Below are 96,814 nucleotides of genomic sequence, written 5' to 3'. Positions count from 1 at the left end.
GCTGGCGATGATCAAATGATCATCTATTTATTATTGACGTTCGTTTCGTTCAGTTTTCAAAGATCAAATTCACTCGCCTCTTAACAGCGACTTTTTAATATTAACATTTTCGTTTTATGCTGTCAAGCATTTTTTTAAAATGTTTTTTAAAAATCTTGTTTGTCCTTGTTTCTCTTAAGGACGAATATTAATATAACATGCATTTTTTTATAGTGCAATAGTTTTTTCATCTTTTTTTAAAACTTTTTTTAAAAAAATCATATTCTGTCGAGAATCTACATATATATTACCAAATAAAATTCTTATAAGGAAGGTGCAAATTAGTGCTAGAAAAAATCGCCTTAATCATCGCAGTACTTACGGCTGTATATTTATTTTCCTATTCCTACATTGAAGCACTCCGTATTTCAAATTCAGATGGCAAAGTTTATGGTGGTACTTTTATTTTTTCTTCTATAATGGCTTTTGTCTTTTCTGCTATAACATATCTTTTCATATAGCAAACAGCTCATATTGACATTTGTCTTCATGCTTTCCTCTATTTGTAATTCTTTATCCTTTTCCTTTATTCAAAAGATGTGATACTATTATTCTATAAATGAAAGCGCTTTATTGTTTTTTATAGAGACAGAGGAGAGATTTGTTTGGGTTCATACATTTTAAACTTAATCGATACAGAACTTTTAATTAAATTGGCGGTTTCTGGATTACTAGGACTGATTATTGGATTAGAACGGGAATTAAAAAGTAAGCCGCTAGGACTTAAAACTAGTCTTGTTATTTCTATAATTAGCTGTTTGCTCACAATCGTTTCAATAGAATCAGCTTATTTCTTCCCAGGAAATGATGCAATTAGAATTCAAATGGATCCTTTGCGTCTGGCTGCACAAATTGTCTCGGGCATTGGTTTCCTTGGGGCAGGAGTAATTTTAAGAAGAGGAAATGATCATATATCTGGCCTCACTACAGCTGCCATGGTGTGGGGAGCAGCTGGTATAGGCATTGCAGTCGGCGCCGGTTTTTACGCTGAAGCAGCAGCAGGAGTCGTTCTCCTTATTATAAGTGTTGAATTAATTCCTTATATATTAGTGAAATTCGGACCTAAAAAGTTATATAAACGAGAGTTAATCTTAAAAATAACGGTAAGTAAACAGGAAAGCTTTGAAAAAATCATCAATAAATTACTTGAAGAAAAGATAGTAATCACGAATACTCGAATAAAGGATATTAAAGATCATTCTCAACATATGCTTGAATTAAAAGCAAGGGTCAATAGCAAGCGCCCCGTAACTGATATTTACTATACAATTTCCAGAATGGACGATGTGCAGGCACTCGAAATTGTGAGTTAAAAAGACTTGCATTTTCTTTTAGAGTAACTATAATAGAAAATGTAGCTCGTTGAACGGGGCATTAGCTCAGCTGGGAGAGCGCTACACTGGCAGTGTAGAGGTCAGCGGTTCGATCCCGCTATGCTCCATAAATGAACACACTGTAGCCAATTTTGGTTACAGTGTGTTCTTTTTTTTATAGTTTTCCATTCTCCAGTGCATTTATCATAAAGGCTGCATTAGGATAATCAGAATCGTTGAACTGCTGGACTACTTGATTAACATCATAATTAATTCGAACAATAGAGGATTGAAAACCATTAACTTCTATATCAATAAGGCAATAAGATGACTTAGCCATTCCGTCAAATGGCAAGCCAACACTGCCAATATTGATTAAGCATTTTCCATTAATATACCGAATAAAGGGTTTATGTATATGGGCATATATGTAGATATCCGCATCGTTACTCATCATCTTCTCAATCATGTGCTCATCGCTTTCAATTGGTTGTACGACCTCAAACAAACTATTAGGAGTCGCGTGAAAAGCATGAATACGCGTACCTTGATTTTCAAAAGTAATATCTGTTGGCAGATTCTTTAAATACTCTATACTCTCATCATCCATACGGGAAACAATCCACTCTCGTTCTTTCCTCATCGTTTCAAGAGCCTGTTCTGGAACTTCGCCTTCCCTAATGCCGCGAACAACCCATTCATCCGCATTTCCTTTGATAACATCACAATTTAACGATCTTACTAAGTCAAGTGAGCGCTTCGGTTCTGGTCCTCGATAGCTAATATCCCCTAATACAAAAACCCTATCAACATTTTTTTCTTTTAAGTCCTTGATAACTGCTTCTAATGCAACCGCATTTCCATGAATATCTGAAATAAATGCTAATATCATTTTTTCACACACCCTTTCTATAACAACGATAGCAAATTCAGCAAAGATTAATCAATTCTTCAATATCATTTTTTTAATAGCTTATTGTTTTTGTTTAGGTCATTTTCTTTCAGTCTCAGCTTTGCATTATAAACCGTGTTCTCTTCAATTCGATAACTAGGCGCATCCGTCCCCGAATTCGAAGTATCCAATGCCAAACTTTCAAGAGTTGCATTAAATGTATTCCCTTTAACCGTTGCTCCAAACACTTTTGTCGGTGTTGGATGTCCATAAGGGCCGATTTTTATCAGAGGTTTTTTCTCCGTATTATTTTCCGCGGATACAATACTATTTTTAAGGGAAAAAGCTTCCGCCCCCAATACATAGATGGCAGCTCCATATCCGATATTTCCCGTTACCTCGAACACAGAATTCTGAATAGTGACATCTGGTGCCCCATATGTACTGTTAACGGTCAACAACCTCTCCTCATCTTTTATCGTGCATTTATTTAACAGATATTTCCCTTCTCGGTTAATTTCAAGTGTACCTGCATTAAAATTACACTTTTTATATATTCCTACTGGAAGTACAGTTCCTTGTCGATCAAAATCTCCAACTGTTAATCTCTCATAGACACTTTCACTATTTCCTGTTCCAAAAATCAAACCTTGTCCATTTGTTTTTGCTTTTATGGTGACATCCTTAATGGAAACAGGTTCATCCCAAATATAGAGGACTCCTGGAAGATGGCCGTTATGTTGAATTTCCACATTTGAAATTTCCTGCCCAGGCTCTTTGCCAATACTTAGACTTGCATCAACAAGTTCAGCATCGCTAAAGATGATATTTTTCCCAAGCAATTTCACTTCGCCTTTATTAAAGCTGTTGGCAGTCGCCTCCGCTTTTTCCGGATACAAGGTCAAACCAGACCCATTGAATATATTATCTTTTACAACAACCTTCCCGCGAAATCCTTTATGCGCATGTATACCAACACCACCAGCCACATTTTGATCGAAACGGTTATCCTCGATCGTTACATTCTCACCATATGCAAGCACAATTTGAATTTTATTATCAGTAAAAGTGTTGCCTTTGATCACCGTATTTCTTCCTGGGAAAAATCCCGGTTCAATATCAATTCCACTTTGGGGAGCTGTTCCGTTAGTGTGGTGAATATGGTTATTGATAATTTTCACGCCGTCCGAACCAACCAAACTAATTCCTTGTCTACGGTTATAGCCAATATCAGAGTTTTGAATCGTTACATTCCGCGAAATATTTACGGTCATTCGATTTACTTTTACTCCCTTAGTAGAGGGAGCCTCAAAGACCGCTCGAAAATGATCAGCCTCATTAGGAATGATAGATTCTCCAGAATGGAATCGTATATTTTTATCTGCCTTAATAAAACTTCCATCTTTTCGATAATAAAAGACATCTACTTTACTTCCGGAATTCACCCCTTCTGGGAGCCAGAAATGAATATTTTTAAACTTGTCGTAGGCGGGATTGTCAAAGTGGGTGACTTCGCGATTGTTGCTACGAATCTTTCCATCAGCTTTGATAGGATTTCCTTGATTATCAAGCCCCCCGGATTCTAAAGTTGTTTCAGTTATGTAAGACCCCGTCACAGTTGTGCCACTTACGATAATGCCATCGCCTGTGAATTTCTCGATTTTCACACCATCTATTACGATATTCTCCGCTCCTACAATTTCAATCCCATTTCCCCATTCGTGCGTCCCCCCTGTATCCGGGCCTTTTTTAGAAAAGTCATGATCCTCGCGATCACCTACTAAACTCCCCCCACGCACTGTTACATTCTTCACATTCGGACCGATGTAAAGGACTGAGTAAAGTTCAAATTCATTCGCTTCTTTTTGTAAAATTGTTTCTTCATCTAATAGTAGATCCATGTCACTGACCATATTAATTCTCGCTTCGGGATCAGACTGTTGGGTCCCTTTAGCAATGAGATACGTTCCCGCAGGAATTTGAAAAGTTTTATACCCGTTTGCCTTTGCCCATTGTAAAGCAGAATTGATGCCTTTTGCTGTTTCAATTGGGTGTGTGCCGTCGTTGTAGATATTCCAGCGTTCTAGCTCAAGTTCATAGACCGGAGAATTTTCTTCTCCACCTGCAACTGCTGTCAATCCCTGTTTGATGAGAAGAAAAGAACCGATTATGAATATGAAAGCAACTATATATAAGTAAAGATGCCTTTTCATTTTTATCACCTCATACCCATAATCTCTGTTTCACTTAAGTTTTAAACCTATTGCGTTTTGTTAAGATAAATTTTATATTCAAGTAGAAGCTGAACCAGCTTATTTTACTCTGTGCCGTTTCAAATTTTAGAGAAAGCAGCCCCTCCTTCCAACATAAAAACCCCCATACATTCTATATGTACAGGGGTGTTTTATTTATTACTCAATAATATAGCTTAGTTTCGCTTATTTTTCACGATCGTAACCGTTCTACTTTTCACTCTAGTCCAGTCAATTTTTAAGCAATATATTTATTATGGTATCAAAATGAACTGGCTTAAGTAAAAACACTGGTTATTAATTAAGTTGCTTTAACTATCTAGATCACTGCCACCAGGATCAGGCTCTCCAGGCTTATTATATCTTCCAATAAAGAACCCATCCCATGAATCACCTGTCCACTTTGCCTTTGTCTCACTAACTTCCAACAGTTCTAGTTGTGGCTTAGTCCATGCCTTTTTCATATGTATCACCTCCTTTAAGGTCAAATGAACGTAGAAATCGATAGACAATAACACTGCGCATTAGCATTCTAAACTCGGGATTAAAAGCTGAGCCTCCTTTTGGTATCTCCATTGCATTAGAAAGAGCATTACCGATTACTTCCATGTTAAAGTATTGTGCTACATCTTTATCATTTAACAATTGTTGTATCTCTTTAATAAAATCCGGCCAGAATGGGATCATGCGTTGGAGCCAATCTGCAGCTTGAAGACCGTAATCTGTTTGGTTCAATCTTACTCGATCAGGTAAATACCCCTCTGTCGCATTCCTAATTAAGGCTCGATCCATTCCGTTATTAATAAATTGATCCAGAGGTAGTGACAAACAATAATTAATTACCCTGATGTCGTTGGTTGGATCTCGCATTAATAATCCATACTGCAAAGATAATTTTGAAGAGGCTATCCCAACCGAGTTCCAAATGAATTCATTTTCAATAATGTGTTTCCTAATATTAAAAATGGAGAGTTTGTTAAATCCATCAGCCTCAATTCCGTATTTTTCTAGTTTTTTAAAGGTATTCATTTTTTTAGCAAAATTAGGATTGATGAGCACCGGAAATTGATAGTCCTCTTTATTATCGAAGAAAGGAAATGCCTGTTTACTTATATCTTGAAGCAGTTTTTTTCTTCCTACTCCGATGTTTTTGCTATACATCTTAAGATCACGCGCAAGACGAATCCATTTCATACTCTTTAGTAAATACCCATAATACTCTAATGCTGGCCCCCAAGAAATCGTAAAGTTTCCTCTAGCTCCACTTAATAAAATTCCAATTCCATCTTTACCTGCTTGTTCAAAAATACCTTTCAACCAGAATGAATTTTCAAAGAATTTGTAAGGCATTTCCATAACTTCTAACCAGTCATCAATATCCGTGTAAGGATTTTTCCCCTCTAGTTTTAAATAGTGATCGTCTATATTCCCAACATAATTAACTGTTTTACGAATGAATGGACGTTCGTCAGGAAAAACGTTTTTTGCTGTATAGTCAATGAAATCATCTAAAGGAATTGAACTATACGTATGTAATCTTTTATTTTGTTTTTCCAACGTTTTTGCTGCAAAGCTAACAACCGAACCTGAATCAAGTCCCCCACTTAAATGTGAACCAATAGCTTTAAAGGTACGTAATCTTGAGTCAACAGCATTTTGGAAAACTTCACGGAAAGCTTCAATATACTCAGCACCTGTTTTGAATCTAATTTCTTTATCTAATGATAGTACTTGGTATTTAGCAAGTTTCACTTTTCCATTCTTTACCGTAATCGTATGCGAGGGTGGAACTTGTTGGATATCCTTAATAATTGTATTGACTACATCTACAGCATCGATCATGGTGGATATAGCCAAATACTCAGCAAGCCACTCCTCATGTAATTGCCTTTTAATATAGGGCAATCTTAACAAGGGTTCCATTACCGTACAAAAAGCAAAGCGCTGATGATTATGGTAAAAATAGAGAGGTCTCGTGCCAGAAAAGTCTCTTGCCCCAAATAGCTTTTGTTTTCTTTCATCCCAAATCATAAAGGCAAAATCACCAATCAAATGTTTGACAACTTCTTCTTCCCATTTTGCATAAGCGAGAAGAATTAATTGACTATCAGGCATGGTTTTTCTTTCGCCACGGCTAATTCCTAATCTATCAAACAATTCTCGGCGATTATCAATCATTGCGTCTGAGGTAATAGCCAATTGTCTATCATTATCGTAAAAGGGTAATTGTTCATCAATTGACTCCGGTGTAATCCATTGTACATGGGAGCCCAAAAACACATTGTCCTTGTTCCATATTTGAACGTCATCCGCAGGAAACTTGCTTAATCCGTGCATCAATAATTGTCCAAAATGTTTGGGTACCATTTCCTTTTCGTAGTAAATTCCGGCTATTGCACTCATCATATCTTCTCCAATTAGGTTTATACATTTTGTTCTCAACTATGAACAATAATCTTAAAAAATCATAAATTTCCAGATTGATAAGTAGATAGAGTTAGCATTCCACTCTCAATGTTGTTCTTTATTAAGAACATATCATGTTATTAATACATTTTCAATAACTTTTTTATTTTCATAATACTGTAAGTCCTCCAAAACGATGATACCCATAGCACCTTCAGTAGATACCTATAATGTACGAATGATATTTCGAAGGGCAGGATGGATGACTGTTGGCGCTAAGGTCTTACACAATTGTGAGTTATGTAGGAACACTATAAAACTAGCAACTAAACAACCCCCATCTGCTTGCTCAACAATTTATAAAACACATTATTCTTTTCTTTAGATAATTGGGTAAAACCACCTTGTTGGATGATTTCCCCCTGATCCAGTACTAATACTTGATCTGCCTTTCGAATTGTCGACAAACGATGTGCAATCACAAGGATCGTCATTCTTCCTTTTAATCTCTGCAAAGATTCCTGAATTTTACTTTCACTTTCCGTGTCTAAGGCACTTGTTGCTTCATCTAATACTAGTATGGACGGCCTTCGTAAAATTGCCCTTGCTAACACAACACGTTGCCTTTCTCCGCCAGACAGTTTAATACCTCGATCCCCGATTAAAGTATCCAAACCATTTGGTAGCTTCTTCACAAATTCCGCAGCCGAGGCAAATTCTAGTGCCTCCCACATTTCTGCCTCACTCGCATTCGGCATAACCAATAATAAATTTTCGCGGATACTTTCATTAAATAAGAAAGGGTCTTGCGGAACATAGCCGACCGCTTTACGTAAAGCTAATAAATTCTCCTTCGTTAAAGGTGTTCCATCAATGAGCACTTTACCCGACGCTGGTTGGTTCAATCCCATCAGTAAATCAATCAAAGTACTTTTTCCCGCCCCGGATCGACCAACAAAAGCAGTCATCTTATTTACAGGGATCGTTATATTAATGTTTTTCAGGGCATACATATCCATCTTATTGTTATACCGAAATGAGACGTTTTGACATTCAATGTTTTTGGTCATATTTATCGGTTTTATCTGTTGAGATAATTGCTGATCAAATTCCTTAGCAGAAAGGCTTTCCATTTGTAATGCCTTAACAGCCTGGAAGGAAGGTATGGTTTTAATAATCTGTTCTAGAGATGATTGGATTCCTGCAACCCTAGGCCAAAGCCTTGAGAAAATAACAATGATTAACATTAATTGCCCCACTTGGGAGTGAAACATTTGGACAGCAACCAAAATAAACAATGCCATAAAAATTGCGAAGGCAATTTTATAATAAAGTTGTGAAGTCATCCTTACTTTCGTATATTCAACTTGTTCACTCTCCATACTGCTTGTCACGGACTTAAACCATTCAAGTCGTGATTCTTCTAATGTATTACTCTTTATATCTTTGATCCCATTAATTTGATCAGTGAGTCCTCCAAGAAACATTTTGCCTAATTCATAGTTTCTTTGCCCAAGCGCAAGCGATTTTTTGAGAAACCGCCGATTTAAAAAGACAATAATGCTTCCGGCAAGTAAGACAAACAATGTAATTTGCGGAGAGAGCCAAAATGCCAATCCTACTTGGATGATCGTAAAGATAAAACTTGATATAAATTGTAAAAAGGAATATGTTCCTCCACTAGTGCGTGTAACTTCTGTTAGCAATAGATTAATAAGATCAGATTTTCGCTTTTTAATAAAAAAGTCCCAATTGGAATGAATAACCGCCGAATATGTCTCTTCACGCATATGTCGTAAAAAGCCATTTTGAATGATCGCATTGCGAACCATAATGTTTTTTTGAACAACGTTATGTAAAATCACTATCAAAACGTAAATCCCTAAAATAAGTGGTAAGCCTAACGTTATTGAGAAGTTCTGAAAGAAACCAAATAAATTGGCAATTGAGGAATCCTCTAGCCCAAGTTCGACAACCCCACTCATCCGAATCAGAGGGACTAATAAAAGTAACCCAATTCCATCTAATAAACCAATGAGGGTCATCGCCACCAAGTTGATGTATAAGGTTTTCCCAGAAAAGGTATGGATTTGTTTAACAAAGTAAAGCAATTCTTTCATGTGGCTCCCCCTAATTTATTCTTTATAACGAACGGTAAAGGTATAAAAAATAGCCTTGTTTTTATATTTACACTGAATATATTGTTCTTAATAAGGAACATTACAGTATTACTATAGCCCTATTCCATTTATTAGTCAATAAGTTTTTATTAAAAATTCTAATCATTCAACACTTGCCCTACTTCACTAAAAAAAATGAGATATCCTCTTCAGTTTACATGCCCTTCCCCCGTTACTTCCTTTGAATAGTATTAATAAAGGGGAATCCTAGGTACACCTATTTGAAAGTATCTTGATCCAACGACAGTTGTGTGTAGTAATAATTTTGAACCAATAAAATATAAGGAAGTGATCCTATGCAAGCTGGCTCGTATTTAATTGAATTAGATCGCTGGAAAATAAAAAATGACGGAACAGATGCAGTTCAAACATCGAAGGGAATAAACGATGCCTTAATATGGGCTTCTCAGCAAGGATATACAGAGGTCGTTATTCCAAAAGGAACCTATTTAATCGATGAAAATAACCCTATTCAACCTCTAAGTAATATGACACTCAATTTAGGTGGAGCAACGTTTAGAATTAGAGATAATGCCCTGCCAAAATATGCGATTGTCTTATTCCAAAACAAACAACAAAATTCCCGGATTACAAATGGAAAATTAGTCGGTGACAGGCATGTTCATAACTACTCAAGTGGTGGAACCCATGAGTTCGGTGTAGGTATAGAATTAAGACATGGAGTAGAGTATATTACAATGGATAACTTAGATATTTCTGGTACAACAGGTGACGCCATTATCGGAATAACATCGTTTGGTGGTATTGGAGGAACTTTTCCAAAGCTCGCTGGGAATATGGAAGTAGGCGGTATCAACACTTCTAACGGAACTTTAACCTCTGATGCAAATCGTATTCGTTCTAAGGTAAAAATCCCCATGATCACACAAATTATTAATACTGGTTATTTCGGGCTTTACGGTGATAGTTATGGCGGAATTGGAAGCGAGATCACAACCAACACCTACGATGTTATTTTTTATAAAGATGATGACACCTTTCTAAGCTCCACTACAGAACTCCACTTTTTTGATGAAGTCGAGGTACCAACAGGTGCTGCATATGCTAAAGTGGTTCTGCACCAATCCACCATTCCCTCTGTAAAAGGAAACACGATTACAATTCGGACGCCTCAATTTCCTAAACATATCTATATTGAAAATTGTAATCTCCACCACTGCCGCCGCTTAGGTATTGCCATTTGCGGTATGAAACACTGTTATGTGCGTGGTTGCGAAATCCATCATATAAGTGGAACAGCTCCCCAAGGTGCGATCGATATTGAAGATGGATACGATATAAACCAATATATTTATCTAGATGGTAACAACATATACGATAATAAAAGCTATAATATTATCGCCGTTGCTGGGAGACATATCAACATTACCAACAATAAAATTCGTGGTGATATTTTTACTATTAATGATGGTGTCGACAAGGCAGTTGTTGAGAATAATCATTTTATAAATTGCGGCCCGCGGTTGACTGGGGAGATCGTATTTACCAATAACCATCTTTATCACTCTAGAACACGTCTAAACGGAAGTGGGGTAGTAATAGTAGATAATTGTTTGTTTCATAATAGCCCAATCAACATTGAAAAAAACAAACCTAACGTCGCACAGGTGAACGATTGTAGATTCTTGTTTGACAATGATTTTGCCATTGAATCCGTTAATCCAGGTGCTCCTTTAGTTTTGGGAGCTGAACCACAAACTATTTCCAATTGTACCTTTAATGGCAGTGGTAAAGAGGCCTTTACAGTTGTGATCAGTGGAGCGCATAATTGGTTATTAGAAAATGTTACATTTGAAAATATAAAGCATAAAGGTGACAGAATTACCCAACTTGCTCCAGGTGTGTACAATGGTTGTAAATTTATCAATTGTGGCAGGCTTAGCCTTAGTCAAAATACACCTAAAGGCAGCTATGATTTGATTAATTGCTATTTTGAGTGGGATACACGACCGCTTTTTTATATAGGCCAAGAAATAAAATCAGATTTCTTTAAGATAAGCAATTGTCACTTTATAAATCCCATTGATTCAACATCTGCGTTTTTTATGATGGGAGAATGGAAAGATATTATTCTTTCAAACAATATACTTCGTTATCTGAATGGAAATAATCAATCTATGATAGATATCCGTAGCTCTATCGCAGTCTCTGGCACAGTATTAGTAAAAGAAAATAGTTTCCTTTCCAAAGGTAAAATGGCTGCTATTAGTGCTGGTTCTACTATACCTATCATATTTATAGATAATTACCTAGATAATGCAAGTGTGAAATTACAAGAAAATCATCTTACAAAAGATAATATTGATAAATAAACATATGACCATATGGAAATGTGATAATTTACATTTCTAATCGCATTTCCTTATTCCTTAAATGCAAAGATGTGAATTAAGCAGTGATTTTTCTTAATATGAACTTTGCTTTCACTACTAATTGAATGATTAACCTGCTCTTATTTAAGCACAACCGTTTCAAGAGACGATGGAAAGATGAAGAAGCTTGATAATTATGTAATAACTGAATAAAGTTTTGGTCCTCCATAATTCTCTTCAGTATTCCCTCTTTCCTACGTGCCTCTAAATTTGAAGTTATAACACTTTCTAAATAATTTAAAGTATTATTTATATACTCAGTTATCCATTTCGCCTTAAGATGTTCCAATTTGTATTGATCACATAAAAATAACGCGGAATTCTTAGTATCCACAATATATTCATATAAGTCCTCTCTAAACATTTGTGTTAGAGAACTTCGTGGACGAATATAATAAATATAAAGTGGCTTACTGACAAAAACAATGCAATTAATATGAGTTAGTAACTTGAAGTTCAAACGGACATCTTCTCCGTGGCTTTTTTCCTCATCGAATCTAAATTCTTCTTTAACCAACCAAGACTTTCTATACAATTTATTAGCACACGAAAGAAGACTAAAATATTTTTTATCAAGAATAGCTGGGATGATTTTTTCTTTTATCCCTTTTTTATCAAGTACCCCTTCATCACAGACTGATGAAACCGAAATAGTGTTGGTGTTTAAGTTGATCGTTTTCATTTGACAAACAACCATATCTGCATTAGTTCGAATTGCTTGATTTACGAGCAGTTCATACATTTGTGGTTCAATTTCATCATCAGGATCAACATAACCAATATATTCCCCCTTCGCAGCATCAATACCTCGATTACGTGCTGAGGAGACACCCCCATTTTCTTTATGAATCACTTTTAGTCTGCTATCCTGACGTGCGTATTCATCACAAATTTCACCGCATTTATCAGTGGAACCATCATTAACAAGGATGAGTTCGAAGTCCTTAAAGGTTTGATTTAAGATAGAACTAATACTTTGGTGTAAATAATCCTCAACGTTATAAATAGGGACAATAATGCTAATTTTAGGATTCATTAATCTTACTGCCCTTCCTGATTTTTTTTCCTATTAGTAATTCATCAAGCATTTTAAATTGTTGTTCAGACTGCTGAAAAACTCCTACTTTATTAAAGATATTGTAAGAAGCATTTTTAACCACATTATTAACATCTATAGCATCCATATCCCGAATGTGACAGTACAGTTTATTCATATCTAAGTCTTTTAAAACATTAAAAGTCTTATCGCTGTAAATAATCGGAAATACCCCTTGTTTAAATAATAACGCTAAAATAATAGAATGAAATCTAGCCCCCACAATTGTTTCACATCTTTTAAATTCTTCGAGGAATAATTCGATATTTTCTTCGTAATTAAAAACACTTATCAGTTCCTTGTAATTGGATGATATATTTTCTTTTATATAATTACTTATTTTTAAATCACCTTCTTTTTCACAGAAGGAAAATAGTTTAATCTTATACCCATCCTCGATATACCTTTCAACTAGCTGAATCATTTTCATACAAAATATATCCGCATACTGTTTTAGATCTTTTCTATTTTCAAGGCTAATTAAGGAGAATCCAATACATTTTTCCTTATCTCTTTCCTGAGAATGTAAATTAAATACAACATCTGGAGCATATCTTACATTGCTAGATTTTTTAAAAAGGTTATAAGAATAGATATCCCTAAAACAAATGTCATCAAACAACTCAAAAAACTCTCGATGTTTATTTACAAATTGTTTATCCGTAAATGGTCCAAAATTAGCGCCTATAATAAATGATTGCTTATTTGCTTGTTTAAATTTTTTCGGAAGCTGACTTCTTATTTCCAAACTTTCTTCCCAATTGGAGCTCTCCATAAAGATGGATCCCCCAATGTTAACTAAGGCGTCATATCTACGATAGTTCAGAATACTTTCATTCATTTTATTGAATAAATTGATCTTTCTAATACCTAAATTAACATCCATTGTCCGAATGATTTGGACATTCTGATAGTTTTTGAACAGTTTGTTATAACCCTTGTTTGGTGTCATTAAATACCAACTAGTTTTAGGGTATCGATCTATTAATACTTTTAAAAATAGATCATCACCTAAGTTCTTAGCGAAGTATGCATTAACCAATACTTTTTTTCGCTTCACATAGATTCACCTCAAATAAATTTAGGGATACTAGATAATAGATGGTTAAGATACTATTGAATTTCTGAATCCTAACTTTAAATAACGGACCTTTCTAGCTTGTTCTGAATCGATTCCAACTCTCCACGAGCAATTTTGAAGATGATGTCACAATTTGCAATTGTACTTAAACGATGGGCGATGATAATGAGTGTCTTTTCTCCTTTTAGTCCATCAATTGCTTTCATGATTTCTTTTTCGGTTTCATTATCTAATGCAGATGTTGCCTCATCCATAAATAATATTTCAGGATTGTGATACAATGCACGGGCAATTCCAATTCGTTGTCTTTGTCCACCTGAAAGTTTTACACCGCGTTCACCGACGGTAGTTTCTAATCCATTTGGAAGACTTTGTATAAAGTCTTTTAATTGAGCCTGTTCTAATGCTCTCCATACTTCAACATCATCTATCAAATGTGGATCAACTCCAAAAGCGACATTCCCTCTAATGTTGTCATCCGACAAAAATATAGACTGTGGAATATACCCTATTTTTTGTTGCCATATCTCTTTTTGTTGCGATAGTGGTTTTCCGTCTATCCATATTTCACCTTTTTCTGGCTCAAATAATCCTAAAATGATGTCAACAATCGTTGTCTTCCCGGCACCGGATTCACCTATAAAGGCAACAGATTGGCCAATAGGGATAGAGAGTGAAACATTTTTAACCGATAGTTCTTTTTGTTCTGGATAGCGGAATGAAACCCCTCTTAATTCAATAGAATTCTTATAATACTTTTCCTCATTATTGAATGTTGGTAGAATTGTTGTTGCTTTAGACAGTTCGTTCTGTTCTCCTAATAAATCTTCACAAATTACAGTCAATGCAGGCTGGCTGTACCTTATAGTTGTCACGAGTGCAACAACTCGAGTTATAGAAGGCATAAGACGAAACGCAGCCATTGCAAACAATGCCATGGTTGATACAAGCTGAGTTGTGTCTGTCCCTTGAAAAATAATCAATAACATAGACACTAATATGATCGATACAAGCAAAGTTTCAATAAATAATCTTGGAACTTGTTCCAACATCTTCATGTAACGACTATTATTCGCCTTTATTTGGCTATATTTTCTGTATGACTCTACAAAGAAATCTTCTTTTCCAGACACTTTTACTTCCTTACTAGCTCCTAATCCTTGATTGACCCACTTAATCACTGCTCCATTTACTTTTTGTTGTTCTTTTCCTAAAACAGTTATTTTTTTCCGGAACACCTTAAAAAATAAAAAAACACTCCCACCTAAAAGGATAGAAGCAATAATAGTTACCTTAAAAGCTGTCAATAGTAATAAGCTCAAAATACAAATAATAACGAGTATTTCTGTGAATAATTGAAAACTGGATAAGATAATTCCCTGAAAAACTTTGGAAACTTCTTCATTGACGTTCCGTAATAAACTAGAAGAGTTTCTCTGTAAGTGGAAAGTATAAGACTTCGTTAAATATTCTTTTAACAACCTCTGCGAGAGTTTTACTTGCTGGTTGAGTATTACCCGAAACTGAGCATATTGAAAAAATAAAAGATAAAAATTCTTTAAAACAAAGATGATTAGTAAAATGATGACTGAAAATACCATGAATGAATGGTCAGATTTAAACTGTAAAGAATGAAAAACATACGCTAAGATTTCATTTTCTTGAATAACACTTGGATTAGTTATAATTCCGACAAAGGGTACTATTAAGCCTATTCCAACTGTTTCGAACACAGCGGCTAAGGCAATCATAATAAATAAGATAATTAACTTCTTTTTTTCTCTTCTATTAAAAAGCATTAACAGATTCTTGATTGTGCTTTTCAAATTCTTCACGCCTTTATCTTTACTTGATGGAACATTCTTTCCTAGGTGCGCTTATAAAATTGTTATTGATTACTCGGCAAACAGCATCAAACATTTGCTTCTCATTAAAATCAACGATATAGCTCGTTTCAGCATTTTTTAACTGCTCACTGGCACCAGTAAAATCGGTACTAATAATTGGATGATGAAAGCATCTTGCTTCAGCAAGTGTTATGCAGTATCCTTCGTGACGAGAAGGTTGGACGTAAATATCACATTCTTTCATAAAAGGATAAGGATTGATATGTGCCCCCAAAAGGATAAAATCTTTTTCCAAATGAAGCGAGTTGATTAAGTGCTCATACTCTTTTCGTGCTGAACCATCACCGATACAATACCATCTCACATTCCATTCCTTACTTCTCAGCTTTTCCATCACACGTATGGCTAAATCTTGCCCCTTTTCTTCACTCAGTCTACCAACTGTCAAGATCCGAATCCCTGTAAAGCCATCCTCAAATCCTATACCAGCTTCTGCCATAGACTGAACTAGTTTTGTCGATATTTTATTTGGATAAACACTCATCTTTCCACTTAAACTTGGTAGAATATGAGCCAGTTTTTCCTTTCCTGTTCTTGAAACAATAAAAATATCGCTAAAGTGTTTATAGACTCTTGTTGCAAAATACTTATTAAACTGAATTTTTGTCACATCAAAGTGAATCCATTGAATCTTCCTTTTGGCGATGGTTTTATGAACAATAAAATAGCTTATGAAATCCATAGGACCTGCATAAGCTATGGCAGTATCGTATTCGTCTTTTTCTATAGGATAGTCCTTCAACATGTAATTGAAAAAAATACTTTTCTCTTTTTTCAGCTTAGAAATAATATAGAATAGTGCGAAGATAAATGTCTTTATCAATCTGCCTTTTTTTAGAAATTCCACAGCCGTTAAATGTAAAGGAGAATTTAGGTGTTTTTTTATTTTGTCATATCCCCTAAAGTATTGGACATTCACATCGCTAGGAATGGAATTTAAGAAACCACCATACTTCTCTAATAAGAGGATCGTTATTTCAAATTTTTCTCTCGGCATTTCTGCAATCATATTCAGCAATGCTTTTTCAGTTCCACCAATGTTCATATTAATGAGCATGAATAGTACTTTTTCCTTTTTTTCCATCTTCATCATCCAATCAATTGATAAAACTTTTTAATTTCCTCTACATTGCCCTTTTTCTCTGTACGCAAGTAACGAATAATTTCCTCTTTTAAATGTTGATTGTTAATTAATTTCAGAATCCCTTCACATACAGCCTCCGCATCCATATCTACAACAAGACCGTTTTTTTCTTGAACCATCTGATTATAAACAGCATCAAATCTGGTTGTAATAACTGGAATATTTAACATACGCGCTTCAGCAATTGCTAGACCAAAGCCCTCAAACCTTGATGTCTGCACATAAATATGAGAATTTTTAATGTAAGGATATGGGTTTTCTTTCACACCTAATAGAATAAAGTGGTTTGAAAGGCCATATTCTTTGATCTTCTGCTTGATCTCACTTTCCAAAGGGCCTTTTCCTAATGCATACCACTTGAAATTAACTTCCTTATCCTTTAGAATTTTGCAAGCTTTCAATGCGATATCATACCCTTTTTGAAATGCAAATCTGCCAATCGTGAGGATTCTGAGCCCGGTGTATTGATCATCATATCCACTTCCCATTTCAGCCATGTTAGAAATAAACTGATGATCATTAATATCGTAGATAACTTCTATTAGCTTTGAATATTGTGGAAATGTCTCCAAGAATATTTCTTTTGCACTATCAGAAACGGCAACAACCTTATCAAATTGATCATAGTATTTCTTCTGAAATTGTTTATCCTTTTCTTCTAAGCGATAGGTTACATTTACCCAAGCATATTTATTCTTCGCAACGACCTTCTCAGCAACATAGAATGTAGGGACGCCTTGTGCGTAACTAATGGCAGTATCATATGTCTTCGGGTTATTTTCAATAACACTCCCAATACATTGCCAATAAATTCTAGCAACTTGACGATTTTGATATTGTTTTCGACGGATTCGAGTTGAATATTTGAATCTTGCAACCAGAAATTTTGAGTTTCCTTTTCTTATTGAATACTTTGCAGCTGCTGTTAAACTAAGCTTTGCAAAAGCAGTATACTCCAAAGGCCTTAATATATTGACATCCTTTGGAACTAATTTTTCTAATGCTCCGCCATGTCCAAAAAGCATTAGGTCCACAGAAAACTTCGAATAATCCAGTAAAGACAATAGTGTAACAAGGCTCTTTTCAGCCCCAGCGCAATCTAACGAATCGATTACAAACAAGATATTCTTTTTCATTCCATCACCGCTTAGTTAATAATTGTATAAGACGTTGTTTAATCGAAGATGCTTTTATTCTGGTTATTGTCATTTGTTTTTTGAATCTATAAACCACTATACGAACATCATAATTGGGGTGTTTTCTATTAAATTTATTAATTGCCCTTATATATCGCCAATTCTGTAAGTTCTTACTCTTTTGCTTCATCGCCTTTACCACATTTAAAGTAGCAAATTTGATGCCATCATAGTAAAAATGATTTTCAGGATTGTAAATTACATCATCTCCTTTATCATAAGTAACTAGGACGGCATTTTTTATACTATTAGGTTTTCGATTAAAACGGATACAAGACAATTCTTCACAACACCCAATTCCATATGCTGCCATGACAGCATTGGAAACAAGACAATAATTATCATTGTCCGTACCAATATTTTTTTTAAATTCACTGAGGAGCATTTTAAATTTATTGTTGTTTATTATTCGAGCTGTATTTAAATAGTGGATACTATTTTCATTTAATAAATTCTGAGCAAGTTTAATAGTTTGTTCATGTCTTTTGCTCATATATATCATTTGACACATTAGGTTCTCCGTAAGTTGAGGGAATTTCTTGCCAGATTGTTCTAATACAAATACATCCAAATAATAATTCTGTTCATCTTTGTTAAATAGTTTTCGTAATACTTCGGACCATTTTTCATCGAAGAGTTCTATACCTAGTAGGTTTTGCAAGCCTAACCTATTAAGCTTTATTTTCTTTTCATAAAAAATAGACCCGTAATTCAAGAAAGTCTTTTTAATTCCTCCCGAGAAATTAAATGTAATGAATATGTGAGTGTTCTTCTTTAATTTGCAATATTCCATCGCCATTGCATCCGACCATTTTTTTAGCAGGCCCCTTTCTTGAAAAAAGCGATAATTATAATCCACGTCATCCATATTAATTTTAACCGCTTTTACTTTTTGATTGTAAAGTAGAGCAGCTGTAAGCCTATGGGCGCCATCTAATGGCACTTTATTTATACTAATAGGAATTACCGATTCATCTTCCTTAAATCCGAATTGTTGCACTGATTTCAAAGTTGAATCAAATGAGTTATAAAAAGCTGCTATTCCTTTTTTTCCGGAACCATCATCCTCGTCATATTGATTAAAAACCCAAATATGATCCTCGTATAGTCTTCTTCCCCAATCACTGTTGATATTGTTCTTTTTAAACCAGCCATATATATATTTCGCCATAATATCAAATCTTCTATGATTGATCAGATCCAAGGGATCATATTCTTTGATTTTGAAAGACCTTTGATCGTCAATATTGACTCTATTTCTATTTAACTTGTTTATTATAGAGCTTTTCGACATTTGATTTTTCTCCACTTTAAATAATTGGTAGTTACTTTACACTCGATAACTCAACTCAATCCTCTCCAAATCCGCAGGTTGTCGCAAGAGCCTTAGCTTCCTTAACAACTTTCTGGAAGTAAGAAAACTAATATTGATATATGGATGAATCGTAAAAAGACGAAATTGCTGCCTTAGTTGTTTATCTCTTTGCACTGCTTTCGAAAATCCTTCGTAATTCTCCATAATAAAAGAACGGATTTTTCGCTTTTGTATGCCTTTATAATCTTTTTTTCTATGAAGGACGAGCATGTTATAATGAGTCAAACAAGTTTTTAAGATCAACTTATAGGATTCGTTGACTAGATCTGGATAATATTTTTCCACAAAGCGATGTCTTTCCTTCAGTCCTTCTAGGATTGCTAAATTTTCAAGCGAATAATTGGCGACAATGCTGTCATCTCTTTGAAAGTAGTAACAAAGTGGTTGATGAACGATGACATATTTCTCAACACGTTTCATTACATGGTGCGCCCAAAATACATCCTCAAATAGCACTCCCTTTTTAAATGGAAGCCCATTGATCAATTTTGTTCGATAAAGTTTTCCCCAAGCGAAGTTTTTTACGACATCATTTTTCACAAGTTCATACATGAGTTCCTGATTGTTTAGAATAAGTGGCGGATCGTCTTTTAAATATAAGCGGTCATCATAAAGCAAGTGATCAGCATAAGCATAAAAAAAAGCCGATTGCACGACATCCGCTTTGTACGTTTGGCTTATCTCTATCAATGTATCGATCATGTTTCTTTCTAACCAATCATCGCTATCAAGAAATAAAGTGAAATCACCTGTAACAAAGGTTATCCCTACGTTTCTAGCATCCGATAAACCTCCATTTTCCTTGTGCACTGCTATTATTCGGCTATCTTTTCTCGCGTACTCTTCAATTATTTCCCCACATTGATCAGGTGAACCATCATTTATAAGGATGATTTCTAAATTTGTATAGGTTTGTTCCAAAATACTGTCTACACATCGGCGCAAATATTTTTCAACTTTATAAATAGGGACAATCACACTTACCTTTTGCATCATGTTACTCGCCTACTTACGGTTATTTTTCCTGTGTATTTTGCCATTTAATGAATTCCATTAATGTTTTAAAACCTTGGATTTGTTCCTTCTCTACTCCTGATTCTTTTAATTCATGGATGAGATCGATCCATTCTTCCTCAATTTCTTGTTGTTTCGCTTCTACATTTGTGTTTGTGTTTAATAAAGTATCAACGTCTACCCCCAAAACAACCGCTATTTTTTCAATTATATTAATAGAAGGATTTTGATTTAGGTTTCGTTCAATATTACTTAAATTGGACTTAGCAATTCCCGCACGTTCTGCTAATTCTGTTAATGTAAGCCCCTTTCTTTTCCGAATCTCGCTAATATTTTTCCCTATCATTTATTTATACCTCTTTAACCGATTTTGGCTGGATTTTTTAACGTATCTTTTAAACAATTTATTACTCGCATCATCTCTATTTCGGTAATATTCGTTCCTGAAGGTAGACATATGCCCGTCATAAATAATTGATCTGATAGACTGTGCTCATTGTGCGGATAATACTTAATACCTTTGAATAGTGGCTGCAAATGTAATGGTTTCCATACTGGACGAGCTTCTATATTTTTTTCAGTTAAAGAATGTAGTAGTTTATTAGAGGAAATCCCTGTTATATTTTCATTAATCGTGAGAGTAGTTAGCCAGCGATTAGACCTTGTGTTTTTCAATTCGGGCATAAAGTGAAGACCGGGAATCCCTGATAATTCTTCATAATAATATGAAAAGATTAGTCTCTTTGTAGCCACTCTTTCCTCAATGTTTTCTAGCTGTGCTCTACCGATTCCAGCCAAAATATTACTCATACGGTAATTAAACCCTATTTCGCTATGTTGATAGTGGGGAGCGGGATCCCTTGCTTGTGTTGCAAGAAAGCGGGCTTTTTTTAATGCCTCTAAATCATCGGATACTAACATACCACCACCTGAAGTCGTAATAATTTTATTTCCATTGAAAGAAAAAACGCCAAACTTTCCTAACGTCCCGCATGACTGACCTTTATAAGTTGAACCAAGTGATTCAGCAGAATCCTCGATCAAAGGAACGTCATATTGATTACAGAGCGCGAGAATTTCATCCATTTTAGCGCTTTGCCCATATAAATCCACGACGATTACGGCTCTAGGTAGTTTCCCTGTCAAATTAGCTTCTTGAAAAGCCCTTTTTAATGCTTCTGGAGACATATTCCATGTTTCCGGTTCCGAATCGATAAAAACTGGCTCTGCTCCTTGATAAAGAATCGGATTCGCACTTGCTACAAATGTAAGAGAGGAACAAAATACAGTATCACCTTTTTTCACATCCAATAATATGAGCGCCAAATGAATCGCTGCTGTTCCAGAACTGACAGCAACTGCCCCGGCTGCGCCAACATAGTGAGCAAGTTCATTTTCAAACGCGTCTACGTTAGGTCCTAATGGGGCAATCCAATTCGAATCAATTGCATCTTTCATATATTTCCATTCATTACCAGACAAATGTGGTGGAGATAGAAAAATTTTGCCTTGTTTAGATGTATCAATCATTTATACACCTTCTGTCATATGTTTATTTTTCACTCTGGCCGGTACGCCCACAGCGATGCTACTTGCTGGTATAGAATCGATCACGGTTGCACCCGCTCCTATCACGGACCACTCACCAATAGTAAGATTAGGTATGACCGTAGCCCCTGCGCCGATATGCACACCATCCTCAACTTGAACAGAGCCTGTTAAAGTCGCATTAGGGGAAATATGCACAAAATCACCAACTCGACTATCATGTTCAACAACGGAACTAGTATTAATGATCGTATGCTCTCCGATTAAGGAGTCTGCATTCACAGTAGAATGAGCCATAAGGATCGATCCGTGGCCAATTTTGGAGCTCGGGCTCACAATAGCTGTTTTATGGATAAGTGTTATATAGTTCTCTGCTGGAAACTGCAGTCGGTTCACAATCGCTTTTCGTGTTTGATTATGACCGATTGCAATAAAAAGTTTCAGATCGTGAAACATATTCTTAAGGAACTCTGCATAAAAAATCGGTCCAAAATAAATATTGTCCCGTTGATAAAAATCGGTTATTTTATCATCCAGATAAGCAATAATTTGATCATGCTGATTAAAAGAAATCAAATCACGAATCACTTTACTATGACCACCCTGACCAATAATCGCTATTTTCATCCATGCCCCTCTTTCCAGATTGACTTTGAACCTTTAAAGGTTTCAACAGTGGCATTTCCAGCTTGATTAATTCCCTCCGAACGAATGACCTTTTTCAGAGTTAATAATAATATCTTTAAATCTAATAAAAAATTATGGTGATATACATACCAAACATCCAATTGAAACTTCTCTTCCCAACTAATAGCATTGCGGCCATTTACTTGAGCCCAGCCTGTGATTCCTGGTTTCACTAAATGCCGTTTTGCTTGCTCTTCCGTATACAGTGGTAAATATTCCATTAATAATGGCCGAGGACCTACGAGACTCAGATCCCCTTTTATGACATTCAAAAGTTGCGGTAATTCATCTAAACTAGCTTTTCGTAAAAATTGACCAAAACGTGTAAGCCTCTGTTCATCAGGTAAAAGAATTCCCTTGTTGTCCCTTTTATTTGTCATTGTGCGGAATTTGAATATATGAATCGGAATGCCATGTAGGCCCGGACGTTGTTGAGTAAACAATACAGGGCCACCCTGTGTTAACTTGATGAAGAGACTAATGAGCAACATAATTGGTGAAAAGATAATAAATAAGAAAATCGAGCTAAAAAAATCAAAACATCTTTTCACTTTTTCCAACCCCTAAATAAACGATTTATTTCTCTATTTGGAATGCTAGCCATTTTAATTGAATTAGTTTGATCGTATCTTCTGCACTAATAAAATTGGATCCTTCCACTAGTTGATAGACATCTTCTAACAGCTGTTTGAACTGCTGGCTTGATAAAGGTGCTATTTGTTGCATATGTTTTCCACTTCCTTATATTGCAATTGAAATTAATGCTATCATGAAGAAAATCTGTTTAACGCGAACGCGCCTTCACGAAGAAACCCTTTTTAAAAAGGGGGATTTACAATAAGGCCTTCATACCTTTTAATTCCTCATATCCCTTCGGATTTTTTGATTGCCATCTCCAAGAATCTGCACACATTTCTGCGAGCCCCTTTTTGGCTGCCCAACCTAGTTCCCGCTCGGCTTTTGAAGGATCAGCAAAGCTCACTGCACTGTCCCCCGGCCTTCTCTCTACTATTCGATAGGGAATTTTCACGCCTGATATTTTCTCGAATGTTGATATCAACTCTAACACGCTATATCCTTTGCCAGTTCCAAGATTATACGCTTCGATTCCCGTTTGCCCGCAAATTTTTTCAAGTGCCATTAAATGACCATGAGCAAGATCGACTACATGTATATAGTCTCTTACTCCTGTTCCATCTATAGTTGGATAATTATTACCGAAAACCTTTAACTCCCGAAGTTTCCCAATTGCCACTTGTGTAACATACGGCATAATGTTATTGGGCGTTCCCTGCGGATTTTCGCCAATCATTCCACTTTCATGAGCCCCAATCGGATTGAAATAACGCAAAAGCGCAATACTCCAACTTTGATCAGATTGATAAAGGTCTCGCAATATCTCTTCAATCATCAATTTTGTACGGCCATAGGGGTTCATTGCCCATAGATTTGCATCCTCACTAATTGGATTTTGCTCTGGGATTCCATAGACAGTTGCCGATGAGCTGAAGACTAAGTTTTTCACGTTAAATTTCTTCATTACTTCACATAAAATGACCGTGCTAGTAATGTTGTTTTGATAATAAGAAAGTGGGATTGCAACAGATTCGCCTACTGCTTTTAGTCCGGCAAAGTGAATAACAGCTTCAATGTGATTTTCGATAAAAACAGTTTCCAAATCTTTCTCATTCAATAAATCAAATGCGTACACTTTAAATGATTTTCCAGTAATCTCCATCACTCGACGTAAAGCTTCCGGTTCACTATTGCTAAAATTATCCACAACAACAATATCGTAGTCTGCTTCCAATAACGCCACACATGTATGGCTGCCAATAAAACCGGCTCCACCTGTAATTAAGATTGCCATTCTTTATCTCCCTCCCTTACGTTGCTTCTATTAATTGATACAACTTTTCTACTTCAGTCTCGTTTCCGTAATCTTGTTTAATCATATTCGAGATTAATTTTCTCCTTAAATAGTCATTGTCTATTAAGCCCTGTATCCCTTCGACAATCCCGGAAATATCCTGAGGAGTTATAACAGCATCGAACTGGTCCTTCGCTTGGCTTTTCGCGGTCGGAAAATTAGTCATCACAACAGGCTTTCCTAAAATTTGAGCTTCTCGTATCGTAACGGCCTTTCCCTCATATCGTGATGGTTGCACATAAATATCGCATGATTTTATATAGGGATAAGGATTTACTTTTTTTCCTAGAAGAAAGAAGTGATCCTGCAATTCTAGATCGATGATTAATTTTTTCAACCCTTCCTCTAGTGGTCCATAGCCGACCACATACCAAGCCAAATTATATCCAGCATCAATCAATCTCTTGCAAGCATGAACGGCTTGATCGATTCCCTTTGCATGTGAGAGCCGACCAACTGTGACAAGTATTGTTTTTCCTTGCGAATTCTTTAGTTCATCAACCGGCTCTTGTGCTAATTCCTTAATCATTTGTGGTGAGAGTATATTTTCAATCACGTGCATTTTTTTAGTAAGCTCTGGAAAAATTGTTAAGAACGTTTTAGAACATTCTTCCGATACCGCGACAATCTCATCAACCTTCTCCCACATCCGCGACTCCACTTTTTGATTAAGTTGGATATTGGAATAGTCAGTATGAATCCAGCCAATTTTTTTCTTGGCGTTTACTTTTTCCCCGATAAAATGATGTGGCCATAGGAAACCTATGGCCACATCATATTCTTTATTCAGTTTTGGAAGGACAGGGTTTGCTAACTCCCAACCGTATTGAATCGTCAAATATCCTGGTTCATCAATCCGCTTTACTTTTCCGTGAATGATACTAGCCATTTTGGCCATTAAACGTGACATTCCAATTTGATAATGTCCTTCTCCTACAACTTGCCTAATCGATTTTCTAAAGGTTGTATATTGGGAGATTTCTGTTAGAAGCTTCGGTCCAGCGGGTAAATAGGGAAGAAATTCACCTTCATGTTTAAAGAGCATTAAATCGACCTCATATTTTTGATAATCCATTTGCTGCAATAGGCCGATCAGACTACGCTCTACTCCGCCGATAGCTAAATCAAAGGAAGAAATTAAGATTTTTTTCTTCATTATGTACAACCTCGCTATTCGATTGCTGATCGTAAATTCCATATAGTTTTAGCCAATCACTAACATTCTCTTGAATATTAAAACCTTGATTCGTAATCTTATTAAAAATTGTATGTTGGTCAGGTCGTTCCCACGATAAGGCCGCTTTTATTTCCGTACACCACTTGTCGATCGGGTCTTCAAGGTCAACGTACTTAACTAAACCAAGACCCATATCCGTACTAGCAGGCACTGTTGTTGCTGCAATACATGGTGTTCCTGCACTTTGAGCTTCTAGCATCACAATGCCAAAGCCTTCAAATAAGGATGGGAAGAGAAATAGATCAAAAGCCTTCATAAGTCTTGGAATATCGGATCGAACTCCTAGGAATCGAATGTTTTCCTGTAATCCTTGTTTGGTAGCTTCGTTTTCAATCTCCTTTTTAAGAGGACCGTCCCCAATAAATAAAAGCTTATAGCGTGTATCTTCAGATATTAAAGATTTTAATAGCTTTAACATAAACATATGATTCTTGGACTCGGAAAACCGACCTACGTGCCCAATAATTTTTGTGTCTTCCTCCAATTGGAGCTCCCTTATTGCACTTATTCTGCTCTTCCTCCAATCTAAATCCTCATATTTCTCTAAATCGATAGCATTTTTAAGAAAAATTACATTCCTTTTTCTTCCAAATAAAAACTCTGTTGCTTCTTCACTGCAACTACAAAGATGTGTAGCTGATAACTTAATCATTGATTGTAATATTTTCAAAGTAACCTTTTCTTTAAAATAATTACTTTTTAACCAATTACTACTGTGAGAATGGCAGATCCGATATTTAATTTTACAAATTTTTGCTGCTAGTGCTGGAAAGCCACTTTGAAAATCCGTATGGGCATGAACAGCGATAAACTTTTCCCGGGACATAATTTTTATCAAATTACGTAAATATTGAATGGGTCCAGAAACACCAAGACTTGGTATATTGTAAATACGTCCGCCAAGTAATAAAATTTCATTTTCATAATCTCCATGCATCTCACCATGAGTTATAAAATCAAATTGCACTTTACTGTGATCAATTTTTCTATATATATTCATGATTAATGTTTCTGCGCCGCCCCTTCCCATTGCACTGACAATATGAAGGATCCTTTGCGGGTACTCCATCCGACTCACCCCCTTATTAAAAAAGCCCATCGAAAAAGCCACTTCGATAGACAATTGTTTGGTTAATTACGTTTTCATAATAGTAGTAAAAAAAATAGCATACAATTAATGCGAAATAAACAAACCTTTGATATTTTTCATGAAAAAGTTTAATAATCCATGCAATTAGAATTAATTGATATAAATTAAAATAAATTGCAAAGCGTGCAAAGATCCAGTTTTGAGTTGAAATTATCATAAAGAGCAGACCGATTAAGGACATATTCACAACGTAATCACTGCTTGGAAAGATCTCTCTTAGTTTTTCCCTTCCTAAAAAGGCGATAAGGAGTGGAACCGCATCTACAAATACGCGGATCATATTTGCACCGCCTTCATCGAAGCCAGAATAATGCCCATACTGAGTGTCTTCGATTGCAGAAAACAAAAGAGAAGAAAATTGTTCATAACCTACTACAACAACGACAGAGAATATTAATAGAATATATGTTGCCTTAGACCACGCTTTATACCTTACAATGAAATAAATAGGTACAAGAATAAGAGCACTTTGATGAAAAGTGGACGCAATAAAGACGATTATAAAGTACCTTACCCAATTGCCTTCAATTAAATATTTGGTACCTATAAAAATAATTGATGCTGCTAATAATTGTCTAATGCCATTCATAGAAACTAAAAACAGACCACCTGCTACATATACATAAGTGCTGATTTCAAACATTCTTGAGTATTTAAAGAAGACAATTATAATTAGTAAGTTTGTGATGACAGCTGTTGCTAATATCATAATTTGAGGGTCATCAGAAAACATCTTTAGAGCCATTTGCAAAATGCCAAAACCCATGTCTTTTTGTAAGGAAATGTAGCCCCACGTAAATTCGTTTGTCTCATAAATTTTTTTATATACGTAAGTATCTCCAATATTGGAACGTAGCCCAGAAACTAAAACTAAAACCATCAAAGCTCCGAAAGCAAATACTTTATTAGGTCGCAGGGGAGTTGATAAATCAGTTTTAAAAGTTGGTGTTGAGAAATATCTTGAAAAAAGGGAAAGAAAATAGACCATTGTAAAATTAATCCATAAAACTGTCATCACAGACCAACCTTTGATAATTTTATGATTGCACCTCTTAATTCATATGAACATTCTTTATTAATTTTTTATCCCGATATTTATAGTATTTTTTTACAAATTGTTTTGGAGTCATTCCTATAAGAATCGGTTTAAATATAAAAAGGTAATACTTTATTGGCAGTTTCAAAGTACGACAGCCTATAAAAATTAATTGAGACGTGTCAAAATAATATCTTAATTTCCTCCGCTTTAAGGCTTCTTTATCCTCTTTCACCTTGTATAATGCTTCTTGTAAGTTATACCCCCTAAACCCGGCAGCAAAAAATCGTATCCATAAATCATAATCTTCAGCTCTTCTCGTTTGTTTCATCACTCGATAACCTTTTAATTCCTCATATCCTTCTTTACGCATCATAATGGTTGCATGCATAAACGTATTATTCACTGGGATGTCTTGCTTTACGGGCTCTGTTTTTCCAATTCGAGCTTCCATATCACCGTTTTCATCAAATGGAATCATTCCTGTACCAACTAACATATATTCAGGGTTAGAATCAAGGAAAGCCACTTGCTTTTCAAGTCTATTACTCAATGAAATGTCGTCTCCATCTTGACGAGCAATATATTGGCCTGAAGCAACAGATAAACAGCGATTTAAAGTCGCAGCAAGCTTTTTGTTTGATTCATTTCTGAGTAATTTTATTTTCCCTGGATACCCTTCAGCATAAAAACTAGCAATTTTATAAGTATCATCTGTGGAGGCATCATCACAAATAATAAATTCCCAGTCAGTAAAAGATTGTTTTATAATTGACTCTATACTTTGGGAAAGAGTATCCGCACAATTATATACGCCCATAATAATTGAAACTTTAGGATTGTCCTTGAACATGTTTGATACTCATCTCCCTATTTGTAAGCTCATTCCTATTAGCTAATATGTGTTTCCAGAGCGTCTTTTGTTCAAAGTGATCTCGAGTAAATAAGTAAGCGTTCAAGCCCATTTGTCGACATAAATCCCTATCTAACAATATTTTTTCCATTGATGTTTGAAGGGGATTTACTGAAGCTTTTGGGACAACAAAACCTGTGACATTTGGTTTCATTGCATTTGTAGGACCTGGGATATTAGTAACAATAGCTGGAACACCCATAATTCCAGCTTCAATGACAACACTCCCAAAACCTTCACGGTAACTTGGTAATACGAAAGCATCCATTGCTGCATAATATTTTTCAATATCAGTTTTATAGCCGCAATAAATAACTCCTTTACACTGTGTTGACCATCGATATATTTGCGGATTAATAGTTTCTATCCCCTCATCCGGTCCAACAATAAGTAACTTAGCATGTGGGTATTTTTGATAAACGTTTTTAAAAGAATGGAGTAATTCATTTACACCTTTATCCTTATTTAATCTACCTATGAATCCAAAAACAAAGTCTTTTTCTTCGATTTTATATAATTCCCTTATATGCAACCTCCACTGATCTTTTTTCTGCACATCAAATGTATTTAAATCAACTCCATTAGCACTTCCATTCCAAATAACTTCACCTTTCGAAGCAGAGTAGAGTCCTTCCTCTCTCCCAAACTGTAAATTTCCGTAGCTGTCTGGTTGAATATTCGTTGAAAGTTTACAAGTTAACTTTTCTACTATTTTAAATAACTTCCGTTTCCAACCGGTGTAGCCCACATAGCGAATTCCCCATTGGCAATAAAGCCGTATAGGTATTTTTGCTCCCCATGCGGAAACGGAAGAGTAAAAGGCCGCATTAGGGGTAGAATATTGAACGATGTCAAATTTTTTCGATTTAAAAAAGCGATATAAATTCCATATACTTTTTATCATGCCAATACCTTCCACTCCACGATTCATCGAGATGGGATTATAGTTAATATTTTTTGGCAAGATTTTAGCTAGGTCGGCATCATAATCGCAGACTACTGTTACGACATATCCATGATGGCTTAAGTATGAAAGCTGGTTTATTAAAAAACTTTTAATTGTAATCGATGTTGTAGTAACAACACAAAGTTTTTTCATCATTTTCCTCACCCATATATCGTATTTGAACAATGTTTTGAATCTTATACACTCATCACGGACATCGGGAAAATAGCTACTTGATTATTCGCCAAGTTAATAAGTAATTCTCTTAACCTTTTATTATCTAAAACGGCATAATTTTTTATAATTTCTTCAATTTCTTCTATATAGAGTTCGGCTGTTTTTCCCACATAAATTTTGGGATACACTTGCTTTTCTTGTATTTCATCCTCCTTCAACAACTCTTCAAACAACTTCTCCCCTGGACGCATTCCAGTAAAATGAATGGGAATATCCTCCAGGGAATAACCCGAAAGTTTGATTAAGTTGCGCGCAAGATCGACAATTTTCACGGGTTCCCCCATATCTAATACAAGAATTTCCCCGCCTTTTGCAACAGCCCCGGCCTGTATGACAAGTCGTGATGCCTCAGGAATCGTCATGAAATAACGAACCATTTCAGGATGTGTGACTGTAACTGGTCCCCCTTTTTCAATTTGCTGTTTAAATCGAGGGATGACACTTCCACGACTGCCCAATACATTTCCGAACCGAACTGCGACAAATTTAGTCTTACTTTTTGTATCCATATTCTGAATAATCATTTCCGCCAGGCGCTTCGTTGCTCCCATTACACTCGTTGGATTAACAGCCTTGTCTGTTGAAATCATGACGAATGTTTCTACTCCATGCCAGCTAGCGGCTTCCGCTACATTTCTTGTTCCAATAATATTGTTTTGAACGGCAGCCTCTGGATTTCTCTCCATTAAAGGTACATGTTTATGAGCAGCAGCATGGTACACGACATGAGGTTGATATGTACTCATGATCGACATCATTTTTTTAGCGTCTTTTATATCTGCAATTTCAGTTAAAAATTCAATTGGCAAGTGACCATATTTTTCTTTTAACTCATATTCAATCGAATAAATACTGTTTTCTCCATGCCCTAATAATACGAGCTTTTCTGGATGAAATTTGGATATTTGTCGACAGATCTCAGAGCCTATAGAGCCGCCAGCCCCCGTTACTAAGACGACCTTGTCTGTTACATATTCAGAAATACTTTCAATATCAAGCTTGACTGGTTCTCTTCCTAAAAGATCCTCGACCTGCACATCGCGAAATTGATTAACAGATACTTTCCCACTTACAAGATCCTCTAATAGCGGCAAAATTTGTGTTTTCGCTTCTGTTTTTGCGCATTCTTGAAAGATCGTATTCAACTTTCGCTTTTCTAATGAGGGGATAGCAATAATAATGTGCTCAATATTCAAATCTTGAACGGCTTGCTCAAGATGATGGATTCCCCCAAAAACGGGTACTCCTAAAATATCAAGCTGGTGTTTCTTCGGATTATCATCAATAAAAGCAACTGGCAATAGTTCAGTATCCTTACTTTTCTGTAGTTGCCGTACAACCATTGCACCTGCTGATCCTGCGCCAACGATCAAAGTTCTCCTTTTCACTTCAACCCTGTTTAAAACATGATCTCTATAGATTCTCCAACAAAATCTTGTACCGCCAATAAATAACATATGAAGCAACCAAGTAACAGCAAGAAATCTCAGGTGAATGACATTCAGAGCGATTTGCTGAACGACTATCCCTGTGACCAAACAGAGCGTCACTACCTTAAAAATTATTAGGAGTTCTCCGATACTGGCGTATTCCCAAGACTTTTTATACAGTTTAAAAAGAATAGAAAATAAATGATGACTCAAAATAATTGAAACCGTGCTAATAAAAATGGGAAAAGTAAAAAGGCCAAATGTTACATTGACTAGAAAATGACTGAAAATAATAGCCGTGAGAATAAGAAATGAATCTACTAAAATAAATACGGACAATCTTTGTGGATAAGACACTGAGCAACCTCCTTTATGAACGTTTACGATTTATTTAATCTTAAAGAGCTTAATTACAGTGTTTTTTCATCTTGAGTAATACATTCACTCATGATAAAAAGTAACTAGGATCTCAGTGATAGCCAGTAAACCCAATGCACAAAAACACCATAATTAAAACCTTTAAAATTTAGGGCATTCAACCCCTCCTCACATCACACTATCGACGACAAGCGTCTAAGGTTCTAAAAACCCACAGCATGACCGAGTGCCTCCTTTGATAAAGGCGAGGAGACATCACCTTCCGTTATTTCGTTCCTAATAACGAACAAATTTACAAAAAAAAAGAAATACTAACTTTTTTCATTTAAAATGACACCAACAATTTGCGCTTTTGCGTACTCAAGAACTTTTTTTGATTCAAAGGCATTTTCGATATTTGTTTTATCTTGTCTGACAACTAAGACGACACCATCACATAAGTTTGCGATAATTTTCGTATCACTTACTTCTAAAACCGATGCCGAATCAATTAGCACAATATCATAAAGGGAGCCGACCTTTTGAAAAAATTGCTCCATCGCATCTGATGCTAATAATTCCGCTGGATTATAAGGAGTATCTCCGCTCGTCAGAATGTCTAATTTACCAATTCTAGACGGATAAATCGCCTCTTCAAAGCTTACATTTCCCTCCAACACATCTGTTAGCCCGATCATATTCGACGTTTTAAAGATATTGTGTATACTCGGATTTCTTAAATTTGCATCAACTAGCAAAATTTTTTCCTTTTGTTGCGCCATCGATACAGCCATATTTGCAGCTGTTGTTGACTTCCCTTCCCACTTGCCAGGAGAGGTAATGAGAAGAGTACTGCTATTTTTATCTCCGTATATAAAATGGAGATTCGTTCGGATCGTTCGGAATTGTTCAGAAATAATTGATTCTGGATTAGAGTGTGTAATTAAATTTCTTTGTTTCCGACTTGGTATCCGTTTTCGCTTATTTAAAGCCAATGGTTTCACCTCTGAACGCTAATTCTGTTTTCTGTCCCTTCCTTTTCCGTACATTTTTATTGTTGATTTTTGAAATACTTCCCAATACTTGAATCCCTAATACCATTTCGATATCCCGCTCCGATTTAATTGAATCATCTAAGGAGTCGATAAGAAAGATTAAACCAATCCCAACAATAATTCCGAAAACAAAAGCGGCTATTATTATTTTATTTGGGTTGCTGTCATTGATTGGAGTAGGGTTAACACGCGCCTCGGACAATATTTGGACTTCCTCAAATCCAAGGATATTCGGAATTTCATCTTTAAATACTTTTGCAGCCATATTAGCTATTTCCGCTGCTCGCTCTGGATTTGTATCAGTAACACTAATCTTTACGACCTGTGAACTATCAATACTTTCTACATTTATTTGACTAGCTAAAGACTTTGATGATTTATCCAATCCCAAATTACTTATAACTGTCTCAAGTACAATCGTATCTTTAATAATGACTTGAAGTGTTTTTCGATACTCCGAATCGGCCCCGATAATAATATTTGTGGAAGATTCGTATAGAGGTTCTGCCTTATTGAGATTGCTATAATACCAACCCGCTATTGTAGCAAGTACCGTTATCACGAGAACGATCCAATAACGCTTCTTAATCACGCGGTATAATTCTTTTAAATTAATTTCTTTTGCTATTCGTCTGTCTTCACTGTAATACGAATGGATACGATTCATATAAACCACCTTATCGGCTTATTTCTTATGCCGTTCCCAATAAAGAACAACGCAAGAAAAAAATAAAGAAATCACAAATGTGGGCTTTCTACAAACTCTATTGTAGTTCTTTATAAAGAACAAGTCAACACATTTTTAGCTAATATTTAAGAAATTTCCTGTTTCTTAGTTTTCCTCCAAAACCATAACAATGGACGAAGAGGAAAGTAAAGAAAATGAAGCTTATTCGGTAATGGCAATGTCTCAACATCCGTATAATAAGGATGAAGTGTACTTAATAAATAGAGTATTTTTTGTTGAAAGGACATTAAAGAGAATAAATGCATTGCATGATATTTCGCAACTTCTTTAGGTACCGGATCATTGTGCAAATTAACCATTTGTTCTAAGTAAAAGATCGTTTCTTGAGCGATTTTACTGGAGCGATTTCCTATTATTAAAGGCTGCATTTCCTTCGTCAGAGTACTTCGCAATAATTGATTAGCCAAAATAAGCGATTGTCCTCCAATATGCCTTGCTTGGTATTTTTTTAACCTTTTAAACACCCTACTCCAATCCAACTCTTTGTGAATGAGTTGGTGAATATCCATTAACCAACGGAGGCGCGACCAGCCATGTCGTGAACCGTGAGTAACTAAGAAAAAGAAAAGATCCTCCAAACCAAGCATATAAACTGGAAAATTCGTAATCGAACTTTTTCTCCTTCTGCTCCATAGCTCCTGGAAACTTGGCTCTTTACTTGGAGCCGGGTTCAAGCGCCAATGTATTTCTACTTTAATTCGCCTAATTGGATGATAATAAGTAAAATGATGATGCCTCCACTTCCAATCGTTTAATAAACTTTGGATGTACTCATCCTTTTTATATCCTAATTCGACAAGTAGGTGTTCTGCTCTTTGTAAATCGTTAATCGGAATCAGAATATCTAAATCACCTGATGTTCGTTTTGAAATATCCCCGTATAAATCTGCAGATAAAACAGGCCCTTTCAAAAATAGCGATGGAATATTACTTTTTAATAATAGTTTACTTAGTTTCTCCATTTCCGCAGAAAGGTGAAGCATTTGAAATGTATTATGTTTATATAAGTCTTCCAGTGTGAGACGAACTTGTTCAGGTATCCGTTCGCAATCTTTCATTTTCGTATATAACAATGGATAAAGCCTATGGTGGATACTTAATTGTAAAAATAATTCCCAGTCTATTGTGTCGTAGCTTTCTTGAGACGGATGATTCTCTAATTGAATCCATTCAAGCATCAATTTTAATTCTCTTGGGATCTGATCCAATTTTAGTTCGATTTGTTTATTCATAACTTTCCCTTTCACATGACATCTCTTTTCGCAAACATACTGACGGTCGTAAACTTTTCCATTCCCTCTGATCCAGAAATATAATAAGATCCACTTCGTAACCATGCATGAGCAATCATCTTTCCTTCTTCATCTCTCGCCGTACCTAGATAAAGAGTACTCTCAATACCACGCCTTTCCAACATTTTCATTCCAGCCATGGCTCTAACTAAACATTGGCTCTCCCAAAAGGTGTATTTGCTCATAATTTGAATGGCATTTGAAATATTTTTAATCGTTCTCGTATTGTTATCTTCACTATAGTAAGGCGTTTCATTCATATGATCGCCTAACATTGGCGCCACTTTTTGAAATGGGACTTTTTTTAGAATTCGTGCCCAGCCCAGAAACATATATGCTTCCAGAAAAAGGACGATCGTTTTCGGATGTGTTTTAAAAATGGTCATGAATTTTGACAAAATCATTATGTTCCCCTACTCTTTGGAAGCAATCTGAATTAACTGTTCTTCTAATAAATGAGTTAAAAAGGAAAGTACATGTTCTTCACATTCCTGTTTTTCAACGAGATAACTAGAAGTAAGAGTACTCACCATTTTCTCTACTTGGATTGGCTCTTTCATTAGATCCCAAATTCCTCCGCCGATTTCACCTAAATTATAATATTTTCCATTATGAATGCTAAGCATTACTTTCTCACTGCCCATGTCACTCACAATATTTCCTTCTGACTGGACAACATAATCGCTCAATGAAATATTTTGTTTTGTAATCATCCATTTTTCACTCCTTATTTAATGTCTCTAAAATCATCGCAGTTAAGTCATGAGCAGTAAACCGATCAATTGGACGCTGTATTCGATAAAGTTGAGTTTGGTTCGCAATAGCGGCAGTGATTTGAAAATGCCATTCTCTTAATTTAAGATGATTCAGTAAAAAATTGCGATAAGTGTGTTGAAACAAAGTATGCAACCGTTGCAAATGCAAGATCGGTTCTATACTAGGTTGATCGCCTTCGGTTTTCACTAATTCGAACACACCTGCGAGTGGAAAGGTCGACGTTGAAAATTGCGCTGAAACAGGGATCGCGAATTTTGTCTCTCGCTGAATAATGGGCCGGTATCCCTTTGACTCGATTCCAAAGGCATCCAAACTTTCCTGCCATAGCTTTTGCTGAGGATAAGCAGGCGTGACGATCGGGAAAGTTTCTTCTGATAGTGTAATGGGGATAACATCATCGCTTAATAAGGGATAACCTTTTTGTAAAAATGCCGCTGCCAGAGTCGACTTACCTGCACCGGATTCGCCAACAATTGCATATGCCTTACCATTAATAGCAATTGCACTTCCATGTAATGGCAAAACCCTCCTTTGAAGTAATAAGCCACCCATACAAGAACCAAGAATATAAAGGCGAATTTGATCCGCGTGGGCATTTTTCATTGGAGAAACAAAAATTTTCATCCCATCCTCAATACAGTAAATGGCTACTCCAGGAATGTGAAACAAAATCATGTTTCCTTTCATAGCAAAATAAGGGGAAGATCCAGCACAGTCATTCCATAAATCAGTTAAGTCCTTCGTCTGGATAACAATATCGACATCCTCCCCTAGTCCCATGATCTGTGGTAACTCGGGCAAGGGGACGTCACTTTGGACGTGTAAACCAAAAGCTTTATAGACGATCTTTTTTAATGTTATAGCCATTTTTTCCCCCAAGGTAATATTTTTATGAGGCCCTTATAATTTATAAGGGCTTCAATTCATTAGCTATCAAATCCATTTTTTAAACAGCTGGCATTTGATTGCCCAGGATGAGTTTCGTGTTTTCCCTCAGATACATCAAAACAATCGGCATTGGCATTCCCGGGACCATTCATCGTCATACTAATATCCAAAACTTCCAATATTGGTTGCCGCCATATTCGTTTCATTTTATTTCACCTCCTCCATTACAAAATTTTTCTGAAGAAAACGTTGCACGATATAACTGCGTGTCAAAATTTTAAATTCATTCTTCCAAATGAGGGATGGGTCAGGTTCGTTATCGATCTTCGCAAGAGCGTTTTCAAGTACTTCTCTATGAATAAACTCAGTTAATACACAATCATTCTTCATTTTTTGCAATTCACTTAAAAAAGCTTGCCAATGCCGCTTCATTCTGTGGATTGTATCAGCACCTTGAATACCACGTATCCGGTGATTATATCTAACTTTATCTGGGAGGATGTTCTTCGTTGCTCTTCTTAAAAACGAGCGCTCCATTCCGGCTTTAACATATTGTTCTTCTGGAAGAGATAAACAAAATAAAATGACACGCAAATCATTTGTTGGATCACGATCCCATAAAGCATAGCGTAAAGATAATTTCGTTGTTGCTGTTCCACTTTTATTCCAAAAATAGGGTTCGTTATAATGCTGCTTACGATATCTATTCAAATCGCTCCCATAATTTCCATTCATACCCAACTGTTGTAGCCGCTCATAAACATCTGTTTTGTATGCAAAATCAGGATGAATCATCGATAAAGACTTGTCAGGATCATCGCCTTTTGAAACAAGTCTATTAAATGTATTCTTTGCGATGATTGGTAACATAATCCTTTTACCTGTACGAAAATTCCGACAGTATTGATTAAGCTCTTGATTAAGATGAATAAACCTCATTCTTTTTAAAAGGGTAGAATAATAGTCCAAGTTTAATTGCCAAGTTCCCCATGAAATTGAATGGTTTCCTCTAGAACCGTTTAATAATATTTTAACTTCCTGTCTATGAGCTACCTCATTAATTCCTTTTAACCAAAAGGAATTTTCAAAGAATTTATAGGGCATTTCCATGATTTCTAGAAAATCATCCACCTCTGAATAAGGATCTTTTCCTCGGAAATCCAAGTAATGAGGAATGACATTTCCCACATACCGAACCGTCTCTTCGATAAAGGACTTTTCATTGGCGATGTAATATGCTGGTGTCCAATCTGTAAAATCTTCTTCTGGTATATAGCTAAATGTATGTAATTGTTTATTTTCTTCGCGAAGTGCTTCTGCTGCAAAACTAACAACAGACCCTGAGTCTAATCCACCACTTAAATGAGATCCAACAATACCATCTGTTCGGATTCTTTCTTTAACTGCTCGGTTGAAAACATCATAGAAGGCTTCCTGATACTCCCAGTCATTTTTTAGCCGCAAAGGCTCTATTGATCCCAATTGCCAATATCTTTCTATTGAAACATTCCCAGACTTGATCAATAAACTATGCGCTGGCGGAAGCTGATAAATCTTTTCATATGGAGTATGGTGGACATCAGCACTTTCTACGATCGTTGGAATGACTAAAAACTCTGCTAACCAGGCTTCATTAAGACGTTTCTCGATCAAAGGCATACGAAATAAAGGTTCGATGATTGTTGAAAAAGCAAAGTAGACATCATTTTTAAAATAATAAAGAGTCCGAGCCCCAGAAAAATCTCTTGCACCAAATAGTGTTTGTTTTCGTTCATCCCAAATCATAAAGGCAAAATCACCAAGCAAATAATTCGGAGTGTGCTTTCCCCATTTTAAATAGGCTCGAAGAATCAACTCACTATCTGTTATCGTTTTACGATCCCCATAAGCAACCTTTAATCGTTCAAATAATTCCTCGCGATTATCTATAATCGCATCCGCTGTAATGGCGAGCTTTCGCTCATAGTCATAAAAGGGTAAACGTTCATGAATGGATTCAGGGGTGATCCGTTGCGCGTGACAGCCAAAAAAGACATTTTCGTTTTTCCACGTTTCTGTATAATCGAAAGGGAATTGATCATATGCCTTTAAGAGTTGATACCCCTGCTCCAAAGTTTGATTTTGCTGAAACTGCAAGATTCCCATGATCGCACTCAAGTTCTCACCCTCTCAATATCATTTTTTAGAAGGCCCTTATACTGTTATTTGCATAAGGGCAGCCGTTTACTGTCGTGTTCTGGATTAACTGTAATGAACCACATCATGGTCATTTGCATCAGGATCTGGTTGGACAGCATCCGGTGTTTTTATTCCGGGTCCGGCCATCGTCATGGTGACATTAAGTACTTCCAACTCCGGTTTCAGCCAATTTTTCTTCATCGTCTCACCTCCTCTCAAGTGAAGGATTTCATAAAGCGACTTAAAATCAGGCATCTCATTAACACTTTCGTTTCAAATTCAAAGACGAGGTTTGGCTTAGGTTCTGCTTTCAAAACAGTGAGGCAATTTTTGATCACATCCATATCCACTAACTCCTGAAGGTTGGGATCTTTCGGAAGTTTTTCTAATTCAGCAATGTACTCATCCCAATTTACTTTCATCCGATGAACCCCGTCTGCACCTTGAACTCCCTTTGTTTTAAAGTTCAAGCGAATATCATCTGGTAAATAGCCTTCTGTCGCTCTTCTAACGAGTGATCGCCCAAAACCGTTTTGAACATATTGCTCCTCAGGAAGCGATAAACAAAACTGAACGACTCTCAAATCATTAGTTGGATCACGACTTACAATGCCGTAATGTAGCCCTAGCTTTGCTTCATAAGTTCCAACTGTGTTCCAATAATACAATTGTTGATACTGACGCATTCTAATTTTATAGGAATTTGAATCGATCCTTCCCCTTGGGTCAATTCCATGATCCCGTAATTTCTCAAATACCATTGTGTCTGATGCAAGATCAGGATGAATAAATATTGGAAAGTCATCTTCCTTTGAAATTTGTTGTTGAAATAAGAGAGGGAAGGCCTTTCTCGTAACAGCTGTTAACACTTTCTTTCGACCAGATCCAATATTGAAGCAATATTGCAGCATTTCCTGATTAAGACGGAGCCATTTCATTTTTTTTAACAACAATGCATAATAATCCATCACTGGGCCCCAAGAGATCGACCAATTCCCTCGCTGTCCAGTTAATAAAATGCCAACACTCTTTTTCCTTGCCTCTTCATAAACACCCTTTAACCAAAATGTATTTTCAAAATATTTATAGGGCATTTCCATTTTCTCTATCCAATCATCAATTTCCAAATAAGAATTCCTCTCAGGAAAACTTAAATAATTTGGAGATATATTGCCAACATATTGTACAATCGATTCTACTTGGGGCCTTTCATTGGCAATTCGACTTTTAGGAGTCCAATCAATGAAATCATCAACTGGAACATAACTGAATGTATGTAATGGTTGATTTTTCTTCCTTAATGTTTTAGCTGCGAAACTAGATACCGACGAGGAGTCTAGCCCGCCACTTAAATGAGCACCGACTTGATGATGTGTCCGCAGGCGATCATTCACCGCTCTTTGAAATACATCTTGAAAAGCTTCTGTATATTCTGCATCTGATTTTAACTTTAGTTGCTTTCCCTCTGGTAAAGTGCTGTATCTTGAAAAATAAATCGAAGAATCTGTTACAGTTACCGAATGTGATGGTGGAATTTGTTCTATTTGACGATAAACAGTTGAAGCTGGCTCAAGCGAATCAAACATTAATGGATTGGCAAGAAATTCAGCAAGCCATTGTTTACTTAGCTCATTCGATACATAGGGTAAAGAAAGCAAAGGCTTCATAACCGTACTAAAAGCATATTTTTCTTGGTTACGAAAAAAATAAAGAGTACGTGTTCCAGAATAATCCCGTGCTCCAAACAGTCTTCGCTCTTTCTCATCCCAAATCATAAAAGCGAAGTCGCCAACTAAATGTTTCGGTGTTTCCTCACCCCATTTATAGTAAGCAAGCAAAATCAACTGACTGTCTGTCATGTGTTCTCGATCTTCATACTCAACTTGCAGTTTTTCAAATAATTCATTCCGATTATCAATAATCGCATCTGCGGTAATAGCAAGTTGCCTCATATAATCATAGAATGGAAGTGTTTCTCCAATTGATTCGGGAGTCATCCATTGAGCGTGGCAGCCGAGAAACAAATTACCTTTTTGCCATGTCTGAATGTCATCAGCAGGGAATTTTCCCAATGCTGTCATCATTCCCTGACTATGTTCAACGGTTATAGTTTCACCGTTTCGATGATATATTCCAACGATTGCACTCATGTTCTCCCTCCCTCGTTTTTGTTCTTATTAAAGAACAAAAGGTTATAACTTAATACATTATTTTTAAAAACTATGTATTTTTTATTTTTCTTTAAAAAGTTATTTAGGTTCTTTATAAAGAACACTAATATATAAAAAAATAACACCTCCTTTAATCATTGTCAAGCGAATAATTGATTTAAAAGATAAGCAGCTTAACCGTTGATGGTCAAGCTGCTTATCTTATTCAGATCAATGCTCATTTTTAGGAATTAATTTATCTTTGTTTACAGCTTTCTTTTTATTAGCCATAAACCCGACTAAAAGAACTAATATTGTTAATGAAATTAGAACGATATATTCTACTGGTCCTTCGATTCCAAACAAACGATCTATATGCTTGTCCTTTAATAACATTTCCCCAGCAACCCAAGCGAGAATTCCAGAGCCAATATAACTAATCCATTGAAATTTCTCCATAACCTTTACGATTAATTTCGAGCCAAAAATCATAATAGGGATACTAACTAAAACGCCTAAAGCAATCATTAAGATATGGCCATTAGCTGCGCCAGCAATAGCGACAACATTATCTAAACTCATAACTGCGTCTGCCATAATAATAGTTCCAATCGCTTTAATTAAACTGCTTTGGGATGACACATGCGTTTCTTCATCTCCACCAACCAATACTTTATAGGAAATCCATAACAATAGGATACCGCCGATAATATTAACATACGGAATTTTTAATAACCAAACAATCACTATGGCAAACAGAATTCGGAGGATGACCGCACCACCTGTCCCCCATAAAATTGCCTTGTTCTGTTGCTTTTTCGGTAAATTTCGCGTAGCCATCGCGATCACAATCGCATTATCCCCTGAAAGAATAATATCGATGGCAATAATCTTTAAAAGAGCGATCATTGATGCTGAAGTTAACGTGATGCTAAATACTGCTGCTCCTAGATCCATAAAAAATTCCTTCTTTCGCTTACTCCTATTAAGTATAACATATCCTAATTTCGAAAGAAAAAAGGCAACGTTCCTAAATAGAAGCTATTTTTAGGATAATCAGGTTCTATTCGAGAAGCAAACAATTATCCTTCATCTGCTTTCATAACGTAGATATACTCCCTCATGACACTTTGAGGAAGATTTCCCTCACGTTTCTACTATGAAAAAGTGGACTTGTCCTCTATCAGGACTATTCCACAAATTTTTGAGTCAAACATATATGTAGGTAGAAATCGTAAAGAAGAAGAGGTCATTATAGACCTCTTCTCAGCAGAACTTTCTTAGGCATTAATAATCGCAATAACGATCTTCTGCTGCCTCAACCCGATTTTCTCTTGGTCTACAAATCCAATCAAAATCAGATTCTTGACGAACTTCGCGGCATCTGCAAGCAAAGAAATCACCACGAACCTCGCGACATTGACAAACTAACTTTCTTGGTCTCCGATTATCCTCGACTCCACCAACAGAATTATTTCCACAATAACTCATTTCCATCCCCCTAAGCGAATATTAAAGCCGGCCGACCTTAATAACTACTATATTAAAAAACAGCAATATTGCTTAGACAAACCGTCTGATAAAAACGAGTATTTTTGAAAACTAAGTTATTTTTACAATAGTTCATGTTATTTTGAGAATTTCCTATAAACTCTTAAAAAATGTGAGTTTGCACTAGACTGTTTGTCCAATCCATTTTGGCTAAAGAAAATAAGATAAAGTAAATGATCAAAGTATCAATAATTTATTGGAGTAAGTGATTATAGACTCTTTCTTCACATTCATTTACCTATTTTTGGATATAGCTTTCAAATTCTCCCACTTTATTATGAATTTATGAAAAATGGGAGTTTTCACCAGAATGTTTGTCCAGTCACTATTCATTTTTCCTAATAAACTATAGTGAAAGCTGGATAACCAGCACAAAAATCGAAAGGAGAGATTTCATTGTATTACGATGAAGAACTTTTATTTGCGGAAGACTTTCGTAGAAATAGAAGAAGAAACAATGACTTAAATGTAGCTTGTGAATGTAACCTAGTTGAGGCAGATACTGATAGAAACCCAGACTGTGGATGTGGTGGCCATGTTGATCCAATAAGAGAGGAAAAACATGTATACCACCATATTATCCGCGAGGAAGCTGAAGGAGGTAATAATGTGGACTCATGTGGAGTAGGACCTGCTGGAAAGTGCTCTTGTGGGCAAGATAATTGTGTATGTAACCAATTAAGAAATTTAGCAATGAATACAGAGGTGACCTTATTATTAAGAGGTAGCGCCAATCCTGTTATAGCAACTTTTGTCTCTTTTGATCGTAATACTTGCTGTGCAACTTTTATTAATGCTGAAATACCTGGTGCACCGGGACCTGCTACAGACTTAGGTACAATTATCATTAATTGTAAGGAAATCCAGGTCGTTGGAATGACACCTTAACAGACTACTTTAAGGCATACTATAACTATTAAACTGAGTTCCTTCCTAGTAAGGAACTCAGTTCTTATTCAAGAATAAACTACAAATCCTCATACTTAAAACCCCGCATTTTCATCAGTTTGTTTGTCCAATCATCTATAATTTGTTTCAATACAATATAGTAGAGAGAAAAAGATCCTTATCATTCTTAATATCTGTTCCTGTCCAACTTACAAAGGCATCTGCCATTTCGCAGATGCCCCTTTTTAATGTTTTTATAATCGTTCTTCTAACTCTGCTTTCTTCTCTTCAAATCCAGGCTTGCCTAGTAAAGCAAACATATTCACTTTATAAGCTTCTACTCCAGGTTGGTCAAATGGATTGACACCTAGTAGGTAGCCGCTGATCGCGCAAGCTTTTTCGAAGAAATAGACGAGATAGCCAAATGTGTATGCATCCATTGCCGGAATTTCGACAACTAGATTCGGAACGCCTCCGTCTGTATGAGCAAGCAATGTTCCTTCAAAAGCTTTATCATTTACGAAATCAACTGTTTTACCAGCTAAATAGTTAAGCCCGTCAAGATCGTTCTCTTCGCTTTCAATTGTTAGTTCATGGCGTACATTTTGAACTTTAATAACTGTTTCAAACAAGTCACGACGACCTTCTTGTACGTATTGTCCAAGTGAATGGAGGTCAGTAGAGAAGTTCGCAGAAGAAGGATAAATCCCTTTCTGATCTTTTCCTTCACTTTCACCAAATAGCTGTTTCCACCATTCTGAGAAATATTGAAGACCTGGCTCATAATTAATGAGCATTTCAATTGTTTTACCTTTGTTGTATAAAACGTTACGGATCGCCGCATATTGGTAAGCGGCATTTTTTTCCAGTTCAGGTGAGCTGAATTCTGAGCGTGCATCAGCTGCTCCCTTCATCATTGCTTCAATTTCTACCCCACTGACAGCGATTGGAAGCAATCCTACAGCCGTTAAAACAGAATAACGACCGCCAACATCATCAGGAATTACGAAGCTCTCATACCCCTCTTCGTTCGCTAGCGTCTTTAATGCCCCTTTTTCACGATCGGTCGTAGCGAAAATACGATGTTTCGCTTCTTCAACACCATATTTTTCTTCTAGGATCTTACGGAAGATACGGAAAGCGAGCGCTGGCTCTGTAGTTGTTCCTGACTTGGAAATCACGTTGATGGAGAAATCTTTGCCATCTAAAAGATCCATCAAATCTCTCATATATGTAGAACTAATACTGTTTCCAACAAAGATTATTTGTGGAGTAGTGCGTTTTTCTTTAGGTAATTCATTATAAAAACTATGGTTCAGCATTTCGATAGCAGCACGAGCTCCTAAATAAGATCCGCCAATACCAATGACAAGTAGAATATCGCTATCCTGCTTAATTTTTTCTGCTGATTTTTGAATACGAGAAAACTCTTCTTTGTCGTAGTCAACAGGCAGGTCAATCCAACCTAAAAAGTCATTTCCAGCACCTGTTTTTTCATGTAGTTGAGTATGGGCTGTTTCCACTGCAGCTTGTAAATAGTCGACTTCATGCTGACCAAAAAATGCAAGAGCTTTGGAATAATCAAAACGAATATGTCCCATCATCTTTCCTCCTTGTTGTTTTTTACCACCATATCCTAATACTCTATACAAACAAAATTGTTTTTTCAAGAAATTTCCCTGCTAATAGGAAATACCGATAAAGAAAAGGACCTCGACCCATAGAGTCAATAGTCCTCATTACATATCAATAGCCGCATAAAAGCTCGCATCTCCTATTTTATATTGCTTTATAACATTACCTGGGAGCTCTATATGTTCTTGCTCTAACCTCAGTCGCTGAAGAACTTTTTTATCGATAGGATAAATTGTATCTCCTTTCAAAATCCAATATTGCACTTGATTTTTATATATTCTTCCTTCTGGAAGTGGATGGAGCCTTGAAGGATGGATATTGAGGTCCGGACCTAGTGGAATCTTCTTTAACCTTTCTGTTTCAACTTCAATTATTTTCCTTATATTAAAACGAAACTTTCCCCAAACGAATGAATTTCCAATTTTTCTTCTTTGATAACGTTCAAAATAGTATAGTTCTCCTTTTTCATCCCGAAAAAGACAATAATTTGGAAAATGATCGAAATCGACCGGATCTCCTTCTTCATATTTATGGAGTAATGGGTCAGGAATTTCAGTAATCTCCTTTTCATCGTATTTAAAAAAGGAAAACATAGCTGGAGTTATTAATCTTCGTTTTTCTTGATCAATTAAATAGACCTCTTCATTCGTTCCTTTTACCAGAATCCCATTTGGAAGATTGTTAGGCAAATGTTGAAATAAAGTTTGAACAGAGTGTGGTGTTTTATACGTTATATCCAACACTTGTCGTATAGGGTAAAAGGGTTGAAAAACATTAAGCCGGTTCCAAAAGGCTGCATCTCCCCGGCACCAATAAAGTGGATCTTCATTCCAATATGTTCCAAATTTCTCGCTTACCTTCTCAGCTATATTTCTCGTATGCATAACTGAACAATGATCCACAATATCAGCTGCATTCGTAAGAACTTGGGTCGCTTCCCTTTTAAATTCTCTTAAACAATTCAATTGTCGATCAACGATTTTCACAAGTTGAGAAGAAAAAACAATCTCTTTAGACGGGTTACTCTCCAAGTGTTTAACCATCTCTGAAAGACGATTTGGAAGATAGACGGTATCATCTGTAATGTAAGTCACGTATTTTCCCTTTGTTAATGGAATTGCTTCGTTGATAAGAGTTGCATATCTTGTAGTTTTATAGCGGTTTTCTTTTTCTATGAAACTATTGCGGTAAAAGATTCGGGGATTATCTACATACTTTTTGATCAATTGTACAGTCACATCATTCGAATGATCATCCATAATAAATAACTCCCACTCAGACCACGTTTGTTTCAAAATACTTTCAATCGTTTGAGCTATGAACCATGGCTTATTGTAACTCGTCAAAATAATCGATACTGTCGGTTTCATAACAAGCACCACATTTTATCTATTCTTCGTTTCCCAATCATAGCTAATTTTTGGATCATCCCAAGGTATTCTATGTTCATCTGGATTTTCACGATTATAAGATTCAGTTGTGAAATATATAATCGTCGCTGGCTCATTCCCTAAAACTCGATAGCCGTGAGCAACTCCTTTAGGAATTAAAACGAGAATGGGATTTTCTACTCCCATATAAAAAGTGTTAGTTTCTCCTTTTGTAGCAGAATCAGGTCTGAGATCATGAAGAACGACTTGTGCATTGCCAGAAGGAAAGAACCATAGATCATCCTGCTTTTCATGATAATGAAATGCCTTAATAACACCTGGATAGCTCATTGACCAGGACGCTTGACCAAATCTATCTAAAATTTGCTCATCATCTCGCACTAGTTCTGCGAAGAAACCACGATCATCAGAGTACTTGACGATTTTTTTTACGATCACTCCATCAATCATACCCTTTTTCCTCCTTTTCAATGAATTCTTGTAGAGCCCCATGCCAATGTCTCATCTTGATCCCTGCCTGATCCAATGTTCTCCTACTTAAAACGGAATAGCTTGGTCGTTGTGCGGCAGCTCCGTATTCTTCCGTAGATAAAGGTTGAACGAATGATGGCTCATAATGTGCAGTTTCGAAAATGGATTGTGCGAAATGAAACCAACTGCATTCACCTGCATTCGCTATATGATAAGTGCCATACGGCTTACCAATTAGTTGTTTAATTGCTTGAGCCAAATCTTTTGTAAAAGTCGGAGATCCGACCTGATCCTCTACAACGGTAACCTTTTTCTCCTCTTTTCCTAGTTGAAGCATTGTTTTAACAAAATTTTTTCCATGGTGACCATATAACCATGATGTTCGGACAATGTAATATTTTTCAGACGCCAATTGGACGAGTTGCTCTCCTAATAATTTACTTTGACCATAAACCGATAAAGGATCAGGGGTGTCATCCACTTCATATGGTTTACATGTTTTTCCGTTAAAAATATAATCTGTACTAATTTGTATAATGTCCGCATCTATTGACTTTGCTGCTTTCGCTAAATAATACGCTCCGAAACTATTAACCTCAAAAGCTAATTTCCGATTAGTCTCACAATCATCCACAGCGGTATAAGCAGCCGCATTAATTATCAAATTAGGCTTTTTCTCTGAAATGATTTCATTCACTTTCCGTTCATTCGTAATATTCAGTTCTTCTTTCGTAAACGCTATGACATTAAAATCGTTTTGAAAAACTGAAAGTAAATCCTTCCCAAGCTGACCATTAGCACCCGTAATCAAAATTTTCATGTGTAATCAACTCTTTGGATCTTGTCCCGATACCAATTAATCGTCTTTAAAAGTCCATCTTCAAATAGAACTTGAGGCTCCCAGTTTAACTCTCTTTTGATCTTCTCATAATTAATCGCGTATCTGCGATCATGCCCCAATCGATCTTCAACATGCCTGATTAAGCTTTGATCCGCTCCTAGATAATTAATGATTTTTGAAACTACATGAAGATTCGTTTGTTCATTCCCACCGCCAATATTGTAAACTTCTCCTGCTTTTCCATTATTGAGGACGGTATAGATCGCTCGACAATGATCCTCAACATATAACCAATCACGAATCTGTTGTCCGTCTCCATAAATAGGAATCGGTTTGTTTAACAAGGCTGATGTAATAACCTTTGGGATGAATTTTTCTAAATGCTGGAAGGGCCCGTAATTATTACTGCAACGAGTAATCATGACAGGCAATTGATATGTGTTAAAGTAGGATTGAACGAGTAAATCCGCAGCAGCTTTACTCGCAGAATAAGGATTATTTGGCGAAAGTGGAGTGGATTCTGTAAATGCTTTATCGGTTCGTAATAGCGTCCCATAAACTTCATCAGTTGAAATTTGGATCATCTTCTTAGCCTTTCCAGCTAGAACAGCATTTAATAAATTCATAGTTCCTGTAATATTAGTTTGAATAAACGGAGCAGCATTTTCAATACTTCTATCTACATGGGATTCGGCAGCAAAGTTAATAATCGCATCGTAGGAGCGGTCTAAAGCTTTATCTAACTCCTGCTGCTTCGAAATATCACATTTGATAAACCGATAACGGTCATTTTCTTGAAATTCATCTTTGATAAATGGATGACTAGCATAGGTAAGAGCATCAATATTTGTAAGCTGATAATCTGCATTTTTCATCAAATAGTAGACAAAATTGATGCCGATAAACCCAGCGCCCCCTGTAATTAATATTTCTTTTGTCATGAATAATCCCTCTCCCGTAATTCATCATGGATGAGTTGATTAGCTAGAAAAAGAGATTCATGTGTCCCTGCATCGACCCACCAGCCAGGCAATTGATCGAACTGTAAAATCGACTTTCGAATATATATATTGTTTAAATCTGTAATTTCCAATTCTCCCCTGTCAGAAGGAGAAAGGTCATCGATATACGAAAATACTTCAGGTCCATACATATAAATTCCCGTCACAATATAATTGGAAATAAAGGACTTTGGCTTTTCAATGATGGATATAATTGATTGATCGTCCTCATTTAATTGCGCAACTCCAAAACGATTAGGATCATCTACTTTCTTTACTAACACCCGTGCCCCTATTCTTTGCTTTTGGAAGCTTTGAGTAAATGGGCGCAGGGAATCTTCAAAGATATTATCTCCCAAAATAAGGACAAATTTTTCTTTGCCTACAAAATCTTTGGCATGTGCCAGGCCATCAGAAATACCCGATGCAGTTGGTTGAATCGCATAATGAAGGGAGACTCCTAAATCCCCGCCATCATTTAGTAATTTTTCGAATGAATCAATATATTCTTCATGCGTAATAATTAATATTTCTTGAATACCAGCTTCTTTAAGCTTCTTGATTGGCCAATAGATCATCGGATAAGGCCCGACAGGCAGGAGGTGCTTATTCGTAATTTTCGTAATGGGCTGTAAGCGAGTACCCGTTCCGCCAGCTAAAATGACTCCTTTCATAGATGACACATCCTTCCTCTAAAAAATAGTTAAAGGTGCAGACGCTTTAGTTTCTGACGAGATAAAGTAAACATGGCGAGAAATGAGCCGATGTAAACTTGTCATAGGTAGAAACATAGATGTTGCTAGTCTATTATGCATGAGCTCGTAAAGACAAAACTCCGAAATTCGGAGTTTTGTGAACTTACATTGTTCCTATACTTAACAATTGATTAAAAGGAACATACATCGTCCCTTCTGTATCAAGGTCTCCTAACTCGACATAGTCAATACCTACATTTCTAACGACCAGATTACGTAATACTTCCCCTCCTACTAAGCGAATAACAGGAATCGGTTGCCCCGATTCTGTAGCATTTGTTAATTGTTGTAAAAAAGTTCTTTTAACAACAGCCATCACTTTTCCTCCCTTCAAGTTCATTCTTTATTAATGTATGAAGTATGGATGAAGTAGTGTAGACAACCGTTTATACTCTTTAAAAATGATGAATATTCTCTAGTTCTACGTACGATGGATTATAGTAAAAAGGTGGATTTTTCACTTTAATAGGTTGGAGGTCTAAACGATAAAATTAAACTAACATAAATTATCGTGTACCGTCTTAAAGGCTTTGTTAAAGGACCTTTCATGAATGGAAAGTGGAAGGTTCTTTGTAGTCGAAGTTGGTCTATCAACAGAAGCCAAAAAAATAAAATGAATGAGGTGATATTATGAATTTTGGAGACTATATTTTTCGTCGGTTAATCCCTGGAACGATTGTTACTGTTACAATGGACTCGGGCAATTTCATCGGTCCGGCTGTTTTTACGGAATATGATACTACGAATGGGATTGTAACATTAGAGGAACAAGGGGCGATCTCTCCGCCAACTTCTTCTATCGTTAAGTTTGGTGCTAGCAAGGTTGAATCCATTAGCTTTCAAGAGATAGAGTAATCAATGAATATTGTCTATATCCCCTCAGGATATCCACTTGTTTACGAATATTTTGATAGAGCGATTAAAAAGGTACTTCAAGAAACGTATCAGAATTACACGATCGTTCATCCGCAGCAATTAAAAGATACTCTACAATCTAATGAAAGTAATTTCCCGTTTTTTGCTTTTACGTTACTAGGCAATCATTTGTCTCCGCGGACTATTGACCTCTTAAAGAAAAATAAGATAGAGCTAGCCGTTTGGTTGACAGAAGACCCTTTTTATATCGATCAAACTATTAAGGAAATAAGAGATTATGATTATGTTTTTACTGTAGATTCAGGTGCACTAAAAAAATATCGGTCACTCGGCTTTACGCATGTTTATCACTTACCATTAGGGACAGATCCTACGATATTTACCGAAGAGTATAGCGATGCTCGCTATAACAGTGATGTTCTACTCGTAGGATACCCCTACCCTTCACGGGTGCAGTTAGTAGAATTTCTTTTGAAGTTTGGAGATTTTAAAATTACAGTGATAGGGAAACAGTGGCATAATCTTCTCTCCAAAAAGTTCCGAACACATCCGAATCTTAAAACTTATAATGTATGGTTGGAACCAGAAGAAATAGCAAAATTTTATAATGGCGCGAAGATTGTCTTGAATCCTCATCGCAGTTCCTCGTTTTCCCATAATCAAAACCGAGAAAATATCGAGAATGAAAGTATAAATAACCGTACATTTGATATTGCTGTATGTGGGGCCTTCCAGTTAATAGAGGATGTTGCCGATTTACGCAACTTTTTTTCGGAGGCAGAGATGGTCTCTTATACAGGATTGGAAGATTGTCTAGAGAAAGTTGAGTTTTATTTAAGGGAGGAAAACATTCGTAAGAGTGTCGCAGCAATTGTACGAAACAAAGTATTAAATGAGCATACATTTCAAAATAGAATTAATAAGATCCTGAATATGATTCAAAAACAAGCTGCCTTATAAAGGCCAGCTTGTTTTTCAGTGTTTAACAATTTGCTTTTTAGTTTGAACGGCATTCTTTTAAGTTTGGGAACTATTCTTTCAAATTTTGGAGGGGATTTTTTGAGTTCGGTCCGTATTCTTTCGAGTTAGAGATTTAATCTTTCAAGTTCGAACATTTTTCTTTTAAATTCGTTTTTCCTTTGCGAGATCCCTCCCCTTATGAGCAGCAAGTGAGAATAACTTCTACAAAAAGCGAGTTTAATCCTCTTTCTATTATATGTCTTTTGGCTTATAATATTTCTAGACTTAAATATTTAAAGAAAGGGTGGTTTACTCATGGCAGATCGTGCATTACTTGAATTGTTGGTTCAAAAAGTAACGAATTTGGAAGAAACAGTCATATCTGACATAAAGGAAATTAAAACAAGAGTTAATGAAATCGATACTAGAGTTTCTGGAATTGAAACAAAAGTTAATGAAATCGACACTAGAGTTTCTAACATTGAAACAAAAGTTAATGAAATCGACACTAGAGTTTCTAACATTGAAACAAAGGTTAATGAAATCGACACTAGAGTTACCGACATTGAAACAAAAGCAGATAGAATCGAAAGTAAAGTGGACTCTATTGCTAAGCAAGTTGCAGAAAACTCAGAAAAAATTAGCGATTTATATGTTGGTCAAATAAAATTGGAAAATCATTACGAAACACTCGCTCTGAAATCTTTTGAATACGAAGTAGAGTTAAGAAAAATAAAAAGAGCAAAATAACCCCTTATATAAAATTGAAAAAGTGCAGTTAATCTCTCAAAAGGTTAAGCTGCCCAATATACATGGCAGCTTTTTTAAAATTATTATTTCCCCACTTTATAACAGATCCCAACTTACAGGCGTTCCCTTCTCAACATCTTTTTTTATCTTTTTCCCTAAAATTATATCAATATATTTTGGCGGTAATCCATTTCCTGGTCGTATTGCTCGTATATTATCTTTTGTTAACACATCTCCCCTTTTCATTTCCTCAGTAATATAAAGAGAACGACGATATTGGAGAGATTGCGTTTCTTTCTCAGTAGGACCATATGAAATTTCCCCGATGGAATGCCATGCTTTTTCCGTTTCGCTTACAAGGGAACGAAATTCCTCCGGCTCCAACGAAAAGGCTGCATCAACGCCGCCTTCTGCTCGTGATAATGTTAAATGCTTCTCAATAACGGTTGCTCCCATTGCCACACTAGCTACTGCGACTCCAACGCCTAACGTATGGTCAGATAAACCAACTTCACACCCGAACAATTCTTTCATATGTGGAATTGTGGCAATATTGGAGTTCGTCGGCTCAGCGGGGTATGTGCTTGTGCATTTCAATAACACTAAGTCTTTACAGCCTGCCTTTCTAGCAGTCTTTACGGTCTCATCTAACTCTGCGAGCGAAGCCATCCCGGTAGAGATAATTAATGGCTTTCCAGTTGAGGCTGCCTTTCGAATTAATGGAAGATCATTATTTTCAAAAGAGGCAATTTTATAGCATGAAACATTTAATGTTTCCAGAAAGTCCACTGCCGTTTCATCAAAAGGAGTACTGAAAGGAACCATTCCTAATTCCTTACATTTATCAAAAATCGCTTGATGCCATTCCCACGGCGTATGTGCTTCATCATAAAGCTCGAAAAGGTTTTTCCCAGTCCAAGGATTTTCTGGATCACCAACATAAAAGTCCCCACTGTCCAAATTTAACGTCATCGTCTCTGGTGTATATGTCTGAAGCTTCAATCCATGTGCTCCTGCTTTAGCCGCGGCTTCAACAATCTCAAGAGCTCTTTCTAATGATCGGTTATGGTTTCCAGACATCTCTGCGATGATGAATGGTTTGTTATTACTCCCAATCGAGTAATTACCGATTTGAATCGTCATTTCCCTTCCCTCCTATATCGTTTTTCGTTTCTTCAAAGCCTATATTGGCAATCATATCCACTATCGAAAGATGGGAGATAAAATTTGAATTTTTCAGTTGTAAATAAGGCTGTGGAGAGTATGAAAAATATTCGATGTTAATATCGCTTTTTGCAAATAGGTCCTCTTCATCAATATATTGTTTGGAGCCAGGTGGACTAATGTATGTGTCCGCTCGCAATTGCTGGCAAATATTGATGAGATATTCTGATCTTTTTCCACTTACTGCTATATCACTACTTTTCACAAATGTTGGATGTAGATCTAATTTTTCAGATATCCCCTTAATTATTTTGATATTCAAATCGACTAAAAACTTATTTTCTGAATCAATCCATTCCTTCAATAAAGGGATAATCTCCTCAGCAAAAGGATATTTTATATATGCTTGCTTTAACGTTTGAAGGTGTTTTCTCTTCCAAGGTTTGCTATGATCAATTTTAACTTCTGAGATCAATTGTGTACTCTTTCCCTTTTTTAAAATAGGGACTGTTAAATAATGCTCCTTCCCATTGAGTAAAATTCGATTTCTTTGCTGCCACGAACCTTTTGAAAATTGGACATCATCGAGAAAGACGAATGTATCAACAGTTGAAAGCAAAGAAAAATAACCTGCCCAAGGAAGATATGTTGGTTGCATAATGGCGCATTTCATTCTAGCTCACCCTTCTCCCATTCCTGTTTGAGGATGGAGTAAATGACCTGATCACGAAACTTGCCGTTAGAATAATGGGCATCTCTTTCAATTCCTTCTTGTTGGAATCCAACCTTTTCATAAAGATGGATAGCAGATTCATTATCTGGAAAGACATGAAGCCATAAACGATGGACTTGCAATACTTCAAAGGCATATTTAATCGCAAAAAGAAGTGCTGAATAGCCCAGTCCTTTTCCTCGTGCTTCTGGATCACCAATATACATTTGAAAGTAAGCCGAATAATGATGCGGATTGTGAGTTAATGCAACATTGCCTCGATGGTCCAATTCGTCATAGACAGCCCATATATAATAGTGGGTCTGTTTCTCGATCCACTTCCGGTGAGAAGCGACAGTAATCTGTTTCGTTAATCCAAAACCTTCGGCAACACTCGGATCATTTAACCATTGAACTGTTTTTTCGTCATGTTCTTTTGTATAAGGAAGAAACCTTATTTTCTTCAATTTTCTACTCCTTTCCCAATAAATGTGGTATCACTCGTTCAACACCATAACCATCCACATTTCTCACACTATTTTTATATAATTCTCCTAATTTCCTTTCATTGTGAATAAAACGATGAAATTTGTGTATAAACTCATCGCTCTTCATGGAATTTGCTTGACCTAAATAAACGCACAACCCTTTTTCATCAAGATCCTCGACAATATTAATTTGATTATCAGCGATAGCTAAATAGGCTGCTGGCAGACCAACACAGGCACGTTCCCATGTTGTAATACCGGGAGCACCAAGGGCTACTTCACATTCAGCCAGCGATTCAGCCATATTAGGTACATCCTGCTCCCATTGCACTCTTTCCCTATACTTTTCTTGTAAAAGCTGGAGCAAATCCGTATATGGATAATGCTTTCCAACAATGATTCTTAAATGTAAATAAGGAAAATTCTCTAATAATAGCAGACTATACGTATATGTGAAATTTTTCAGATCCATTCCACCAAAAAACACATGAACTTTCCGAATCGTTTTAAAGGATGGCGGGACTCTTTTTTGATAGGTTTTAAAAGGGGCCTTTAAAAGGGCAAATGAGCTACCTAATAAGAGCTGACAGCTTTCAGGTATGAGGGTCGAATAAGAATACCGTTGCACCCCAAAAGTTTGATCTAGTAAAACATCACAATCATGTTTACGATTCGCTAAATCATCAATGACCATGATCTTCTTAACGTAAGGACGCATAGAATGCTCCCAGGCATAATCAAGTTGATAGTGATCAATAATAAGCCAATCTACTTGCTCCATCATTTGTAAAACACCGATTGTTTCTTTCATATCGGTCTTCATTGAAAAATTCGTAATTCTACCTATCGTTGTGACGACAAATCCTTTAGTCCAAAGAAGGTGACAAAGGTTTCCTTCATCAGCACGACAGATGAAAGAAACCTTTGCTCCTACCTCATGTAATTTTTCTGCCAGGATGAGACAGCGCGAAATATGCCCTGAGCCGAGTTCTGTCGATGCATCGGCACGGAAAACGACTTTTAATCGATTACTCCAATGTCGTGGCACGATTAACCTCCTCTACTAATTCTAGATCATCCCGCCATTTCAACTGAACATCCTTATTTATTTCCCAAACCTCTGGATGTTGAACCAAGTAGTCTCTCATCTCCTTATAAAACAACGGACGATGACCAATATGGAGATTTTCATAGAGCTTCTGAAACATTTCGAGGTCCTTTATTTCATCAATCGTTAAACGCCATTCTGGGTAAAGTAATTCTGAAGGTAAATCAAGATTTAATACGGAAAAATAAGAGGGATTGTTGAGAAAATAAAAAGGTAAATATTCTGTATGGGTTAGTGGTTTTACAAGATTAGTGAGACGTTCAAGTGCCTTAACATTGATGACATTACCTGCTGTTCCAACGCTGCTTGCTTTTGCCTGCGTATAATCTGCATCATTTTTTAAATGTTCTTGAATGAGAAAGCTTGAAATCTCAGGCGAAACGGCCGGATTATCACCAGTCACCCTGAAGACAATATCTGCGTTCACTGCCTTTGCAGCCTCAATCGTTCTATCTACGAGATTTTCAGGATCTCCTCTTACAACCGTAACTTTCCCATCTAATGTAATAGCTTCTAAAGGATTATCTTGCGGGAGATAGGAGGTAGCTAAAACGACTGCATCCGCTTCTGGGATAGCTAAGCAATTCATTAGACAACGCTCGATTAAGGAAATTCCATTAATAGGTAATAATGCTTTCAGCGGAAGTCTTGTTGATTTTAGGCGGCAGCTGACAACAACTGCAATTTTCGGTTTTTTTCTCATTATTCCACATCCTTCCTTGAATAAAAATGAATGACTTTATTCACGGCCGCAATAACATCTCTAACATCTTTTTCCTCCATTTTTGGAAATAAAGGTAATGTGATGATCTCATTGTAAATATCTTCTGCAGTAAGGCAAATGCCAGATTGATAGCCTAATTTATGATAAAAGGGTTGGGTATGAACGGGAATATAATGTACATTGACACCGATATTTTCTTTCTGTAAAGCTTCATATATTGCTTTCCGATCCGCTGTTAATCTTTCTAAATTTAATCTAATAACATACAAATGCCAGCTTGAATCTGCTCCTGACATTTGTTTAGGGCAGATAATCTCCTCCATCTTTTTAAATGCTTCATTGTAAAAAGCAACATACTTCTTTCTCCGTTCGATAAAGATATCTACTTTCTGTAACTGTGACAATCCTAGTGCCGCTTGCATATCCGTCATTCGATAGTTGTAACCTAGATATTGCATTTCATAATACCAAGGTCCATCATATTTAAAACATTCATTAGCATCTTTCGTAATCCCGTGAGTACGAAATTGGAGCAATTTTTGATAATAGTCCTTATTATTTGTCGTGATCATTCCACCTTCACCAGTCGTAATATGTTTGACTGGATGCAGGCTAAACATTGTCATCTCACTGAGTGCTCCAATTTTCCTATTCTTATAGTGAGCCCCTAGAGCATGGGCGGCATCCTCGATCACGATTAAATTATATTTTTTTGCAAGCTTATGAATCTCATCCAAATCTACAGGTTGACCTGCAAAATGTACTGGGATTATCGCTTTTGTATTCTTTGTTATTTTTGCTTCAATCGATCTCGGATCAATATTATAAGTTGCGGGATCAATATCAGCAAAAACGGGCTTTCCACCCGTATAGAGAATACAATTAGCACTTGCGACAAATGTAAGCGGAGACGTAATCACTTCATCATTTTTAGCAATCCCAGCTGCAAAACAAGCCGCATGGAGGGCGGCTGTTCCGTTGGAAAATGCAATAGCATACTTTGCTCCGACGTATTTGGCAAACGCCTGTTCAAATCGACCTACTGCTGGACCAGTCGTTAAATAATCACTTTTTAATACGTCGACCACGGCCTGAATATCATTCTCATCAATCCACTGTCCGCCATATGGTAGAAAATCTTTTCTAATGGATGGACCTCCGTATACTGCTAGTTTTTCTCCCATTTTGAAAACTCCTTTTTACCCTTTGACAGATTTAATCCATTTTTCTGTTCGTTTAATTCCTTCTTCTAACGAGATTTTCGGCTCCCAGTTTAATAACCTTTTTGCCTTTTCAAAATTACAAAGCAACTTCGGAATTTCGCTTTGCGGGTGAATATGTTCGACATGTTGGATTTTGGATGAATCTTTGGCAATCAATAAAGCAAGATCGTTAATCGCAATATCTCTGCCTGTACCCGCGTTGACGATTTCCCCATTGACTTCATCTGAATAACCTGCGGCAACTACAAAGTCGGCGCAATCTTCAACGTAGAGCAAATCTCTTGTTTGAGTCCCATCTCCATAAATATTTAATACCTTGCCATCTAACTGATTGTGAATAAATATCGCCACAACCCCACCTTCACCCCCAGTTTTTTGAAAAGGACCATATGTGTTAAATGGGCGGACAACGACAACAGGTAAACCGTATGCATAAAAATAAGATAACACCATATTCTCTGCAGCAATTTTTGATCCAGCGTAAGGAGAAGCTGGTTTGATCGGATCTACTTCTTGAATCCCACTCTCATCCTCTGCTCGGTCATACACCATGCAAGTACTCATAAATACTAGTTTCGTATCGTATTTTTTACACAGTTCCAAAATATAAAAAGTGGCGATCGTATCATTAGCAAAAGTTGTTTCAGGATCATCAATACTATCTTGCACATTAATGCTTGCGCCTAAGTGATAACAAATATCAAACTGATGCTCTTTAAACAATTGTTCTAGTTTGCCTTTTTCTTTAATATCTTCATGAGTAAAGTGGCGAAAATTTTCATAATACGTAAACTCTTCTATGTTCTTCGTACTCGAGTTTGATAGATTATCAACGATCCATACTTGATGACCATCATCTAATAATTTTTTCGTTACCCATCTGCCGATAAAACCTGCTCCACCCGTCACTAGAACATTCATAACGCCATCTCCTTTCAAATCAAATTTTCTCCTTTTATAAAAAATCGTAGTTCTTCCTTCGTAATCGGTTGCTGATCGCCTGATTGATATGTGCCTGGTGTAGCTTTTTTGCTATTCTCATAGGGTAATATCGAAAGAAAAGGCCCTGGGATGACAAACATTTGCGGTAATTCAAATGCATGGAGAGATTCATCATATGTCATTAACTCTTCATACTTCTTCTCTCCAGGCCGTAAACCAATTTCCTTAATTTTGATTTCTTCCAGAGGGATATTGTACTTTTCGCCTACTTCCTCGATCATCACTTCTACTAAATCGCTTAAAGAGATGACCGGCATTTTTAAGATGAAAGTCTCCCCGCCTACCGCTAATTTCATTGCTTGGATCGTTAATGATGCAGCTTGTTGAACAGTCATCATGAATCGACTCATCTGTTTGTCTGTAACAGTAATTTCTTTACCCTCGATAATTTGCTCTTTAAATAGCGGAATAACAGATCCTCGCGATCCCATTACATTTCCGAAGCGAACACTCGCAAAAATCGTCTTTGCCGACCCTTTCGATAATTCTGCCGACGTAATCAGCTTTTCCGCGGTCAGTTTTGTCGCGCCGTAATTATTTGTTGGAGAAATAGCTTTATCTGTACTCGTAAAAACTACCTTTTTTACTTTTTGTGCAATCGCTGCTTTTATAACGTTATGGGTTCCGACAATATTTGTTAAAACCGCCTCATAAGGGTTATATTCGCAAAAGGATACATGTTTCATCGCCGCAGTATGAAAGACATAATCAATATCCTCCATCGCACTATAAACGCGATCATACATCCGGACATCGCCAATTAAAAACCGCAACTTTCGATTGTTATTCCATTTGCTTTGCATAGTAAATTGTTTATGTTCATCTCGACTAAAAATTCGAACGACCTCAGGTTCTTCCTCAAGAACTCTTTCCATAATCCTTCGCCCAATCGTCCCCGTTCCACCAATAATTAATATTTTTTTTCCTTTGAAAAACATACGTTACACCTCCCCTACTGAAAATTCTTGGATAATATTTTGGATTTGAAGAGTGGAGTGCTTAATTGGATAGTTGCTAGCAATAAACGCTTCCCTGATTTGTTTTGCCGATTTCTGAGATGAAGTGGAAGTTAAAATGGAGTGAATCGTTTTTTTAATATCTAACGTATTCGTTAATACGAGATTGCCCAATGAATCAAAATAGGGGTAATCTCGATTTGCATTTGGGGATTTATATACAACGACTGGCTTATCTAATAACATCGCCTCTAAACCAACGGTCGAATTGGCTACAACGACGATATCAGAAGTTGCAATTAAACTATAAAGAGGAATTTCTGTTGTTACATACTTAACTTGTGGATATCTTTTCTCTAATTCGATGTAGCATTCTGTGCGGTTCTTCGCTTTTTCCCATGGATGTGGTTTAATAATGACTTGAATGTTCGGATCCATCGCGATTAAATTTGTTAGCTCCACATAAAAATCAGTATTAAACGGTTGAGTCGCCATTAATACAGTCTTTTTAGCTTGAGATAATTTTAATTGTTTGAGTACTTGTTGACGATTTAAATGCTGGTTCGTAAAAATGCTATCATAGCGGGGATGACCAGCAATATGAATTTGCTCCTCACTAACACCCCTTTGCACATACCAATCTTTTTCAAATTGCCCATATACAAGATAGTTCGAAGCAAAGGCAGGTATATACGCTTCCTCTCCTAGGATCAGACCGTGCTGTAAACAGAAACTTGGAATTCCATGAATCGCCGCAAACAGGCTCAAAACACGACTAGTTAATTCCTCAGTTGTTCCAACTAATATTGCGGAGATTGGCTCATGATCAAATATAGAATCACACATCTCAATAGTGTCAATCATTTTCGGAATATCGGATAGAAACCGTTCTTGAAACTCTCTTTTTCCAAAGACAGGATGATGATCATGATTTTCAAAAAGTTGTTCTGCTTTTTGGATGAACGAGGGTTTATCGGAGTGATTATTGATAAAATCTTTCATACTAATAACAGGTATTTGATAAAGTTCTTTTGCTTTCCATCTTGTTAGCACCAGTGTTGTTTGCGGCGAAAATTGCAAATAATTTTCCGGCAAAAATCGAAGATAGTCAAAATTAATTAACAGCTTTCCTTGTTTAAATTGCATCGGTGCACGTAAAGGTTTTAGCCATTTTTCGAAGTGCGGTTGAATGTCGCTTTCATTGAATGTTTGTTTAGAGTTGAATTCAGGATTTTCCATTTCTGATTTCAATTCTTCATCCAAATAGTGATAAAAATTACTTAAAAGTGGCAATGGGATATTTTTATAGTTTAAGCTGGAAAACGCCTCTATAAATTCTACGTTTAGTAACCAATAATTTTTCAAATACACATCCATCTTCTTCACCTCCTTTTTTTTCGTAAATCCTCCCGAAGTTCTTGGCAAGTTCGTTGTTCCGGCAATAATTGGGCAAATTCAGATGGATCTGTTGAAAACAACTGATAATGAATCGATTGCGGTGTGATCAAATTTTCATCAAGCACTTCATTAATCGGATAAAAAGGCCAAAAATGGTTTAATCTCCAAAAGAAACGAGCATCCCCAATCCGGTAAAATTGTGGGTCCTCATCCCAATAAGAGCCCCAATTTTTTTCGATAACAGACAGAATAGATGCTCTGTGCATAATTGCACAATGATCGAGCGCACAAGGAGCTATCCACGTAACGGACTTAGCAGGTCTCGTTATTTCTTTCTTTGTATCTCCATTTTCATCGAGGTAAGTTGTTTGCGAACTAGAATAGACGATTTGCACACTCGGATGATGATCTAAATAGTTAACCATTTTTTCTAATCGATTAGGTTTATAGCAATTATCATCAGTTGCATACGTAATGTATTCACCCTGGGCAAAGTTCAACGCTTCATTGATCAATACTGCATAGCGAGTTTTCTTCACACGCTCTTCCATCTTTTGAATATCACTTCGAAAAAAGTGTACTCTCTCATCTTTTAAAAAAGGCTCTATGACACGCTGAGTTTCCTCTCCAGAATTATCATCCATTAATAGCAGCTCAAAGTCTGTAAAAGTTTGGTTTAGCACAGCAGAAATAGCTTTCTGAATATATTCGGGCTTATTGTAACTTGTCATGATGATAGATACTTTTGGCAAAATGATCCTCCCTTCCTTTAAGAGATTCTTTTGTATTCTACGTTCAAAATCCAAATCAGTAAGTGCGAATAAACTAGTTACAAAAAAATGGTTGTCTACACTACAAAAAAAGCGATCACCCCCATGGTGATCGCAGCTTTTTTATAGAGTTTATAGGGGAAGCAAAATTTTATATTTTGCTCCGCTTAATATTTAAATTTTTACACCCAACCTCTAAAACGAGATGCTTCTGCAGCATTACGTAGACCAACCATGTAAGCAGCAAGACGCATATTAACACGACGGTTATCGGCTGTGTTATATACATTTTCAAATGCTTCTACTAGTTTTTTCCGAAGCTTTTCGTTAACCTCATCTTCAGTCCAATAGTAGCCTTGGTTATTCTGAACCCACTCAAAGTAGGATACTGTCACGCCTCCAGCACTTGCCAAAACATCCGGGACGAGCAATACTCCTTTTTCGGTTAAAATTCGAGTTGCCTCTTCAGTTGTTGGCCCATTTGCGGCTTCCACAACGATTGATGCTTTAATATTTGGAGCATTCTCCCCAGTAATCTGATTAGCTACTGCAGCTGGAACGATAATATCACAATCAAGTTCAAATAATTCTTTATTTGTTATTGTATCTTCAAATAAAGTTGTTACCGTACCGAAGCTATCACGGCGATCCAATAAATAATCAATATCTAATCCGTCTGGGTCGTGTAAGGCACCATAGGCATCAGAAATCCCTACGATTTTAGCTCCAGCGTCATACAAGAATTTTGATAAGAAGCTGCCAGCATTTCCAAATCCTTGAATAACGATGCGAGCATCCTTAATTTCAAGCCCTCGTTTTTTTGCAGCTTCTTCAATACAGATTGTTACTCCCTGAGCTGTTGCCTTTTCTCTACCTTGTGAACCGCCTAATACAATTGGCTTTCCGGTAATAAATCCAGGTGCGTCATTTTCACGAAGACGGCTATATTCATCCATCATCCATGCCATAATTTGCGAATTCGTATAAACATCAGGAGCGGGAATGTCTTTACTCGGTCCAACGATTTGGCTGATTGCCCGGACATAACCACGACTAAGTCTTTCGATTTCTCCCATTGACATCGTGCGCGGATCACAAATAATTCCGCCTTTCCCACCACCATACGGGAGATTGACAATTCCACATTTAATTGTCATCCACATGGACATTGCTTTTACTTCTTCCTCATTTACATCAGGGTGAAACCGTACTCCGCCCTTTGTTGGACCAACAGAATCATTATGTTGAGCACGAAAACCTGTAAAAACCTTAACGGAGCCATCATCCATACGAACTGGAATTCGAACCGTCATCATTCTTATTGGTTCCTTCAATAATTCATACATTTCCTCTCCAAAACCAAGCATGTGGAGGCCTTCTTTGATTACCTCTTGAGTTGATGTAAACAAGTTTAGATTTTCTGCCATTGTTTCATTTCGCCTCTTTATTTTATAATCAGATTCATAATTGCCGATGAAAATTTCCTAATTCCAAAATGGTCTAATGTCTAAAATTCACTGATTCCTAAAAAGGTTAAGCCATTCTCTTACGAAATACAAGGTTAATCTTCAAAAAGCAGCTAGGATATCCGCCTGCAAGCGGTTTTAATTGACCCATCCCGTATCCCATTTTCTGCTTAATTCGCTATTCCCTCCCTGATCGCATGTTGATTGACTCAATTTTACCATAGAATCAAGTCAAAATGATAGGGTTGAACGTGGTTGATTTTCATAGAAATATTAGGAGACTCGTCAAAAAAAGGGATGTCTATGTTTAGAAGACATCCCTTTTCACTTTATTTCTTAATTAGATCATTCGCTTGAGACTGTTCAATCCACTCTTGCAGCTTATCTTTAAGAGTGTTAAATCCTTCAGCCTCGGCTTCTGGTGTTGCTGCTTTTACTGTACCTTGGCGGCGAGGTTTTTTTGGTTGTTGTCTTACTGGTTCTTCCTCTGTTGCCTTAATGGAAAGACTAATTTTGCCCTTTTCTTCGTCCACTTGAATGACCTTAACTTTTACTTCATCCCCGACGGATAGAACATCATTAATATCTTTAACAAAACCGTGTTTAATTTCGGAAATATGGACAAGACCTTGTGTCTGCTCATCCAATGCAACAAAGGCACCGTATGGTTGAATACCTGTTACCTTTCCTGTCAAGACTGAACCTGATTCATATTTTGTTGTCATGGAAACACTCCCAATTTTTATTTAATTTCATTCCAATTTCGCAATTGTGTATTATATCATTGTAAACTGGGGAAAGTAAAATGTTTCGCATGAGGTCTGCATTCATAAGTAGTAAATAACGCATGTTACATACCTTATTGTCTTCAAACCTTTAAATAACTTTCCACATAAATGACTTACCCTTTTTTTACCTTGTTCAAACATTTTATGTGAAATTTATTGTCCGATCGGGAAATATAGAATAGAGGTGAAAACTATGCAAATGAATGGTTCAACTATTCAAATCAATGGCGTTGATTTTTATTATGAAAAATTTGATCATAAGAAAAATGTGGAAACAATCCTCTTATTACATGGATTTTTGTCCTCTACCTTTTGCTACCGAAAATTAGCACCACTGCTAGCGAATGATTTCAATGTGATTTCAATTGATTACCCTCCTTTTGGTAAAAGTGGCAAAATCAAAAATTTTACATACTCCTACCAAAATATCGCGGAATGTATTATAAAATTACTTACACAACTGGGATATGAAAAGATCTACGCTGCTGGTCATTCGATGGGGGGACAAATTGTTCTTAGTATGATGCAGAAACAACCCGATTTGATAAAAAAGGGAATATTATTATGCAGTTCCGCTTACTTACCTAAGATGAAACCGGCACTTACGTATTTTTCCTACCTGCCTTTCTTTGACAGATTAATAAAACGCCAACTTGGGAAAACAGGTGTACTTGGAAATTTACATAGTGTTGTTTATGATCAAAAAATGATCGATGAAGAAATGATTCAAGGCTATACAGATCCTTTTCGCGATGATCAAATTTTCATCGCCCTCAGGAAAATGATTCGCGATTTTGAAGGTGACCTTAAATATGATGTCCTTGAAACGATTAATAATCCTTGTCTCCTTGTGTGGGGCGAAAATGATCGGATTGTTCCATTAAATTTAGGAAAACGCCTTGCCCACGACTTACCAAATGCAAAGCTTGTTGTTTTTTCAAAAACTGGCCATTTACTTCCTGAAGAAAAGCCATGGGAAGTGTATAAAGAAATACGAAATTTCCTTTGCAAATAGCTTTTTCTTTAATTTCAACGATTCTACATATAATATAGAATTATCTTGATTTCGTTTAGGGGGTATAAGAATGAACAACCTTGATCAAAGTATCGATAGAAAAAATACGCTCTCCCTTAAGTGGGATGGCATGAAACCAGGTTTTGGTGATGATGAACTTTTAGCAATGTGGGTCGCCGACATGGATTTCCGTCCTCCCGAAAAAGTAATTGAAGTAATGAGAGAACGAGTTGAACACGGAATTTTCGGGTATACCCTTATTGGAGATAGTACGATTGAAGCAATCACCGACTGGGTTCGTAAACAGCATAATTGGGAGATTAAACCAGAATGGCTACTATTTAGCCCAGGAGTAGTCCCTTCCATTGGAATGGCTATTCAGGCTTTTACTGAAGTGGGAGATAAAGTATTATTACAATCACCTGTCTACACACCATTTTTCAATATGATTGAAAGTAATATGCGGGAAGTTGTGAATTCTCCTTTAAAAATTGTAAATGGTCGCTATGAAATTGATTTTGTTGATTTTGAAGAAAAGTTAAAAAGTGGCGTAAAATTATTTTTATTATGCAGCCCGCACAATCCAGGTGGTCGGGTTTGGACAAAAGAAGAGCTTGTTAAGATTGTGGAACTTTGCCAGAAATACGAAGTGGTAATTGCTTCTGATGAAATTCATGCTGATATTGTCCATGCACCTCATCAGCATATTCCATTGGCTTCAATTGACCAAGCTTACGATGATACAGTCATTACATTCATGGCGCCTAGCAAAACGTTCAATTTAGCTGGCTTACAAGCTTCTTTTATGGTTATTCCTAATCCAGAAATGCGCAAAAAAATGACAGCCATTCAAAAACTCCAAGGTTTTTCACAAATGAATACATTTGGTGTCATCGCTATGGAAGCAGCCTATCGATATGGTGAGGATTGGCTAAAAGATGGTATTTCTTACATAAAAGAAAATATTGATCTCGTTCAAAAAGAAATAGCAGAACATTTACCTGAATTAGAAGTAATGGCTCCTGAAGGTACATATCTCATTTGGATTGATTGCCGAAAAACTGGATTAAATGATCAAGAAATACGTGAGAGATTACTGAAAAAGGGAAAACTCGCTGTCAATTTCGGACAATCATACGGTGATGGCGGTGAAGGATTTATCCGCTTGAATGTGGCTTGTCCTCGGTCAATTGTTGAAGAAGGCTTGGAAAGACTGAAAGTTTCTTTTAAAAATTAGTCCTATTGGAAAAACACACGGATTTTATATGACCCGTGTGTTTTTAGTATGATGAATAGGAACTCATGAAATAAGCCAAGTGTGTCCTTCATCCAGGCGATGATGGACACTCCCACCCTTCCCCCTTATTTAGCTGGTTTTCTGTCTTTCGTAATTTCCCCACATGCAATACGGCCCCCTGAATTACCAGCGGGTTGGGTCATTCCATCATCTGCGTTTTCGTGAATGACGATGGATGTTCCCTCCTTTGTATAAAGAGATTTTTTCCCTTCTTTGAATTCAACCCCGCTTGCAACAAAATCAACCTTAACACTACCAGCTTCATCAACTGTTAAATTTGGAAGATCGCCCGCATGTGGACCTTTCGGATTTAATAGGCCATGCTCCTTATCTTCTGGGTTAAAATGATCTCCCGCTGACAAAAAGTCAGGTGCCTCACATTCTCCCTTATCATGAATATGAATGGCATGTTCTCCTGGCGGAAGTCCCTTTAAATCAACTTTCACTTTAACACCACCAGCTTGCTCTTCCAAATTAATTTTCCCAAGCGAATCTCCATCGGCATTTTTCATATCGATATCCAACTTTTTGGGAGGTGGATTCGTACAAGCAACTAAAAATAGACAAATAATGAACAGAGAAATTTTCTTCACACATAGCCCTCCCTAAAGAATTCATTGTTCGTCATTATTGCCAACCATATTGGGAAATAACCTAATTTTTTATGAAAAATAAGGAGGAATAGCATGGTACAGAGAATTTCAAAATAATTAAAATTAAGTTAAAAGGAGTCTTTTGTAATCCCTCATAATGACCAAAGGGTTTCAAAACAAAGAAAATAGTCCTTAATAAATTTATTAAGGACTAAATAGTTAGATCGTTTATTATAGGTGCTTGTTTTTCTCTTCTTGGTTTAGTCGTTCCTCTAATTCCTTCGCTTCTTTTTCCTGCTTCTTGGATAACTTTTTTAAAAAGACGACGACTAAAACGGCCGCAACAACAACTAGCGCAAGTTGTATAAACGCCGGTATATACTCAGATTTATCTTCAGGAAAATATAATGGGATAATAGACAATACAAACGTATCAAAAATCGATAACAATGGAAACATCCTTTCCAAAACAATGTATTCTCATTATATCAAAGGATAGGACCCTAAACCAATTTCAATCTTCGACAAATATGTGAAAAACCGCCGAAATCGGCGGTTTTCCCCTGCTTATTCCTTAATTATATCTATGCTCTCAATTACGACATCACTAACTGGCTTGTCTGCACGTCCAGTTTCTACGTTAGCAATGTTATCAACAATATCCATACCTTCTACTACTTGACCAAACACAGTATGTCTATGGTCAAGATGAGGTGTTCCGCCATTTTTCATATAAGCCTCAATGATCTCTTTCGGAAAACCAGCATTTTCTAATTGGGATTGATAACCTGCATCTAAATAGCTATTTTGAACGATAAAAAATTGGCTGCCATTTGTATTTGGTCCAGCATTTGCCATGGAAAGAGCACCGCGTAAGTTAAATAATTCCATTGAAAATTCATCTTCAAAAGAATCGCCATAAATACTTTCTCCACCCATACCTGTACCTGTAGGGTCGCCACCTTGAATCATGAAATCTTTAATAATGCGGTGGAAAATAATACCATTGTAATAGCCATCTTTTGCATGAGTGATAAAGTTTTCAACAGTTTTTGGTGCTTGTTCTGGAAAAAGTTTAATTTTAATGGAACCCATATTTGTGTTCATTTGCACCAATTTTTCATTTTCTAATACTTCTGTTGTTAACTGTGGGTATATTGTTTGATCCGTCATTTCTGCATCTCCTTCTTTTTTGTCTAACTGTTTTGCGACAACTTCATCCAATAATCTTATTTCATATCCCTGTGTCCCGCAAGCAGTTAATATTAGTATGGAAAAAAGCAGAATAAGTATTTTCTTCATCTTCTTTCCCTCCAAAAGTTACTTTACAGGAAATGGGAAAAAAAATCATCCTTCTTTCCTTTTTTCCCATTCTCTACCATAATGGAAGAAAGAACGTGTTAAAGGAGGTATGACCATGAACATTGGAGATATCGTCATCACGAATAAAAAGACTGGTAAATATATTGGTGAAATAACTGCATCGAACGAAGATATGTATACAATCCGTATACTTGCTGTTTTAAATCATCCGAGACAAGGTGATTTACATAACCCCTTGGATGCAGATGTTCCTTTTTTTCATGAAAGAAAGGCACTGGCGTATCGGGAACAGACAAATGTTCAAAAAAGAATTGTGAAACCATATAACGAAGAAGTTCCTGATTATAAGGAATCTTTAAAAGAAGCCGTTGAAAAACTCCGCGAAACGCTCGAAGCTGATTCAGATCATCCTTATAATAAACGAGCTTTAGAAGCATTAAATGGTGTAATAAAAGAATACGAGCTTATGTATTCCATGCATATCAAAAAGGAATAAATCATTGTTCAGTCCGAATCGTTACCGTAACTCTCAGAAATAGCACAGTACGGGAACGATTCTGCGCCAATCGTTACCGTAACTCCCAAAAATAGTACGGTGCGGGAACGATTCGGCCTCAATCGTTACCGTAACTCCCAAAAATAGCACGGTGCGGGAACGATTCGGCCTCAATCGTTACCGTTCTCTCAGAAATAGCACAGTACGGGAACGATTTTGCGCCAATCGTTACCGTTTTCCTCAGAAATAGCATATAGCAGCAAGCGGAGATCAAATCGAATATTTTTCTCCACTTGCTCTTTTTGATTAAAAACTTACTCCCCCAAAAAATGGAGCTAATTCTTATAATCGCACTCAGTAATCTTGAATTAATTTGTGAAACATTTATAATATTACTTAGGGTAACGAAATACTTTTCGATCAAGAAGGTGTTATTATCAGTAATGCAAAACGTAATCTGTTGATTATGTGGATTTGTAACTTCATCATCGCGGCAAGTATGACAATGGTTACACCGTTTATTTCACTATATATTGAGTCATTCGGGGATTTTAGTGAAGAATATGTGCAACGCTGGGCTGGTCTTGTTTTTGCAGTTACCTTCCTAAGTGCCTTCCTTTTTTCACCCCTATGGGGAAAGATTGGTGATAAATATGGATTCAAACCAATACTTTTATTAACAGGGTATGGGATTGCAGCTTCCGTGTTTGTCATGGGACTTGTGGATAATGTCATGGGACTCTTTCTTTTGAGATTATTCATGGGAGTTGTGACAGGTTTTATCCCAACTTCCATCGCCTTGATTTCCAAACAAACTCCTAAAGAGGAAGCCGGAAAAACACTTGGCACATTACAAATGGGGAATGTTTCTGGTAGTTTATTTGGCCCACTAATCGGCGGAATGATGGCAGATTCGTTTGGGTTTGAATACACATTTATCATCACATCTATCGGGGTTGCCATTTCAGCAACACTCGTACTCTTTGGAATTCGCGAAATTAGACCAACAGAGGCTGAACAGCGAGCAATTAAACCGCACACAAGTAAAGATGTTATAAAACTCATACTCAATAAAAAGCTATTGATTATGGTCATGTTGATTGCCTTATTAATCCAAATAGGGAACTTTAGCATTCAACCGCTTCTTGCGCTTTATGTTAGTGATTTGACAGGAGCTGCAAGTGTTGCCTTTCTTTCGGGTCTAGCGTTTTCTGCAACAGGATTCGGTAATCTTTTGTTAACTAGACAATGGGGAAAACTTGGAGATTCGATCGGCTATGAAAAAGTATTATTAATTCTCCTTGTGCTTGCCTCCATTTTAATTGTCCCACAGGCACTTGTTCACGAGCTTTGGCAATTAGTTTTATTAAGATTTCTATACGGAATGGCAGTTGGCGGCATGCTTCCATGTATTACTGCCTATATTCGAATGGAAGCTCCACTTGATATGCAAGGGGAAGTCCTTGGTTATAACCAAAGCTTCCGATTTTTAGGTAATGTTGTTGGCCCTACATTAGGTGGATATGTAGCAGGGGTCTTTGGTGGAATTTCATCTGTTTTTTATGTCACAGGAGGATTGTTCCTCCTTGGTGTTGTACTTCTATGGTGGAGTCTCAAGCATAAACAGGAAAATTTAAGAGAAAGCTATTAAACTTCCAGTCTAAAACTGGAAGTTTTTTATTTCAATAACCACGAACGGTTTACGAACACTTTGTGAACAATATAGTTCTATTGATCCGTTCCTACCTATTTAATAACTAAATAAACCTTCAATTGTATCTTGTGAAACAAAGTGGAATCTACGTTATAATCTTAATAATGTGTTCGATGTTAGTAAAGGAGGATTTTCATTGTCACTGTTGCATATCGCTATATTGGCACCATTATTACTTGCAATCTTCATTCCCTTTGTTTATAAAAGATTCCGTTCCATACATACTGGTTGGTTTGTTCTTTGGCTACCTGCCATTTTATTCATCTATTTTCTTCAGTATCTCCCTGATATTAAAAATCAAGGATTCGTTGAAAAGACCTTCAATTGGATTCCTTCATTGGGGATCAACTTTACCGCTTATGTGGATGGTCTTGGGTTACTGTTTGCACTGCTGATCACAGGAATCGGAACATTGGTTGTTTTCTACTCCATTTATTATTTAGCGAAGGATAAAGAGAACCTTGGTAGCTTTTATGTCTATCTCCTAATGTTTATGGCGGCCATGTTAGGTGTCGTTCTCTCAGATAATCTAATTGTCCTATATGCGTTTTGGGAGCTGACGTCTTTTTCATCGTTTCTATTAATTGGTTTCTGGTACACGAAAGAACGCTCACGCCATGGCGCCCAAAAGTCGATGCTAATTACAGTATTTGGCGGTCTTTCTATGCTCGGGGGATTCATCATCCTTTCGTTGTTAACTGGTACATTTAGTATTCGTGAAATTATTTCCCAGGCAGGAGAAATTAGTACAGAGCCTTTCTTTATTCTTGCTTTAGTCCTTGTACTATTAGGAGCTTTTACAAAATCTGCACAGTTTCCATTCCATATCTGGCTTCCTGATGCAATGGAAGCTCCAACCCCTGTTAGTGCTTATTTGCACTCGGCAACGATGGTTAAAGCAGGCATTTACATCGTTGCAAGAATGAGTCCAGTTTTTGCAGAACAAGGATTATGGATTTGGCTTGTTGGTGGAGTTGGTTTACTTACTCTATTTTGGGGTTCATTCAACGCTGTAAAGCAAACTGATTTAAAAGCAATTCTCGCCTTTTCTACTATCAGTCAATTGGGAATGATCATGTCCATGCTTGGCTTAGGGGCCGCAGCACTTCATTATGACCATTTATCGGAAAATATTTATATGGGTGCTACAGTTGCAGCTGTCTTCCACTTAATCAATCATGCAACCTTCAAAGGAAGTTTGTTTATGGTTGCAGGCATTGTCGATCATGAGACAGGGACACGTGATATTCGCAAACTTGGTGGGCTCATGCAGTTTATGCCGATTACAGCGACAATTGCTTTCATCGGTACATTTTCAATGGCTGGTCTACCACCGTTTAACGGTTTTCTCAGTAAAGAAATGTTCTTTACTAGCGTGATTCATGTACTAAGTCTAGATATTTTCAATTTAGAAACATGGGGTGCACTCTTCCCAATTCTTGCCTGGATTGCGAGTGTCTTCACGTTTGTGTACAGCATGATGCTTTTCTTTAAGACTTTCAGAGGCCAATACCAATCTGAAAAGTTGAAGAAGAAACCGCATGAAGCACCAGTAGGGATGTGGATTCCTCCTGCAATTTTGGGCTCTCTAGTTATTCTAATTGGCTTTTTCCCAAATCTCTTATCAAATACGATTCTTAAGCCAGCTGCCGAAGTCATCCAATCACCATTAATTAATGAGGGCCATTCTTTCGATATTCATATTTCTTTCTGGCACGGTTTTAAACCAGAACTGTTTATGACAATTGGAGTTATCGTGGTTGGAGTACTTTTATATAAAACAATGCCTAAATGGACAGCAATTTATAATAAGTTCCCTTCTTCTCTATCGTTGAACCACTTGTATGATCAAGGACTTGTTCATACAGAAAAAGGGTCAAATAAAGTAACGGATTTTTATATGAATGGTTCCATTCGTAACTATATGGTTTATATCTTTATTGCGTTCATTGGTCTACTGACCATCACGATCATAAAAAAAGACGCCTTTTTCATGGATAAATCTGACCTTGCTCCGATTGGGATATATGAAATTGTGTTAACGCTCATTATTGTAGCTGCAGCCATAACTATTTTAATGGCAAAATCAAGATTAACATCGATTATTGCATTAGGAGCGATTGGCTATACCGTAGCCTTATTCTTTGTATTATTTCGAGCACCAGATCTTGTTCTGACCCAGCTTGTCATTGAAACAGTTTCGGTTGCGCTCTTCCTGCTTGCTTTTTATCATTTACCGAAAATCAATCGAAAAGAAGAGCGAATGAGGTTTAAATTAACTAATGCAATAGTCGCTGCAGGGGTTGGGATTGTTGTAACGATCATCGCCCTCTCTGCCCATAGTAATAAATTATTTAAGTCTATTTCAGAGTATTATATTGAAAACACAGCAGATAAAGCAGGCGGCGGAAATATGGTCAACGTCATTCTTGTTGACTTTCGTGGGTTTGATACGATGTTTGAAATTGCTGTACTCGGGATTGCCGCGCTCGGTGTTTACGGGATGATTAAACTAAGACTTTCAAGGAGGCAGGATCGATGAAAACGAATGATCTCATTTTACAAACCGCAACGAAAACAGTTGTTTTCATCATTTTGCTTTTTGCACTTCATATCTTCTTTGCCGGTCATTATTATCCTGGCGGAGGATTTGTTGGCGGACTGCTTACATCCGGAGCAATTGTCCTTCTCTTGCTTGCATTCGATGTGAAAACGGTAAAGAAGAGCTTACCTATCAATTACCGATTAATGATTGCAGTCGGCCTTCTTTTCGCTATTGGAACAGCAGTTGGTTCATTTTTATTTAATGTTCCTTTACTGACGCATGCGTTTGGATATTTTACACTTCCTCTTCTCGGAAAAACATCACTGCATACCGCTGTCTTGTTTGATATTGGAGTCTACCTCTGTGTAGTTGGAGCAACGATGACGATTATTGAAACGATTGGAGTGAGTGAATAATGGAAATCCTCATGTCCATTCTAATTGGATTGCTTTTTGCAAGTGCTGTTTACTTAATGCTCTCGAAAAGCTTGTTGCGCATCATTATTGGAACAGGTCTCTTAAGCCATGGGGCCCATCTTTTGCTCTTAACAATGGCCGGTTTAAAACGGGGGACTGTTCCACTTCTTGGAGAAGAAGCAACAAACTATACAGACCCAATACCTCAAGCACTTATACTAACAGCGATCGTAATTAGTTTTGGTGTTACAGCATTTTTCCTTGTACTGGCCTACCGTGCATACCAGGAATTGGGAACAGATAACATTGACGAGATGAGAGGTTCTAAAAATAATGATTAATTTACTCATATTGCCCATTATTATCCCGCTCTTAACAGCCGTGATCTTAATGTTTTTTGCAAAAAAAGTAGTCATTCAGCGCTGGATCTCCGCCATCTCTTTAAGTGGTACTTTGATCGCATCACTGATCTTAATTAATAAAATTGATCATGATGGTATTCAAACGCTGAATATTGGAAGCTGGCCTGCACCTTTTGGAATTACCCTTGTGTCGGACATGCTATCAGCTTTGCTCGTTGCGACTACTTCACTCATTGCCCTTTGCTCTGTAATCTATTCTTTTTATTCGATCGGCAAGGCACGAGAGAATTTTTACTATTATTCTATAATTCAATTCCTTATTGTTGGTGTAAACGGGGCATTTACTACAGGCGATATTTTTAATATGTTTGTCTTTTTTGAAGTGATGCTCATGTCTTCTTATGTACTGCTTGTCATTGGAGGAACAAAAATCCAACTTCGTGAATCAATAAAATACATTTTGGTCAATGTCACTTCATCAGCACTATTCGTCATTACCGTCGGGTATTTGTATTCTGTAGTTGGTACGTTAAACATGGCTCATATATCCGAAAGAATTGCGGAGGTCGATCAACCAGCGATCTTAACAGTTATTGCAGTGCTGTTCCTAATCGTTTTCGGTTTAAAAGGAGCGATTTTCCCGCTCTACTTCTGGCTTCCTGGTGCTTACTATGCGCCACCCGCTCCCGTTATGGCTCTCTTTGGTGCACTACTTACAAAAGTGGGAGTCTATTCGATTATGAGAACATACACCTTGTTTTTCTATCATGACACAGGCTTTACGCATGAAATCCTTGCTGTCTTAGCACTGCTAACTGTTATTCTTGGCTCCATTGCAGCAATTGCTTATAAAGATATTAAGAAAATTGTTATTTACAATATTATCATCGCCATTGGTGTAATTGTTTACGGAATCGCGATGATGAATTCAGATGGATTAAGTGGGGCTGTTTTTTATTTAGTCCATGATATGATCATTAAAGCAGTATTATTTTTACTTGTCGGAATCATCATTGCGATTACAGGTTCTAGTGATTATCGTAAATACAGTGGACTAATTCGCCACTATCCAATCCTTGGCTGGACATTTTTTATAGCCGTGTTGGCACTCGCTGGAATCCCGCCTTTAAGCGGATTTGTAGGAAAGCTACTAATCGCAAGCGGAGGCTTTGCGGCAGGTGATGCCGTCGGGGCACTGATCATTTTGCTTTCTAGTCTGTTTGTTCTCTATTCACTCATGCGAGTATTTCTAAACAGTTTCTGGGGCGACCCAGCTGGCAGTTCTGTTAATAAGGATATTCCTGTTGGGAAACTCTTGATTCCAGTAATTGCATTAGTAGTAGTTGCTGTTTTTTACGGTGTATGTTCCGAATGGATAAACGGCTATATCATTCAAGCTACTGAAGTATTGATGCAGCCAGAAATCTATATAAAGGCTGTCCTTAATAGGTAGCTTGGGCCAAAGGAGGCACGCACATTGGCTTTTCAAATATTATTAAATTTTTTACTTGCATTTTTATGGATGATTTTTGAAAGTTCCTTTTCGATCAATACCTTTTTAATCGGATATTTGCTTGGGCTTTTGATTCTTTTAATTATGCGGCGCTTTTTCAACTCGAGATTCTATTTATGGAGGGTAATAGCGATTGTAAAATTGCTGCTAATTTTTATCAAAGAATTATTTCTATCCAATCTTGCTGTATTAAAACTAGTATTACGTCCAAAACTCAATATCCGTCCAGGAATTTTCGCTTTACAAACGAAGCTCGAGTCCGGTTGGGAAATTACTTTGCTTGCAAACTTGATTACATTAACTCCTGGGACACTAGTTGTGAAGTTGTCCGACGATAATCAAACATTGTATATCCATGCGATTGATATACAAGAAGTCGAGGATGCTATTGAAGGGATTAAAAACTCCTTTGAAAAAGCCATTTTGGAGGTGAGCCGCTAATGTTAGATATTATTTTTAAAATTGCTTTAGTCGGCTTTTCCCTCTCTTCACTCATCTTACTTATTCGTGTTATTAAGGGGCCAAGCGTCCCAGACCGTGTTGTTGCTCTTGATGCAATGGGAATTAACTTGGCAGCTATTACGGCTCTCGTCTCTATGATCCTAAACACATCTGCCTATCTAGATGTCATTTTGCTATTTGGGATTCTTTCCTTTATTGGAACGATTGCATTCTCCAAGTTTTTAGAGAAAGGGGAGATCATTGAAAATGAACGGCGCAATTGAATGGATTATTGCAATCTGCATCTTAATTGGTACGTTTCTAAGCATTGTAGCTGCTTTCGGAGTCATTCGACTTCCCGATGTCTATTCAAGGAATCACGCAGCCTCTAAATCGACAACATTAGGAGTTCTCTTCACTCTAGTGGGAGCATTAATTTTTTATTATGCTGAGGACGGCATTATCAACGCCAGACTATTATTAGGAATCTTGTTTATCTTCATCACCGCTCCTGTTGCCGGGCACCTTATTAGCCGAGCGGCGTACAATACCGGTGTGAAACTAGCGGAACGGAGTGTACGAGATGACCTTGCGAAGACAGGTGAGAAAACGCGAAAAGATGGCTTGTAGAGGATAGCAGGTAAAACCTAAATATCGCGGTAATCAAACAAGCAGGAGAGAAATAAGTCCTATTCTCTCCTGCTTGTTTTAAAATGCTGGCAGATTCTATTCTTTCTCGAGTAATTGCTTTTTCTTTATAAGCCATTCTGTTGGATTGTTGTTACCATTTTCTTTATTAATGCCTTCAATTGAAATGGGGCCTTTTATAAAATCCATATCTTTCTGATGAAGTGTCGCTCCTCCTGTACCGCTATATGACTTGGCGATAAGAGTACCGTTAATTGTGCCATTTGAATGATCAAAGTGCGCATATGGGGCGAATATTAAAGGTGAAGTAGCCCAAGTTCCTCCAGATACTTTAAAACTTTGACCACCAGAAAATAAATTTCCTTTTACACCAGCACCGGCACCAAGGTCTATGTCTCCTTTTTCCGCATAAATGGAACCATAAATCTCTTGGCTCCCGCGTAAAAGTAGACCTTGAGAACCTTTTAGAAAGAGATTGAATTTGTTAACATCCCCATTTCTATTTATCGTACTTCCACTTCCAAACGTCGTTTTGTTCGTAACATAAATGGTTAGTTTCCCATCCCCGATGATATGAATATGTCCATTGGTCAAGTCTAAATGATCGACAACAATTTCTTTATCTGTCCTACCTGTATTAACCATTAATACTATCTTTTTACTTTTTGGGAACAATCGCGATCGTACATCGTGACACACAAATCAACTGCTCTTCTTCATCTTTAATTTTGACATCCCATATCATCGTACTTTTCCCTTTATGGAGTACTTCAGCTGTAGCTGTAACAATGCCATCTTTTTTCGCTTTAACATGGTTTGCATTAATCTCTAAGCCAAAACAAATTTCTTTTTCTAAATCAATCATCGTTGTAGCACCATAGCTAGCAACTGTTTCGGCAAGTGCAACAGATGCTCCCCCATGCAAATACCCATATGGCTGTTTCGTTCGTCCATCTACAGGCATCGTTGCCGTTACTTTTCCGTGCCCTACTTCAAGAAATTCAATTCCAAGAGTTTCGATTAATGTTTGCTTTTCCATTTAAACTTTTCCCTTCCTAATCACAAAAGCCCCCTTATGAGGCGACCTTCACATGTATATTTTATTAAAGTCCCTCAGTGCAGTAAAATATCACAGTACCAAGGGACCTCCTTTAATACCTTTCCTACTCTAGAGCTCTAAACCACCTATATAAATCTTTCGCTAATAGTGAGTACACTACATTATAATAATTTTCGTCAGCCCCAAATAGTTTCCCATATGCACTTTGGCCTTGTGCGTATTCATCCATTACTTTATCTTGAAAAACATCTTTAAACAAATTGTGAATAAACATTTCTGCGCTATTATTCTTCGCCATATTCACTACTTTTGCATCCGGTTTCTGTTTAAATGATTTATATAAGGTTTCCAACAACACCTTATCAGCCTCTGTGAATTCATCTGGGAAGCGTTCGTTCACACGATAAATGATTTCTTCTAGGGAATCCCGCTCCTCAGGTGGTTTAATCCCTGCATTTATTTCTTTCGGATTGCTTAATATTCCACTTTCAGAGTCTTCTGCGACGAGCATGATCTCGCCTTCAAAATCCTTTTGTAGTTTGTAATATTCCAGTTTAACTTTATCAGTGATATCGACTTTTTCCCGTTGTTCTTTCGGAATGAACTTTAAAAGATAGTTTGTAAAAATGCTTTCTTCTAAAAGTTGCCTATCAAACGTGCGGTCTAATTGAGAAATATAATTGTACCATTTACCAAAATTGCGCAACGTAACACGAAACTCATATTGAGTATCTTTCGGAAGATCCTCATACCGCTCAATTATTGGCTTAAACAGGCTGGAAATCCGTCCTAACAAACGTTCATCTTGTTTCTTCTGCGCCTGTTTGACAAGCGTCAATACTTGATCAATATCCTCTTGATTATAGATCGCATATTTCCTCAATTTACTTTGTGTATCATAAATTAAGTTAATATTGATTTCACTATCTAAAGTGGTGACTTCATAAAACGGCTGGAAAGCTTGTAAAATCTCTTCTTCACTGTTGACAAAATCTAGTATAAACGTATCTTTCTTCCCTGGTATCGTGCGGTTTAAGCGTGATAATGTTTGAACTGCCTTCACACCGCTTAATTTCTTATCGACAAACATCGTATGGAGTAGCGGTTCATCAAAACCTGTCTGATATTTTTCAGCAACAATTAAAAGATTGAAATCATCTGTATGGAAGGCTTCCTTTAATTGATTTTCTTTAATCCGTTCTCCGCCCTGTGTAATATTCATCCCTGGTTCGGTATATTCCACACCTTCATCCGTAACAGAACCAGAGAAAGCAACTAACACATCCAAGTCCTTATAGCCCTTTTCTTTAATGTATGATTTGAATTCTTGCATATAGCGCACAGCATGTAAACGAGATGGTGTGACAACCATCGCTTTCCCACGCCCGCCAATCTCCTTTATTGTAACGGCCCGGAATTGTTCCACCATAACCTCTGTTTTTTGGCGCAATACCCAAGGGTGAAAAGATTGATAACGCGCAATCGCCCGAACTGCTTCTGTCTTCGGGAGTTCAGGATTATCCTCAATTTCCTTTGCAATCCTGTAAGATGTTTTATAGGTCATATAGTTTTTCAATACATCTAAAATAAAGCCTTCTTCAATCGCTTGGCGCATGCTATACACATGAAAAGGTGCAAAACTGCCATCTGGTTGTTTCGTTCCAAACATTTCAATCGTTTTCTCTTTCGGTGTTGCCGTAAAAGCGAAGAAACTTAAATTTTGGTGGTGTCCTTGAGCAAGTAACGTTTTCACTAACTCATCTTGATCATCTAAAGTAGTATTTTCAATTTCCTCTTCAATCTCTTGAAACTCTTTTAGTGTCGCTTCTTTATCAGCTAAAGCCGCTTTTAACTTTTGAGCGCTGTTCCCTGTTTGCGAAGAATGGGCCTCATCGACAATCACCGCAAAATTTCTGCCACTTGCGGCATCAACTTCTTGATAAATAATCGGAAACTTTTGCAGCGTTGTAATAATAATTTTCTTACCATCATTGATCGCATTTTTTAAATCCTGCGACGTTTTCTTGTCATCAATTGTCTCGACTTGTCCTGTTGTATGATCAAAACTCATAATCGTGTTTTGCAATTGCCGGTCTAAAACAGTACGGTCTGTTACAATAATCGTCGAGGTAAAAATCGGGTTATTTTCCTGATCATGAGCAGAAGCTAAATGGTAGGCGAGCCAAGCGATACTGTTAGACTTTCCAGACCCTGCACTATGTTGGATTAAATAATTTTCGCCACTGCCATGCCCTTTCACATCGGCAAGCAGTTTGCGGACAACATCAAGCTGGTGATAGCGAGGAAAAATGAGTGTTTCTTTCGTTACTTCCCGATTTCCTTCCTTTTCCCTCTTCACTTCCAAGTTCATAAAGCGCTGAATAATGTCCATGACATTGTCACGGTGAAGGACTTGTTCCCAAAGATAAGCTGTTGGATAACCGTCTGCATTTTTAGGATTACCCTTTCCGCCGACATGGCCTGGACCATTGGAGCCTTGGTTAAACGGCAGGAAATACGTCTTCTTCCCCGCTAATTTCGTCGTCATAAAGACCTCATAATGGTCTACAGCAAAATACACTAAAAATCTGGTATTGAAGCGAAGAACCAATTCTTTCGGATCACGATCCTTTTGGAATTGTACTTTTGCATTTTCAACCGACTGACCTGTGTACTGGTTTTTCAACTCTAGGGCGACAATCGGAATCCCGTTTAAAGAAAGCACCATATCAATCGTATTGCGGTTTTTCGGACTGTAAGCAAATTGACGTGTACACGTAAAACGATTCGCCTCATACTTTTCGAGCACATCATAATTCAACCCGGAAACAGGCTTAAAGTAGGCAACTTTTAAGGGAACACCACGGTCTTTGATGCCATTACGCAAAACATGTAGCAACCCATGCATGTTTACTTCTTCATTGAACCGTTTCAAAAACTTTCGGCGGGTGTCTTCCTTATAAATCTTTTCATACCGTTCCCATTGTTTCGGTTGTGTTTCCTGAATAAAATTTAGCAACTTATCTAAATCAAGTCCAATCGACGCATTAAATTGTGAATCTTGGAATCTCTCTTTTTGCCATCCACCATACTGCGTTAAACTTGTTTCAATATCTTGTTCAAAACGAATTTCTTTCGTTTCAACCAAACCCATCACCCCCTAGACTTCTTTTTTCCCCGTGACGTATTCGTAGATTAGGGATTTTTTGTAGTGTTCTAGTTCGCTTAGCAATTGCTCCTTTTGCTCAAGCATAGAATTTATCTGTAATAGTTTACTATCCAAAAACTCAACTATCTCCTTTTGTTCTTTCAGAGATGGAAGAGGTAAATAGAAATTTAAAAATTTATCTGTTTGTAATCTCCATCTGCCTAGATTGGAAACTCCCTGCCCCAATCCATAAAAAATCTTATTCATATAACATACTTGGAATACATATAAATAAAACTTACTGAAAACTAATTTTCCATTTCTTGCGTGAAAAGCTCTATAATCTGGACTCGTAACACCTTCTTGAGTTGCTACATCAACCCAGCCAGTTAATAAATCCATATGATTCATTACAAAATCCCCCGGCTTAACAATTTGATATTTACTATAGTCTGCAGCCATTTGTCCTTCATTTCGACTGATATCTTTAACCTTCAATCCAGATTGAGTGACAGATAATACATCGTGGCCAGTTTGATTGGCAATATCTTTTTTAATAGAAAATAATCTATTAATTTTCGTTAAATCCCAGTTCTTAGGAATATGCCCCATCCATTCAATCCCGCTGTCTTCCATTTCTACATTCTTATCCAACCCTTTTGTTACGGCTTCTGTAATTAAGGATTGCTTGTATTTTTTTAATTCTTCGATGGAATGCTGAGTATTTTTGATAATTCCATCAATCTTTTCAGTACTTTTTTTGACTTTTTCCCCAATGCGTTTCTGTGTATTGATATCTGGATAGGCAATATATTGTTTAAGAACTTTACTCGATGTAATTAAAGGTTGAGCATTGGAAGTAGATAGATTTTGTAGATTCATAGCTTCAAGTAAAAAGGCAAGAAAACTTTTATCTATGTTAAAATGATTTACAATTAATGCATTATCTGTTGCCCAAGCATTATTTTTGAGGACAGTTATTTTTCCAGCGCTACCTACACGGCCTATTAATAGGTTACTTTCATTGACATTATATTTATTTGTATATCCCAGTAAAGAACCTCCGCCATAAATAGGATATGGAAACTCATCATTTTTTTCTATTTGTTTTTCTATAGGTTCTCCTGAATGTAATTTAATAAAGTATTTGCTTTTAGAAATATTCCAGCTCTTAGGAATTTCTCCAATCCATTCAACCCCCGAATCCTTCATCTCCCTACTCACCACTACTCACATCCTTACCAGACAACGCCTCAAAGTTCGCTACAATCGATTCTTCCAATTTTTTAATACGTTCCGCGATCACTTCAGATGGCTCTGGGGCTGTGTATTTATAAAACAAGCGAGTGAATGGGATTTCATACCCAATCTTGTCTTTTTTACGATCCATCCAAGCATCTTGATTGAAAGGTACTACTTCGCGTTCAAAATAGGCTTGGATATCTTCTCTCAACGGAATATCTTCTGTATCACGTAATTTTGTATCGGCGACTGGTTTTCCCTTTTTCAAAATGATGTTGCCTTCTGCGTCTCGTTCAGGACTCTCGACGGTTACTTTCGTGAAGCCAAATTCTTCGTTGTCAAATACTTTGGATTCTACCATTCTTTCATCCAAATAATATTCTTTATTACCAAATTCTCCATAAGCCTCAACAATCACTTTGCGACATTCTTCACTTATATCGACACGCTTTTCCCCAATACTTTTACGACGCTTTTCAAACATTTTAGAAGCATCAATTAATTGAACTTTGCCTTGTCGTTCAGCCGATTTATTTTTCGTCAAGATCCAAACGTATGTTGAGATGCCTGTGTTATAGAACAAATCTGTTGGCAATTGCACTATCGCTTCCAACCAATCATTTTCAATGACATATTGACGAATCGCGCTTTCGCCACCACCGGCATTTCCTGAAAACAAAGCCGAACCATTATGAACAATCGCCATCCGCCCTTTTTTTTTCAATTTAGAAATTCCATTGAGCTGAAATAACAATTGACCATCACTAATTTTCGGTAACCCGACACCAAAACGGCCATTTTCTCCTTTTCGGTGTTCTTCTTCAACATTCTTTTTATCCTTTTTCCAGTCAATTCCAAAAGGAGGATTGGAAATGCAGTAATCGAATGTATAGCCTTCAAATTGATCATGGGATAATGTGCTACCTAAAGCCATATTGTCAGGATTTCCGCCGCGAATCATCGTATCGGCTTTCGCAATTGCATATGTTTCTGGATTAATTTCTTGACCAAAGGTACGTACTTCCGCACTCTTATTAAAGTCATGAATCCTCTCGATCATCGCCGATAGCATTTGCGATGTTCCCATTGTTTGGTCATACACTGTTTTCACGACATCTTCCCCAGTTAACGTTTCGCGGTCTTCCGCTAATAACAAGTCTGTCATTAAATAAATAATATCGCGGCTCGTGAAATGGGCTCCTGCTTCTTCGTTATAACTCTCCGAGAATTTTCGGACTAACTCTTCGAAAATATACCCCATATCTGTACTTGTCACTTTGTCAGGTCCTAAGTATGATTCTTTTTTATTGAATTCTGTGATGACATGGTACAATGCGTCATTGTCTGCCATATTGGTAATTTCCATATCAAATTTAAAGTTTGCAATAATATCTTGCATATTATCAGAGAAACCGTTTAAATAGGCTTTAAAGTTAACCTCAATATTGGCTGGATCTGCAAGCAATGTTTCAAATGTATAAAGACTCGTATTATAGAAAGAATAGCCAGAAGCTTTTTCCAAGAATCGATTGCGCATTGTTTCATTCATATCTTTAAATTGTTCAGCCGCTTTTAAAACGGCTTCACGTGTTGGCATTAACGTATCATGTAGGCGTTTAATGACCGTCATTGGAAGTATAACCTTCCCATATTCATGTGGCTTATAAAGGCCGCGTAAAATATCGGCTACGTTCCAAATCAGATTGGCTTGTTTCTGAACATTGATGGATGTTTGAACATTACGATTGAATTCATTCATTGTATATTCACCTTTTTATTGTTTTCATATGGTTAAAGTTAGATAGTAGTTCCATTTTTCTACTAAGGATATAGTCCTATCAAAATGATACCATAGCTTCAAAAAATAGAGTGGCGTTTTTTTAGAAATGTTAAAAATAGACATATATTACTCATATATACATCAAAAACACTTCCCGCTATGGAAGTGTTTTTGTTTAAGTAAATAAATAAAGACTATGCTATGCCACTTTTATAATTCTAGTTGATAAAGAGGCCTCTCTAGAATAGAAATGATTCAGAAAATCCCCATCAAGTGTCGCTAGATAATTATATTCATTTTCTTGAGCGATCGCCAAATGGAAAGAATCGGTAATATCCAGTTGAAATTGTTTCATAAATACTGTAGCTGCGAAATATGATATATCTCCTGTTGAGTCCAAAATTTCGACTACTTCAAAGCCTGCCTCAACCGTCATCATATGAATGAATTCTTCAAAGGTATCAACTGCTGCACGATAAAAGACATCTAATTTTTTTCGATTTTCTTCATCTTTTTTGGCTAATTTGATTAATTCCATTACTTTTACATGAATATTGATATTTTTATTGTAGAAGCTAATGATTTCTTCACGTTTTGCCAAGCCGTATAAAAATCTAATACCATCTATATCTAACAATTTAATTCTCTGTTCGAAAGATAATTTATTAAGGCCATCTCTTGTCTGGTTGATGAGTTTATTGTTTCGATGATAGGTTTCTAATGCTCCTAAAATATTCATTTGAAAAAGTCGATTGATTACTTCAGCTATAGTATGATTACTAACCCCTAAAATTACTCCTGGATGATCTGACCAAACATCAAGCACTCTTGCAACTTCAGGGCGACGATCATCATCTAGATCCAAAAAAGCCAATATAAAACAAGCATCTAAATAAATAGATGCTCCAGAGAAATCTTCCTGATCAACTTGTTCTCCCCCGATAATAAAGTCCATACCTATCTCCCTTGCTTATGTAGTTCCGATAGGGTTCGTCCGAAAGCACCATGAACACCAATGGAATTTGAAATCTCAAGAGCACTCCGTTTTTTCTTTGGATTTTTTACAATCTTTCTACCAACTGTTTTAGTTGGAGCCGCTTTTGTCAGAGGCATTGAAAGCATTTTTACCACCTCATCACTATATTTTTGGGAATTATTCTTATCGTTATCACTATTTCTACACATGTCCATAATATTCCTCCTCATTTGGAGAATTAATTTACTCTTTTCCCTTTTTCTTACTCCTTAAAACTTATATGAAAATCGATCAGAAACATGGTCATATCAATTATTGTTTCCGAACTTTATGGATTTTATAAGTAATAAAGGCCACGAGTTAGACTCATGACCTTTTTTCACTAAATTATTTAGGGGGCGGTTTGTGACGGCCTTGACTATTCCTTCTGTTTCCGTTGTCATTTGCAAGGATTTTTGATCAATAGAATCCAAAAGGACACCCTAATATAAATATTTTTTAATTATGTTTTATTTAGCTTTTAAAAAAACAAGTACTTAAAGAAGAAGGCAGTTTGGGTGATTTGAAAAGTCAACTCATTCTGCGTAGAAATCTGTACAATGTACGACTACCCGTCGGCACAAGGTAAAGCCCCCAACTAAGAGGGCTTTGGAACTTACCCATTTTATTATTAATCTGGAGCATTGTTCTCCAAGTCATTCCACTCTATCTGTATGGGACACCATAACCGCCGTACGGACCTGGACCAGGTGGATAACCTGGATAACCTCCGTAACCACCGTATGGACCAGCTCCATAAGGGTATGGTCGTGGTGGATAACCTGGGTAGTACGGACGCGGTCGTAAAAATGCATTAGCAATTCCACCGCCGAGCAACCCCCCTACAAATCCTCCTAATAAAGGAGCCCCGAAGAAAAAGCGATTTGCAGGATAAGGTTCTGGACCACGATAATGATTCATCATTTTAGCTACCTCCTTTGTCTATGAGCAAAAGCTCTTCCCTATTTGTTTATGCGACAAGAAGGCGGATGGACTGGGCAATTCCCCCAGTTTTCCTACTATAAAATCATGGCGGCAATCCAACCAAAAATGACGAGTGGAATATTATAATGCAAAAATGTTGGAACACAGGAATCCCAAATATGATTATGCTTTCCATCGGCATTTAACCCTGCTGTAGGTCCAAGTGTACTATCGGAAGCTGGTGATCCCGCATCGCCTAATGCGGCTGCTGTTCCTACGATGCTAATTGTTGCAAGCGGGCTAAAACCAAGCTCTAGAGCAAGCGGGACAAAAATCGTTGCAATGATTGGGATCGTAGAGAATGATGAACCAATTCCCATCGTAACAAGAAGACCGACTAGCAACATAATTAGGGCTCCTAATGATTTATTGTCTCCAATTAAATTTGCAGCATTTTGGACAAGCTCATTTACATCACCTGTTTTATCTAAAACCTCTGCGAATCCAGACGCAGCGATCATTGTAAATCCAATAAAAGCCATCATTTGCATTCCTTGCGAAAACAAAGAGTCGGCTTCGCTCCAACGAATCGATCTTGTAATATACAATACGGTTATTCCAGCAAGAGCCCCAAAGATCATCGAGTCTGTCACAATTTGAACGATCATCGTGACAATAATGGCGATAAGAGAAAAAATTACACCACGGATCGTATATCCCTCTTTTTCCTGATTTTCTGTCACTGACTTAGATTGATAACTGCGTGGCTTACGATAAGATATGAATATAGCAAAGAGTAATCCTAGAAACATTCCACCAACAGGAATGAGAAGAGTTCCCGATATTTGCGACAATTGCACATCCAGGCCATTTTTAGAAATATTATCGACTAATAATTGTTGAAACAGCTGACCAAAACCAACTGGTAGTAAAATATATGGAGCCGTAAGACCGAATGTCAGCACACATGCAATGAGTCGGCGATCAATTTGAAGCTCATTCATTATATAAAGCAAAGGTGGAATGAGCAAAGGAATAAAGGCAATATGAATCGGGATTAAATTTTGTGAAAAACATGAAATCGTGAAAATCACAAAAACGATTAATGTCTTCGATAACTCTCTTCCACGTGAGTCTTCTTTTTTACTAACGATTTTCAAAACCTTTTCCACAAGCCATTCCGGAAGTCCTGCTTTAGAAATAGCAACAGCAAAACCACCAAGTAAAGCATAACTCAAAGCAATATTGGCTCCGCCGCCAACCCCGGCACTAAAGGCATCTATCGATTCACTAACGGTTAAGCCCCCAGTTAATCCGCCTACAAACGCCCCGGCAATTAAGGCAAAGACAACATTCACTCGTAGTAAACTTAAAATCAACATAACGATAACAGCAATAACAACAGCATTCATATTAAAACCTTCTTTTTTTAAATTCTTTAGCTTGCTAAATTGGTAGAGTGATAAAATATAATGATAAGGTTAACCTTATTTTGTGTTGTTGTCAATGGGGGATTTTCTAGTGCTAAGAGGGGCGCAGTTAGAGGAGTATGTTTAAATTAGATCAATGGGACAAGACTAGAGAGTTCTCATGGCCCGTTGGCCCCTCTTTTTGATGAGAATGGGGCATGAGAGATTCCCATGGCACATAGGCTCGAGTTTTTCATAGGAAATGCGCCACGAGAGGAGTTCTCGTGACGCTTCGGGAAAATCTATTTTTTCTCACCCTCATCAAAATTTTCTACTAGCAATGCTAACGTACGGGCCATAACTCCAGTTGCGCCGTCTGGGCCGAGTTCATGGGCAGATTTTATTGTCGCAGTACCTGCGATATCAAGGTGCACCCATGGAGTATTCTCCACAAATTCACCAACAAAAGCACCACCCATAATCGCATGGCCTTCGCGTCCAGGAGAGTTATTTAAATCGGCGATTTTACTGCTGCGCACTCGTTCCTTATCTTTCTCTGTATATGGGAGACGCCAGATGAATTCATCCGCTTCATAAGATGCCATTAACACTTTTTCAAATAGTTCTTCGTTATTAGTCAGAGCCCCTGTTTTATCAAGACCGAGGGCAACAATAACTCCACCCGTTAAGGTTGCTATATCGACTAAAAAATTTGCGCCGTTATGTTTCGCATAGGTTATCGCATCAGCTAAAACTAATCTGCCTTCCGCATCGGTATTTAATACTTCAATCGTTTTTCCGCTCATCGATGTAATAACATCATCCGGTTTAAAAGCATTTCCATTTACCATATTGTCAGTCGTTGGAATGACAGCAACTACATTTTGTTCTGGACGAAGTTTCCCGATAATTTCCATCGCACCTAATACTGCTGCTGCTCCTCCCATATCCGTTTTCATTCCAACGATGCCGTCTTTGGGCTTCAATGAATAACCGCCTGTATCAAATGTGATTCCTTTTCCAACTAAACCGATGACATCTGTCCATTCTGACTTCCCTTGATATTTCAAAGTGATCATAAACGGTGGTTCTGTGGAACCTTGGTTGACTGCCAATAGCGCGCCCATGCCGAGCTTTTCAATTTCTTCTTTTGATAAAATTTCCACCTCAAGCTCATGTTTTTCACCAAGACTGCGAGCATATTCCGCTAAGTCAACAGCCTTTAACATATTCCCAGGAAGATTGACGAGCGTTCTAGTTGAGTTTGTTCCCTCTCCATAAGCTTGACCAATTTCTAGTGCACTAACTACTTCCTGTTGGTCAGCTTCCGTGAACACATGAATTGACTCGACTTTAACATCAGGTTCATTTGAACGTTGTTTATATCCGGCAAACTTATAGGTAGATAATATGTACGCTTCACTAAAAATAAGAGCCGCATCTGCTTCTGAAATTTCGGCATTTGTAAAAGTATCAATAGCGACTGAAAATTGTTTCAACCGCATGCCGTCGATTTTTTTACAAGCTGCCCCTAATGCAATTTTAACGTCATTAAGAGTACGATCCTTTTCCTTTCCAAGTCCAATAAATACTAGTCGTTTTATACCAGTTCTGCCTAAAGAGTGAATGACTGAAACCGATTTATATTTTGCTGAAATATCTCCTGACTTTACTAGCTCAGTCAAATCTCCCGCAAACATTTCGTCCAAGGCAGCTAGTCCACCTGAAAATTTCTCCGTTTTGTCATACAATCCAATCAACATACACTCTGACGTGCTTTGAAACGGATTTTCACTTTTTACAATAAACATCTCTTCACCTTCCAATTCAATGTCCTCATAGATCTTGTTTCATTACCTATTATAGACGAAGATTGTTACGATCTCCGAAGTTTTACTTTTATTTTTCCTTCTAAAAATTTTATGGTATTATATATGGAACCGTCAATTTGTGACAATGAACAAAAGTGCAAGCGCATTGCTCATCGACGTACAAACTTCTATGTTAAGGATGAACGGCGAAGAATAAGCCGATATCGACTTCATCGTAGGAAGCTGCGTAAAAGCTTGCTAGTCTTTATTCTCTGGAACTGGACGAATATACACATTGTTTAAGCTACACATATCCTCTAATTTTATAACTTCTTAAACAACCGAGAAAGGATGTTAGTCAATTATGAGTCTCCTATATAATTATCCACTTTGGATTGCGGTCTCCGCCATCTTTTTCGCCCAGTTTGTAAAAGTTCCACTACAATTTATTATGACAAAAAAATTAGACTGGAAGTTGCTTACTTCTACAGGGGGAATGCCGAGTTCTCATTCCGCAGGGGTAACCGCTCTCACAACGAGTGTCGCCATGGAGACAGGGCTTGATTCTATCTTCTTTGCTATTTCCGCCGTCTTTGCTGGTATTGTCATGTACGATGCAACTGGAGTTCGCAGGCAGGCTGGTGAACATGCTGCTGTCCTAAATAGGTTGCGCGGAGATTTTCAAAGAATGATAACTGATTTTCACGCATGGCAAGGACGAGATCAAAAGCAAAAACAGGAAGAATTTACGATGCTAAAGGAATTGCTTGGACATAAACCAGCTGAGGTGTTCTTCGGATGTTTAACAGGTATTGTTTGGTCGATTATCATTTATACTGCTTTTGAGCTAATATAATAAAGGCATCCAACAAGTCGAACTTTGACTATGGATGCCTTCTTTTTATTCAGCTTACTCTTTACTTTTATTTTTTTTCAGGAAATTTTGGCGAAACACTTGAATGGCCTCATCTTCATTCAAATCGTTCATAACTTCTTCCGTTAATTTACCGTCGCCTTCTTGAATGATATAAACTTCCACATCTTTTTTGCCCCACTCGTTATAAACGTCTTCAACGGTTTCATAATATAAATCGATTTTATTTCCTTTAATTTTCGATCCTGTATCTGCAACGACTCCATAACCATATTCCGGAATAAACAATATAGTCCCGATCGGAAAGACGTTAGGATCTGCTGCAATTGTTGAATATATATCTCTCTTTACTTTTACACCTGAAAAAGTAATACCATATTGGGGATGACCGGGTTTCTTTCCTGTTGATTCAACCCCAGCTGTGTATCCTGTTGCTGTCACTTTCTTGCTCGGATACTTTGACCAGTCTTCTTTACTCTCTAGATCATAATTTTCTGCTACTTCTGCTTTCGTGTCTGTTCTGATCCGATTGTCTGGTAAAAAGTATCCCCCTTGCCCTGAATTTGCCCATGTAACCATTGCCTTTACTTCAATACCTGTTATGTATTCGACCGTGGTGACTAAAGCTAAAATAAACAACACTACCATAAAGGTTCTTTTTGCAACTTTTTTTAGATTGAACATATATACGCTCCTCTCAAACATCCAGTTTGCCCAGATTAAGAGGAAGTATACACACCGTTTTCAGAAAAGTTCATTCTATTCAAGGAGTGGAAGTATAAGAACAACGGTTGTTCCTTTACCAACTGAGGAATGTACTTGAATCCTGCCATCATGCAATTCAATAATCGCCTTCGCAATACTCATCCCGAGGCCAGCTCCCTCCGCTCTTTCACTCGTACTTGTCCCGCGATAATATCTTTCAAAAAGATTTTCGATATATTCCTCATCCATTCCTTGACCATTATCACGGATTTGAATTAAGGCATCTTCTTTTTCTTGTATTACAGCAACATCAATTTGTGTACCGGAAGGGTTATGTTTTACAGCGTTATACATAATATTATCGAGAACTCTAACAAACCATTTTGGATCAATTGCAACTTCGGTTACAGAGGACGATTGTGTAAATGAAAAAGACACAGCTCTTAATGTTAAATCTCTTTCAAACTTCAATACAGTACTACGAACAAATTCATTTAAATCAATCGATTGTTTCTCTAATTGAATAGCACTATTTTTCAATTGAAAAACAAGGGAAAAGTCGTTCACTAGTTGAACCATATAATCCCCTTTTTCACGCACAACCTTACCAATTTCTTGTAATTCCTCTGGAGTGAATGGATACTTATTACTTTCTAACAAATGACCATATCCTTGGATTGTTGAAAGCGGGGTGCGCAGATCATGAGAAATACCCGCCATCCATTCTTCACGAGTTTGCTCAAGACGTTTCCGCTCTTGTTGAGCCTTATCCAACTTTTTCGTCATACTGTAAAAGGATTGAATTACCTCTTCATATAACCGATAACGATGACGTGTTTTACCCTTTTTCTTAAATACTTTCTTCCGCTCTTTTTCCGTAAATACTTCATCGTATTGTTCTTTTCCCATTCGTTCTAGCCAGTTCACTAGTAGTATTAGCGGTTGACCATACCGATAGCCATTCCAAATAGAGAATAAAATAGCTACTATTAAGCTCGTACCAACGGCGATTAAAATGATTTGAGTTTCTCTAGAAGGAATAAGCCATCCAGTTTTTTGACCTTCCTTTCCCGGAAAATGCAGTGCCCATGTTGTGTCTGTTGGTTGATCATTGAATACACTAACTCTGGTGGAATATCTTCCCGGTTCATACAATCGGGTTAATAAATCTAGTGGCTCATAATTTTCGTTTTTCGTTTTTCCTATCGTTTGAATCAGCTTCTCTTCCTGAAATACTTGAATCGAACCATCTATTGAGCGTAATTTATTTTCTAATAAGGAAAGATTCTCCTGTTTTACACGTCCATTTTCACTATATAAGTGGAACCATTCTGTCAGCAGTTCCTTCTCATGATCTTGAAAGCCGAATAAAAAGTAATAATTCCCATACAGCCATGTATCAAAAAAGGTTCTAACCGTGTAATTGTCAAGTTTCTTCGTTTCATCGATTAGAAGCAGTTCATGAGTAGTATACGATTGCTGGAGCGCTGAGTGATCATTCGCGGAATATATCACTTTTCCTTCCTTATCAACGATCTGCATCCATATATCATTTTCTTTCAATTGTTGCACCCATTTATCTTCTAATGTAACTTTGTTTTTTTCAATAACCGTCACAGTCGTAATCGTATCCATTAAACCATCAACAGTTTTATAATTTAACTCCACTTTTGAAACTAGATTAGCTAGAAATACGAGCAATAAAATAAGAAATAAAAAAGTAAACAAGAGTAAAATGATAAATTGAAAAGAAAAATGAAGGGCGATTCTTCTCTGTAATTTCATAACTATGCTTCCTTTACCAATTTATAGCCTAATCCTCGTACAGTTTGAAGAAATACCGGTTTCCCCGGGTCTGGCTCAATTCGCTCACGAATCCTTCGAATATGCACCATTACGGTATTGTCATCTATCAAATGATCATATCCCCATACTGCATTAAATAACTGCTCCTTGGATAGCACGCGATTCACATTTTGGCAAAAATAGACTAGTAGTAAAAAAACTTGAGCCGGACATGCAACCAGTTTTCCTTCAACTATTAAGTCTCCAGCTTCCTCATCGACAAGGAAATGACCGAAATCATGCCTTTTTAAATTTACTTTTGGAACCGATTCTGTTTTTCGGCTTCTGCGCAATTGCACCTTGATTCTTGCAACAATTTCAAGAGGATTAAATGGTTTAGTAACATAGTCATCCCCTCCTTTTTCAAAGCCAGTTAAAACATCAAAATCAGTAATTCTAGCAGTTAAAAATAAGATATGGACATCCGTATACTCACGTATTTTTTCACACAAATCGAAGCCATTAATATCCGGAAGCATCACATCGAGGATGATATAGTCAACAGGCTCTCTTTTTACGATTTCTATTGCTTCTTTCCCAGTAGATGCTTTTAACACGTTTGTAAATCCCTCTTTTTTCAAAACCATTTCGACCATCTGTAAAATTGAAATTTCATCATCGACTAATAAAATTTTGGCATTTTTCATTCTCCTCACCCAAATTAATAGTAGCACACAAAACTTAACAGGAGATGAATGGATTATATGTAAAATTAAGGTTTTCGTAAGGTTTCGTTTTCTCACCGTTCAACTTAAGTCCGTATACTAATTAACTAGAATGAACAATAAATGGGGGATGACGGATGAAAAACGCTGCTTCTCACAGAATCCATTCAATCGATGGTATTCGTGGTTTCAGTTTATTTGGTATTTTGCTTGCGAATTTATTAATATTTCAATATGGATTATGGGGAAAAGACGAAATGGAGTTCTTCTCTCTTTCTGGTGTAGACCAATTCATGTATGGGGTTGTTAAAATTGCCATAGAAGAAAGTTTCATGCCAATCTTTACTTTTCTATTCGGCTACTCGATGATCATGATGAAGGAAAGTCTCGAACGTAAAAATTTAAAAGTAAAGCGATATTTCGCAAGAAGAGCATTATTTTTAGCTGCGGTTGGTTTGTTACACAGTATATTTCTATGGGAAGGCGACATTTTATTTTTCTATGGATTGATGAGCTTCTTCCTTCTGCTTTTCCTAAAACGCAAAAAAACAACGATTCTCGTTTGGGGACTTGTTCTCTTTTCTATTATGCAATTATTCGTTATTTTGGGTAGTTTTACAGGCGGAGCAGAGAAAGATTTAGTTGCTCCAGAAAAATTAATTCCCTATGTAGAAAAATCGATTGAAGTTTACGGGAATGGAACATATTCCGAAATTATGGATTTTCGTAATAATGAAGATCCAATGCTAGAAGAAGGTTATTTTCTCTTATTGATGGTTTTGTTTTCTCCGCTTTTCTCTGCACCAATGTTTTTATTTGGAATGTACGCAGCAAAGATTAAGCTGTTTTTAAACCCGATTAAAGAAAAAAAGCTTTATAAATACAGTGCGGGCTTTTTAATTCCGATTGGCCTTTTCCTGAAAGCATCTTATTACTTTTTTCCAGAATTGGGCTGGACACAAATTGCGATATCAATGGGAGGAACGCTTCTTGCACTTGGCTATATCTCGCTATTTGCTCTCCTATACACTAAAGCGGCATCAGCGCGAATGATCATGATATTTGAGAATGTCGGGAAGCTATCGATGACAAATTACTTGTTACAAACTGTCATTTGTACATCAGTTTTTTACGGATACGGTTTGGGATTGTTTGGTCATTTCGGTGTTGCATGGGGAGTCCTTTTCGGGATTGCCGTCTTCGGTTTGCAAGTTCTGTTAAGCACATTTTATTTAAAGCATTTTCGCTCAGGCCCATTCGAAAAAATGAGTCGGATCTGGACCTATTTATCATTTTCAGGCAAAGCTAAAATTAAGCAGCCTACACATAAGGCAGCATGAAGAGTTTTTCTATGTTGGAAGGCGGACAATAGCAAGTCTCATAACACTTCGGAGCGAGTTTCCATGTCGAATCCGCCATGAGAGGCGGATTCGTGACATCGGAACAATTTCCCTGCCGAACCCGGTATGTTCTTTCAAATGGTTAGTCACCAGATAAATTCTTATAAACAAATTCCCGATATTTTTTAAATCCTAGCTTTTCATAAAATTTCTTCGCCACTTCATTATCAAACCAATAATCTAACTCAACCCTATGAATGTCTTTCGACTTGGCCATTTCAATGATGGCATCCATTAAATGGCCGCCATATCCGTTATTACGATGATCCTCTTCAATGTTAATCTGATGGACATAGATAGCTTGATTAGCCTTGATTAAAGCATTTTCCATGTAATTTCTAATTTCAATCCACGCATATCCAATTGGTTTTTCTTCTTCTTCCAGTACTAAGAAAATGAAATCGGGAAAATAAACGATTTCCTTGAAATATTCCAGCATATCTTCAAAATTATATGGTTTGAAATATTCAGGGTAAAGCTTTTCGTGTAATTCGTGTACTCCTTTATTTAACTTTGCAATTATAACATAATCATTCGTTTCCCGAATTCTCACTAGCTGCTCATCCTTTCAAATCCATTTCAATATTCTATGTATTAAAAACAAAAAATCCTTATCTTTTTAAAAGATAAAGATTTTTTTCTCTAGAACATTCGATAGCCTTTTGAACGGAGAATTCTCATCGTTATTCCAGAGAGAATAGCACCAAGAAGTCCGGCTGATAAAATTGTAATATCTGCTGCTTGTAATCCCGCAATGTTTCTCCCTAATCCCGAAAATGCCGCTTTGGTATTTGTAAAGTATTCACTGAAATCGAAAGTATTAATAATCAAAATGGCCACAATCGGATAGATAATCGCCATAATCCATGTCATTCGTAACAGCATGTTCAGTATAAATCCAATACCAAAAAATAACACGAAAAAGAGCAACATCGAAATAATTAACACCGGTATGGTCATTGGCATGGATGTTTTCCCCCTTGATTTTTCGCACTAATTTTTAGTTTACTCAATTTGTCGAAATGCGTCAATGAAGATATTCCGACGATTTCATGACCTTTTCATATTCATAAAGTGAAATTTTAATCAGTGGAGGTGCTTTTTAACTCCAAATGACTCAGTGAAAAAAACGAAATTTGTAGCATCCGGTTGCCATACTCTTGTCCCCTCGCACCCTAACTGTAAAAGAAAAAGGCAGAACTATAGATCTACAGTTCTACCCTTAGAGAAGTATCTTAAAAAATATTGAATTTTCCTTTTTTTACCGTAAGCGGAACTCCACCGATCATGAAGAGTGCACGATTATCGACCATTTTCTTCATGAACGATGCTTGGAAACCAGTAACTTTTTTACCGAAGACAACTCCGATTGCATCGTCATCACCAAGTGAGCAGACAGTACCTTTATTATCAAAATGGAAAGTACCTAAATCATTGTTACCATTAATTAGCTTAGCGAGGTTGGCTGCTACGAGTTCGCCTTGCTGCATTGAAATTTGTGCAGTTGGCGGATAAGGACGATTAATTTCCTCGTTAATCACCAAAGAACAATCTCCAATGACAAAGACATCATCAAGACCTGGAGCGCGAAGATCTGGGTTTACTTTAACACGGCCACGCATGTTTTCGAAACCAGATTCTTCAATAATAGCATTTCCACGCACACCCGCTGCCCAGACAACTGTTCCCGCTTTAATTTCTTCTGTTTCATCTTCACCCTTACCTACGATAATTCCTTCAGGTGTCGCCTCTTTAATCGCGGTACCGATCATAAACTCGACACCCTTTTTCTGAAGATGAGCCATCGCATATTGAACAAGTTCGGGATCAAATCCTGGTAAAGCTGTTGGAGCAGCTTCAACACAGATAACACGAACAAGTTTCTGATCAATATCATATTCTTTACATAGTTCAGGAATTCTGTTCCCTAGCTCTCCTAGGAATTCGATTCCTGTAAAGCCCGCACCGCCAACCACAATCGTCAAGCGGTCAGGATTTATTTCACCTTCAACTTTAAAAGTCGCAAATTGATATTCAATATGTTCACGAATTTGACGTGCCGCATCTACATTTGCGATAGAGAATGCATATTTATCCAGACCTTGGATTCCAAAAGTCTCGGGTGCACCACCAAGAGCTACTACTAGATAATCATAGGAAAGTTCACCTTCATTAAGGATTACTTTTTTAGCTTCTGTATCTACTTTCATAGCTGTTGCCTGCATAAATTCAGTTTTACCACTATCAATTACGCTCGATATATCATAACGAACACGATCATGGTGGAGTGTTCCCGCAGATGCTTCATGGAGCCATGTCGTTTCGTAATGGTAATCATTTTTATTCACTAGAGTGATATCCGCATCATTTTTACCTAATTGCTTTTGAAGACGGGTAACCGTCATAAGTCCTCCATAACCTGCACCTAATACAACTATTTTCGGCCTTTTCATAATATCCCTTCCACCTTTGCATCGTAGTAATGAACTTGTACGAAAAATATTATAAAGTCCAATGTGATCCTATTCACGTAAATAAATTGAATTCCAGAATATTGTCACAAATTCTACATTAGTCTCATTTAACATTATATGCTATTATTCGTCATTTTCAAGCAGTTAATTCCATGCGATGAATTTTTCTATTTTTCAAGCGATAGTTTGTTTTAAGAAAGTGTAAATTTTACTAGTGGGATCAGATAAATCACCCTATTAAAAGAATTATCAGTTTCATGAAAGAGTGCATCCCCTTTCTTAGATTATGTAACTTATACATGTATATGGTATGATTGGAGAGGATATTTCCGGA

93 protein-coding genes and 1 tRNA gene are annotated in these 96,814 nt (G+C 36.9%); 20 read left to right on the top strand and 74 right to left on the bottom strand.

Going from position 1 to position 96,814, the window contains the following annotated elements:
• Positions 1 to 644: 644 nt before the first annotated feature.
• Positions 645 to 1,352, top strand: a complete 708-nt coding sequence (locus BN1243_RS19165; protein ID WP_230200261.1) for an MgtC/SapB family protein — start codon at positions 645 to 647, stop codon at positions 1,350 to 1,352.
• A gap of 55 nt (positions 1,353 to 1,407) precedes the next feature.
• A tRNA-Ala gene (locus BN1243_RS19160) sits at positions 1,408 to 1,480 on the top strand.
• Positions 1,481 to 1,527: 47 nt separating this feature from the next.
• Here BN1243_RS19160 and BN1243_RS19155 read toward each other — a convergent pair.
• The 5 genes from BN1243_RS19155 to BN1243_RS19140 form a co-directional block, all read right to left on the bottom strand.
• Positions 1,528 to 2,244 carry a metallophosphoesterase family protein gene (locus BN1243_RS19155; RefSeq protein WP_062109554.1) on the bottom strand — a complete coding sequence of 239 codons (717 nt, stop codon included), beginning with the start codon at positions 2,242 to 2,244 and terminating at the stop codon, positions 1,528 to 1,530.
• 65 nt (positions 2,245 to 2,309) lie between these two features.
• Positions 2,310 to 4,457, bottom strand: a complete 2,148-nt coding sequence (locus BN1243_RS19150; protein ID WP_062109552.1) for a right-handed parallel beta-helix repeat-containing protein — start codon at positions 4,455 to 4,457, stop codon at positions 2,310 to 2,312.
• Positions 4,458 to 4,807: 350 nt separating this feature from the next.
• Complete coding sequence (locus BN1243_RS22225; protein WP_154669903.1) at positions 4,808 to 4,960, bottom strand: hypothetical protein; 153 nt, start codon at positions 4,958 to 4,960, stop codon at positions 4,808 to 4,810.
• A complete protein-coding gene (locus BN1243_RS19145; RefSeq protein WP_062109550.1) occupies positions 4,941 to 6,899 on the bottom strand; it encodes an asparagine synthase-related protein in 1,959 nt (652 codons plus the stop codon). Before BN1243_RS19145 ends, BN1243_RS22225 begins: the two co-directional genes overlap by 20 nt.
• Positions 6,900 to 7,228: 329 nt before the next feature.
• On the bottom strand, positions 7,229 to 9,022 hold the full coding sequence (locus BN1243_RS19140; protein ID WP_062109548.1) for an ABC transporter ATP-binding protein: 1,794 nt from the start codon (positions 9,020 to 9,022) through the stop codon (positions 7,229 to 7,231).
• A gap of 356 nt (positions 9,023 to 9,378) precedes the next feature.
• Between BN1243_RS19140 and BN1243_RS19135 the strand changes: the two genes are divergently transcribed.
• Complete coding sequence (locus BN1243_RS19135; protein ID WP_062109546.1) at positions 9,379 to 11,415, top strand: right-handed parallel beta-helix repeat-containing protein; 2,037 nt, start codon at positions 9,379 to 9,381, stop codon at positions 11,413 to 11,415.
• Between the two features lie 76 nt (positions 11,416 to 11,491).
• Here BN1243_RS19135 and BN1243_RS21890 read toward each other — a convergent pair whose 3' ends face one another.
• The 31 genes from BN1243_RS21890 to BN1243_RS18990 form a co-directional block, all read right to left on the bottom strand.
• Entirely contained in the window at positions 11,492 to 12,511 is a 1,020-nt protein-coding gene (locus tag BN1243_RS21890; protein ID WP_084782120.1) for a glycosyltransferase family 2 protein, read from the bottom strand.
• Entirely contained in the window at positions 12,501 to 13,631 is a 1,131-nt protein-coding gene (locus BN1243_RS19125) for a polysaccharide pyruvyl transferase family protein (protein ID WP_062109544.1), read from the bottom strand. Before BN1243_RS19125 ends, BN1243_RS21890 begins: the two co-directional genes overlap by 11 nt.
• A 77-nt stretch (positions 13,632 to 13,708) precedes the next feature.
• Positions 13,709 to 15,487, bottom strand: coding sequence for an ABC transporter ATP-binding protein (locus tag BN1243_RS19120; protein WP_230200260.1), 1,779 nt, complete (start codon positions 15,485 to 15,487; stop codon positions 13,709 to 13,711).
• 10 nt (positions 15,488 to 15,497) lie between these two features.
• Positions 15,498 to 16,643, bottom strand: coding sequence for a glycosyltransferase (locus tag BN1243_RS19115; protein ID WP_062109541.1), 1,146 nt, complete (start codon positions 16,641 to 16,643; stop codon positions 15,498 to 15,500).
• A gap of 5 nt (positions 16,644 to 16,648) precedes the next feature.
• The gene (locus BN1243_RS19110) at positions 16,649 to 17,839 is read right to left on the bottom strand and encodes a glycosyltransferase (protein ID WP_062109539.1); all 1,191 of its coding nucleotides are present in this window, start codon (positions 17,837 to 17,839) and stop codon (positions 16,649 to 16,651) included.
• A gap of 4 nt (positions 17,840 to 17,843) precedes the next feature.
• Positions 17,844 to 19,193 carry a hypothetical protein gene (locus BN1243_RS19105; protein ID WP_062109536.1) on the bottom strand — a complete coding sequence of 450 codons (1,350 nt, stop codon included), beginning with the start codon at positions 19,191 to 19,193 and terminating at the stop codon, positions 17,844 to 17,846.
• Between the two features lie 36 nt (positions 19,194 to 19,229).
• Positions 19,230 to 20,270: a glycosyltransferase family 2 protein gene (locus BN1243_RS19100; RefSeq protein ID WP_062109534.1), complete on the bottom strand. Its 1,041-nt coding sequence runs from the start codon at positions 20,268 to 20,270 to the stop codon at positions 19,230 to 19,232.
• A gap of 19 nt (positions 20,271 to 20,289) precedes the next feature.
• On the bottom strand, positions 20,290 to 20,634 hold the full coding sequence (locus BN1243_RS19095; protein WP_062109532.1) for a helix-turn-helix domain-containing protein: 345 nt from the start codon (positions 20,632 to 20,634) through the stop codon (positions 20,290 to 20,292).
• 14 nt (positions 20,635 to 20,648) lie between these two features.
• Entirely contained in the window at positions 20,649 to 21,818 is a 1,170-nt protein-coding gene (locus BN1243_RS19090; RefSeq protein ID WP_062109530.1) for an aminotransferase class I/II-fold pyridoxal phosphate-dependent enzyme, read from the bottom strand.
• On the bottom strand, positions 21,819 to 22,463 hold the full coding sequence (locus tag BN1243_RS19085; protein ID WP_062109528.1) for an acetyltransferase: 645 nt from the start codon (positions 22,461 to 22,463) through the stop codon (positions 21,819 to 21,821). It lies immediately after the preceding gene.
• Complete coding sequence (locus tag BN1243_RS19080) at positions 22,460 to 23,074, bottom strand: sugar transferase (RefSeq protein WP_062109526.1); 615 nt, start codon at positions 23,072 to 23,074, stop codon at positions 22,460 to 22,462. Before BN1243_RS19080 ends, BN1243_RS19085 begins: the two co-directional genes overlap by 4 nt.
• A gap of 25 nt (positions 23,075 to 23,099) precedes the next feature.
• Positions 23,100 to 23,249 carry a hypothetical protein gene (locus tag BN1243_RS22220; RefSeq protein ID WP_154669901.1) on the bottom strand — a complete coding sequence of 50 codons (150 nt, stop codon included), beginning with the start codon at positions 23,247 to 23,249 and terminating at the stop codon, positions 23,100 to 23,102.
• Between the two features lie 106 nt (positions 23,250 to 23,355).
• Positions 23,356 to 24,393, bottom strand: a complete 1,038-nt coding sequence (galE, locus tag BN1243_RS19075; RefSeq protein ID WP_062109524.1) for a UDP-glucose 4-epimerase GalE — start codon at positions 24,391 to 24,393, stop codon at positions 23,356 to 23,358.
• 16 nt (positions 24,394 to 24,409) lie between these two features.
• Positions 24,410 to 25,612, bottom strand: a complete 1,203-nt coding sequence (locus tag BN1243_RS19070) for a glycosyltransferase (RefSeq protein ID WP_062110792.1) — start codon at positions 25,610 to 25,612, stop codon at positions 24,410 to 24,412.
• Positions 25,578 to 26,759 carry a glycosyltransferase family 1 protein gene (locus BN1243_RS19065; RefSeq protein ID WP_230200259.1) on the bottom strand — a complete coding sequence of 394 codons (1,182 nt, stop codon included), beginning with the start codon at positions 26,757 to 26,759 and terminating at the stop codon, positions 25,578 to 25,580. The genes BN1243_RS19070 and BN1243_RS19065 overlap by 35 nt, the downstream gene beginning before the upstream one ends.
• Positions 26,760 to 26,775: 16 nt before the next feature.
• Positions 26,776 to 27,855: an EpsG family protein gene (locus tag BN1243_RS19060; RefSeq protein WP_062109522.1), complete on the bottom strand. Its 1,080-nt coding sequence runs from the start codon at positions 27,853 to 27,855 to the stop codon at positions 26,776 to 26,778.
• A gap of 37 nt (positions 27,856 to 27,892) precedes the next feature.
• On the bottom strand, positions 27,893 to 28,729 hold the full coding sequence (locus BN1243_RS19055) for a glycosyltransferase EpsE (protein WP_062109521.1): 837 nt from the start codon (positions 28,727 to 28,729) through the stop codon (positions 27,893 to 27,895).
• Positions 28,710 to 29,888: a glycosyltransferase family 4 protein gene (locus tag BN1243_RS19050; RefSeq protein WP_062109517.1), complete on the bottom strand. Its 1,179-nt coding sequence runs from the start codon at positions 29,886 to 29,888 to the stop codon at positions 28,710 to 28,712. Before BN1243_RS19050 ends, BN1243_RS19055 begins: the two co-directional genes overlap by 20 nt.
• Positions 29,889 to 29,932: 44 nt before the next feature.
• The gene (locus BN1243_RS19045) at positions 29,933 to 31,759 is read right to left on the bottom strand and encodes a polysaccharide biosynthesis protein (RefSeq protein WP_062109515.1); all 1,827 of its coding nucleotides are present in this window, start codon (positions 31,757 to 31,759) and stop codon (positions 29,933 to 29,935) included.
• A 332-nt stretch (positions 31,760 to 32,091) separates the two neighbouring features.
• Positions 32,092 to 32,763: a CpsD/CapB family tyrosine-protein kinase gene (locus BN1243_RS19040; protein WP_326569854.1), complete on the bottom strand. Its 672-nt coding sequence runs from the start codon at positions 32,761 to 32,763 to the stop codon at positions 32,092 to 32,094.
• Positions 32,741 to 33,481, bottom strand: a complete 741-nt coding sequence (locus BN1243_RS19035) for a YveK family protein (protein WP_062109511.1) — start codon at positions 33,479 to 33,481, stop codon at positions 32,741 to 32,743. The genes BN1243_RS19040 and BN1243_RS19035 overlap by 23 nt, the downstream gene beginning before the upstream one ends.
• 146 nt (positions 33,482 to 33,627) lie before the next feature.
• Positions 33,628 to 34,794: a nucleotidyltransferase domain-containing protein gene (locus BN1243_RS19030; protein ID WP_062110790.1), complete on the bottom strand. Its 1,167-nt coding sequence runs from the start codon at positions 34,792 to 34,794 to the stop codon at positions 33,628 to 33,630.
• Between the two features lie 11 nt (positions 34,795 to 34,805).
• Positions 34,806 to 35,240, bottom strand: a complete 435-nt coding sequence (locus tag BN1243_RS19025; RefSeq protein ID WP_230200258.1) for a lasso peptide biosynthesis B2 protein — start codon at positions 35,238 to 35,240, stop codon at positions 34,806 to 34,808.
• Positions 35,241 to 35,267: 27 nt separating this feature from the next.
• Positions 35,268 to 35,567: a lasso peptide biosynthesis PqqD family chaperone gene (locus BN1243_RS19020; RefSeq protein WP_062109507.1), complete on the bottom strand. Its 300-nt coding sequence runs from the start codon at positions 35,565 to 35,567 to the stop codon at positions 35,268 to 35,270.
• Positions 35,568 to 35,574: 7 nt separating this feature from the next.
• Positions 35,575 to 36,498, bottom strand: a complete 924-nt coding sequence (locus tag BN1243_RS19015; protein ID WP_062109505.1) for an aldolase — start codon at positions 36,496 to 36,498, stop codon at positions 35,575 to 35,577.
• 59 nt (positions 36,499 to 36,557) lie between these two features.
• A complete protein-coding gene (locus BN1243_RS22895) occupies positions 36,558 to 36,725 on the bottom strand; it encodes a paeninodin family lasso peptide (protein ID WP_154669900.1) in 168 nt (55 codons plus the stop codon).
• Between the two features lies 1 nt (position 36,726).
• Positions 36,727 to 38,676 (bottom strand): asparagine synthase-related protein, encoded by a 1,950-nt coding sequence (locus BN1243_RS19010; RefSeq protein ID WP_062109503.1) that lies wholly within the window; start codon positions 38,674 to 38,676, stop codon positions 36,727 to 36,729.
• Between the two features lie 84 nt (positions 38,677 to 38,760).
• Positions 38,761 to 38,898, bottom strand: a complete 138-nt coding sequence (locus tag BN1243_RS22210) for a paeninodin family lasso peptide (RefSeq protein ID WP_062109501.1) — start codon at positions 38,896 to 38,898, stop codon at positions 38,761 to 38,763.
• A gap of 14 nt (positions 38,899 to 38,912) precedes the next feature.
• Complete coding sequence (locus BN1243_RS19000; protein ID WP_062109499.1) at positions 38,913 to 40,847, bottom strand: asparagine synthase-related protein; 1,935 nt, start codon at positions 40,845 to 40,847, stop codon at positions 38,913 to 38,915.
• A 231-nt stretch (positions 40,848 to 41,078) separates the two neighbouring features.
• Positions 41,079 to 41,804: a TerC family protein gene (locus tag BN1243_RS18995; protein WP_195892136.1), complete on the bottom strand. Its 726-nt coding sequence runs from the start codon at positions 41,802 to 41,804 to the stop codon at positions 41,079 to 41,081.
• Positions 41,805 to 42,134: 330 nt separating this feature from the next.
• The gene (locus tag BN1243_RS18990) at positions 42,135 to 42,338 is read right to left on the bottom strand and encodes a hypothetical protein (protein ID WP_062109498.1); all 204 of its coding nucleotides are present in this window, start codon (positions 42,336 to 42,338) and stop codon (positions 42,135 to 42,137) included.
• Between the two features lie 456 nt (positions 42,339 to 42,794).
• Between BN1243_RS18990 and BN1243_RS18985 the strand changes: the two genes are divergently transcribed.
• Entirely contained in the window at positions 42,795 to 43,286 is a 492-nt protein-coding gene (locus BN1243_RS18985) for a hypothetical protein (protein WP_062109496.1), read from the top strand.
• 254 nt (positions 43,287 to 43,540) lie between these two features.
• Here the strand turns inward: BN1243_RS18985 and BN1243_RS18980 are convergent, their stop codons facing one another.
• The 7 genes from BN1243_RS18980 to BN1243_RS18950 form a co-directional block, all read right to left on the bottom strand.
• Positions 43,541 to 44,887, bottom strand: coding sequence for a glucose-6-phosphate isomerase (locus BN1243_RS18980; protein WP_062109494.1), 1,347 nt, complete (start codon positions 44,885 to 44,887; stop codon positions 43,541 to 43,543).
• 138 nt (positions 44,888 to 45,025) lie between these two features.
• Positions 45,026 to 46,291 carry a glycosyltransferase family A protein gene (locus tag BN1243_RS18975; protein ID WP_062109492.1) on the bottom strand — a complete coding sequence of 422 codons (1,266 nt, stop codon included), beginning with the start codon at positions 46,289 to 46,291 and terminating at the stop codon, positions 45,026 to 45,028.
• Positions 46,292 to 46,306: 15 nt separating this feature from the next.
• Positions 46,307 to 46,762 (bottom strand): dTDP-4-dehydrorhamnose 3,5-epimerase family protein, encoded by a 456-nt coding sequence (locus BN1243_RS18970; protein WP_062109491.1) that lies wholly within the window; start codon positions 46,760 to 46,762, stop codon positions 46,307 to 46,309.
• Positions 46,755 to 47,603 (bottom strand): dTDP-4-dehydrorhamnose reductase, encoded by an 849-nt coding sequence (gene rfbD, locus BN1243_RS18965; protein ID WP_062109484.1) that lies wholly within the window; start codon positions 47,601 to 47,603, stop codon positions 46,755 to 46,757. Before rfbD ends, BN1243_RS18970 begins: the two co-directional genes overlap by 8 nt.
• The gene (gene rfbB / locus BN1243_RS18960) at positions 47,600 to 48,565 is read right to left on the bottom strand and encodes a dTDP-glucose 4,6-dehydratase (RefSeq protein WP_062109482.1); all 966 of its coding nucleotides are present in this window, start codon (positions 48,563 to 48,565) and stop codon (positions 47,600 to 47,602) included. The genes rfbD and rfbB overlap by 4 nt, the downstream gene beginning before the upstream one ends.
• The gene (locus BN1243_RS18955) at positions 48,562 to 49,299 is read right to left on the bottom strand and encodes a sugar phosphate nucleotidyltransferase (RefSeq protein ID WP_062109480.1); all 738 of its coding nucleotides are present in this window, start codon (positions 49,297 to 49,299) and stop codon (positions 48,562 to 48,564) included. Before BN1243_RS18955 ends, rfbB begins: the two co-directional genes overlap by 4 nt.
• Before the next feature lie 184 nt (positions 49,300 to 49,483).
• Positions 49,484 to 49,696 carry a hypothetical protein gene (locus tag BN1243_RS18950; protein WP_062109479.1) on the bottom strand — a complete coding sequence of 71 codons (213 nt, stop codon included), beginning with the start codon at positions 49,694 to 49,696 and terminating at the stop codon, positions 49,484 to 49,486.
• Positions 49,697 to 50,010: 314 nt separating this feature from the next.
• On the opposite strand from BN1243_RS18950, the gene BN1243_RS18945 reads away from it, so the two are divergent.
• The 3 genes from BN1243_RS18945 to BN1243_RS18935 all read left to right on the top strand — a co-directional run bounded on the left by BN1243_RS18945 (position 50,011) and on the right by BN1243_RS18935 (position 51,966).
• The gene (locus BN1243_RS18945; protein ID WP_062109477.1) at positions 50,011 to 50,235 is read left to right on the top strand and encodes a hypothetical protein; all 225 of its coding nucleotides are present in this window, start codon (positions 50,011 to 50,013) and stop codon (positions 50,233 to 50,235) included.
• 3 nt (positions 50,236 to 50,238) lie between these two features.
• On the top strand, positions 50,239 to 51,216 hold the full coding sequence (locus BN1243_RS18940) for a CgeB family protein (protein WP_062109475.1): 978 nt from the start codon (positions 50,239 to 50,241) through the stop codon (positions 51,214 to 51,216).
• 315 nt (positions 51,217 to 51,531) lie between these two features.
• A complete protein-coding gene (locus tag BN1243_RS18935; RefSeq protein WP_062109474.1) occupies positions 51,532 to 51,966 on the top strand; it encodes a hypothetical protein in 435 nt (144 codons plus the stop codon).
• A 96-nt stretch (positions 51,967 to 52,062) separates the two neighbouring features.
• Here the strand turns inward: BN1243_RS18935 and pseI are convergent, their stop codons facing one another.
• The 12 genes from pseI to yugI form a co-directional block, all read right to left on the bottom strand.
• Positions 52,063 to 53,109 (bottom strand): pseudaminic acid synthase, encoded by a 1,047-nt coding sequence (pseI, locus tag BN1243_RS18930; protein ID WP_062109472.1) that lies wholly within the window; start codon positions 53,107 to 53,109, stop codon positions 52,063 to 52,065.
• On the bottom strand, positions 53,090 to 53,803 hold the full coding sequence (locus BN1243_RS18925) for a WbqC family protein (RefSeq protein ID WP_062109470.1): 714 nt from the start codon (positions 53,801 to 53,803) through the stop codon (positions 53,090 to 53,092). Before BN1243_RS18925 ends, pseI begins: the two co-directional genes overlap by 20 nt.
• A complete protein-coding gene (locus BN1243_RS18920) occupies positions 53,800 to 54,309 on the bottom strand; it encodes a GNAT family N-acetyltransferase (protein WP_062109469.1) in 510 nt (169 codons plus the stop codon). The genes BN1243_RS18925 and BN1243_RS18920 overlap by 4 nt, the downstream gene beginning before the upstream one ends.
• Positions 54,310 to 54,313: 4 nt before the next feature.
• Complete coding sequence (gene pseG / locus BN1243_RS18915; protein ID WP_062109468.1) at positions 54,314 to 55,378, bottom strand: UDP-2,4-diacetamido-2,4,6-trideoxy-beta-L-altropyranose hydrolase; 1,065 nt, start codon at positions 55,376 to 55,378, stop codon at positions 54,314 to 54,316.
• On the bottom strand, positions 55,359 to 56,141 hold the full coding sequence (locus BN1243_RS18910) for a cytidylyltransferase domain-containing protein (protein WP_062109467.1): 783 nt from the start codon (positions 56,139 to 56,141) through the stop codon (positions 55,359 to 55,361). Before BN1243_RS18910 ends, pseG begins: the two co-directional genes overlap by 20 nt.
• Positions 56,141 to 57,346, bottom strand: a complete 1,206-nt coding sequence (gene pseC, locus BN1243_RS18905; protein WP_062109466.1) for a UDP-4-amino-4,6-dideoxy-N-acetyl-beta-L-altrosamine transaminase — start codon at positions 57,344 to 57,346, stop codon at positions 56,141 to 56,143. Before pseC ends, BN1243_RS18910 begins: the two co-directional genes overlap by 1 nt.
• Positions 57,347 to 57,361: 15 nt before the next feature.
• A complete protein-coding gene (locus BN1243_RS18900; protein WP_062110786.1) occupies positions 57,362 to 58,306 on the bottom strand; it encodes a dTDP-glucose 4,6-dehydratase in 945 nt (314 codons plus the stop codon).
• A gap of 14 nt (positions 58,307 to 58,320) precedes the next feature.
• Entirely contained in the window at positions 58,321 to 59,325 is a 1,005-nt protein-coding gene (locus tag BN1243_RS18895) for an SDR family NAD(P)-dependent oxidoreductase (protein WP_062109465.1), read from the bottom strand.
• Between the two features lie 3 nt (positions 59,326 to 59,328).
• Positions 59,329 to 60,720, bottom strand: a complete 1,392-nt coding sequence (locus BN1243_RS18890; RefSeq protein ID WP_062109463.1) for a CDP-glycerol glycerophosphotransferase family protein — start codon at positions 60,718 to 60,720, stop codon at positions 59,329 to 59,331.
• Between the two features lie 5 nt (positions 60,721 to 60,725).
• Entirely contained in the window at positions 60,726 to 61,493 is a 768-nt protein-coding gene (locus tag BN1243_RS18885; RefSeq protein ID WP_062109461.1) for a glycosyltransferase family 2 protein, read from the bottom strand.
• A gap of 200 nt (positions 61,494 to 61,693) precedes the next feature.
• A complete protein-coding gene (locus tag BN1243_RS18880; protein ID WP_062109460.1) occupies positions 61,694 to 62,938 on the bottom strand; it encodes a Glu/Leu/Phe/Val family dehydrogenase in 1,245 nt (414 codons plus the stop codon).
• Between the two features lie 368 nt (positions 62,939 to 63,306).
• Positions 63,307 to 63,702 carry a S1 domain-containing post-transcriptional regulator GSP13 gene (gene yugI / locus BN1243_RS18875; RefSeq protein ID WP_062109458.1) on the bottom strand — a complete coding sequence of 132 codons (396 nt, stop codon included), beginning with the start codon at positions 63,700 to 63,702 and terminating at the stop codon, positions 63,307 to 63,309.
• A 262-nt stretch (positions 63,703 to 63,964) separates the two neighbouring features.
• Here yugI and BN1243_RS18870 point away from each other — a divergent pair, with 262 nt between their 5' ends.
• Entirely contained in the window at positions 63,965 to 64,780 is an 816-nt protein-coding gene (locus BN1243_RS18870) for an alpha/beta fold hydrolase (RefSeq protein WP_326569853.1), read from the top strand.
• Between the two features lie 70 nt (positions 64,781 to 64,850).
• Positions 64,851 to 66,017 carry a MalY/PatB family protein gene (locus BN1243_RS18865; RefSeq protein ID WP_062109454.1) on the top strand — a complete coding sequence of 389 codons (1,167 nt, stop codon included), beginning with the start codon at positions 64,851 to 64,853 and terminating at the stop codon, positions 66,015 to 66,017.
• A 125-nt stretch (positions 66,018 to 66,142) separates the two neighbouring features.
• Here BN1243_RS18865 and BN1243_RS18860 read toward each other — a convergent pair whose 3' ends face one another.
• The 3 genes from BN1243_RS18860 to BN1243_RS18850 all read right to left on the bottom strand — a co-directional run bounded on the left by BN1243_RS18860 (position 66,143) and on the right by BN1243_RS18850 (position 67,972).
• Positions 66,143 to 66,670, bottom strand: a complete 528-nt coding sequence (locus BN1243_RS18860) for a superoxide dismutase family protein (protein ID WP_062109453.1) — start codon at positions 66,668 to 66,670, stop codon at positions 66,143 to 66,145.
• 231 nt (positions 66,671 to 66,901) lie between these two features.
• Positions 66,902 to 67,129, bottom strand: coding sequence for a hypothetical protein (locus tag BN1243_RS18855; protein WP_062110785.1), 228 nt, complete (start codon positions 67,127 to 67,129; stop codon positions 66,902 to 66,904).
• A 108-nt stretch (positions 67,130 to 67,237) separates the two neighbouring features.
• Positions 67,238 to 67,972 (bottom strand): peptidylprolyl isomerase, encoded by a 735-nt coding sequence (locus tag BN1243_RS18850; protein WP_069201805.1) that lies wholly within the window; start codon positions 67,970 to 67,972, stop codon positions 67,238 to 67,240.
• Positions 67,973 to 68,087: 115 nt separating this feature from the next.
• On the opposite strand from BN1243_RS18850, the gene BN1243_RS18845 reads away from it, so the two are divergent.
• The 9 genes from BN1243_RS18845 (at position 68,088) to mnhG (ending at position 76,110) form a co-directional block, all read left to right on the top strand.
• Entirely contained in the window at positions 68,088 to 68,489 is a 402-nt protein-coding gene (locus tag BN1243_RS18845) for a kinase-associated lipoprotein KapB (protein WP_062109451.1), read from the top strand.
• 436 nt (positions 68,490 to 68,925) lie between these two features.
• Positions 68,926 to 70,140, top strand: a complete 1,215-nt coding sequence (locus tag BN1243_RS18840; protein WP_062109449.1) for an MFS transporter — start codon at positions 68,926 to 68,928, stop codon at positions 70,138 to 70,140.
• Between the two features lie 199 nt (positions 70,141 to 70,339).
• Entirely contained in the window at positions 70,340 to 72,745 is a 2,406-nt protein-coding gene (locus tag BN1243_RS18835; RefSeq protein WP_062109447.1) for a Na+/H+ antiporter subunit A, read from the top strand.
• On the top strand, positions 72,742 to 73,164 hold the full coding sequence (locus BN1243_RS18830; protein ID WP_062109445.1) for a Na(+)/H(+) antiporter subunit B: 423 nt from the start codon (positions 72,742 to 72,744) through the stop codon (positions 73,162 to 73,164). The genes BN1243_RS18835 and BN1243_RS18830 overlap by 4 nt, the downstream gene beginning before the upstream one ends.
• Positions 73,164 to 73,505, top strand: a complete 342-nt coding sequence (locus BN1243_RS18825; protein WP_062109443.1) for a Na(+)/H(+) antiporter subunit C — start codon at positions 73,164 to 73,166, stop codon at positions 73,503 to 73,505. Before BN1243_RS18830 ends, BN1243_RS18825 begins: the two co-directional genes overlap by 1 nt.
• A complete protein-coding gene (locus BN1243_RS18820) occupies positions 73,498 to 74,979 on the top strand; it encodes a Na+/H+ antiporter subunit D (protein ID WP_062109441.1) in 1,482 nt (493 codons plus the stop codon). Before BN1243_RS18825 ends, BN1243_RS18820 begins: the two co-directional genes overlap by 8 nt.
• Positions 74,980 to 75,003: 24 nt before the next feature.
• Positions 75,004 to 75,480, top strand: coding sequence for a Na+/H+ antiporter subunit E (locus BN1243_RS18815; protein WP_062109439.1), 477 nt, complete (start codon positions 75,004 to 75,006; stop codon positions 75,478 to 75,480).
• A complete protein-coding gene (locus BN1243_RS18810) occupies positions 75,480 to 75,764 on the top strand; it encodes a Na(+)/H(+) antiporter subunit F1 (RefSeq protein ID WP_062109438.1) in 285 nt (94 codons plus the stop codon). The genes BN1243_RS18815 and BN1243_RS18810 overlap by 1 nt, the downstream gene beginning before the upstream one ends.
• Complete coding sequence (gene mnhG / locus BN1243_RS18805; protein WP_062109436.1) at positions 75,748 to 76,110, top strand: monovalent cation/H(+) antiporter subunit G; 363 nt, start codon at positions 75,748 to 75,750, stop codon at positions 76,108 to 76,110. The genes BN1243_RS18810 and mnhG overlap by 17 nt, the downstream gene beginning before the upstream one ends.
• Before the next feature lie 96 nt (positions 76,111 to 76,206).
• Here the strand turns inward: mnhG and BN1243_RS18800 are convergent, their stop codons facing one another.
• The 10 genes from BN1243_RS18800 to BN1243_RS18755 all read right to left on the bottom strand — a co-directional run bounded on the left by BN1243_RS18800 (position 76,207) and on the right by BN1243_RS18755 (position 88,517).
• Positions 76,207 to 76,803, bottom strand: a complete 597-nt coding sequence (locus BN1243_RS18800) for a DUF7305 domain-containing protein (protein ID WP_230200257.1) — start codon at positions 76,801 to 76,803, stop codon at positions 76,207 to 76,209.
• Positions 76,787 to 77,167: a PaaI family thioesterase gene (locus tag BN1243_RS18795; RefSeq protein WP_062109432.1), complete on the bottom strand. Its 381-nt coding sequence runs from the start codon at positions 77,165 to 77,167 to the stop codon at positions 76,787 to 76,789. Before BN1243_RS18795 ends, BN1243_RS18800 begins: the two co-directional genes overlap by 17 nt.
• Before the next feature lie 124 nt (positions 77,168 to 77,291).
• Positions 77,292 to 80,336: a type I restriction endonuclease subunit R gene (locus BN1243_RS18790; protein ID WP_062109430.1), complete on the bottom strand. Its 3,045-nt coding sequence runs from the start codon at positions 80,334 to 80,336 to the stop codon at positions 77,292 to 77,294.
• A 12-nt stretch (positions 80,337 to 80,348) separates the two neighbouring features.
• Positions 80,349 to 81,560, bottom strand: a complete 1,212-nt coding sequence (locus BN1243_RS18785; protein ID WP_062109428.1) for a restriction endonuclease subunit S — start codon at positions 81,558 to 81,560, stop codon at positions 80,349 to 80,351.
• Complete coding sequence (locus BN1243_RS18780) at positions 81,553 to 83,337, bottom strand: type I restriction-modification system subunit M (RefSeq protein ID WP_062109427.1); 1,785 nt, start codon at positions 83,335 to 83,337, stop codon at positions 81,553 to 81,555. Before BN1243_RS18780 ends, BN1243_RS18785 begins: the two co-directional genes overlap by 8 nt.
• A 220-nt stretch (positions 83,338 to 83,557) precedes the next feature.
• The gene (locus BN1243_RS18775) at positions 83,558 to 84,313 is read right to left on the bottom strand and encodes a type II toxin-antitoxin system VapC family toxin (protein WP_062109423.1); all 756 of its coding nucleotides are present in this window, start codon (positions 84,311 to 84,313) and stop codon (positions 83,558 to 83,560) included.
• Positions 84,314 to 84,315: 2 nt separating this feature from the next.
• The gene (locus tag BN1243_RS18770) at positions 84,316 to 84,549 is read right to left on the bottom strand and encodes a hypothetical protein (RefSeq protein ID WP_062109422.1); all 234 of its coding nucleotides are present in this window, start codon (positions 84,547 to 84,549) and stop codon (positions 84,316 to 84,318) included.
• Between the two features lie 490 nt (positions 84,550 to 85,039).
• Positions 85,040 to 85,297, bottom strand: a complete 258-nt coding sequence (locus BN1243_RS18765; RefSeq protein ID WP_407638867.1) for a hypothetical protein — start codon at positions 85,295 to 85,297, stop codon at positions 85,040 to 85,042.
• A gap of 95 nt (positions 85,298 to 85,392) precedes the next feature.
• Positions 85,393 to 86,709, bottom strand: coding sequence for a Na+/H+ antiporter family protein (locus tag BN1243_RS18760; RefSeq protein WP_062109420.1), 1,317 nt, complete (start codon positions 86,707 to 86,709; stop codon positions 85,393 to 85,395).
• 299 nt (positions 86,710 to 87,008) lie between these two features.
• Entirely contained in the window at positions 87,009 to 88,517 is a 1,509-nt protein-coding gene (locus tag BN1243_RS18755) for a leucyl aminopeptidase (RefSeq protein WP_062110779.1), read from the bottom strand.
• A gap of 364 nt (positions 88,518 to 88,881) precedes the next feature.
• On the opposite strand from BN1243_RS18755, the gene BN1243_RS18750 reads away from it, so the two are divergent.
• Positions 88,882 to 89,373, top strand: coding sequence for a divergent PAP2 family protein (locus BN1243_RS18750; RefSeq protein WP_062109418.1), 492 nt, complete (start codon positions 88,882 to 88,884; stop codon positions 89,371 to 89,373).
• A gap of 54 nt (positions 89,374 to 89,427) precedes the next feature.
• Here BN1243_RS18750 and BN1243_RS18745 read toward each other — a convergent pair whose 3' ends face one another.
• The 3 genes from BN1243_RS18745 to BN1243_RS18735 all read right to left on the bottom strand — a co-directional run bounded on the left by BN1243_RS18745 (position 89,428) and on the right by BN1243_RS18735 (position 92,588).
• Positions 89,428 to 90,075, bottom strand: coding sequence for a 3D domain-containing protein (locus tag BN1243_RS18745; protein WP_084782102.1), 648 nt, complete (start codon positions 90,073 to 90,075; stop codon positions 89,428 to 89,430).
• Positions 90,076 to 90,150: 75 nt separating this feature from the next.
• Positions 90,151 to 91,881 (bottom strand): sensor histidine kinase, encoded by a 1,731-nt coding sequence (locus BN1243_RS18740; RefSeq protein ID WP_062109415.1) that lies wholly within the window; start codon positions 91,879 to 91,881, stop codon positions 90,151 to 90,153.
• Positions 91,882 to 91,883: 2 nt separating this feature from the next.
• Complete coding sequence (locus BN1243_RS18735) at positions 91,884 to 92,588, bottom strand: response regulator transcription factor (RefSeq protein ID WP_062109413.1); 705 nt, start codon at positions 92,586 to 92,588, stop codon at positions 91,884 to 91,886.
• 155 nt (positions 92,589 to 92,743) lie between these two features.
• On the opposite strand from BN1243_RS18735, the gene BN1243_RS18730 reads away from it, so the two are divergent.
• Positions 92,744 to 93,946 (top strand): DUF418 domain-containing protein, encoded by a 1,203-nt coding sequence (locus BN1243_RS18730; protein ID WP_062109411.1) that lies wholly within the window; start codon positions 92,744 to 92,746, stop codon positions 93,944 to 93,946.
• Positions 93,947 to 94,088: 142 nt separating this feature from the next.
• Here BN1243_RS18730 and BN1243_RS18725 read toward each other — a convergent pair whose 3' ends face one another.
• From BN1243_RS18725 to BN1243_RS18715, 3 genes are all read right to left on the bottom strand, one after another.
• A complete protein-coding gene (locus BN1243_RS18725; protein WP_062109409.1) occupies positions 94,089 to 94,559 on the bottom strand; it encodes a GNAT family N-acetyltransferase in 471 nt (156 codons plus the stop codon).
• Between the two features lie 89 nt (positions 94,560 to 94,648).
• Complete coding sequence (locus BN1243_RS18720) at positions 94,649 to 94,972, bottom strand: YuiB family protein (protein WP_062109408.1); 324 nt, start codon at positions 94,970 to 94,972, stop codon at positions 94,649 to 94,651.
• Positions 94,973 to 95,241: 269 nt separating this feature from the next.
• Positions 95,242 to 96,459 carry an NAD(P)/FAD-dependent oxidoreductase gene (locus tag BN1243_RS18715; protein ID WP_062109406.1) on the bottom strand — a complete coding sequence of 406 codons (1,218 nt, stop codon included), beginning with the start codon at positions 96,457 to 96,459 and terminating at the stop codon, positions 95,242 to 95,244.
• Positions 96,460 to 96,814 lie beyond the last annotated feature (355 nt).

It is taken from the genome of Bacillus niameyensis (genome assembly GCF_001375535.1).
In the GTDB taxonomy this organism is placed as follows: domain Bacteria; phylum Bacillota; class Bacilli; order Bacillales; family Bacillaceae_C; genus Lederbergia; species Lederbergia niameyensis.
The sequence above is the reverse complement of the archived record's forward strand: the minus strand, read 5'-3'. Positions and strand labels throughout refer to the sequence as shown.

What these genes read in the sequence shown, in the direction of transcription:
- BN1243_RS19155 (WP_062109554.1), bottom strand. Translation starts at nt 2,244, where the DNA reads ATGATATTAGCATTTATTTCAGATATTCATGGAAATGCGGTTGCATTA.
- BN1243_RS19150 (WP_062109552.1), bottom strand. Translation starts at nt 4,457, where the DNA reads ATGAAAAGGCATCTTTACTTATATATAGTTGCTTTCATATTCATAATC.
- BN1243_RS22225 (WP_154669903.1), bottom strand. Translation starts at nt 4,960, where the DNA reads ATGAAAAAGGCATGGACTAAGCCACAACTAGAACTGTTGGAAGTTAGT.
- BN1243_RS19145 (WP_062109550.1), bottom strand. Translation starts at nt 6,899, where the DNA reads ATGAGTGCAATAGCCGGAATTTACTACGAAAAGGAAATGGTACCCAAA.
- BN1243_RS19140 (WP_062109548.1), bottom strand. Translation starts at nt 9,022, where the DNA reads ATGAAAGAATTGCTTTACTTTGTTAAACAAATCCATACCTTTTCTGGG.
- BN1243_RS19135 (WP_062109546.1), top strand. Translation starts at nt 9,379, where the DNA reads ATGCAAGCTGGCTCGTATTTAATTGAATTAGATCGCTGGAAAATAAAA.
- BN1243_RS21890 (WP_084782120.1), bottom strand. Translation starts at nt 12,511, where the DNA reads ATGAATCCTAAAATTAGCATTATTGTCCCTATTTATAACGTTGAGGAT.
- BN1243_RS19115 (WP_062109541.1), bottom strand. Translation starts at nt 16,643, where the DNA reads ATGGAAAAAAAGGAAAAAGTACTATTCATGCTCATTAATATGAACATT.
- BN1243_RS19110 (WP_062109539.1), bottom strand. Translation starts at nt 17,839, where the DNA reads ATGAAAAAGAATATCTTGTTTGTAATCGATTCGTTAGATTGCGCTGGG.
- BN1243_RS19105 (WP_062109536.1), bottom strand. Translation starts at nt 19,193, where the DNA reads ATGTCGAAAAGCTCTATAATAAACAAGTTAAATAGAAATAGAGTCAAT.
- BN1243_RS19100 (WP_062109534.1), bottom strand. Translation starts at nt 20,270, where the DNA reads ATGATGCAAAAGGTAAGTGTGATTGTCCCTATTTATAAAGTTGAAAAA.
- BN1243_RS19095 (WP_062109532.1), bottom strand. Translation starts at nt 20,634, where the DNA reads ATGATAGGGAAAAATATTAGCGAGATTCGGAAAAGAAAGGGGCTTACA.
- BN1243_RS19090 (WP_062109530.1), bottom strand. Translation starts at nt 21,818, where the DNA reads ATGATTGATACATCTAAACAAGGCAAAATTTTTCTATCTCCACCACAT.
- BN1243_RS19085 (WP_062109528.1), bottom strand. Translation starts at nt 22,463, where the DNA reads ATGAAAATAGCGATTATTGGTCAGGGTGGTCATAGTAAAGTGATTCGT.
- BN1243_RS22220 (WP_154669901.1), bottom strand. Translation starts at nt 23,249, where the DNA reads ATGCAACAAATAGCACCTTTATCAAGCCAGCAGTTCAAACAGCTGTTA.
- galE (WP_062109524.1), bottom strand. Translation starts at nt 24,393, where the DNA reads ATGGCAATCTTAATTACAGGTGGAGCCGGTTTTATTGGCAGCCATACA.
- BN1243_RS19065 (WP_230200259.1), bottom strand. Translation starts at nt 26,759, where the DNA reads ATGGAGTACCCGCAAAGGATCCTTCATATTGTCAGTGCAATGGGAAGG.
- BN1243_RS19060 (WP_062109522.1), bottom strand. Translation starts at nt 27,855, where the DNA reads ATGACAGTTTTATGGATTAATTTTACAATGGTCTATTTTCTTTCCCTT.
- BN1243_RS19055 (WP_062109521.1), bottom strand. Translation starts at nt 28,729, where the DNA reads ATGTTCAAGGACAATCCTAAAGTTTCAATTATTATGGGCGTATATAAT.
- BN1243_RS19050 (WP_062109517.1), bottom strand. Translation starts at nt 29,888, where the DNA reads ATGAAAAAACTTTGTGTTGTTACTACAACATCGATTACAATTAAAAGT.
- BN1243_RS19035 (WP_062109511.1), bottom strand. Translation starts at nt 33,481, where the DNA reads ATGAATCGTATCCATTCGTATTACAGTGAAGACAGACGAATAGCAAAA.
- BN1243_RS19030 (WP_062110790.1), bottom strand. Translation starts at nt 34,794, where the DNA reads ATGAATAAACAAATCGAACTAAAATTGGATCAGATCCCAAGAGAATTA.
- BN1243_RS19025 (WP_230200258.1), bottom strand. Translation starts at nt 35,240, where the DNA reads ATGACCATTTTTAAAACACATCCGAAAACGATCGTCCTTTTTCTGGAA.
- BN1243_RS19020 (WP_062109507.1), bottom strand. Translation starts at nt 35,567, where the DNA reads ATGATTACAAAACAAAATATTTCATTGAGCGATTATGTTGTCCAGTCA.
- BN1243_RS19015 (WP_062109505.1), bottom strand. Translation starts at nt 36,498, where the DNA reads ATGGCTATAACATTAAAAAAGATCGTCTATAAAGCTTTTGGTTTACAC.
- BN1243_RS22895 (WP_154669900.1), bottom strand. Translation starts at nt 36,725, where the DNA reads ATGAAACGAATATGGCGGCAACCAATATTGGAAGTTTTGGATATTAGT.
- BN1243_RS22210 (WP_062109501.1), bottom strand. Translation starts at nt 38,898, where the DNA reads ATGAAGAAAAATTGGCTGAAACCGGAGTTGGAAGTACTTAATGTCACC.
- BN1243_RS19000 (WP_062109499.1), bottom strand. Translation starts at nt 40,847, where the DNA reads ATGAGTGCAATCGTTGGAATATATCATCGAAACGGTGAAACTATAACC.
- BN1243_RS18995 (WP_195892136.1), bottom strand. Translation starts at nt 41,804, where the DNA reads ATGGATCTAGGAGCAGCAGTATTTAGCATCACGTTAACTTCAGCATCA.
- BN1243_RS18990 (WP_062109498.1), bottom strand. Translation starts at nt 42,338, where the DNA reads ATGAGTTATTGTGGAAATAATTCTGTTGGTGGAGTCGAGGATAATCGG.
- BN1243_RS18980 (WP_062109494.1), bottom strand. Translation starts at nt 44,887, where the DNA reads ATGGGACATATTCGTTTTGATTATTCCAAAGCTCTTGCATTTTTTGGT.
- BN1243_RS18975 (WP_062109492.1), bottom strand. Translation starts at nt 46,291, where the DNA reads ATGAAACCGACAGTATCGATTATTTTGACGAGTTACAATAAGCCATGG.
- BN1243_RS18970 (WP_062109491.1), bottom strand. Translation starts at nt 46,762, where the DNA reads ATGATTGATGGAGTGATCGTAAAAAAAATCGTCAAGTACTCTGATGAT.
- rfbD (WP_062109484.1), bottom strand. Translation starts at nt 47,603, where the DNA reads ATGAAAATTTTGATTACGGGTGCTAATGGTCAGCTTGGGAAGGATTTA.
- rfbB (WP_062109482.1), bottom strand. Translation starts at nt 48,565, where the DNA reads ATGACAAAAGAAATATTAATTACAGGGGGCGCTGGGTTTATCGGCATC.
- BN1243_RS18955 (WP_062109480.1), bottom strand. Translation starts at nt 49,299, where the DNA reads ATGAAAGGAGTCATTTTAGCTGGCGGAACGGGTACTCGCTTACAGCCC.
- BN1243_RS18950 (WP_062109479.1), bottom strand. Translation starts at nt 49,696, where the DNA reads ATGGCTGTTGTTAAAAGAACTTTTTTACAACAATTAACAAATGCTACA.
- BN1243_RS18945 (WP_062109477.1), top strand. Translation starts at nt 50,011, where the DNA reads ATGAATTTTGGAGACTATATTTTTCGTCGGTTAATCCCTGGAACGATT.
- BN1243_RS18940 (WP_062109475.1), top strand. Translation starts at nt 50,239, where the DNA reads ATGAATATTGTCTATATCCCCTCAGGATATCCACTTGTTTACGAATAT.
- BN1243_RS18935 (WP_062109474.1), top strand. Translation starts at nt 51,532, where the DNA reads ATGGCAGATCGTGCATTACTTGAATTGTTGGTTCAAAAAGTAACGAAT.
- pseI (WP_062109472.1), bottom strand. Translation starts at nt 53,109, where the DNA reads ATGACGATTCAAATCGGTAATTACTCGATTGGGAGTAATAACAAACCA.
- BN1243_RS18925 (WP_062109470.1), bottom strand. Translation starts at nt 53,803, where the DNA reads ATGAAATGCGCCATTATGCAACCAACATATCTTCCTTGGGCAGGTTAT.
- BN1243_RS18910 (WP_062109467.1), bottom strand. Translation starts at nt 56,141, where the DNA reads ATGAGAAAAAAACCGAAAATTGCAGTTGTTGTCAGCTGCCGCCTAAAA.
- pseC (WP_062109466.1), bottom strand. Translation starts at nt 57,346, where the DNA reads ATGGGAGAAAAACTAGCAGTATACGGAGGTCCATCCATTAGAAAAGAT.
- BN1243_RS18900 (WP_062110786.1), bottom strand. Translation starts at nt 58,306, where the DNA reads ATGAATGTTCTAGTGACGGGTGGAGCAGGTTTTATCGGCAGATGGGTA.
- BN1243_RS18895 (WP_062109465.1), bottom strand. Translation starts at nt 59,325, where the DNA reads ATGTTTTTCAAAGGAAAAAAAATATTAATTATTGGTGGAACGGGGACG.
- BN1243_RS18890 (WP_062109463.1), bottom strand. Translation starts at nt 60,720, where the DNA reads ATGGATGTGTATTTGAAAAATTATTGGTTACTAAACGTAGAATTTATA.
- BN1243_RS18880 (WP_062109460.1), bottom strand. Translation starts at nt 62,938, where the DNA reads ATGGCAGAAAATCTAAACTTGTTTACATCAACTCAAGAGGTAATCAAA.
- yugI (WP_062109458.1), bottom strand. Translation starts at nt 63,702, where the DNA reads ATGACAACAAAATATGAATCAGGTTCAGTCTTGACAGGAAAGGTAACA.
- BN1243_RS18870 (WP_326569853.1), top strand. Translation starts at nt 63,965, where the DNA reads ATGAATGGTTCAACTATTCAAATCAATGGCGTTGATTTTTATTATGAA.
- BN1243_RS18865 (WP_062109454.1), top strand. Translation starts at nt 64,851, where the DNA reads ATGAACAACCTTGATCAAAGTATCGATAGAAAAAATACGCTCTCCCTT.
- BN1243_RS18855 (WP_062110785.1), bottom strand. Translation starts at nt 67,129, where the DNA reads ATGTTTCCATTGTTATCGATTTTTGATACGTTTGTATTGTCTATTATC.
- BN1243_RS18850 (WP_069201805.1), bottom strand. Translation starts at nt 67,972, where the DNA reads ATGAAGAAAATACTTATTCTGCTTTTTTCCATACTAATATTAACTGCT.
- BN1243_RS18845 (WP_062109451.1), top strand. Translation starts at nt 68,088, where the DNA reads ATGAACATTGGAGATATCGTCATCACGAATAAAAAGACTGGTAAATAT.
- BN1243_RS18830 (WP_062109445.1), top strand. Translation starts at nt 72,742, where the DNA reads ATGAAAACGAATGATCTCATTTTACAAACCGCAACGAAAACAGTTGTT.
- BN1243_RS18825 (WP_062109443.1), top strand. Translation starts at nt 73,164, where the DNA reads ATGGAAATCCTCATGTCCATTCTAATTGGATTGCTTTTTGCAAGTGCT.
- BN1243_RS18820 (WP_062109441.1), top strand. Translation starts at nt 73,498, where the DNA reads ATGATTAATTTACTCATATTGCCCATTATTATCCCGCTCTTAACAGCC.
- BN1243_RS18810 (WP_062109438.1), top strand. Translation starts at nt 75,480, where the DNA reads ATGTTAGATATTATTTTTAAAATTGCTTTAGTCGGCTTTTCCCTCTCT.
- mnhG (WP_062109436.1), top strand. Translation starts at nt 75,748, where the DNA reads ATGAACGGCGCAATTGAATGGATTATTGCAATCTGCATCTTAATTGGT.
- BN1243_RS18795 (WP_062109432.1), bottom strand. Translation starts at nt 77,167, where the DNA reads ATGGAAAAGCAAACATTAATCGAAACTCTTGGAATTGAATTTCTTGAA.
- BN1243_RS18780 (WP_062109427.1), bottom strand. Translation starts at nt 83,337, where the DNA reads ATGAATGAATTCAATCGTAATGTTCAAACATCCATCAATGTTCAGAAA.
- BN1243_RS18775 (WP_062109423.1), bottom strand. Translation starts at nt 84,313, where the DNA reads ATGGACTTTATTATCGGGGGAGAACAAGTTGATCAGGAAGATTTCTCT.
- BN1243_RS18770 (WP_062109422.1), bottom strand. Translation starts at nt 84,549, where the DNA reads ATGGACATGTGTAGAAATAGTGATAACGATAAGAATAATTCCCAAAAA.
- BN1243_RS18765 (WP_407638867.1), bottom strand. Translation starts at nt 85,297, where the DNA reads ATGATGAATCATTATCGTGGTCCAGAACCTTATCCTGCAAATCGCTTT.
- BN1243_RS18760 (WP_062109420.1), bottom strand. Translation starts at nt 86,709, where the DNA reads ATGAATGCTGTTGTTATTGCTGTTATCGTTATGTTGATTTTAAGTTTA.
- BN1243_RS18755 (WP_062110779.1), bottom strand. Translation starts at nt 88,517, where the DNA reads ATGTTTATTGTAAAAAGTGAAAATCCGTTTCAAAGCACGTCAGAGTGT.
- BN1243_RS18750 (WP_062109418.1), top strand. Translation starts at nt 88,882, where the DNA reads ATGAGTCTCCTATATAATTATCCACTTTGGATTGCGGTCTCCGCCATC.
- BN1243_RS18745 (WP_084782102.1), bottom strand. Translation starts at nt 90,075, where the DNA reads ATGTTCAATCTAAAAAAAGTTGCAAAAAGAACCTTTATGGTAGTGTTG.
- BN1243_RS18740 (WP_062109415.1), bottom strand. Translation starts at nt 91,881, where the DNA reads ATGAAATTACAGAGAAGAATCGCCCTTCATTTTTCTTTTCAATTTATC.
- BN1243_RS18735 (WP_062109413.1), bottom strand. Translation starts at nt 92,588, where the DNA reads ATGAAAAATGCCAAAATTTTATTAGTCGATGATGAAATTTCAATTTTA.
- BN1243_RS18730 (WP_062109411.1), top strand. Translation starts at nt 92,744, where the DNA reads ATGAAAAACGCTGCTTCTCACAGAATCCATTCAATCGATGGTATTCGT.
- BN1243_RS18720 (WP_062109408.1), bottom strand. Translation starts at nt 94,972, where the DNA reads ATGCCAATGACCATACCGGTGTTAATTATTTCGATGTTGCTCTTTTTC.
- BN1243_RS18715 (WP_062109406.1), bottom strand. Translation starts at nt 96,459, where the DNA reads ATGAAAAGGCCGAAAATAGTTGTATTAGGTGCAGGTTATGGAGGACTT.